Genomic DNA, 115,343 nt, shown 5'->3' on the forward strand with positions numbered 1-115,343 from the left:
AAACCGGCGCCGCCGCCGGCGCCCTTGCCTGTGACCCCCTTGGCTGCGCCCACCACGCCGCCGCGGGACTTCGCGAGGGCTCCACGACCGCCAGCGCCAGCACCGCCCCGGCCAGCCGCGCCAGCACCGCCACCACCCATGCCGCCCATGCCGGCTCGGCCTCCTGCGCCGCGGCCCGCTGCCGCGCCACCGCCAGCCAGACCACCACGACCGCCCATGGCTCCGATGCCGCCCCGTGCGGCGGCGCCTCGTCCAAGACCGGACACTCCGCCAGGAGCGATGGGACCTGGGCCCTGAGTGCCTCCGGTACCGAGGCCACCGCTACCGCCGCTGACACCGGCAGGGCCCGTGCTCGGGCCAGTCCCCGTCAGGCCTGGAGAGATGCCATCCACCTTCGTGCGGGCTGCCGGGAGCTGAGAGCCTCCCGTAATACCGGCATCTCGAGGCACAGCGGGAGCTGGCTTGATGCTGGCCGTGGAACCTGCGCTCCACGGCTTGTTACCCGAACGAGCTGCACCGGGCCCTCCCCCCGAAGCACTCGGCATTGTAATCGGAGGAGGCATTGTTACGTTATTACTCGGAGGAGTGACACCCTCCTTCTCGTTAAAAGTCCCGCCACTCTTCAGGTTCTGCCCATAGACCTTGTAGTTGGCCGCCAGCTCCTCCATCACCGCCATGGCCTGCAGGCGACGCTCCATCCCCAGCGACAGGTTCTTCTCGTTCGCCTCGGCAACGGTGCCAGCGCTGACGCCCGCAGCCAGGTCCTTGTGCGCCTGGGTGTCATCGCGATTGCTGTTGTCATTCATTTTGTCGCCCGCGCTCTCCAGCTTGGACGGTTCGTGAATGTCTGCCATCTTGCTCTTGGCGGCGTCGAGGTCCTTGCTGATCGCAAAGAGTTGCTCCGCCGTGAAATTGGCGTGTGCAGCCCCGTTCCGAATCTGGACGCCGATTTCGTTCGCCCGACGCTCAAATGCTTCGGCTGCTGAGCCTTCCCAGTGTGCACGGACGTCTTCGACAGCTTTCTTGAGCATCCCGGCGACGCTGTCGTTCGCGGAAACTTGGTCCACACCGCCGGTGGCGCCATCACCGTCGCCACCGGACAGGATGTTGTGGACCATTTTCCAGTGGGTTCCAACCTCCGAAATCTTTCCAGGTTGGGAATCCATGATCATCTTGCGCAAGCCGTTGACCGAGTACTCAACGAACGGCGTCTTCCCATTCTCGGTCGCGCGGTTGTAGGGCACGTTTTTGCGCGCGACCTGGTCGGACTCAACGAGTCGGTCATGCTCGTTCTTCTGTTCTTCGCTCCTCGCTTTGTTGTTGCTTTCCTCCATCTGCTTGCCTGACCTGTACTCTGTTCCCGCATCGGTCATGACCCCACTCCCCTCGTCAGTACTTTCCGGAACTCAACTAGTTCGTCTGTGCCAGCCGGCCCTTGGTAGAGCCGCCCGAGTCGCCCCCGACGCCCTTCTTGATCTCATGTTCCTCGTTGTTGTACCTGTCCCGGACCTTCGAGGTTTTCGTGCTGAAATCGTCGATCAACTCGTGGAGCTTCTTGATGATGCCCTCGATCTTGGTCTTCATTTCGGCCTGAGCCGCGTGGAGATTCTTGGCCTCCTGGAACACAACTTCACCAGAAGTCTGACCGAAGGCGTGTTCCGGAATTGTCGTGTCGTACTTCGACGTGGTGCCGGCTTTGTCCATGTCGTCCAGCAACCGCCAGAGCTTCCGGATGACCTCATCCAGCGCGCTCAGATCAACCCGCATCCCGTTACTCATACCCCGTTGTCCTCTCCCCTGTATCTCAAGTTGTCAGCACCCACTAGGTGCCCAAGTCATGCCCGACCCAGCTACTACCCAGCAGCGCGCCTCGCCCGCACAGCCCCTCCGGACTCCCGGTCCCGCCGACTACGCCAGTCCCGCACAGCCACCCCACTCCCCGCAACCACAAGCGCCAACGCAAGCCCGGTGCCCAGCACATAGATAGCTACCCGGCGCTCCCGCTCCGCCTCGCTCTCGCCCATGGTCACGGCCATCGGCACAACCCCACCGGACCCCGCCACAACCGGCGGATCCGGCTTCGGAGAAGTCCCCGGCTCGGAGTCGTCCGACAACGCGGCGACCGGGTCGACCACGCCCCACCCGATGTACCGGTTGGGCCCCCGCCCCGGCCGCTGGGCCGTTTCCTCGATGCGGGTGGCGATCTGGGACGCCTCCCAGTTCGGGTGCTTCTCCTTCAGCAGGGCCGCGACGCCCGCGACGTACGGCGCCGCGAAGCTCGTGCCGTCGGCGGTGCACTGGCCGCCCGTGGGGACGGTGGAGACCATGCCGACGCCGGGGGCCGCTACGTCCACGAAGTCGCCCGACTGGGAGAAGAAGGCGCGTTCGTCGTTGCGGTCGGAGGCGGCGACCGCCAGGACGCCGTCGTACGCGGCCGGGTACGTCCTCGCGGACTTGCCGTCCGCTCCGTCGTTGCCGGCGGCTGCCACGATCAGGGCGCCTTTCGCCACGGCTGCCGCCACGGCGCCCCGCAGCTCGTCGTTGTCTTCCTTGTTCGCGGTGTCGGAGGAGATGTTGATGATCCTCGCGCCCGCGGCGACCGCGGCGCTGATCGCCTGGGACATCGTGTGCGAGTTGCCCTGCTTCTGGTCCCCGCCCGTGTAGCGGTAGGAGAGGATCTTGGCTTTCGGTGCGATGCCCACGAAGCCCGTGCCGCTGAGCGGGCGGGCGGCGATGATGCCCGCGACCCGGGTGCCGTGACCTTCGATGTCCTTGGTCTCGGAGCCGTCGACGTAGCTCTTGCCGCCTGCTACAGCGCTGGTCAGCTGCTTGTTGGACTTGTCGACGCCGGTGTCGATCACCGCGACCGTGACGCCCTTGCCCGTCGCCTGGCCCCACAGCTGGTCCAGGAGGATCCGCTGGAGCGACCAGGGCGTGGACTTGATGACGTCACCGCCGAAGACGCACTCCGTGCTCGCCAACAGACCGAAGTCGGGGCGATCAGAACCAGAGCCCGAGCCGCCCGAGCCGGAGCCGCCCGAGCCAGGGGCGTCTGAGTCCGCGAGCCGGGTGGGCACCGCCGTGTCCGCCAGTGCCGGCGGCGCGGCGGACGTCGACGCAAGGCAGATCCCCGTCGCCGCAAGCACGCCGAAAACCCGCTGCAGTGCGCGGGTTCCACTGTTGCGGCCGGTGCGGCCGGTGCGGCTACGCGAGCGGGCTGTTCGGCCCTTCACGTCAGGCCCCTCCTGTTCAGGCCCCCCAGGGCTTCCTTGCTGCCTTGCTTCCTTCGAAGCTGAGTCATGTAGGTGTCGCGGGTGTGGCGATGAGTGTGAATGTTTTCGGGATTTGCTGTGTGCAACCCCGAATGTGATGTGTACGACCCTGAAGCAGAGGTCGGCCCAGCGGTCGCCGTGGCGTCCGCTGGGCCGATTCCCTTCATGCCATGTCCCTCGGAGCGCCGACGGGCTCAGCCCCAGGCGTTGGTGTTGCTCTTCTCAGTCGCCTGGTAGTTGTCGGCCGCCGCCTGAAGCGCGGTGGAGATCTTCAGCAGGGTCGCGTGCAGGTCCGCGGCGGTCTTGTCCCACTCGGCCTGCTTGCGCTGGTAGCCCTCCTGCGCCTCGCCTTCCCAGCTGTTGGCGACACGCTTGACGGCGGCCTCGAGGTCGTCCAGCTGCTGCTTGATGCGGCCGGCGGTCGACTTCACGTCCGTGGACGCGTTGGTGATGGTTGCGTAATTGACGAGGATCGACATCGTCATTCCCTTTCAGGAAGAAATCGAAGGAAGTCGGTGGTGAGGATCAGTAAGAGCTGTTGAGCTGAAGCGCTTCGGGGCGCCGGTCGTCGGCGCCGGACCGATGCACTTCAGACCCGAACCGGCTCGATCAGCCGAAGTCCGACATGATCTTGCTGATCTCGGAGTTCTGCTGCTCTTCCGACGCGGAGTAGTTGCTCCGCGTGGAGTCCACGGCTTCCTTGATGTCGTTGAGGATGTCGCTCATCCTCTTCGCATCCGAGTTCCAGCGGTCCTGCAGCTGGCGGTAGGACTGGGCCGCCTGGCCCTGCCATCCGCCGGCGATCTGGTCGATCACTCCGTTGAGGCGGCGGATCTCGCCCTGCAGCTGACCGTTCACGGTGTTGATGTCGCTGGAGAGCTTGGTGAGTTCGTCCTCTGTTACCCGGAACTGGCCGGCCATGATGAACCTTCCCCCATGTCGTCGTTGATCCGGGATACCACTGCCGGTGCCCGGAGGAGCTTCGCACGCTTGAGCGCTGCAAACACTCTATCGTCAGCCTGTCACTCAACCACAGGCAAGACCAATCAGTTACACGGCTCACACACTTGAGCGATCATCCTGTGACACGTACGCCGTCTTACCTTCAAGTGTGCTTGCCCGTACGCCCGTTGGCCGGTCACTGACTCTGCGGCTGCGCCGCGCTCGTCGTGTCCAGCATGGGGCCCTTCGGGATGAACGTCGCCCAAGTCTGCGGTACGAACGCGGGCTTGGAGACGTCCTCGTAGCCCAGCCGGGTGCGCGCCTTGTCCGTCTCGGTCGGTTCGCCGCCTCCCGACGAGCCCGAAGGAGACGACGAAGACGAAGAAGACGACGAACCGGCCGCGCCTCCCTCCGCCTCGCTGTCGTTGCTCGCCGGCAGCGAGTACCTCAGGCCCGTGTCCGTCAGCAGGTACACCGCGCCGCCGCCTCCGGTCGCGCCGGTGATCTCCTGGAAGAGGAGGCCCGAGCCGGAGGAGACGTAGGCACTCAGGGAGTCGGTGATGACCTTCTTGGGGTAGTTGGTGCCGGCCCAGGCGGCGAGCTGCGGCTTGTCGTTCTCGACGGCGCCCTTGTAGACGCTGCACGAGGTGGTGAGGGCCTGGCCGTTCGGCGAGGACGCCGGGTTGGCCTGCCTGGGAACCGTGAGGGGCCAGCCCTTGTCGTCGTAGAAGCGGTCCGCCGAGCCGCCGTTGGCCTCGATGATCTCCGGGGTGCTGGCCTTGACGGGGCTGGTTCCGTCGTGGGCGACCAGCAGGGCGGCGACGAAGGGCGAGATGACGGAGACCTTGTCCTTCAGGACGACGTAGAACTGCTCGTTCTGGGCGTCCCGTGCCCTGAGTACCTGTCCGACCGTGGTCACCCCGGGCAGTCCCTGGACGGAGGTCGCGGCACCGGCGCCCGGGACCGTCGGGAAGTCGATGTCCTGGCCGGGGTTCAGGGTGTTCAGCCACTCCTTGCTGACCGGCTGCGCCTGAGCCGTGGCGCTGCTGCCGATGACCGCGGTGCGCAGCTTCTCCATGGAGGTGTTGTCGAGGCCCGCCTCGCCGCCCAGCCGGAAGCGGGTGCCGTTGCCGTCGACCAGGTACTCGCGTCCGGTCTCGGTTTCCTTGACGTACAGGGCCTCGAGCGGGTTGACCTTCCCCGAGCTCTCGAGCGACTTGGCGTCGTCGGCGTCGAAGACGAAGACGGCGCGGTCGATGGCGCCCTCCTTGCCCGGGGCCGGGCGCTCGCAGACCGCCCAGGTCTTGGGCTTCTGCGCGTCGTCCTTGGAGGGCAGCCGGTCGGGGGCGTAGGGGATGCCGATGGTCGCGCCGTGCCGGATGCCGCTCTTGTCGATCTCCTTGCCGGGGACCTCCAGGACGGTGCCCTTGCCCTTGTCGAGCAGGAGCTTCGCGGAGGCGTAGTTGAGGACCGGGTGGAGGACCTTCTCCACCTTGCCGTCCTTCGGGTCCGGGTCGAGGACCACGTACCGCGTCGTGGAGTCGCTGTCGACGATGATGTACTCGCCCGGCGTGTCCCAGCCCTTGGGCGCCGAGGGCTTGATGACGCCCCAGGCGACGAAGCCGATCACCAGCACCACGCCCACCGCGAGCGAGGGCATCACCGTACGGACGGGACGCGGCGCGCCTTCCTCCGAGCCGCCCGGCGACGGTGCCAGGAACGCCGCGACGGTGCGCTTGCGAGCGAACGTGTAGGCGGCGAGCTCATCCCGACGCTTTGCCATGGTCCCCGTTTCTCCCGTTTGTGATGCTCTGTGATGCTCGATCGTGTTGCGGTACTCGGCGGTGTTCGCGGTGTTCGGCGGTACTCGATCGCGTTTGTGATGAACCCGATCGCGCTCTGAACGCCGCTTCGCCTCACGCAGGCACCTACTATGCCCTGCGCCACGCGACGGTGATTCATCAGGTGTGCGGCCGACCCCGCATCTTCACAGAGCTTCACGACAGCGCTCCACCATGCGGGGCCGGTCCGTGAAACTCTGGTCACCTGGGGTTTCGGTGTCCCCTGTGTCGCCTCGAGTTCCGCAGCGGGTACCGTGAGCCACTCGTATTGCCGATGTGGGCCCGGTCAACGGCCGCTGCATCGAACGGCCATTACTTCGAACGGCCACAACTTCGCGAAAGGGATGTCCCGGGGGATGACCAGCGCTACGAGCACTCGGCGCGGACGCCGCGCACCGCAGCAACAGGGGGGTCCGGGCGGCGGCAGACGTTCGTCGGCTGCCCAGGGCGCCCCGGTGGCCGCATCGCCGCGCACGTTGCCCCGCCCCGGCGGTCTGGGCCCGGTACGGCTGCAGCAACTCATCCTGGTGGAGCTCGCGGCGGCGGTCATGCTGGCCGCCTGGGCCGCCGACCAGTCCTGGCTGCTGGTCCCGGCCGGTGTCGTGGCGGCGCTGCTGCTGCTCCTGGCCGTCCTGCGCCGGGGCCGCCGTCCGCTGCCCGAGTGGTACGAGACGTCGCGCGCGCTGAGGCAGCGCCGGCGCGACGCCAAGGTGCCCGTGCCGCCCGGGACGGACGCGATGCTGGTTCCCGTCGTGGAGTGCGACCCCGCCCTGCGGACGTACAGCTTCGTGTCGCGTGACGACCGGTCGATCGGGATGATCGGCGACGGCACCTTCCTGACCGCCGTGCTCTTCGTGCAGCCGAGCGACGAGCCGCTGCGTCCGGCGGCCGCCGGGCGGCAGTTGCCGCTGCGGCTGATCCAGGACGCCCTGGAGGTGGACGGGATCCGCCTCGCCTCGGTGCAGGTCGTGCAGCACACGCAGCCCGCACCCGCGCCGCACCTGCCGCAGCAGTCGCTCGCCGCACGGTCGTACGGCCCCCTCCAGGCGCAGTCCGGAGCCCCCGCGCTGCGGCTCACGTGGGTCGCCCTCAAGCTCGACCCGGAGCTGTGCCCGGAGGCGGTGCAGGCCCGCGGGGACGGCGTTCCCGGCGCTCAGCGCGCCCTGCTGCGCGTGGCCGACCAGTTGGCGAGCCGCCTGGCCGGCGCCGGCTTCAAGGCGACGCTCCTGGACGAGACCGAGCTGGTGCACGCCCTCGCCACGTCCAGCTGCCTGAACCCGCGCGCCAACGCGCAGCACGGCCAGGACGGGCGGACCCAGCGCCGTACGGTCGAGGCGGTGCGGACCTGGCGGGTCGACGACCGGTGGCACACGACGTACTGGGTTTCCCGGTGGCCGCAGTTGGGCGGCGGCGGTGTGGCGCTGCCGGAGCTGGTGACCCGGTTCACCTCGCTGCCGGTGCTCGCCACGACGTTCAGCATGACCCTGAGCAAGGCCGGCAACCGGGGTGTCTCCCTCTCCGGGCACATCCGCGTCACCGCCCGCGGTGACAGTGAACTCGGCCAGGTGGGACGGGAGTTGGAGCGGGCCGCGAGTGCCGCGAAGGTCGGCCTCGTCCGTCTCGACCGGGAGCAGGTTCCCGGAGCCCTCGCCACTCTGCCGCTCGGAGGTACGTACTGATGTCCTACCCCGCTCCGACCATGCCCCAGGGACAGAACCAGGGACAGGGACAGAACCAGGGACAGCAGGGCCGTAACCCCGGACGTACGCCCGCGCACGTGGCCTCGCCCACCGACACCGGCATGATCCCGATCATCCGGCAGCCGGAGCCGCCGCAGCAGCAACGCCGCATCGTCAGCCCGGGATTCGGGCTGCGCGGGCCGCGCCGCAACCGCCATGTCGTCACCGCCGACGAACTCGCGGCGATCAGCATGCCGCTCGGCGACGACGGCGTGATCATCGGCACCGACCCGGAGTCGCAGCCGGCGGTGCTCGGGCTGTCCCGTCCGACTCCGTTCGACGTCGTCCTCGTGGGTGGTCTGTGGCTCGCCCAGGTGCTGGCGTTGCGCGCCGCCGCGACGGGTGCGCGCGTCGGTGTCGAGACCGGACGTCCGCAGGCCTGGCAGCAGTTGGCCCAGGCGGCCGGCGGCGGCCAGCAGTGTGTGACGGTCTATCCGGTGGGCCGGGTGCCCGCGCAGGGGCCGTCGGTGTCGAGTCCGGTCGTGCTGTTCCGGGACTGCGGTATCCGACCGCCCCGCGGGCGGGTGACGTCCGTGCCGTGGCAGGCCGTGGTGACGGTGCTGCCGTTCGTCAGCGAGCACGCGCCGCGTTGGCTGGCGCAGGCCCATCTCGTCGGGATCCAGCGCATCTCGCCGTACGAGACCGAAGTGGTGAAGGACACGCTGGGTGTTCCCGAGGAGCATCTCCAGCACCTTCCGACCCTTCACGACGGCGTCGCCCTGTGGTGCACTCGCAAGCATCACAAGTTCGTCATGACCGAACCCACGGATGCGGAGACGGGTCTGCTCGGCGTCGCCCGCCGTATGGACTGACGCGTCGCCGGCCTGACGCGGCGTCGTCTCCCGCGGTGGGGGCGGACAAGCGGACAAGTCGTGCCCATAGGGCGTTTCCGTCCGCGCCCATGGGGGCTTTTCCGTCCCGCCATGCGAGTGATTAGGCTTCTGGTGGTGCGGTGACGATCGCAGTCGCGTGGGACTCGCCACTCGGTCCGCCCGGCCGCGACGACGACCAGCTCAGCAGCAGTGGCTGACCAGGAGGCAAGCAGTGAACAGGGATCGGTCCGAGTACAACGGCGGGAGCCCGACCTCGGACGGGGACGATCACGAGGTCGATCTCACCGGCGAGTTCGAAATCGTCTACACGCCTCCCGCCTGGTACGCCCAAGGCACGCAGGGTGGCGCTGCGAGCGGCGGACAGGAGGACCCCGCGCGGACCTCGCCACCACCGCCGACCGGCCCACCCATCGGTTCGCCCACCGGGCCGCCGGGCGGCCCCGCGGCGCAGGGTCCGGCATCGCACGCGTCCGCACCGGCGCAGCCGCCCGCCCAGCCCGCACAACCGGCTCCGGGCGTGCCCGGCGCGAACCAGCAGGGCGCGGTTCCGGGTGGCTACGGCTTCCCGCAGCAGCAGTCCACGCCGGGGGGTGCCCCCGCTGCAGCGCCCGGTGGTTACGGCTATCCCCAGCAGCAGCCCGGGCAGGACACGTCCGGTGGCTACGGCTATCCCCAACAGCCGGGCCAGGACACCTCCGGTGGTTACGGCTACCCCCAGCAGCCCGGCCAGGACACCCCCGGTGGCTTCGGCGCGCCCCAGCCCGGCCAGGACACCTCCGGCGGTTTCGGGGCCCCTCAGCCGGGCGACACGTCCGGCGGTTTCGGCGCCCCCCAGCAGCACACCCCTGCCCAGCCGCCCGCCGCCCCCGCGCAGCAGCACACGCCTGCCCCGGCGCCCGCCGCGCCCGCACAGCCCGCCCCCGCCCAACCGCCCGCCGCCGCGCCCGGCTTCCCCGTGCTGCGCCCGGTCGACGAGGCCGCCCAGGCAGCGGCCGCCCCCGCCCCGACCGCCACCCCGGCGGCCGGTGTCCCGGCGGCGCCCGCACCCGAACAGCCCGCCCCCTCCCAGCCGTTGACTGTGCAGCCCGACGAGCTCAACCACGCCGCCGCCGATGCCGAGGCGGCCCGGCTGTTCGGCGGTGCCGACGACGATGAGCCGGAGGAGCAGCGGAGCGACGAGGCGGAGTCGGGTGACGCCGCCGCGTCCGTGACCGACGCGGAGAGCGACGAGACCACGCCGGCCCAGTCCGACGACTCCCCCGCGCAGCCCGATGCCGAGCCCGAGCCCGCGCCCGGGACTGCTGAAGCGGAGCAGCAGGCAGAGCCGGAGGCGCAGCCCGCCCCGGCCGCCGCGGCCCCGGCACAGCCGCCCACGGCTCAGCCGCAGCCGCCGGCTCAGGGACAGCCCACGGCTCCGCCCCAGCAGCCGCAGGCGCAGCCCGCCGGACAGGTCCCCGCGCCGCCCCAGGCCAACCAGGCGTTGCCTCCGCTGCCCCAGGGCTTCGTGCCCGCGGACCCCGCGCAGGGAGCACCGCAGCAGGCTGGCCACCCGGACCCGCAAGCCGCAGCAGCAGCCGCCGCACAGGCCGCAGCCGCCCAGGCCGGCGGATACGGCTACCCGCAGCAGGCACCCGCCCAGCCGCAGCCCGGCCATCCCGGCCACCCCACCCCGCAGCAGGGCGGGTTCGGCCCGGCCCAGCAGCAGCCCGGCCACCCGGCGCAGCAGCCGCACTACCCGGCGGCGCAGGCCGGACAGCCCGCCCCGGTAGACCCGCGTCAGGCGCCCCAGCCCGCGCAACCGCAACCGCAGCCGCCCGCCCAGCCGCAGGCCGCCGGTTACGGCTACCCGCAGCAGGCACCTCAGCCCGCGCAGCCGCAGGGCGTACAGCCGCCCGCCGGTTACGGCTATCCGCAGCAGGCGCCCGATCCCGCGCAGGCCGGTTACGGCTACCCGCCCCAACAGCAGCCGCAGCAGGCGGGCTACGGCTACCCGCAGCCCGCCCAGCAGCAGCCCGGCCACCCGGCCCAGCAGCCTCCGGTCCAGCCCGAGCAGCAGCAGGCGCCGCAGCAACACCCCCAGCCCAACCCGGCTGTGCCGCCCGCCGCCTACGGCAACCAGGCCCACCAGGGCAACCAGGGCTGGAGCGCCCCGCCCGGACCGCAGGCCGGTCCCGGTGCTCCCCAGCAGCAGCAAGCCGCGCCCGGCACGCCGCTCGGCTACAACGCCGCCGTGGAGCTGTCCTCCGACCGCCTGCTGCGCAACCAGCCGAAGGCCCGCAAGAACAACCAGGGCCCGTCGCGCTTCAAGCTCGGCGCCAAGAAGGAGCTGGCGGAGCGGGAGCGCAAGCTCCAGCTGATCCGTACGCCGGTGATGTCCTGCTACCGGATCGCGGTCATCAGCCTCAAGGGCGGCGTCGGCAAGACCACGACGACCATGTCGCTGGGCGCCACGCTCGCCACCGAGCGCCAGGACAAGATCCTCGCGATCGACGCCAACCCGGACGCCGGCACGCTCGGCCGACGGGTCCGGCGTGAGACGGGTGCGACGATCCGTGACCTGGTGCAGGCGATCCCGCAGCTGAACAGCTACATGGACATCCGCCGCTTCACCTCGCAGGCGCCCTCCGGTCTGGAGATCATCGCCAACGACGTGGACCCGGCGGTCTCCACCACGTTCAACGACCAGGACTACCGCAGCGCACTCGACGTGCTGGGCCGGCAGTACCCGATCATCCTCACCGACTCGGGTACGGGTCTGCTCTACAGCGCCATGCGCGGGGTGCTGGACCTCGCCGACCAGTTGATCATCATTTCCACGCCGTCGGTGGACGGTGCGAGCAGCGCCTCGACGACGCTCGACTGGCTGTCGGCGAACGGCTTCGCCGACCTGGTCCAGCGGTCGGTCACCGTGATCTCCGGTGTCCGCGAGACGGGCAAGATGATCAAGGTGGAGGACATCGTCGCGCACTTCGAGACCCGCTGCCGCGGTGTCGTGGTGATCCCGTTCGACGAGCACCTGGCCGCGGGCGCCGAGGTCGACCTCGAGATGATGCGTCCCAAGACGCGCGAGGCCTACTTCGACCTCGCCGCGCTCATCGCCGAGGACATCGCGCGGACGCAGCAGGGCTTCGGCAACCCGAACATGCAGTACCAGCAGCACCCTCAGCAGGGGTACGACCAGCACCCCCAGCAGGGCTACCCGCCTCAGCAGCAGCAGCCGCAGCACCAGCCCTACGCCCAGCCCGGTGGCGCCCCGCAGCCGGGACAGGGCTGGGGCCAGCCGCCGCAGCAGCCCGCACCGGGCCAGGGCTGGCAGCAGCAGCCGGCGCCGCCCCAGGACCCGCAGCAGCAGCAATCGCAGCAGCAGGGCGTCGTACCGCCCGGCTGGACGCAGCAGTAGCGGTGAACGGCGAAAGGGCGGCCGGTGCGCGACAGGCACCGGCCGCCCTTCGGCGTGGTAGGAACGGCTACTCGGCTGCCGCGATCAGCTCCCGGCAGCGCTTGACGTCCTCGGCCATCTGCTCCAGCAGGGCCTCGAGCGACGCGAACTTCGCCTGGCCGCGCACGAAGGCGAGGAAGTCGACGGCGACGTGCAGGCCGTACAGGTCCAGCCCCACCCGGTCGATCGCGTACGCCTCCACCGTGCGCTCGGTGCCGTCGAACTGCGGGTTGGTGCCGACGGAGATCGCGGCCGGCATCGCCTCGCCCTGGGCGTGCAGCCAGCCGGCGTAGACGCCGTCGGCGGGGATGGCGGTGTGGGGCAGCGTCTCGACGTTGGCGGTCGGGAAACCGAGCTCCCGCCCCCGCTGCGCCCCGCGTACGACGACACCCTCCACTCGGTGCGGACGGCCCAGGATCTCGGCCGCGCCCTGGACGTCGCCCTCGGCGACCAGGCGCCGGGTCAGGGTCGAGGAGAACGGCTCGCCGCCGCCCGCCTCGCCGGTCACGTACAGGTCGACGACCTCGACCTCGAAGTCGTAGATCTTGCCCTGTTCGGCGAGGAACTCGACGTTGCCCGCCGCTCGGTGGCCGAAGCGGAAGTTGGGGCCCTCGACGACCGCCTTGGCGTGCAGCTTGTCGACCAGGACCTTCACCACGAACTCGGCCGGCGACAGCTTCGAGAACTCGGTCGTGAAGGGCAGGATCAGCACCGCGTCCACGCCCAGTTCGCCCATCAGCTCGGCGCGGCGGTGGTGCGGGGCCAGCAGGGGCGGGTGGCTGCCGGGGCGGACGACCTCGCTGGGGTGCGGGTCGAAGGTGACGACGACGGCGGGGACGCCCAGCTCACGGGCGCGGTCCACGGCATGCCGGATGATCAGCTGGTGCCCGCGGTGCACTCCGTCGTAGGAGCCGATGGTGACGACGCTGCGCCCCCAGTCCTGGGGGATGTCCTCCAAGCCACGCCAGCGCTGCACTGTGCCTGCTCCTTGTCGCCAACTCGTCGAACCCGTGTCCGTCTGTGCCTCAGACGCTCTTACGCAGGTCTAAGGGTGCCATGCCGGACGCCTCGGGCCCGCATCGGCATGGTGGCTGTGACCGGGTGCACGTGACGAGGCGCCGGTCATGCGGGAACTCGGACGCCGGACAGGTTCTCGATCATCCGGCGGGTGCTCGGGCCGACGACCGGCGCCCACTCCTGCGGGGCGTCGGTCAGCCACCCGGCGACCCGCCCGGCGAAGCCGGGGACACGGCGGCCCAGGTCGACCAGGCCCCGGTCGAAGCGGGCCGCACCGTCCGGGGTGCGGACGAGGAGCAGGCCGGTGTGGTGGACGAGGCCGCGCAGGTCGTCGTCCGCCCGGTCGCCGCTCCGCTGGACGGTGGCGTGCAGAAAGGCGTCCAGGACGGCGGGGGCGCGTTCGCGGTCGAGGAGGACGTTGCGGAGTTCGCGGCGCAGGGGGCGGGAGGCGGCGGTGCCGGGCAGGGCGAGTACGGCGGCGAGGGCGGCCCGCACCTGCTCCGTGCCGCCGCCCAGCAGATCGGTGACGAGCGGGAGGAGTACGGCGCGTGCGGCGGGGCCCTGGTCGAGGCGCCGGTCGACGTACGCGGCCACGTCGGCGGCGGTCTCGGGGTGCCGCTGGACCGCCTCCCGTACGAGGGCGGCGACGCGCAGGGCGAGACCGGGTGTGGTGACGTCGGCGAGGGTGCGCAGGGCCTGCCCGGGGTCCGGCCGGTTCAGGCGGTCGCGGAAGGCGTCCAGGACCGGTTCGGGGTGGGTGGGCAGGGCGGCGAGCAGGGCACTGGGCGGGAAGTGCGGGTCGGCGTCCGCGAACATGGCCAGGGCCTGCGGGAGGTGGCGGGCACGGGTGTGTGCATCCCGCACGAGCAGGGCGACCGCGCCGCCGTGCAGGGTGCAGTCGGTGGGGCGGGCGAGCAGGGCGAGGGCGGCGTAGCGGAGGAGCTCGCGGTCGGCCTCGGTGTGGACGTGGGGCGCGGCGCGCAGTCCGTAGGCCACCGCGGCGACGCGCCGCCCGGGCCGCTCGTCGTGCGCCCAGCGGTCGACGGCCCGGCACACGGCGGACGGCTCCTCCTCGGCCAGCACGGCGAGGAGTTCGTCGGCCTTGCGGTGCGCGGTGTCGACGAGGGTCTCGGTGAGGTCGTCGAGGGCGCGGTGGCGGTGGGCGTAGAGCAGGGCCTGGGCCGCGCGGGCGACGGTTGCCTGCGGGGTGGCGGGCAGGGGGCGGTCGTCGTCGAACCAGCGGGTGAGGTGGGGCTGTACGGCGGTGGGGGTGGTCGCGAGGAGGTGGGCCGCGGCGTCGAGGTAGCGGGGGGTGCGGGAGGGGGATGCGGTGGATTCGGGCGCGGGTGGGCAGGCCGTGCACCACAGGTGCCCACGGGCCGGACAGCCCCGCCGCGGGCAGGGGGCGGACGGGAGGGTGTCGCTCGGGACGCCGTCTGTCTCGTGTGGTGGGCCGTCGGCGCGGACCAGCTCGCGCAGGAGGGCGAAGCGGTCGGTGTCCGGGAGGCGGAGGGCGGTCCAGAAGTCGGGGTGGAACTCCGGGGGTGCGGGGGTTTCCCGGTGCCGCCAGGCCACGATGCGGTCGGCGAGCAGGCGCAGTACGTCCAGGTACGGCGTCGCGTCGGGGACGCCCAGCAGGGTCTCGGCGAGGAGGCGGGCGGCCCACCAGGAGTGCCGGTCGGCGTCGAGGGCGTGCGTCAACTCCTCCAGGCGGCGGGCGAGTCGGGCGGTGCCGTGCTGGCGGGCCAGGAGGAGCAGGGCCTGGACGACGGGGCCGATGCGGTGGTGCGGCACGGGGACGGGGTGCATGGCGTCGGGTTCGGCGGGGCGGCGGTGGACCAGGGCGCGGAGGGCCTCGTCCAGGTCGAGGTGCATGCCCTGGATCCAGTCGGCGAGTTCCTCGTGGGCGAAGCGGTAGCCGTTGCCGGCGGGGACGAGGAGGCCCTCGGTGAGGACGGCGGAGGCCCAGCCGGTGCCGCCGCCGAGCCTCGCCGGGGCCGGGCCCCAGGGGAACACGTCCTCGAAGGACGGGCGGTCCAGCTCTCCCTGGCCGGGACCGAGGCTGCGGCGGGCGGCCTCGTGGACCTGGCCGGAGACCTTGGCGGCGAGGCGGCGTACGGCGGTGCCGCGGAGGCCGTTCTCGGCGGCGAGGCGGACGGCGATGCGCAGGCACATCAGGTCGAGGTGGGCGGAGAGGACGTCGTCGCGGTCGAGTGGGGGGTGGGGGGTGCCGGGGAGGGCGGCGCGGACCTCGGAGAGGAGGCGCAGGGTGAGGGGGTGGCGGGCGTCCGGGGCGGTCAGGGCCGTTTCCGGGATGCCGTAGCGGATGCGGGCGTGGCGGGCTTCCTCGGGGGTGAGGTCGCCGAGCGGCACGCACGGTGGGAGGCGCCGGGAGCCCGCGGCGGTGCCCTCGAACGCCGGACGGGCCGAGATGCACGGACCGGCGTCGCGCGGCGCAGCCTCCTCGCCCTCCGACTCGCCGGCCTCGTACAGCAATTCCTCCCCGAACTCCGCCCCCGCCCCCTCCCAGTACTCCGCCCTGCACGCCACCACCAACCGCGTCCCCGTCTCCCGCAGCCACCGTGCCGTGCCTGCCGTCCAGTCCGCGAGGCGGTGGGCCAGGAGTGGGGGCATTTCCTCGGGGCCGTCGAGGAGGAGCAGGAGGGGGCGGCCGGTGGTGTGGGAGAGGCGGGCCAGGCGTTCGGGGGTCGTGTCGCCCAGGGTGGTGGGATCGCAGGAGGCCGACGCCGCCACGATGCGGGCCGCCCGGGCCAGTGCCCGGCGCGCGGCGTCGGCCACCGAGGCGTCGTCGTCCTTCAGGTCGGCGCCGCGCAGCCACAGCGTGGGCGCCGGTTCCGGGCCGCGGTGGCGGCGGGCGGCCAGGGCCGCGAGTTCGGTCGTACGGCCGCTGCCGGGAGGCCCGACCAGGCCCAGAACCGCGGCCCCGCTCTCGGCGAAGGCGTCGAACTCCCTTGCCACCGAGGCCCGTTCGACGGGAACCACCGCCCCCGCTCCCCCGGCCTCCCCACGGCCGACGCAGCCGGCCGGCGCCCCGGGCGGACCGTCCTGCCCGACCGACGTGGCCGTCAGCTCCAGTACGCCCGCCAGGTTCAGGTCGGCCCCGTACGCCGGCACGGTCGCCGCGTTCTCCGCGAGCAGCTCGGCCAGCGGGCCGTCGGCCGGAGCGGAGGCCGGCAGCGGCACGGCGAACCCGGCGTCACGGTCACCGGACCGCAGGGCCGTGCCGAGGACGCCCACCACCGTCCCGGTCCCGGCGTCGAGCACGGGCCCCCCGGCCGCCCCTCCGCCCAGCCGCAGCGCATCCCGGCCTGCCGTGCCGATCGCCAACTCCAGGGCGCCGTCGAGCAGTTGGAAGCCGCCGGTCGCCGTGTAGGTCACGGACGCCGCACCCAGTACCCGTGCCACCCGCCACCCGCCGGCCGCGATCCGGACGTAGGCGCCGGTCTCGATCCGCTCCCGCACGGTCACCGGCAGCGGCTGCACGCCCAGGCCCTCGGTGCGTACGAGGGCCAGGTCCAGCTCGGGCAGCGGGGTCACCGCACTCCCGGGAACCACACAGCTCCGCCCGCTCTCGGCAGCGTGCAGGACCAGACGGGACAGCCCGTCGACCACCTCGTGGCTGGTGACGACGGTGCCGTGGTGGTCGGCCACGAAGCCGAGGCCGCGGGGCCGCCCGGCCAGGTCGTGGATGCGGACCAGAGCCTCGTCACGGACCCGGGCGCCCGGGCCGTCTCCGTCCGGGCATGCGTCGCCGTGGGCCTGGGAGCGGCGGGGCTGCCATGCGCAGCCGTCCTTCTCGGACCCGCCCGTCCCGGCATCCCGCGGGCCCCGTCCCGCCATCGTCGAACCTCCCCGCCACGCGCCCGTACGCCCAGACACTCACGCCCCGTTTTTTCGACGGTAGGCACGATGTGATCAGCGGGACAGATCGCTCGGCGAACGCGCCCCCTTCCGCTCCCTCGGTTCACTCCGAGCGCCTGCACGGACGGGTGAACAGACGGGGGTCGCTGGATACACCCTAGGGGTGGGGGAACCGAGGGGGGACCGTGGAGCGGCGGGCAGAGGAGGACCCCGTGGCCGCCGCTCCACGGGCAGGCGTCTCAGCCGAAGACGGCGAGGCTCTTCGCCTTGCCCTTGTGCTGCTCCACGAGCGCGAGGAAACGGCCCTCGGGGTCGAAGACGGCGACGGGTCCGCCGCCGGCGTACTCGTCGGGCATGTCGAGGCGGACGCCGTTCGTCAGCAGGCGGGCGCGCCGGGCGTCCACGTCCCAGCGCGGGAACGCTGCCGCGGCGGCCTCGGCGATCGGCATCACCGTCAGCTCCTGCTGAAGCTGGTCCAGCGTCTTCGCCGAGTCCAGCTTGTACGGGCCGACGCGGGTGCGGCGCAGCGCCGTGAGGTGGCCGCCGACGCCGAGGTCGGCACCGAGGTCGCGGGCCAGGGCGCGGATGTAGGTGCCGGAGGAGCAGACCACCGACACGACCAGGTCGAGAACGGCGGTGCCGTCGTCGGCGACGGCGTCCCGGACGTCGTACACCGAGAAGGACGAGACGGTGACCGGCCGGGCGGGGATGTCGAAGTCCTCGCCGTCCCGCGCCCGCTTGTAGGAGCGCACGCCGTCGATCTTGATGGCGCTGACCTTGGACGGCACCTGCATGATGTCGCCGGTGAGCTTGGCGATGCCGGCGTCGATGGCGTCGCGGGTGACCTTCGAGGCGTCGGCCGACCCCGTGATCTCGCCCTCGGCGTCATCGGTGACGGTGGTCTGGCCGAGGCGGACGGTGCCCAGGTACTCCTTCTCGGTCAGGGCCAGATGACCGAGGAGCTTGGTCGCCTTCTCGACGCCGAGGACGAGGACGCCCGTCGCCATGGGGTCGAGGGTGCCGGCGTGCCCGACGCGGCGGGTGCGCGCGATGCCGCGCATCTTGGCGACCACGTCGTGCGAAGTGAAGCCCGACGGCTTGTCGACGATGACAAGGCCGTCGGGCGTGGTGTGCTTCTGCGTCATTCCGCGGTGTCGCCGTCCGTCTCGTCCTCGGAGCCCGGCTTGCGGTACGGGTCCGCCTCACCGGCGTACTTCGCGCCCGCGGACACCTCGCGCACCTTCTCGTCGGACTGGCGCGCCTTGTCGAGGAGGTCCTCGATGGTGCGTGCGGTGTCCGGCAGGGCGTCGGCGACGAAGGTGAGGGTCGGCGTGAACTTCACGCCCGCGGCGGCCCCGACGGCCGAACGGAGCACGCCCTTGGCGCTCTCCAGTCCGGCGGCCGCTGCCTTGCGCTCCTCGTCGTCCCCGTACACCGTGTAGAAGACGGTCGCCTCCCGCAGGTCACCCGTGACCCGGGTGTCCGTGATGGTGACGTGCGAGCCGAGCCGCGGGTCCTTGATCCCGCGCTGCAGCTTCTGGGCCACCACCTCTCGGATGAGGTCCGCCAGCCTTTTCGCCCGCGCGTTGTCGGCCACTGGTCCGTCTCCCGTTCTTTCTTCTTCTCGTTCTGTGGTCAGTCGTCGTCGCCGTGGAAGCGGCGTCGCACGGACAGCAGCTCCACCTCGGGGCGGCCGGCGACCAGCCGTTCGCACCGGTCGAGTACGTCGCTGAGGTGCCCCGCGTCGCCGGAGACCATCGCGAGGCCGATGAGGGCCCTGCGATGGAGGTTCATGTGGTCGACCTCGGCCGCGCTCACCGCGTACTTCCGCTGGAGTTCGGCGACGATCGGGCGGACGACGGAGCGCTTCTCCTTCAGCGACCGTACGTCGCCGAGGAGGAGGTCGAAGGACAGAGTCCCCACGTACATGTGTGTAGCCGGTTCACCCGCCGGTACGGGATCGATGGCCCTGCGATCGGTAGGGGCAGGGACATCAAGAACGGTACCGCGAACCCCCGGGGAGGCTCGACGGAGTTTCCGCTCGGCAAACGGCGCACCGGCCGACGGGACCGAAGTCCCGTCGGCCGGCACGAACCGTCGGCTGCTTACGCCCGCGGCTTCTCGCGCATCTCGTACGTCGCGATGACGTCGTCGACCTTGATGTCGTTGAAGTTGCCGAGGTTGATACCGCCCTCGAACCCTTCGCGGATCTCGGTGACGTCGTCCTTGAAGCGACGCAGGCCCTCGATGGTGAGGTTCTCCGCGACGACCTTGCCGTCGCGCAGGAGGCGCGCCTTGGTGTTGCGCTTGACCTCGCCGGACCGGATGAGCACACCGGCGATGTTGCCCAGCTTGGACGACTTGAAGACCTCGCGGATCTCCGCCGTACCGAGCTCGACCTCTTCGTACTCCGGCTTGAGCATGCCCTTGAGGGCCGCCTCGATCTCCTCGATCGCCTGGTAGATGACCGAGTAGTACCGGACGTCCACGCCCTCGCGCTCCGCCATCTGCTGCGCACGGCCGGCCGCCCGGACGTTGAAGCCGATGACGATGGCGTCGGAGCCCATGGCCAGGTCGATGTCGGACTCCGTGACCGCACCGACGCCGCGGTGCAGGACGCGGATGTCGACCTCTTCGCCGACGTCCAGCTGGAGCAGGGAGGACTCGAGGGCCTCGACGGAACCAGAAGCGTCGCCCTTGATGATCAGGTTCAGCTGCTGGACCTCGCCGGCCTTCAGCACCTTGTCCAGGTCCTCCAGGGACACGCGGCGCGTGCGCTTCGCGAAGGCCGCGTTGCGCTCGCGAGCGGCACGCTTCTCCGCGATCTGGCGGGCCGTACGGTCCTCCTCGACCACAAGGAAGTTGTCGCCCGCACCCGGGACGTTGGTGAGGCCCAGGACCTGCACCGGCGTCGACGGGCCGGCCTCGGTGACGAGGTTGCCGTTGTCGTCGTGCATGGCGCGCACACGGCCGTAGGCGTCGCCCACGACCATCGTGTCGCCGACCCGCAGCGTGCCTCGCTGGACGAGGACCGTCGACACGGCACCGCGGCCGCGGTCGAGGCGGGACTCGATCGAGATGCCCTGCGCGTCCTGGTTCGGGTTGGCCCGCAGGTCGAGCGAGGCGTCGGCGGTGAGGATCACGGCCTCCAGCAGGGAGTCGATGTGCAGACCCTGCTTGGCGGAGATGTCGACGAACATCGTGTCGCCGCCGTACTCCTCGGCCACCAGCCCGTACTCGGTGAGCTGACCGCGCACCTTGGTCGGGTCGGCGCCCTCGACGTCGATCTTGTTGACCGCGACGACGATCGGGACCTCGGCCGCCTTGGCGTGGTTGAGCGCCTCGACCGTCTGCGGCATGACGCCGTCGTTGGCCGCGACGACCAGGATCGCGATGTCGGTCGACTTCGCACCACGGGCACGCATGGCGGTGAACGCCTCGTGACCCGGGGTGTCGATGAAGGTGATCTTGCGCTCTTCGTCGTTGACCTCGGTCGCGACCTGGTAGGCACCGATGTGCTGGGTGATGCCGCCGGCCTCGCCCGCGATGACGTTCGTCTTGCGGATGGCGTCGAGCAGTCGGGTCTTACCGTGGTCGACGTGACCCATGACGGTGACGACCGGCGGGCGGACCACCAGGTCCTCCTCGTCACCCTCGTCCTCGCCGAACTCGATGTCGAAGGACTCGAGCAGCTCGCGGTCCTCCTCCTCCGGGCTGACGATCTGAACCGTGTAGTTCATCTCGTCGGCGAGGAGCTGGAGCGTCTCGTCGGAGACGGACTGGGTCGCGGTGACCATCTCGCCGAGGTTCATCATGACCGCGACGAGCGACGCCGGGTTGGCGTTGATCTTCTCCGCGAAGTCGGTGAGCGAAGCACCGCGCGACAGGCGAATGGACTCGCCGTTGCCGCGAGGCAGCATCACGCCGCCGACCGACGGGGCCTGCATGGCCTCGTACTCCTGGCGCCTCTGCCGCTTCGACTTGCGGCCACGACGCGCGGGACCACCGGGACGGCCGAAGGCACCCTGCGTGCCACCACGGCCACCGGGGCCGCCGGGACGACCGCCGAAGCCGGGACGACCGCCGCCGCCACCGCCGGGACCACCGGGACGGCCGGCGAAACCGCCGCCACCGCCACCGGGACCGCCGGGACGACCGGCGAAGCCGCCACCGCCGCCGCCACCGGGACGACCGGCGAAGCCGCCGCCCGGACGACCGCCGCCGCCACCGGGACGACCGCCGCCACCGGGACCACGGCCACCGGGGCCACCGCCGCCGGGACGCGGGCCGGCAGCAGGACGCTGCGGCATCATGCCGGGGTTCGGACGCGGACCGGCGGGACCGCCGCCGGGACGCGGGCCGCCGCCCTGCGGACGGGGCATGCCGCCCGGCGTGGGACGCGGGCCGCCCGGAGCCTGCGGACGGGGACCGCCCGCCGCGCCCTGGGGACGGGGACCGCCCTGGCCCTGCGGACGCGGAGCGCCGCCGGGAGCGCCGGGGGCACCGGGGCCGCCGGGACGCGGGGCACCGCCCGGACGGGGCGCCTGCGGGCGCGCCATGCCGGTGGAGCCACCAGAGGTGAAGGGGTTGTTGCCCGGACGGGGACCGGCCGGACGGGCACCGGGACGCGGGGCGCCGCCACCCGGACGCGGAGCGCCGGGACGGTCGCCGCGGTCACCACGGCCCTGGCCGCCCTGACCGGGACCACCCGGACGCGGGGCGCCGGGACGCGGGGCCTGACCGGCCGGACGCGGGGCGCCCGGACGCGGGCCGGAGCCCTGGGACGCAGCCGGTGCGGCGGGAGCCGACGGGGGTGCCGTGAACTCGGGCGTGGTCGGAGCCGGGGACGCCGGGGCGGGCCGCGGCGCGGGCTTCGGGCCCGGAGTGGGACGGGGGCCGGGAGTGGCCGGCGCGGCGGGAGCCGCGGGCTTCTCGGCTGCGGCCGGCTTGGGGGCCGGCGGGCGCGGGGCGGCCGGACGGGCAGCCTGCGCCGGAGAGGGGGCTGCCGGCTTCGCCGGGGCAGCCTTGCGGGCGGGGGCGGGCTTGCCGCCTCCGCTGCCCTGCTGGAGGGCGTCCGTCAGCTTGCGGACAACGGGCGCTTCGATGGTCGAAGACGCCGAACGGACGAATTCACCGAGTTCTTGGAGCTTGGCCATGACGACCTTGCTCTCAACCCCGAACTCCTTGGCGAGTTCGTATACCCGGACCTTAGCCACTTCGCTCCTTTTAGGTCCGGGTTGCGGCCGGACCGTCGCTACTTCATGGGCGTACTCATCGCGTACTCATCGAGTGCTCATCGCAATCTCGACCTGCTTTCGACTCGCGAGGTACCAGGGCCGCACGGGGTTCCGTACGACGCTTCTTACGGTGTTGCCTGCTCAGCAACTGTTGTCTGCTCGACGTACCGGCGCAACGCCTTTGTGTCGAGCGCTCCCGGGGCGCGCAACGCCCGCGTGAACGCCCGGCGGCGTACCGCCTGGTCGAGACAGACCAGTGCGGGGTGTACGTACGCACCCCGGCCGGGCAGCGTACCGCGATGATCAGGGACGCACTCGTCCTCGATCGCCACGATGCGCAGCAGATCAGCCTTGGCCGCTCGCTCCCGGCACCCCACACAGGTGCGTTCAGGGCATGCGCGGACGCGTGTCCGGCCAGACACAGTTAAGTCTACCTCCCCGTACGCTCCTCACCCCTTTGGGGCAGGATTCGAACAGTTGCCGGGCGATAACCTGACGTGATCTAAGCGGCCTGCGGCCTGGATCTATTCCCCGGCCTGCTCGGTGTCCGGACGGATGTCGATCCGCCAGCCGGTGAGCCGGGCCGCGAGGCGGGCGTTCTGCCCTTCCTTGCCGATGGCCAGGGACAGCTGGTAGTCGGGCACGGTCACGCGCGCGGAGCGGGCCGCCATGTCCACGACCTCCACCTTGGAGACCCGGGCCGGCGAGAGCGCGTTCGCCACCATCTCGGCCGGGTCGTCCGACCAGTCGACGATGTCGATCTTCTCGCCGTTCAGCTCGCCCATGACGTTGCGCACCCGGCCGCCCATGGGGCCGATGCAGGCGCCCTTGGCGTTCAGGCCGCTGCGGGTGGACCGTACGGCGATCTTCGTGCGGTGACCGGCCTCACGGGCGATGGCGGCGATCTCGACGGACCCGTCGGCGATCTCCGGCACCTCCAGGGCGAAGAGCTTCTTCACCAGGTTCGGGTGCGTGCGCGACAGGGTGACGGACGGGCCGCGGACGCCCTTCGCCACCCGTACGACGTACGACCGAAGCCGCATGCCGTGCGGATACGTCTCGCCCGGCACCTGCTCCTGGACCGGCAGGATGGCCTCCAGCTTGCCGATGTCCACGAGCACGTTCTTCGGGTCGCGGCCCTGCTGGACCACGCCGGTGACGATGTCGCCCTCGCGGCCGGCGTACTCGCCGAGCGTCGCGTCGTCCTCGGCGTCGCGCAGCCGCTGCAGGATGACCTGCTTGGCGGTGGTGGCGGCGATACGGCCGAAGCCGGACGGGGTGTCGTCGAACTCGCGGGGCTCCTGCCCCTCGTCGAGGTCCTCGGGATCCTCCTTCGCCCACACGGTCACATGCCCGGTCTCCCGGTTGAGCTCCACGCGCGCGTGGCGGCGGCTTCCCTCGGTGCGGTGGTAGGCGATGAGGAGGGCCGACTCGATCGCTTCGACCAGCAGGTCGAAGGAGATCTCCTTCTCCCGTACCAAGCCCCGCAGGGCACTCATGTCGATGTCCACGGCTACGCCTCCTCTTCCTTCTCGTTCTTGCTGTCTTTCCGGCTGAACTCGACCTGCACGCGCGCCTTGGCGATGTCGGGGAAGCCGAGTCTGCGGCTCGTGGCCTTGCGGCCCTTCACTCCGGGCACTTCGAGGTCGAGACCGTCGTCGTCGACCTTCAGGATGCGGGCCACCAGCTCGCCGCCCTCGGCCAGTTGGAACTTCACCAGTCGGTCGACGGCACGCACGTAGTGCCGGTGCTCCGTGAGGAGGCGTTCCGCGCCCGGGGTGCCGACCTCGAGGGTGTACTCGCCCTCGCCCATCGCGTCCGTCTCGTCGAGCTTCGCCGAGAGCGCACGGCTCACATCGGCGATTTCGTCCAGGTCCGCCCCGGTGTCGGAGTCGACGACGACGCGCAGCACGCGCTTGCGTCCGACGGAGTCCACTTCGATCTCTTCGAGGTCCAGGCCCTGGGAGCTGACGAGGGGTTCCAGCAGTTCTCGCAGCCTCTCGCGCTGGGTGGTGCTCATCCGGGTGACTCCTCGGCCGCGTGTGCTGTTGTGGGATGGGTCGCGTGTCTGGTCAAAGGGTATCCGGTCGCAGGGAGTGTTGCCGTCCACCTGCATGTGAACGGTGCCGCTGAGTGATGCCGTCCGGTGGCGCGGGTACGGTGATCACGGGCCTGCGGCCCGCTGGTTCCGCAACTGCTTTCATCACTGCCTTCGTAACTGCTTTCGTACGAGTTCCCCGAGGACGTCTGCCGTGCCGTACCCCTCGCCGCCGCGCTCCCCCTCGGGGCCGCGCAGAAGAACCCTGCTCGCCTCGGCCGCCGGGGCGGCCCTGCTCGTGGGCTGCTCCTCCGGGCCGGAGAACTCCGAGGACTCCACGGGCACCGCGAGCGGCACCCCGTCGCTCACCGAGCGGACACGCGCGCGTGCGGCCCGGGACAGCGAGGGGCTGATCGAGCGGTACGACGCGGTGCTCGCCGCCCATCCCGGGCTGGCGGAGCTGGTGGGGCCGTTGCGGGCGGAGGCCGTACGGCATGCGGAGGCGTTCGGCGGCGGCCGGCGGGCCTCGGCCGGTGCGTCACCATCGGGGTCGCCGTCGGTTCCGGGTTCGCCGTCGCCTTCGGGATCGCCGTCGGCCGCAGTGCCCCCGAACGAGAAGGAAGCCCTCACCGAGCTCGCCGCCGCCGAACGGGCCCTCGCGGACCAGCGGGCGACGGCACTCCTCGATGTGCCGGGCGAGCTGGCGCGGCTGCTGGCCTCCGTGGCGGCGGCCGGGGCCGCGCACGCGTTTCTGCTGACGGAGGGGGCCAAGTGAGCGGGTCGAGCGAGAGCGGGAAGAAGCAGCGGCTGACGGCGCTCCAGGCGGCGCTCGCCGCCGAGCACGCGGTCGTGTACGGGTACGGCGTCGTCGGCGGCCGGATCCGCGAGGGGCGGCGCTCGGAAGCACGCGCGGCGTACGACGCGCACCGGGCGCGGCGGGACGCGCTGGCGCGCGAGGTGCGTGACCTGGGCGCCGAGCCGGTCGCCGCGAGCGCCGCGTACGCGCTGCCGTTCCCGGTGCCGGACTCGGGCGCGGCCGTGCGGCTCGCCGCCGAGCTGGAGGCCCGGGTGGCCGGGGTGTACTCCGACCTGGTACGGGCAGCCGAGGGTGAGCTGCGGGGTACGGCGGCCGAGGCGCTGCGGGAGGCGGCGGTGCGGGCGGTGCGCTGGCGGGGCGAGAGCGTAGCCTTCCCTGGGCTCGCCGAGCGGGCGGGCACCGCGTCGGCGTCGGCGGCGCCCACCGCGTGACGTGGGCCCACGGAGCACGTACGGCAGTACGGGAAGGGAACGACTCGCGCATGGCTTTCGAACCGCCGCAGCGTCTGGTCAGGGCGCTCGGTGAGACGGCACCCAACGGTGACGACTGGTTGGAGAGGCTGCCGGAGGCGGCCGGCCAGGCCGTCGCGCTACGCGAGTTGACCGTTGAGCGGGTGCAGGTGCCCGGCGGGCGCAGCAGCCTGGTCGTCCTGGTCCGGCGCCCGGACGGGACCCCCGCCGTGCTGAAGCTGGCCCCGCCCCGGGCCCGCCCCGAGAGCGAGCGGGCGGCACTCGCCCACTGGGGCGGACTGGGCGCGGTACAGCTTCTGGAACCTGTCGTGACCGAGGGCGTACTGCTGCTGGAGCGGCTGCATCCGGATCTGTCGGTGCGGTCGCTGCCGGAGGCGAAGGCGCTGTTGGAGGCGGCGGGGACGTTGCGGCGGCTGTGGGTGGAGCCCCCCGCCGGGCATGTCTTCGAGACGGTGGCCGAGCGGACGGGGCGGCAGGCTGAGGCGATGCGGGCGACCGCGTCGGCGCATCCCGAGGTGGCGCCGCTGGTCGACGCCGCGCTCGCCGCACGCGAGGAGCTGCTGGCCGCGCCGCCCGAACACCGGCTGCTGCACGGGACGTTCCGGCAGAGCAAGGTGCTGGCCGGGGAGCGGATGCCGTGGCTCGCGGTGGGGCCGGACCCGGTGGTCGGCGAGTGCGCGTTCGACCTCGCCCGGCTGGTGCGGGACCGGGTGGAGGACCTGATCGCCCAGCCGTCGGGAGCGGCGACGACCCGGCGGCGCGTGAAGCGGCTCGCGGAGTCGCTGGACGTCGACCAGGAGCGGCTGCGGGGCTGGACGCTGTTCCGGGCCGTGGAGTCCGGGGTCAGGGCTCGCAGGGTCGGACGGCCGCAGGACGCCGAGCTGTTGCTGGAGTTCGCGGGGTGGCTCTGAGCGTGCCGGTGCGGGTCCCGGAACCGGAACCCGCACCGTGGGCCTGTCCTATGCGGTGAGGCGCGCGATCGCCTCGTCGACCGTGAGCTCCTCGCGCTCGCCGGTCCTGCGGTCCTTCAGCTCCACCACGCCCTCGGCCGCGCGCCGCCCGGCCACCAGGATCTGCGGTACGCCGATCAGCTCGGAGTCGGTGAACTTCACGCCCGGCGAGACACCCGCCCGGTCGTCGCACAGGACGCGCAGGCCGGCCGCCGCCAGCTTCTCGGAGACGTCGAGGGCCAGTTCGGTCTGCAGGGCCTTGCCGGCGGCGACGACGTGGACGTCGGCCGGGGCGACCTCGGCGGGCCAGCACAGGCCCTTGTCGTCGGCGGTCTGCTCGGCGAGGGCCGCGACCGCGCGGGAGACGCCGATGCCGTAGGAGCCCATGGTGACGCGGACCGGCTTGCCGTTCTGGCCGAGGACGTCGAGCTTGAGGGCGTCGGCGTACTTGCGGCCCAGCTGGAAGATGTGGCCGATCTCGATGGCGCGGTCCAGCTTGAGGCCGGTGCCGCACTTGGGGCAGGGGTCGCCCTCCTGGACGACCACGACGTCGACGTACTCGTCGACCTCGAAGTCACGGCCCGCGACGACGTTCTTCGCGTGCGTGCCCTCCTTGTTGGCGCCGGTGATCCAGGCCGTGCCGGGGGCCACGCGCGGGTCGGCGAGGTACTTGACCTTCTCACCGAGGCCCTGCGGGCCGACGTAGCCGCGGACCAGGTCCCGGCGCTCGGCGAAGTCCGCCTCGGTGACCATCTCGACGACGGCCGGGGCGAAGTGGGCCTCGACCTTGTCCATGTCGACCTCGCGGTCGCCGGGGACACCGACGGCGACGATCTCGCCGTCGACCTTGACCAGCAGGTTCTTCAGGGTGGCGGAGGCCTCGACGCCGAGGTGGGCGGCGAGGGTCTCGATGGTGGGGGTGTCCGGGGTCGGGATCTCCTCGAGCGCGGCCACGCCCGTGGCGTCGACCGGCTTCAGCTCGTAGGTGATCGCCTCGGTGTTGGCCGCGAAGTCGCAGTTCGGGCAGTCGGCGAAGGTGTCCTCGCCGGCCTCGGCCGGGGCGAGGAACTCCTCCGACTTCGAGCCGCCCATCGCGCCCGCGGTGGCGGCGCAGATGCGGTAGTCGAGGCCGAGGCGCTCGAAGACGCGCTGGTAGGCCTGGCGGTGCAGGGCGTAGGACTGGGCGAGGCCCTCGTCGGCGGTGTCGAAGGAGTAGGAGTCCTTCATCAGGAACTCGCGGCCGCGCAGGATGCCGGCCCGCGGACGGGCCTCGTCGCGGTACTTGTGCTGGATCTGGTACAGGATGACCGGCAGGTCCTTGTAGGAGGACGCCTGGTCCTTCACCAGCAGGGTGAAGATCTCCTCGTGGGTCGGACCGAGCAGGTAGTCGCCGCCCTTGCGGTCCTTGAGGCGGAACAGCTCCTGGCCGTACTCGTCCCAGCGGCCGGTCGCGTCGTACGGCTCACGCGGCAGCAGCGCGGGGAGCAGGACCTCCTGGGCGCCGATGGCGTCCATCTCCTCGCGGACGATGCGTTCCACATTGGCGAGGACCCGCTTGCCGAGGGGCAGCCAGCTCCAGATACCGGCGGCGGTGCGGCGGACGTAGCCGGCGCGCACCAGCAGCTTGTGGCTGAGGACCTCGGCGTCCGCCGGGTCGTCGCGCAGCGTCTTCGCCATCAACTGGGACATGCGCTGGACCGGTGCGTTCGCCATCGTTCTCGTACTCCTGCCGGGTTTGGGTTATGGCAGGAGGTTAGCCGGGTGGGAGGGGGCGGTGGAAATCGGTTAGCGGCGGCGCAGCGGCAGGGGGGCGCCCATGACGGCGTACGGCTTCGGGGCGCTCGGGAACAGGACCTGGCGGGCGAGGTCCTGGTAGCCGAGGGAGCGGTAGAGGCCGCGGGCCGGGCTTTCGACGTCGATCGCGGAGAGGATCGAGCGGGGTTCGGTGGCGCCGTCGGTGATCAGGGTGATCAGGGAGCGGCCGATACCGCGGTTCTGGTAGCGCGGGTGAACGTGGAGTTCCGTGATGACGAAGGAGTCGTCCAGCCAGTCGTCGTGGCCCTGGGCCCGGAGGTAGGGCTCCACGACGGTGGACCACCAGTGGGTGCGGTCGTTGGGCATGCCGTAGACGAACCCCGCGAGGCTGCCTGAGGCGGTTGCGCCGAGGGCTCTTGCTCCCGGGTAGGTCATGTGGCGCAGGACGATTTGGCGGCGTACGGCGACTTCGTCGGGGCCCAGGCCGAACGCTACCGCTTGGACGGCCAGTGCCTCGTCCACGTTGGCCGACAGGTCCAGCGGGCCGATCACGATGTCGTCTGCTTGGCGGCGGTGGCCGTGACCGGGAAGGCGCATGTGGGGAGCCTACAGGGGGGTTCGCGTGGTGTTCCGGCTGCCGGCTGGTCCGTGGTTGCTCGCGCCCACGCGGCGGAGCCGCATATCGATAAAGCCCCGCGCCCTTGAGGGCGTTTCAGAACAGGACGCTCATGAATGCGCCCACCTCTTGGAAGCCCACCCTGGTGTACGTCCGCCTCGCCGCCGTGTTGAAGTCGTTGACGTACAGGCTGACCACCGGGGCCACGTCCGCCAGCGCGTAGCGCAGTACCGCCGCCATGCCGGGGGCCGCCAAGCCCTGTCCCCGGTATTCCGGGGCCACCCACACGCCCTGGATCTGGCAGGCGCGGTCCGTCGCGGCGCCGATCTCGGCCTTGAAGACGACCTTGCCGTTCTGGTCGAGGCGGGCGAAGGAGCGGCCGGAGCCGACGAGTTCGGCGACGCGGGCCTGGTAGAGGAGGCCGCCGTCGCCGGCCAGTGGCGATACGCCGACCTCCTCGGTGAACATCGCCACGCAGGCCGGCATGATCGTCTCCATCTCGTCCTTGCGGATGCGGCGGACGTACGGATCCGGGGCGATGTCGGCCGGCATGCGGTCGGTGACCATCAGGGGCTGGTGGGCGCGGACCTCGCGGGCCGGACCCCAGCCGGGTTCCAGCAGGCGCCACAGCTGGGCGGTGGATTCGGCGGGGCCGACGATGGAGGAGCAGCGGCGGCCCGCGCGGCGGGCTCGGTCGGCGAACGCCCGTACCGCTCGCGGCGTTGCGCAGATCGGGACGAGGTTGGCGCCCGCGTAGCACAGGGACGTCAGCATGCCGCCCTCGTACCAGCCCCACATCTCGCCGCCGAGGCGCCACGGGTCGAGGCCAGCGACCTGGACTCGGGACGTCACGAAGGCGTTCACGACCGGCTCGCGGTCGAGGACGGCGAGCGCGGCGTCCAGGTCGCTCGGTTCGAGCACCCGTGAGGTGGTCTGGGTCAACACGTTCGGGGGGCCTCCGGGGAGCTGCTGGTCTCCGCACTGTACCTGCGGAAGCTGAGCGGTGCCGCCCTGGCTGGGTGCCGCCTGCTTGGAGGTACCCGGCGTTGTCGTTGCCGTCGACTGGGGGCTGCCGCCCCCAGACCCCCGCTTCGGCCCCGAAAGGGCCTCGTCCTCAAACGCCGGACGGGCTGATCGATGCGGACCGGCGCCCAGAAGTGCCGTCAGCCGGCCACCGAAACCGACGGCTCGCCGCTCGTCACGCCGTCCGCCTCCATCTGCTCGGCCAGCTTCATGGCCTCCTCGATGAGGGTCTCGACGATCTTGGACTCGGGGACGGTCTTGATGACCTCGCCCTTGACGAAGATCTGGCCCTTGCCGTTGCCGGAGGCGACGCCGAGGTCGGCCTCGCGAGCCTCGCCGGGGCCGTTGACGACGCAGCCCATGACGGCGACGCGGAGGGGGACCTCCATGCCGGTCAGGCCTGCCGTGACCTCCTCGGCCAGCTTGTAGACGTCGACCTGGGCGCGGCCGCAGGACGGGCAGGAGACGATCTCCAGGCCGCGCTGCTTGAGGTTCAGGGACTCCAGGATCTGGTTGCCGACCTTGACCTCCTCGACCGGCGGGGCCGAGAGGGAGACGCGGATGGTGTCGCCGATGCCCTGCGAGAGCAGCGCGCCGAACGCCACCGCCGACTTGATCGTGCCCTGGAACGCCGGGCCCGCCTCCGTCACACCGAGGTGGAGGGGGTAGTCGCACTGGGCGGCCAGTTGGCGGTACGCCTCGATCATGACGACCGGGTCGTTGTGCTTGACCGAGATCTTGATGTCCCGGAAGTCGTGCTCCTCGAAGAGGGAGGCTTCCCAGAGGGCCGACTCGACGAGGGCCTCCGGGGTCGCCTTGCCGTACTTCTGCAGCAGACGCCTGTCCAGCGAGCCCGCGTTGACGCCGATGCGGATCGGGGTGCCGTGGTCCTTGGCGGCCCGCGCGATCTCCTTGACCTTGTCGTCGAACTGCTTGATGTTGCCGGGGTTGACGCGGACCGCGGCGCAGCCGGCCTCGATGGCCGCGAAGACGTACTTCGGCTGGAAGTGGATGTCCGCGATCACCGGGATCTGGGACTTGCGGGCGATGGTCGCGAGGGCGTCGGCGTCGTCCTGCGTCGGGCAGGCCACGCGCACGATCTGGCAGCCGGAGGCCGTGAGCTCGGCGATCTGCTGCAGGGTGGCGCCGATGTCCGACGTGCGCGTGGTCGTCATCGACTGGACCGAGACCGGCGCGTCCCCGCCGACCGCCACGGATCCGACCTGGATCTGCCGGCTCTTCCGGCGCTCGGCGATCTTGGTCGGTACGGACGGCATGCCGAGAGAAATCGCAGTCATCTGCTGTGCAACCCCAAGTCGTGGATCAAGGTCCGGTCCCGTCAGCAGCGGGCTCCAGGCTTCGAGATTACGGCACGGGGGCCGGCCCCTTCACATCACGGTCCGTAAACCCACTCAATGGAAGGCGGCCCGGGACAGAGGATCCCAGGCCGCCTCGAACGCCGTATGACTAGGAGATTCTGACCGGGTTAACGACGTCCGCGACCAGCACGAGCAGCGTGAAGCAGATGAAGATGCTGGCGACCACGTACGCCACCGGCATCAGCTTCGCCACGTCGAACGGGCCGGGGTCCGGGCGGCGCAGCACCTTCGCCGTGGTGCGGCGCAGCGACTCCCACAGGGCGCCCGCGATGTGGCCGCCGTCGAGCGGCAGCAGCGGGAGCATGTTGAAGAGGAAGAGGGACAGGTTGAAGCCCGCCAGCAGGAAGACGAACGTCGCCAGCTGCTGGGACGCCGGGATGTCCAACGTGGCGATCTCGCCGCTGACCCGCGCCGCGCCGACGATGCCCATCGGGGAGTCCGGTTCGCGCGGGCCGTCGCCGAAGGCCGCGTCCCACAGGGCGGGGATCTTGGAGGGCAGCGCCACCAGGGAGTCGACGGCGTCGCCGACCCGGTCGGTCATCCAGGACACCGAGTCGCCGAAGTCCTGTTTGACGACGCCGGTGGCCGAGCTGAAGCCGAGGAAGCCGGCCTTGACGTACTCGCCCTTGACATAGGCCCCGCCGGCGTCCTTCTTCACGACCCGGTTGGTGGCGATCTTCGCCTCCAGGGTCACCTGCTCGCCCTTGCGGTCGACGACGATCGGCACCTCCTTGCCGGCGCTGTCGCGGATCAGGTCGGAGAGGGTGTTCCAGTCGTCGGTCCTGACCCCGTCGAAGGCGACGATCTTGTCGCCGGCCTTCATGCCCGCGGCCGCGGCCGGGGACTTGGGGTCGGACGCCTTGCACTCGTCGCGGTTCTCGGTCTGGGCGATGACGCACGGGGAGACCGAGCTGACGGTGGTGGTCTGCTGCTGGATGCCGAAGCCCATCAGCACGGTGAGGAACAGGCCGAAGGCGAGGACCAGGTTCATGAACGGGCCCGCGAACATCACGATGACCCGCTTCCACGGCTTGCGCGTGTAGAAGAGGCGGGTGTCGTCGCCGGGCTTGAGTTCCTCGAAGGCGGCGGAGCGGGCATCCTCGATCATGCCGCGCCAGGGGGAGGTGGAGCGGGCCTCCAGGCGGCCGTCCGGTCCCGGCGGGAACATGCCGATCATGCGGATGTAGCCGCCGAACGGGATCGCCTTGACGCCGTACTCGGTCTCGCCCTTCTTCCGCGACCAGATGGTCGGGCCGAAGCCCACCATGTACTGCGGCACACGGATGCCGAACAGCTTGGCCGTGGACAGGTGGCCCAGCTCGTGCCATGCGATCGAGAAGAGCAGCCCGACCGCGAACAGCACTATGCCGAGGATGAACATCAGGGTCGTCATGCACGGGCCTCCGCCGTGTGTGCCGCCAGTTCCTGTGCCCGCCTGCGGGCCCAGGTCTCCGCTTCGAGGACGTCCGCGACGGTGAGGGAAGTTCCCGCCCGGGGGGTGCCGTGCTCCTCCACCACCCGCGTCACGGTCTCCATGATCCCGTTGAACGGCAGCGCGCCGGCCCGGAAGGCCTCCACGCACTCCTCGTTGGCCGCATTGAACACCGCGGGTGCCGTGCCCGCGAGCTCACCCACATGGCGCGCCAGGTCGACGGACGGGAACGCGTCGTTGTCGAGCGGGAAGAACTCCCAGGTCGACGCCTTGCTCCAGTCGAACGTGGGCGCGGCGTCGGGGACGCGCTCCGGCCAGCCGAGGCCGATGGCGATGGGCCCGCGCATGTCGGGGGGCGTCGCCTGGGCGATCGTGGATCCGTCCGTGAACTCAACCATCGAGTGAACATACGACTGGGGATGCACGACCACCTCAATGCGGTCGAAGGAAATGTCGTAGAGCAGGTGCGCCTCGATGACCTCCAGACCCTTGTTGACGAGGGTCGCGGAGTTGATCGTGATGACCGGGCCCATGGCCCAGGTGGGGTGGGCGAGGGCGTCCTCGACGGTGACGTTCGCCAGTTCCTGCTTCGTACGGCCGCGGAAGGGGCCGCCGGAGGCGGTGACGACGAGTTTGCGTACGTCGGCGCGGGTACCGGAGGCCAGGGCCTGGAACAGGGCGGCGTGCTCGGAGTCGACCGGAATGATCTGCCCGGGCTTGGCGAGCGCCTTGACCAGCGGGCCGCCGACGATGAGGGACTCCTTGTTGGCGAGCGCGAGGGTGCGGCCCGCCTCCAGGGCGGCGAGGGTGGGGGCGAGGCCGATGGAGCCGGTGATGCCGTTGAGGACGGTGTGGCAGTCGGATGCGGCGACCTGAGTGGCCGCGTCCGGGCCCGCCAGGATCTCGGGGAGCGGCTCCCCCGTGCCGTACTGGGCCAGCAGGGCCTCGCGCAGCGCCGGGACGACGTCCTCGCGGGCCACCGCGACGGTCCGCGCCTTGAGCCGGTACGCCTGCTCGGCGAGGAGGGCGACCCGGCCGCCGTTGGCGGAGAGTGCGGTGACCCGGAACCGGTCGGGGTTGCGCAGCACCAGGTCGATGGCCTGGGTGCCGATCGAGCCGGTGGAACCGAGGATCACCACGTCCTTGGGGCCGTCGCCCGCCACGGGGTCATAGACGAGATGCGGGTCGGCGAGAGGGGCTGGACTGTCGCTCATCCCCCCATTGTGGCCGGAACGGCTGGCGGGGAGGACAGGGCGTCCCCTTCTGCGGGTTACAGGATGGTGAGAGGTCACTGCGGGCAGTGACCTCTCAGTCATCGCTCAGCGGCTTCTCACCGCGTCGGTCACCGGATCGGGCGGTGCACGTTCTCCCGTGCGCTCGGGCCGGGGGCCGCGTCCGCGATCCATACGCCCCCGTCGTCCGACGGGTCGACGATGCCCTGCTCCAGCCACTCGTACGTGCCCGACATCACTCCCTTGACCACCTTGCGGTCGAGGTCGTCGGTGTTGGACCACAGGCGGCCGAAGAGCTCCTCGATCCGCAGGCGGGCCTGGCGGCAGAAGGCGTCGGCGAGCTGGTAGGCCTCGCGCCCGTGCTCACCCTGACCGCGCAGGTGCTCGGCGCGGACACAGGCCGCGCTCATGGCGAACAGTTCGGCGCCGATGTCGACGATGCGGCCCAGGAAGCCCTGCTTGCTCTCCATGCGGCCCTGCCAGCGGGACATGGCGTAGAAGGTGGAGCGGGCCAGCTTGCGGGAGGTGCGTTCGACGTAGCGGAGGTGCGGGGAGAGGTCGACCTGGTGTTTGAACTCGCCGTAGGTGTACGGCAGTTGCCCCTGGCCCGCGACCAGCTTCGGCAGCCACTTGGCGTAGAACATGCCCGCGTTGGCGCCCGCCTTCGCCTTGTCCTGGAGGGACTTCTCGGGGTCGATGAGGTCGCCGGCGACCGACAGGTGCGCGTCGACGGCCTCGCGGGCGATCAGGAGGTGCATGATCTCCGTCGAGCCCTCGAAGATGCGGTTGATGCGCAGGTCGCGCAGGACCTGCTCGGCGGGGACCCCGCGCTCGCCGCGTGCCCGCAGGGAGTCGGCGGTCTCGAAGCCCCGGCCGCCGCGGATCTGGACGAGTTCGTCGGCGATCAGCCAGGCCATCTCGGAGGCGTACAGCTTGGCGAGGGCGCCTTCGATGCGGATGTCGTTGCGGTCCTCGTCGGCCATCTGCGAGGCCAGGTCGGTGACGGCCTCCAGGGCGAAGGTGGTGGCCGCGATGAAGGAGATCTTCGATCCGACGGCCTCGTGGTGGGCGATCGGCTTGCCCCACTGCTCGCGCGCCGCGGACCACTCGCGGGCGATCTTCAAACACCACTTGCCGGCCGCGACGCAGGACGCGGGCAGGGAGAGCCGCCCGGTGTTCAGGGTCGTGAGGGCGATCTTCAGGCCCGCTCCCTCGGGGCCGATGCGGTTGGCGGCCGGGACGCGGACCTGGTGGAAGCGGGTGACGCCGTTCTCGATGCCACGCAGGCCCATGAAGGCGTTGCGGTTCTCGACCGTGATGCCGGGCGAGTTGGTCTCCACGACGAAGGCCGTGATGCCGCCCTTGTTGCCCTCGGACTTGGGCACCCGGGCCATGACGACGAGGAGGTCGGCGACCACGCCGTTGGTCGTCCACAGCTTGACGCCGTCGAGGATGTAGTCGTCCCCGTCGGGTACGGCGGTGGTGGCGAGGCGCGCCGGGTCGGAGCCGACGTCGGGCTCGGTCAGCAGGAAGGCGCTGATGTCGGTGCGGGCGCAGCGCGGCAGGAACCGCTCCTTCTGCTCCGGGGTGCCGAACAGCTTGAGCGGCTGCGGTACGCCGATCGACTGGTGCGCGGAGAGCAGCACACCGATCGCGGGCGAGGCCGAGCCCGCCAGGGTCAGCGCCTTGTTGTAGTACACCTGGGTGAGGCCGAGGCCGCCGTACTTGGTGTCGATCTTCATGCCGAGGGCGCCGAGTTCCTTGAGTCCGTTGATCACCTCGTCGGGGATCCGGGACTCGCGTTCGATCAGGGCGCCGTCGACCTTCGTCTCGATGAAGTCGCGCAGTTTGGCGAGGAATTCCTCACCCCGCTGGGCGGCCTCGTCGGTCGGCATCGGATGGGGGTGGATGAGGTCGAGGCGGAAGCGGCCGAGGAACAGTTCCTTGGCGAAGCTGGGCTTGCGCCACTCCTGTTGCCGGGCCGCCTCCGCCACCTGGCGGGCCTCACGTTCGGTGACAGTAGGGCGTCCGGAGGACGACGTGGGTGCTGCGGACATGAGGCTCACCTCGCCGCGAATCGGGATCTTGGGCCGTTTGGTTACCGACGGGTGCTACCCGATCGTATGTACCCGATTCCGGGCGAGCCCACCACCCCGCGCGCGCCCGTTCAGCCGATGTTGACGGAGTACGGGTTGGTGTCCAGGCCTACTTGGCGCTGCCGGGGAGCTTGCGCCGGACGAGTGACTGGGCGACGGTGACACCTGCGGTGCAGGTGGGCCCCACGGCGCCGGCACTCTCGTACCAGAAAAGGTGTCGAAGCGCTTCGACAGCCTATGGACACCCAAGCGCGCCAGAGCTAGTGTCGAACTACACTCACACCTGCCCCTGTACGCCCTGCGCATTGTCGAAGCGCTTCACACCGCATGGAGAGCCTGGATGGTCACCCTCGCCGAGGTCGCCCAGCACGCCGGAGTCTCGGCGAGCACGGTGAGCTATGTCCTCAGCGGCAAGCGGTCCATCTCCGCGACCACCCGGCACCGGGTCGAGCAGAGCATCCGCGAGCTCGGCTACCACCCGAACGCGGGTGCCCGTGCTCTGGCCAGCAGCAAGTCGAACATCATCGCGCTGATGATCCCGCTGCGCACCGACATGTATGTGCCGGTGATGATGGAGATCGCCATCGCGGTGGCCACCACCGCCCGCACACACGGCTACGACGTCCTGCTGCTGACCGGCGAGGAGGGCCCCGACGCCGTGCGCCGCGTCACCGGCAGCGGGCTCGCCGACGCGATGATCCTGATGGACGTCCAGCTGGACGACGAGCGGCTGCCGCTGCTGCGCGGCACCGACCAGCCGTCCGTGCTGATCGGACTGCCGGCCGACACCACCGGGCTGACCTGTGTCGACCTCGACTTCAAGGCGACCGGCGCGCTGTGCGTGGAGCATCTGGCGATGCTGGGGCACCGGGACATCGCTGTCATAGGAGAGGCCCCGGCCGTCTACGAACGGCACACCGGTTTCGCCGAGCGCACGCTGGACGGACTGCGGGCGCGCGCCCAGGAGTTGGGGATGCGGCTGCTGCACCGGCCGTGCGAGGGCGGGTACGACGCGATGGCCGTCACCCTCGCCCGGATCCTCGACGAGCGGCCGAGCACCACCGGGTTCGTCGTCCAGAACGAGTCGGCGGTCGAGCCGCTGCTCGCCCTGCTGCGCCAGCAGGGGCGTGCCGTGCCGGAGGACGTGTCGGTGGTCGGCATCTGCCCGGACCAGGTCGCCACCCAGGCGTCGGTGCGGCTGACGTCCGTCTCCATCCCCGCGCAGGAGATGGGCCGGCATGCCGTGGAGCAGCTGGTCGCCAAGCTCGACGGCCGGGCAAGCGACGAAGTCGTGCTGCTCGCCCCCGAGTTGACGGTCCGGGCGAGCTCGGGCCCGGCGCCCGGCCAGTCGTAGACCGTCTCTTCGCGCGTCTCCGGCGCGCCGCGCCGGTCCCCCCTCTGTCCAGGGCACCCCCATGTCTGAACTCCTCCAGGAGCACACCACGTGAATCAGCCCGCTGACAACCAGCCCCAGGTGAGCCTCGCACAGTCCTCTCCCACCGTCGGCACGTTCCGTGAGCGGGACGGTGCGCTGGAGTGGAGCGGCCGTCAGGAGACCGTGCGCATCGAGCCGTGGGGTCCGGACGCGGTCCGGGTGCGGGCCCGGCTCGGCGGACCGGTCCTCGACGGGCTGCCGGGTGCCCTGCTCGACGAGCCCCCGGCCACGGTGAGCGCGGTCAAGATCGGCGACGGGGAAGCGCAGTTGACCGTGGGCGCACTGACCGTCCACGTCGACGCCGAGGGCCTGATCCGCTTCCTGCGCACCGAGGACTCGGCCGAGCTCCTCGCGGAGGCCCGCGCCCACTTCTGGTGGCCGGGCTCGCGCCTCTACACCGCCGTCGGCAACGGCCACCACCGCCTGGAGCAACGCTTCGCCGCCTACGACGACGAGAAGCTGTACGGCCTCGGCCAGCACCAGCACGGCCGCCTCGACCAGAAGGGACTGGTCCTCGACCTCGTCCAGCGCAACGCCGAGGTCGGCATCCCGGTCCTGTCCTCCAGCCGCGGCTACACCCTGCTGTGGAACAGCCCGGCGATCGGCCGCGTGGAGCTCGCGCACAACGGCACCCGGTGGGTCGCCGACTCCGCCCGTCAGATCGACTACTGGATCACCGCGGGCACCCCGGCCGACGGCCAGCGCCGCTACAGCGCGGTGACGGGCCGTACGCCGATGCTGCCGGAGTGGGCGGCGGGCTTCTGGCAGTGCAAGCTGCGCTACCGCACCCAGGACGAACTCCTCGCGGTGGCACGGGAGTACAAGCGCCGTGGCCTGCCGATCTCCGCGATCGTCTGCGACTTCTTCCACTGGACGCACCTCGGAGAGTGGAAGTTCGACCCGAAGGAGTGGCCCGACCCGGCGGCGATGGTGCGCGAGCTGGACGAGCTCGGCATCAAGCTGGTGGTCAGCGTCTGGCCGTCGGTCTCCCCGCTCTCCGAGAACCACCCGGTCATGGAGCAGCGCGGCTACTTCATCGGCACCCAGTACGGCCCGATGGCGCACGCCGACTGGCCCGACAAGGAGGTGGCGTCGACCGTCCAGGTGGCGTTCTACGACGCGACCAACCCCGAGGCCCGTGAGTTCGTGTGGTCGAAGGTGAAGGAGAACTACCTCGACCCGTACGGCATCACGGCCTTCTGGCTGGACGCCTGCGAGCCGGAGCTGAAGCCGGGCTTCCAGGAGAACCTGCGCTACTGGGCGGGCCCGGGCCTGGAGGTCGGCAACATCTACCCCGCCGAGAACTCCCGCGCCTTCCACGAGGGCCTGCTCGCCGCCGGTGAGACCGAGGTCGTCACCCTCAACCGCTCGGCCTGGGCGGGCAGCCAGCGCTACGGCGCCGCCCTGTGGTCCGGCGACATCGGCACCGACTTCCCCACCCTGCGCCGCCAGATCGCGGCCGGACTCAACACCGCGCTGTCCGGCATCCCGTGGTGGAACACCGACATCGGCGGCTTCCACGGCGGCGACCCGGACGACCCGGCGTACCGCGAGGTGATGGTCCGCTGGTTCCAGTTCGGCGCCCTGTCCCCGCTGATGCGCCTGCACGGCTTCCGCGACCCCGGCATGCCGCTCGGCCCGGCCATGACCGGCGGTCCGAACGAGGTGTGGTCGTACGGCGAGGAGGCCGGCGCGATCCTGGAGAAGTACCTGCGGCTGCGCGAGCGCCTGAAGCCGTACGTCCTCGACGTCATGCGCGAGGCCCACGAGGAGGGCCTGCCGGTGATGCGGCCGCTGTTCCTGGAGTTCCCGGAGGACCGGGCGGCCTGGTCGGTCGACGACGCCTACCTCTTCGGCCGGGACCTGCTGGTCGCGCCGGTGCTGGAGGCGGGTGCCACGACGTGGTCGACGTACCTTCCGGCGGGCGCGCGCTGGACGGACGCCTGGACCGGCCGGACGTACGAGGGCGGTGCGACCGTGACGGTCGACGCCCCGCTGGACCGCATCCCGCTGTTCCTGCGGGACGGGGCACGGCTGACCGTAGGGGAGTAGCCGTGTCGCCGGGGGTGGCCGGGGGGTGGAGGTCTTCCGGTCACCCCCCGGCACATGTTCGGCCAACTTCCGTACAGCCTGGGCCCGTTCGACGAGATAGGTTCCCTGCGTGTCCTCGTCTCCGCTCGCTCTCACCCTCGCCAATGTGCTGCTGCGCCCCGGCTTCGGCTCCCGGCGCGATCCCGGCCGGGTCTTCGACAGGATCGCCGCGGAAGCCGGACAGGCGCCCGGTGACCGGCAGTTCGTCGACGACTTCCGGTCCCTGCTGGGCTGGTGGGCCGAGGCGGAGAACCTGACCCCGGTCGGCTGGCAGTCCGCGCAGGCCTTCGTCCGCAGGCACCTCGCCAACCGGGCCCGCGTGCGGCGGCTGATCGCCGAGCACCCGGAGATCGAGCGGGAGCCGATCGACAGGCCGGTGTTCGTGGTGGGGCTGCCGCGCACGGCGACCACCGTCACCCATGCCGTGCTGTCGCTGGCGGACGATCACCGCTGCCCGCTGCTGTGGGAACTGCTGACGCCCGACCTGGAGGTGCCGCCCCGGCAGCGGCGCAGGGCGATCAGGACCGGGCGCCGGATGGCCCGGGGCACGGACCTGTTCGCGCCGCGCTTCCGGGACATCCACGCGATGGTGGCCGAGGGCCCGGAGGAGTGCACGTTCGCGCTCCCGCACGCCCTGATGCCGTTCTCGCAGGCCCGCATACCCGAGTACCGGGACTGGCACCGCGAGCGGGACTTCGTCCCCGACTACCGGTATCTCAAGCAGGTCTACCAGGTCCTGCAGTACGGTCGGCCGCGCCGCCGCTGGGTGCTGAAGTCGCCCATGCACCTGGAGAACCTGGACGCCCTGCGCACCGTGTTTCCCGACGCCACGATCGTGTGGTGCCACCGCGACCCGGTCACCGTCATGGCGTCGTTCTGCAGTCTGATCGAGCACGGCATGGCCGTCAGCTCCCGTCCCGTCGACCTGGCCGGCATCGGCGCCACCTGGCTCGACCTGCTGAGCCGGGCCATGACGCGGGGCCTGGCGGCCCGAGCCGCCGTCCCCGCCGGGCAGTTGGTGGACGCCCCGTACTCCTGGCTCGGCTCCGATCCGGCCACCGGCGCCCCCAAGCTCTACGCGGCCGTCGGCGCCCGCTGGAGCGACTCCGAGGCGGCCCGGCTGCCCGGGGCCGTGGCCCGCCCGAAGGGCAGCCGCCCGCACCGGTACGACCTGGCCCGCTACGGCCTGACCCGGGCCGAGGTCGAATCGGCCTTCGCCGACTACAACGCGCTGCGGGCCGAGGTCGACCGCGCCTGAGCCGGACGCGGACCGACCCCGGCCCTGATGTCGGATCAGCTGCCGCTGACCGTCAGGTTGTTGGTGTTGAAGTTGAGTCCGCCGGACGACGAGGTGATCTCATAGCCGAACTGGACGTCGCCGATGGTCTCGTTGCTGGACATCCAGCCCTTGGTGTAGGCGAGCCACTGGAGGATCGGCTTGATGTCCACGGTGCCGGAGTTGGAGTCGGAGGTCCGCAGGAACGAGAAGACCTCGTTCGATCCGTTGGTGCCCTTGTAGACGTTCCAGTTGTGGCCGCCGACCGTGACGTTGCCCTGGTAGCTGCCGATCGGGCCGACGGCTCCGTTGTAGTTGACCCAGAGCATGATCTCGTACTGGTGGTCGGTGTCCCAGATGTCGTACGACGTGTTGTACGCGCCGGACGACGGGACGCTGACGTTGTAGTTGCTGGTGAGCGAGCCGAGGGAGGCGATCGTCTTGTTGATCGCCTTCGTGGAGTTGGGGTAGGACTTGATGCCGCCGGTGTTGGGGTGGTTGGCCCAGACACCCCAGTTGGTGCCGGAGTTGGCCCAGATGCACTGGCTGCCGGCGCCGGAGCCCCAGATGTTGTTGTAGAGCGTGTAGCCGTTCAGGTTCGTGCTGCCCCACTGGTCGCAGGTGTTCCAGACGGCGGCCGAGGCGGGGGCGGAGGCGAGTCCGACGGTGGCGCCGAGGGCCATCGCCGGGGCCAGTACTGCCATGGTTATCTTGCGCAACGCGGTCTTTGCCATGGTGTCCCTTTCCATGGGTGGGGGGAAATGCGGGGGGAGTTACCACGCCCCCAACGTGAGGACGTGGTCTTCTCCGGCGACGAGGTCGAGCGGCTGCTTGTCGCCGTCGTCGCCGGATGAAGTCCGGAGTTCGACGCGGACGGTGCGGGACGGCTTCACGACCGCCGTCGCCCCGTCGCGCGTCCAGGTCAGGTCGACCTCCGCGCCGAACCGCGTGCGGACGCCCCGGAGGCGGCCCTCCGGGAGGGTGGGGGCCAGTGCGGGCAGCAGGACCAGGCGGTCCGGGGTCGACTGCACGAGCATTTCGATCAGTACGGCGGGCAGGGTGTGCGCGGCGTCCGCGTTGTAGACGTCGCGGTTCGGGTAGTGGGCGCTCATCAGGGAGGCGTGGAAGAAGTCGCCGCCCACCACCTGGTCGAGGGCGTGGGCGACCCGGTCGCCGTCCCTGAGGCGGGCCGCGATCAGGGCGTGGTGGAGGTGGCCGTGCGCGGAGTCGTTCTCCGCGCCCCGCAGTTCGAGGGCGCGGTGGGCGGCCGCAGAGAGGTCGGGGGTGTCGTACGGGGTGATCTCGTCGAGCGGCCAGACGCCGTAGAGGTGGCTGAGGTGGCGGTGGTCGTAGGTGTCCGCGAGGCCTGGCCAGGCCCATTCGGCGAGGGCCCCGTCCTCGTTGATCCGGTGCGGGGGGAGGCGGTCGGCGAGGGCGCGCCAGCGGTCGGCGTCCGGGGTGTCGGGGTGGTAGCGGGCGGCCGTGCGCAGGGCGTGCCGGGCCGCGGAGAGGTCCATGGCGGCGTTGATCGTGCCCCAGCTCGCGTTGGCGGGTCGGTTCTCCGGTGAGTAGGAGGGGACGACGACCACGTGCCCGTTCTCGTCGGTGCGGGTGAGGAAGTCCTCGTAGAACCGGGCCACTTCGGCGAGGACGACGGCGGTGCGCGGGTCGCGGTCGCCGCGTGTCTCGTCGTGGTCGACGAGGGGCTTGAGGAGCCAGTCGGCGCCGGCGGTCCACAGGTGGAGGGGGTATTCGCGGTTGAAGTGGTAGATGTGCCCGGACTCGCCGTCGGTGTGGGCGGGGGCCACGACGCCACGGGTGCCGAAGATCGCGCGGGCGTTGTCGCGCCAGTGGGCCGTCTGGCCGTGGATCAGGGTGGCGTGGGCCTCCGTCACCTCCGGGAGCGCGGCCGCGGCGGCCGATGCGGTCTGCAGGTTGAGGTTGGCGTCGGTGGTGAACGCGCCCGACCACGCCGTGTTCCAGTCGCCGGTCCACAGGCCGGTCAGGCGGGGCGGGAGCATGCCGGAGGCGGAGAGGAGGTGGTAGCGGCCGGCCGCGAAGAGGCGTTCCAGGAGGGCCGGGCTCTTGGGGTGGTCCAGCAACTCGGAGCCGGGAAGGGCGCGTTCGGCGGGGTCGGCGGCCAGGTCGAGGGTCACGCGGTCGTAGGCGGCGCGGTGGAGCGGCGTGTGGCGGTCGAGGAGGTGGGCGTACGCGCCGGACTCCGCGACCAGGTCGCGCAGGGCGTCGACATGGGCCGCCGTGTCCAGTTCGCCGGTGTGCCGCACGACCCGGGTCAGGAGGAGGACGGATGCGGCTCCGGTGACGCGGGCGCCCGGCGGGACGAGCGCGGTACGGCCGCCTGCCGGCACGACCAGGGTCATCCCCGTGTAGGCACGGTCGCTGCCGGGGTAGCGGACGCGGAGGGTGAGGAGGGCCCCGTCACAGGCGCGGACGATGCTCTGGCCGACCACCAGTGCGGCGGGGGCGCTCGGGAGCCGGTGGTCGAGGGTGACGACGAGGTCGGCCGCCTCGACCTGCTGGACGATGACGTCGTCCGCGCGGGAGACGAAGACCCGGCTGCTCCAGTCCGCGCACTGTGCGTGGGTGACGCCGGTGGTGAAGTCGACGGACCGGCGGTATCCGGAGGTGTCGGCGGCCGGGCGGCGCAGTCGTATCTGGAAGGCGGGGTGGAAGGGCTGCACCCACTGCAGCTCCCGTCCGTCGGTGAAGCGCTCGGCGGCCGTGACCTCTCCGGCGAGCAACCGGTCCTGGAGGGAGGGGAGTTCGGCGGCGAGGGCGGGGGGACGGGCGTGTTCGCCGCCGTTGGGGCGGACCAGGGCGTGATGGTTCACGATCACCCGGTCGTCGTTCGGATCACCGAACACCATGACGCCGTGCCGGCCGTTCCCGCTCAAAAAGGCGTCCTCCCAGCGGGTGGCGGGGGCGGGTTCCCAGGTGCCGTGCACGGGAGCGGTCGGCTCGGACGCCGGCGGTGTGGGGCCGGCGCTGTGAGGGGTGCTCGTACGTCTCATGGCGCAGACTCCAGCACAGCCACCCCGTACCGGGCCAATTCCATGGCGCCGGTGACCTCCGCCCCGGTCAGCAGATCACGGTGGCGGCCGGGCACCGGCACCCTGACCCCGTCGCGCCCGTGGTTGAGCAGGAACAGCAGCCCGCCCCGCCGTACGGCCTCCACCCCGGCCGGGAGCCCCGCGAGGGTCGGCCGTACGCCCGCCCCGGCGGCGATGTCGGCGAGCAGTGTGCGCAGGGCGTGCGGCTCGGGGAGGGTCGAGACGTACCAGGCGCGGCCCTTGCGCAGGACGGCCGGGAGACCGTCCAGCTCGCCGCCCTTGTACGGGACGACGGCGTCCACGTCGTCCGCCGCCTCGATCTCCTCGGACCACAGGGTGCCGTGGAAGCCCTCGACGTCGGCCTTCTCGCCCGCGTCGAGCGGCCACCACTCGTGCAGTACGCGGATGCCGAAGAGGTCGCGCAGCCGCACGTCCGTCCCACCGGGACGCACACGGTCGTCCTCGTCGGCGACGCCGGTCTGGAAGCCGGCGACGACGGTGCCGCCCGCCTCGGCGTACGCCACGAGGTTGTCGATCGCGGCGTCCGTCATCAGGTACAGCTGCGGGACGACGACCAGCTTGTAGGCGGACAGGTCGTGCTCGGGGTGGGCGAAGTCGGCCGTCGTGTTCGCCTCCCACAGGGCGCGGTGCCAGGCGCTGACGACCTGCGGGTACTCCGCCTCGGAGGAGAGCCGCCCGTCCTGCTGGCTCGCCCACCAGGCGTTCCAGTCGAGGAGTACGGCGACCTCGGCGGCCTCGACCCGGGTGTCGGCCACCTTCCGGCCGATCAGGTCGAGTTCGGCGCCGATCCGCTTGACCTCCTGGAAGGTACGGCCGTGCTCCCCCGCGTGGCTGACCATCCCGGAGTGGAACTTCTCCGAGCCCTGCCGGGACTGGCGCCACTGGAAGTAGCAGACGGCGTCCGCGCCGCGGGCCACGGCCTGCAGGGACCACAGGCGGTTGAGGCCGGCCGGTTTGGGGTGGTTCACCCCGCGCCAGTTGACCGGTCCGGCGGCCTGCTCCATGACCATCCAGGGACCGCCGCGCGCCTGCGAGCGGGTCATGTCATGGACCAGCGCACCGGACTGCCCGCCGAACGGATCCCTCGGATCCGGATAGATGTCGATCGAGACGACGTCCTCCCGCTCGGCCCACTTCCAGGCGTCCAGGCCCTGCCACACGGCCATGAAGTTGGTGGTCACCGGGATGTGCGGGCTGTGCCGGGCGACGATGTCGCGTTCGGCCAGGTAGCACTCCAGCAGCGCGTCGGACGTGAACCGCTTGAAGTCCAGCACCTGGGTGGGGTTCTTCATGTAGTGCGCCCGGCGCGGCGGCAGGACCTCGTACCAGTCGCCGTAGCCCTGACTCCAGAATGCGGTCCCCCACGCCTCGTTGAGCGCGTCGAGCGTGCCGTACCTGTTCCGCAGCCAGCGGCGGAAGGCGGCCTCGGCCTCGTCGCCCCAGTCGTAGGTGCAGTACTCGTTGTTGATGTGCCACATGCGCAGGGCGGGGTGGCTTCCGTAGCGGGCGGCGAGGTCCTCGGTGATGGCGGCGGCGTAGCGCCGGTAGGTGGCGCTGGAGTGGGAGAAGTGCTGGCGGGAGCCCCACCACTCGGTGCGCCCGTCCTCGTCGCGCGGCAGCGTCTCGGGGTGCAGGCGCCCCATCCACGGGGGCGGTGAGGAGGTGGGGGTGGCCAGGACGACCCCGATGCCGCCTGCGTGCATCAGGTCCATCAGCCGGTCCAGCCAGCCGAAGTTCCGCTCCCCCGGCCGGGGTTCGAGCTTCGCCCAGGAGAAGACGCCGAGGGTGACCGAGTTGACACCGGCCTCCTTCATCAGGCGGACGTCCTCGTGCCAGGTCTCCTCGGGCCACTGCTCGGGGTTGTAGTCGCCGCCGAAGAGGAGGCGGCCACGGGTGGCGTCGGCGAGGGTCGGTCGTTGCGGTTCGGGCATCACACCGGGTCTCCGTACTGGACTCCGCGTCCGTTGGTGGCGAGGTAGACGCGGCCGTGGATGCGCGGGTCACCGATGACGGCCGTGCCGATCCAGCCCCACTGGTGCCGGTCGTCGTTGATCCGCACCCAGGTCCTGGCCCCGTCGTCGGAGCGGTGGACGCCGGTGACGGTCCCGATCGTGCCCACCTGGTAGATCGCGGGGTAGTCGGCGCCGTCCGCGGCCCTGCCGAATCCGAGACACTCCGAGGACCCGACGCCGGTGATCTTCGAGAAGCTCGCGCCGCCGTCGGTGGACCGGTGCAGGCCCTCCCATTTGGCGCTCAGCCACAGGTCGCCGGACCTGCCCGGGGCCGCGACCAGCTTGAACTGACTGTCCCCGGAGGGCAGTCCGGTCGCCCGGGCGGTGAAGGTACGGCCACTGTCAGTGCTGGCGTATAGCGTTCCTGTGTCGGTGTCGTACGCGTAGAAGAGCGTCGGGTCGGCCGGGTCGGCGACCGGCGTGGCGCCCTTCGGGAAGGAGGTGACCTCGGACCAGGTGGCGCCGTTGTCCGCGGAGCGGTGGGCGGGGTACTTCGTGCCGTCCGAGTGCACGAACACCCAGAGCAGCACGCTGCCGTCGGCGTTGGTGGCGATCGGCCCCGGTGCGTCCTTGGCGATGGAGGGCTGGGCCTCGAAGGGTGCCCAGGTCTGCCCGCCGTCGTTCGAGTAGGCGCCGTTGCCGTCGTTGCTGAAGCCGGTACGGACGACGTACGCCGGCTTGGCCGCGGCCTGGGCGAGCCCCATCGCCGACCCGAAGACCGGGTTCGACGCCATGCCGCGCGAGGGCGATGCCGTGAGCGACTCGTGGTACATCACGCCGATGTCCCCGAGACCGCTGATCAGATGCGCCTCCCCGGCCGGGGGCGAGATCAGCAGGCGCACGGCCGTCTCCTCCAGGCCACGGATCTGCGGTGCCCAGTTCTTCAGGTCCCGCGTGCCGTAGAGGGTGGCGCCGGTGCCGTAGACGATGTGCCGCGAGTCGTACGGGTCGAGGGCGAGGGCCTGGATCCACCAGCCGAACTTGGGCTTGTCCCCGCCCCACGTGAGGTAGGGGGTCTCGGAGACGTCGAGGACGGCCGTGTCCTTCAGGGACGTCCAGGTGCGGCCGCCGTCGGTCGACCGGTACAGGGTGTCGATCTCCGCCCACCGGTTGTTGGTCGAGACGACGACGGTGCCCGGCCGGCGGGCGTCGACGGCGACACCCCCGTACCCGAAGGTGTCGGCGGATCCGTCGGATGCGGTCCCGCCCGGCTTGACCGGCGTGACCTCGGTCCACTTGCCGGTGAGGGTGCACAGCTTGTGCACACTGCCGTCGGACTGGCCGTTGGGGCCCGGCGCGTTGGCGTACGTCACGTAGAGCTCGCGGGTGTACCGGTCGAACGCGGCACGGATCGGCACCTTGGCGGCCGTGCCGGTGGGCCGGCCGGGGACGGCTGCCCAGGTGCTGCCATCGGCGGTGCGGAAGAGGTTGGCGGTGCTGCCGTCGGAGTCGCCCCAGCCGGCGTAGAGGGTGCGCCCGGCGGCGACGAGGAAGGTGACGCCCTGCCCGGAGGCGCTCGGGGTGCCGGGGAAGCCGTCGGCAGTCGCCCACGTGGCTCCGCGGTCGGTCGACTTGAGCAGCCCGTCGTGCCGGGTGCCCAGCCACAGGGTGTCGCTGTCCCGCGGATCGACCAGCAGCCGCTCACCCGTACCCCGGCCGTCCTCGTTGGCGCCGAGCTGGACGCCGAGGTCGGTGCGGGTCCAGGTGGCACCGCGGTCGTCGGAGCGCAGGATCGCCCCGTTGCCGGCCCAGGACTGGGTGTAGGTGCCCAGGGCGAGGTAGACCCGGTTGGGGTGGGCGGGGTCGACGGCGATGGCCTCGACACCGGTGAGGTTCCAGTCGTCCGCACCGAGGTGATCGGTCAGCGTGGTCCAGCGGGCGGTGCGGTCGTCCCAGCGGTAGGCGCCGCCGATGTCGGTACGGGCGTAGGCGAGGCCGCGGACCGACGGGTGGAAGAGGACGCCGGTGATGAAACCGGTGCCGCCTATGACGGCATTGCGCCAGCGGTAGGCCGGCGTGGCGGTGGGGGTGACGGTGGCGGTCGGTGCCATGGCCGGAGCCCGCCCGGGGAGGAGCGGGACGGCGGTGAGCGCGGCGGTCGCCGCGGTACCGGCGAGAACGGCACGTCGGCTCGGAGGGGACGCGGGCATGACATACCTCGTTCGGTGCGGTGGGGAGAAAGTTCTGTGCGGTGGGGAGAAGAGGGAGGTTTGGGCCCGCCGCGGCCGACCGCTGATGGAGGCAGGTCGGCCGCGGCGGAGTCGAAAGGTGTGCGGGTCAGCCCTTGATGGCGCCGGTGAGCATGCCCTTCTTGAAGTGGCGCTGGACGAACGGGGAGGCGACCGCGACGGGGATCAGTGCGAGAACCATGACCGCCATCTGCAGCCCCAGCGCGGAGAGTTCACCGGTACGGACCGCCTGCTGCAGGCCCGTGGGCGCCTCGGTGTTCTTCTGGACCAGTTGGATGAGCACGTTCTGCAGCGGCATCATCTGCTGGTCGCTGAGGTAGATGGACGCGTTGAACCAGGCACTCCAGTACCCGACCGCGTAGAACAGCGAGATGACGGCCAGCACCGCCCGCGACAGCGGCATGATGATGGTCAACAGGATGCGCAGGTCACCGGCCCCGTCGATGCGGGCGGACTCGGTGAGTTCGGGAGAGATCCCCATGAAGAAGGCCCGCAGCACCAGGATGTTGAAGATGCTGACCGCGCTCGGCAGGATCAGCGACAGATAGGTGTCGGTCAGGCCCAGCGACTGCACCAGAAGGTACGTCGGGATGAGACCGGCCCCGAAGAACATGGTCGCCATCATGGTCATCAGGAAGAACCGGTGGCCCAGAGTGCCCCGCCGGGACAGGCCGTAGGCCGCCAGCACCGACACCGTCATCGAGAACAGCGTGCCGAAGAACGTCACCCCGACCGAGACCATGATCGCCCGGCTTACCTGCCCGCCGCTGAGCAGTTCGGTGTAGTTGACGAAGGTGATGCCCTCGGGGATCACGACCAGACCGCCGGCCCGGTCGATCACGGGTTTGGGTGAGAGGCTGGTGACGATCACGATCCACAGCGGCCCGAGCACCCCCAGACAGCAGAGCAGAAGGAATCCGCTCTTGGCGGTGAGTCCCGCCTTGCTCGGCGGCTCCTCCCACACGGGGCGGGCGGGAGCCTTCAGGCTGCGGATGAGCGTCGTGTTGAGGCTCACTTCTGATACACCCCCTGCTCGCCGAGCAGGTGCGCGACCTTGTTCGCGCCCAGGACGAGACACACTCCGATGACTCCCTTGGCCAGGCCGACCGCGGCCGCGTAGCTGAAGTCGCCGTTCTGGATGCCCATGTTCCACACATAGGTGTCCAGGACCTCGCTGGCCCCGGCACCGACCGCGTACCGCTGGAGCAGGAACTGCTCAAATCCCACGCTCAGCGCGTCGCCCACCCGCAGGACCAGCAGCAGCGCGATCACCGGGCGCAGCGCGGGCAGCGTGACGTGCCACATGCGCCGCCAGCGTCCCGCGCCGTCCATGGCGGCGGCCTCGTACAGATCGGTGCTGACGGCGGCCAGCGCGGCGAGGAAGACGATGATCCCCCAGCCGGCGTCCTTCCACACCGCCTGCGCGGTCACCAGATACTTGAAGAAGCTCGCGTTCGTCATCAGGTCGAAGCCGCTCCACCCGTGCTTCTCCAGGGTCTGCGCGATGATGCCCGCGCCGCCGAAGATCTGCTGGAAGACGGTGACCACGAGGACCCAGGAGAAGAAGTGCGGCAGATACATGATCGCCTGCGCCACAGCCCGCACCCGCGGCCGGATCACGCTGTTGATGACCAGCGCGAGAGCGATGGGGACCGGGAAGAACAGCACCAGCTGGAGCAAGAACAGCACGATGGTGTTCTTCGCCGCGCTCCAGAACAGCGGATCGTCGAACATCCGTGAGAACTGCTCCACGCCGACCCAGGGACTGTGGAAGATCGCCGTGATGCCGTTGTCGGCGGCGTACGGGTCGTAGTCCTGGAAGGCGACGACATTGCCGAGCAGCGGGACGTAATTGAAGATCAGGAGCAGGATGATGACGGGCAGCGTCATCAGGATGAGGGTGCGGTCGCGGCGCCACCGGACCCGGAAGGGGACCTTGCCCGCCTTGGCGCCCCCGCGCGGCACGCTCTCCTTCACCGTGGCCGCGGCGACCGCTGCCGTCGGCTCCTCGACGGCCGCGGGAGGACGAGTCCCGTCGGGCCTGCTCCCGGCCGTGAGCGACATCAGTTTCCACTGCCGTTCTTGTCGAGGAGCTCCTTGTACCAGTCGCGCAGCTTGTCGCCTCCGGAGGACTTCCAGGTGGAGATGGCCTGCTGGATGTCGGACAGCTTCTTGTTGCCGCGCACGAAGTCGATCTCCAGCTGCTCGAACTGGCTGGAGAGGGTGGCGTAACGGGACGGCTCGACGATGTTCATGCCGTAGGTGGACGTCTTCTTGACGAAGGCACCCTGCCGCTGCTGCCACTCGACCTGCTTGCGGGCGATCTCGGGGAAGTCGGGGTGGGCCAGGTAGGGAGCCGGGGCCGCCAGCAGCACCCAGGCGTTGTTCACCTCCTGGACACCCCGGTCGTTCTTGACCGGGACGCCGTTCTTGACCGTGTAGTGGGTGCCCTCGACGCCGTAGTCGACGAACATCCGCTCCTTGGTGCCATACGGCGCTGCCGCGAAGTTGGCGGCGGCCAGCGCGTTCTCGATCGTCTCCTTGGAAGCGCCCTTGCGGATCATCGACCAGATGCCGGCCGGCTGGCCGGCGTACAGCGTCGGCGTGCCGCCGTCGGCGCCGAAGTAGTCCATGCCGTCGACCTCGAAGTCGGGGTTGGACCGGGCCTGTTCGGTGGTCATGCCGTACCAGCCGGACATGTCGCTGTTGGCGACCAGAGTCTGCCCGGAGGTGAACCGCTGGGTGGGATCGCCCGTGTTTGCCTTGTCGTCGGGGTGTACCACACCGGCGGCGAACAGCTTGCGGACCCACTCCAGATGTTCGAGGTACTCAGGATGCTCAATGCGGTACGTCAGTTTGCCGTCGTCCGCGATGTTCCAGCCGAGCGACCCGGCAGGCTGGACACCGAAGAAGCCTGCCGCCGACCACCTCATGTCACCACAGGCCCACACCTTGGCCTTGGCGCTGGTGGCCTCCTTGGCCCAGCTGAGGAACTCGTCGGCCGACTTGGGGACGGTGTAGCCCTCCTTGTCGAAGATGTCCTTGCGGTAGAAGGGCACGATGTTGGGCACGGAGGCGGCGGGCATCGGGATGCCGCGCAGCGCGCCGCCGAAGATGCTCATGCGCCAGGAGTCGGACGGGATCGCGGCCAGGTTCGGGTACTTCTTGACCTTGTCGCCCGCCAGATAAGGGCCGAGGTCCATGAACTTCGCCGTGACCGCGCTCGAGATCTTGCCGACCAGCTCCCAGCTGGGCACGACCACCATGTCGGGTATGGAGCTGGAGGCGAGGACGGCGCCGAGCTTCTCGCCGTAGGTGTTGCCGTCCTGGTTCTGCCAGGTGATCTTGGTGCCGGCGACCTCGTCGAGTGTCTTGTAGTAGGGGTTTCCGGGCTTCGGCGGGGTGCCCCAGAGCGGGGCCATGATCTTGAGGGGAGCGCCGGTACCGAGCGTTTTCGGGACCGAGGTGGCGAGGGTCGCGAGGTCGATCTTGCTGGTGTAGCCGGCCGCGGAACCGTTCTTCGACGGAATGTCCGGCTGGGCGATCTTGCTGGCGACGTACGTGGGGATCAACTTGTCGGCTGCCTTGCCCGATGTGGCCCCTTCGCGCTTCCCGCCGTCCGAACCACCGCAGGCGGACAGCAGTGGCATCCCTCCCGCCACCGCTGCGGTGGCGACCGCTGTTGAGGCGAGGAAGCTTCTCCGGCTCGGTCCGGAAGAGGCGGCGTTCGGCGTCATTGCGTCAACCCTTCGTGGCGCACCTGGACACCCGGCGGTGGGCCGTCGGCTGCGGTGTCTTAAGTGGAACTGGCTGAGCTGAAGCGGTTCTTCGACGGACCGACTTCCATAGTCGAAGCGCTTCGATGTTGCTGCGAGGTTAAGTGAAGCCCAGTGGGCGCACAAGGGTCGTTCACAAGATTCCTGTGAGACCCAGGAAGGGACCTTTTCTTATGCACTGCTTGAAGTCGTGGTGCCGATCCCTTGACACTCGGCCGTAGGTCGAATGAGCATCGAAGCGCTTCGAAAGCATTGAACCGATCCATCGCAAAGGGATCCCCACGTGACCGCACACACGCCGCCCACGCCGCCTTTCCGCGATCAGCACCTGCCGTTCGCGAAGCGCATCGACGACCTTCTGTCGCGGCTCACGCTCGACGAGAAGGTCGGGTTCCTGCACCAGTTCACACCGGCGGTCGAACGCCTCGGCATCGCGGCCTTCCGCACCGGCCAGGAGGCGCTCCACGGCGTGGCCTGGATGGGCCCGGCCACCGTCTTCCCCCAGGCGGTCGGCCTCGGCGCGACCTGGAACACCGATCTCGTACGGCGGGTCGGCGAGGCCGTCTCCAAGGAGACCCGCGCGATGCGGGCCCGCGACGACCGCGTGGGCCTGAACGTCTGGTCCCCCACCGTCAATCTCCTCCGCCACCCCCTGTGGGGCCGCAACGAGGAGGGCTACTCCGAGGACCCGAAGCTCACCTCGGCCATCGCCACCGCGTACACCCGCGGCCTGCGCGGCGACCACCCGACGTACTGGCGCACCGCGCCCGTCCTCAAGCACTGGCTCGCGCACAACAACGAGACGAACCGGGACACCACGTCCAGCTCGGTGCGCCCGCGCGTCCTCAACGAGTACGACCTGCGCGCCTTCCGCGAGACGGTCGAGGCGGGCGCGACGGCCGGGGTGATGCCGGCGTACAACCTGGTCAACGGCCGCCCCAACCACGTCTCCCCGTATCTGCGCGAGCACCTGCGCACCTGGACCGACGAGGACCTCCTCGTCTGCTCCGACGCGGGCGCGCCCTCCAACCTGGTCGATTCCGAGCACTACTTCGACACGCACGAGGAGGCGACGGCCGCCGCACTGCTGGCCGGCGTCGACAGCTTCACCGACCACAACACCGACAGCTCGAAGATCACCGCACGGGTGCGTGGGGCGCTGGAGCAGGGCCTGCTGACCGAGTCGGACATCGACACGGCGGTCCGCCGCCAGCTCTCGGTGCGCTTCCGGCTCGGCGAGTTCGACCCGGAGTACGACCCGCACGCGCTCACCAGCGACTTCGATACCCCGGCCCACCGGGCCCTCGCCCAGGAGGCCGCCGAGCAGGCGGTTGTCCTGCTCAAGAACACCGGCGGCCTGCTGCCGCTCGCCCCGGACACCCGGATCGCCGTGGTCGGCCTGCTCGCCGACGAGTGCAAGCTCGACTGGTACAGCGGCACGCTCATCCACCGCTCCACCCCGCTGGAGGGCCTGTACGAGCGGTTCGGCGCGGAGCGGGTGAAATTCGCGGAGGGCGTGGACCGGGTTCTTCTGAAGACCGCTGCCGGTACGTTTCTCCACGTGCCGCCCGCCCCGGAGGCCGCCGACAAGGTGCGTGGCGCCGAGGGCGCCCTCGATCCGGCGCTGCTGACCGGCCGTACGGATCTCCCCCCGCTGACCACCGACTCCACCGGCACCGAACTCGCCCTCGTGGACTGGGGCGACGGTGTGCTGACCCTGCGCGCCCCCGACGGCCGCTATCTCTCCGTCGCCGAGGACGGCCGCCTCCGCGCCTCCGCCGACCAGCCCGGAGGCTGGATCGTCCAGGAGACCTTCCGCCTGGAACCGCACGGAAACGGACACCTCCTGAAGCACCTCGGCACGGGCCACCACGTATCGGTCGCCGCCGACGGCGTGCGGGTTGCCGAGGCAGACCCGGAAATCTTCGAGCTGATCGTCGTCGAACGCGGCGAGGACGCGGTGGCCAGGGCCGCCGCACAGGCGGACGTCGTCCTGGTGGTCGCCGGCAACGACCCGCACATCCACGGCCGCGAGACCGAGGACCGCACGACGCTGGCCCTCCCCGCCCACCAGGAGGGCCTGCTGCGCGCCGCCCGCGCGGCCAACCCGGACACGGTGCTGGCGCTGGTGTCGGCGTACCCGTACGCGCTCGATCACACGGATGTTCCGGCGCTGCTGTGGACGGCGCACGGCGGCCAGGCGGCCGGCACCGCCCTGGCCCGGATCCTGGCCGGCGACGCCTCCCCCGCCGGCCGGCTCCCGCAGACCTGGTACGCCGACGACGCCGATCTGCCCGACCTCCTCGACTACGACGTGATCGGCAGCCGTCAGACGTACCTGTACTTCGAGGGAACCCCGCTGTTCCCGTTCGGCCACGGCCTGTCGTACGCGGCCTTCTCCTACGCCGATCTGACGACCCGGACGACGGACGACACCCTGCACGTCTCCTTCACGGTCACCAACACCGGCGACGTGACCGCCGACGAGGTCGCGCAGCTCTACACCCGCGCCGTGGACCCGGCGGTGCCGCGCCCGCGCCGTGAGCTGGTGGCGCACAGCCGGGTGTGTCTGCAACCCGGCGAGCGACGGGAGCTGAGCTTCGAAGTCCCCCTGTCCTCCTTCGACTTCTGGGACGTGGCCCGCGGCGGATGGCGCCGGGAGCCGGGGCCGTACGAGCTGCTCGCGGGTGCCTCCAGCGAGGACGTCCGCCTGCGCACGACCGTGATCCTGGACGGCGAGGCGGCGACACCGCGCCCTGTCGTGCAACGGGGCCTGGACGCGGCCGACTTCGACGAGGAGAGGGGCGCGGCGATCGTCGACCGTACGAAGACGTCGGGCGACGCGGTGACGGCGGCGCAGGGCCGGTCCTGCGAACTGGTCTACCGGCACTGCGACTTCGGGAACGGCGTGACGGAGGTGACGGCGACGGTGTCCGGTGAGGGGGCGGTCGACATCTCGCTGGACGGCGGCCCGGTGCTCGCCGTACTGACCTCGCAGGCGCCAGACGCGGGCCCGTACGACTACACGACCGTGCGGGCCGGGATCATCGCCGAGGGCGTCCGCGACGTCCACCTCAGGCTGCGCGGCCCGCTGCGGCTCGCGCACGTCGGCTTCTCCGGTTGAGGGTCCGGACGAGGCCGCACATGAAGGGGCCCGGCACCGGAAGGCATCGGTGCCGGGCCTCTTCGGAGAGCTTAGCTGAAAATGGTTCCCATTTACTAGAGGGCGAGACCGGTGAGGACCATCACCCGCTCGTAGGTATAGTCGTCCATCGCGAACCTCACGCCCTCACGCCCCACGCCGGACTGCTTGGCGCCGCCGTACGGCATCTGGTCGGCGCGGTAGGAGGGCACGTCGCCGATGACGACCCCGCCGACCTCGAGCGCACGGTGGGCGCGGAAGGCGGTCTGCAGGTCGTGTGTGAACACACCTGCCTGGAGGCCGTACTTGGAGTCGTTGACGGCGGCGAAGGCGGCGGCTTCCCCGTCGGCCTTCTGCACGGTGAGGACGGGCCCGAAGACCTCCTCGCACGCGATCGTGGTGCCGGCCGGTACGTCGGTGAGGACGGTCGGCGCGTAGGAGGCCCCGTCGCGCTTGCCGCCCGTGAGGAGCCGGGCGCCGGCGGCGACGGCCTCGTCCACCCACGTCTCGACGCGCTTGGCGGCGTCCTCGCTGACCAGCGGCCCGACGTCGGTCGCGTCGTCGCCCGGGTCGCCGGTGACCTGGGACTCGACGGCGGCGACGATACGGGGCAGGAGGCGGTCGTACACGGACGCGTCCGCGATCACCCGCTGCACCGAGATGCAGGACTGGCCGCCCTGGTAGTTGGAGAACGTGGCGATACGGGTCGCGGCCCAGTCGAGGTCCTCGTCGGAGGCGTAGTCGCCGAGCACGACCGCGGCTCCGTTGCCGCCCAGCTCCAGGGTGCAGTGCTTGCGCGGCACGGAGTCCATGATCGCGTAGCCGACCGTCTCGGAGCCGGTGAAGGAGATCACGGGCAGCCGCGGGTCCTGGACGAGCGCGGGCATACGGTCGTTGGGGACCGGGAGGATGCTCCAGGCGCCGGCCGGCAGGTCGGTCTCGGCGAGCAGGTCACCGATGATCAGCCCGGACAGCGGGGTGGCCGGGGCGGGCTTCAGGATGATCGGCGCGCCGGCGGCGATGGCCGGGGCGATCTTGTGGGCGCACAGGTTCAGGGGGAAGTTGAACGGCGCGATGCCGAGGACGACGCCCTTGGGGAAGCGACGGGTGAGGGCGAGGCGGCCCTGACCGCCGAGGTCGGTGTCGAGGCGCTGGGCCTCTCCCCCGTTGAACCGCCGGGCCTCCTCGGCCGCGAACCGGAACACGGACACGGCGCGCCCGACTTCCCCTCGCGCCCACTTGATCGGCTTGCCGTTCTCGGCGGAGATCAGCCGGGCGATCTCCTCGGTGCGCTCGGCCAGCCGCCTGCTGACGTGGTCGAGGGCGGCGGCGCGCACGTGGGCCGGGGTGGCGGCGAACTCGTCCCGTACGGCGTACGCGGCGGCCACGGCCTCCTCGATGTGCGCGTCCGTCGGCACGCTCACCTTGCCGACGACCCGCCCGTCCCACGGGGAGGTGACATCGAAGCTGTCCTCGCCGGTGACCTGGCGGCCGGCGAGCCAGAAGGCGTGGGTGGCAGCCACATTTTCCTTTGGCATGTCGATTTCCCGGCCCTTCCGCGTTGGGGGTGTTCTTGGCTCGGGGTCCACGGTAGGGGGGTGGAGGCGGAGGGGTGTTTGTCCGAGGTGGAGTGGTGGGAGTGGATGGTGCGCCGGTTCGGCGGGGTGGCGACGCCGTCCATGTTTCTCGCCCCCGCCGCCCCTACCCGTCCCGTCCCTGGGGGCTGCGCCCCCAGACCCCCGCTTCGGCCCTGAAGGGGCCTCGTCCTCAAACGCCGGACGGGCTGGTATGTCAGCCCCTCCGGCGTTTGAGGAGCGGGGGTCCAGGGGGCGGAGCCCCCTGGCGGGGTCGAAGGGGCGGAGCCCCTGGAGGATGGGAACGGGTAGGGGCGGCGGGGGCGAGAAAACCCGGGCCCGCACCGGCCCGGCCCTCCTACTCCGCCGACGTCGCCTTCAACGCCAGCCAGAGTTCCATCCGGACATCCGCGTCATCCAGCGACCGCCCCAGGATCTCCTCCACCCGCCGCATCCGATACCGCAACGTATGCCGGTGCACCCCCAGATCCGCGGCCGCCGCATCCCACTGCCCGTGCCGCGACAACCACGCCCGCAACGAGGCCACCAGATCCCCCCGCCCCGTCGCGTCATGCTCGTACAGCGCCCGCAGCAACCCGTCCGCGAACGCCTTCACCGCATCGTCCGCGAGCAGCGGCAGCACGGATCCCGCAGCCAGCTGCTCGTGCTCCACGCACACCCGCCCCCGCCGCCGGGCCACCGACAGCGCCTGCTCGGCCTGCTTGTACGCGGCCGCGGCGGCGATGGGCCCGGCCGGCGCCGACAGCCCCACCACCAGCTCGTCCTCGTCGGCGGCCCCGGGCTGCTCCGGCACGGCCCCCGCCCGCGCCGCCTCCAGCGCCGCCGCGTACTCCGCGCACGCCGCCACCGCCGCACCCCCGTCCGCCGCGAGCACCACGACCCGCGCCGCGTTCCCTTCCCCCTCGGGCACCACGAGCACCGCCTCCCCGGCCCGGGCCGCCGCGGACTCCACGACCTCGGTGAGGGCGCCCAGCGGATCCCCCTTCGCGTCGGACGCCGCGACCAGCACCGCGGCGGACGCCTTGCCGAGCGGCACCCGCGCGCCCGAGTCCACGACCCGGGCCGCCGACACCGACGCCGCCTCGGCGACGATCACCCGGAAGGGCGCGTCCAACAGGTCGCCGTACAGGTCGCCCGCCACGGCCCGCGCATGATCGGGCTCCCCGGCGAGCAGCATCCGCAGCACCGCCGCCCCCACCCGCTGCTCGGCGGCGTGCAGCGACCGCGACCGCTCGGTGGTCAGCGTCAGCAGGGCGATCGCCGAGTGGACGGCGTACCGCTCCGCCGTGCCCAGCGCGGCCGCCGTCCCCACCGCCAGCGCGGCCCGCGGCCGGCGCCCGGTGCCCAGCGTGTGCAGCTCGACCCGGTCCTCGTGTTCCGGCCCGCCCACCACGGACGACGCCGGCGCGGGCCGCTCGCGCAGCCGCTCCACGTCCGCCGTGAGCCGTGCCGCCCGCCGCGTCGCCCACTCGGGCGCCGTGGCGACCACGGCACCGGAGGCGTCGTACAGCGCGGCCCAGCCGTCCACCTGCGAGGCCAGTGCGGCCAGCAGCCCTTCCGGCCCGTCGGTCAGCGCCTGCTTCGTCAGCTCCCGCTGCGCCGCGAACCCCGCCGTCACCGCCCGGTACTGGTCCGCGGCGATCGCCGCGGACACCGCCTTGCTGATGGCGAGGAAGGGCGTGCGACGGGGCACCTCCAGCAGCGGCAGCCCCTCCTCCTCCGCCGCGTCGACCAGGGCCTTGGGGATGTCCTCGTAGTTGACCCCGACGGCGAAGCCGAGCCCGACGACGCCTGCCCCGACCAGCCGCTTCACGTACCGCCGCATGGTGTGCGGATCCTCCGCGTCCAGCTTCAGCGCGGTGATCAGCAGCAGCTCCCCGCCCTCCATGTAGGGCACCGGATCGGCGAGCTCGCTCACGTGCGCCCAGCGGACGGGGACGTCCAGACGGTCCTCGCCCGCGCGCACGGTCAGCTTGAGCGCGGAGTGATGGACGAGCGAGGCGAGGGTGGGTGGCATGAGGCCTTCAGTGGGATGCGATCGTCGTGATCATTTGGCCGCCGTGTATGAACGACCTGTGACGATTCTGCCTCACCGTACGGTCGGGCCGTCACCTCATCCGCGCAGATCCACCAGCAGGGGCGGCGCATGCTCGCCCTGAACGCTGGTGAGCGACAGCACCGCATGGCCCGGCGGCACCCCGTGCGCCAGCTCGGACGCCGACCACCGCTCCCGCTCGACCTGCCGCACGGTGACCGCCCGCGCGGTCGGCGCCTTGCCGGTGATCACCCGCCGCAGCGCGTGCACGGCCTTCCCGGCCGGCGTCTCGGCGATGATCTGCCGGTCGGTGACGTCCCGTGCCTCCGTCCACTCCTTGCCCCAGACCTCGGCGAAGTCCTGCCCGTCCCACGGCGTGACCCCGGACAGCGCCACCCGGCACCCGGTGGCCCCGAGCAGCGGCCCGCGCAACGGCCTCGGTACGTCGTCCAGGGTGCGCAGCGTGAGCACGGCGCCCGCGTTGCCCGACCGCAGCCGCTGGATGCCCCGTACGGCCTCGGGCGTCACGACCCCCGTCGCGTCGTCCAGCACCAGACAGGCGAACAGGGACCGGTCCTCCCGTACCGCGACACTCGCCGTGAACTGGGCCAGTACCAGCCGCGCCAGCATCCGCGAGGCCTCGGCGTGGCCGCGCGCGGGGAGATCGACACGCACCCGGACGGGGTGGTCGAGGGCCTTCAGCGAGAACGGCTGCGACTGGCCCGAGGTGTCGAAGAATCCCGCGAACGCCGGCCGGTCCAGCAGCGCCACCCGGTCCGCGAGCACGGCCGAGACATCACCGGGATGGCCCGACTGCCGCTCCCGTGCGTCCAGTTCGCGCAGGAGCGACTCCTGCCCGGAGCCCTGCAGCGCCGTACGCAGCGCACCGAGCGCCCCGGGCGCGCCGTCCAGCAGCTGCCGTAGCTCCGGCACGGACGGGAAGCGGTCGTGCACCGCACGGAACGGCCCGAGGAGCTGGGCCAGCACGGTGGTGGAGCGCCGGCTGTCGCTGCCCGGGTGCGGGTCGGCGAGATCCCCGACGAGCGCCTCGGCGAGCACGGCCGCGGCCTCGTCGGGGTCGCTGGTCCCGCCGTACAGGTCCAGGTCGTAGACGGACTCCGGGTTCCCGATCCGTACGACGACGTCGTAGGCGTCCGCCGGTCCGAGCCCCGCGCCCGCCGCGCCGACCACGACCACGGCGGCCCGCCCCGCCAGCGCGTGCAGGCACAGCGACTCGGCGAGCGGCCGCACGACGGTCCCCGTCTTGCCGGACCCGGCGGGGCCGACCGCGACCAGGGAGGTGCCGAGCAGATCGGGCCCGAGGCCGAGTCCGGTGCCGCGGTAGGCATACGGATTGCGCGGGTCGTCGGCGGTCGTGCCGAGCCGCACCTGACCGCTGACGAGGTCGTGCCGGGCGGCCCGCACGGGCAGGTCACGCTCGCCCGAGGGATGCAGACAGGCGGCGGCGCCGTCCCTGAGCACGGCGCCGCTGAAGGCGGCGAGGTCGTGCCGCCCGCTGCGCACGCCCTGCCAGGCGCGGGCGATGCGGGCGTAGTCGACGTCACGCATCAGCCCCGACCGGGCATCGGCGGCCAGCCGCTCGGCGGCGTCGGCGACCCCGGCGGCGCGGAGGTGGTTCCACTGGGCGGGGTCGTCCTGAAGGGTCGGGGCTGCCTGCTCGGGCTCGCGACGCCGGAAGCGAGGGGCACCGAAACGGCGCCACACCTCGCCCCAGCGGCCGAGTCGGCCCACACCGACCATGATTGCCACTATGACCAGCAGGGTGTAGCCGTCGTAAACGAAGGCCCTGACGACATTGCTGTCACTGTGCAGCCAGGCATCGGGCGCAAGGAGCTGCAACGGCAGGATCCACCAGCCGCCGAGATAACCGTTCTCCAGCAGCGACCAGATCAGCCATCCCACAAGGAAAGCGATCAGCGCTCCGCTGAGCAGCTGCCTCGTGGGAATCTCCTCCGGCGCTTCCACCGGCCGTGGACGGTGTCCGAACCGCCACACGCCCGGCAGAGCCTCCGGTCGCGGTGCCCGCAGCCAGGCAAGAAACGCCGACCCGTCCGTGCTGGGCGGCACTGAGGGCCTCGGTGGGACAGCGGAGCGTGTTCGTGGCACAGGCGTCGCGTGCGTGCCCCGCGCGTCCTGCGTCCCGTCGCCGTCCATCGCCCTTGCCCCCTGACCAGCCGTTCCGTCCACCATCAGCGAGCCAATCTAACGCCCTTGCATGGGGAGTTCACCGCTTACGCGGCCGGGCGTCCTCGCGAACGCTATGTCCACCACGGACAACCCGCCCTCCTGACAACGCCCACATGGAGCATGCCCACCCCCCACTGCCCGCCCTAGCCTGCGAGAAAAGAGAAGACAAGCGTCCGCAAACCGCCCCACCAGCAGAACCCCAGGAGCCCCTCATGAGCGCACTTCCGCAGGAGCGCCGCGTCGTCACCGCCATCCCCGGCCCGAAGTCGCAGGAGCTGCAGGCCCGCCGTACCGCCGCGGTCGCGCAGGGCGTGGGCTCCGTGCTGCCCGTGTTCACCGCGCGTGCGGGCGGCGGCATCATCGAGGACGTCGACGGGAACCGGCTCATCGACTTCGGCTCCGGTATCGCCGTGACGTCCGTCGGCGCGTCCGCCGAGGCTGTCGTACGCCGGGCCTCCGCCCAGCTCGCCGACTTCACCCACACCTGTTTCATGGTCACCCCGTACGAGGGCTATGTGGAGGTCGCCGAGGCCCTCGCCGAGCTCACCCCGGGTGACCACGCCAAGAAGTCGGCGCTGTTCAACTCCGGCGCCGAGGCCGTCGAGAACGCCGTCAAGATCGCGCGGGCGTACACCAAGCGTCAGGCCGTCGTCGTCTTCGACCACGGCTACCACGGCCGCACCAACCTCACGATGGCGCTGACCGCGAAGAACATGCCGTACAAGCACGGCTTCGGCCCGTTCGCGCCCGAGGTCTACCGGGTGCCGGTGGCGTACGGCTACCGCTGGCCGACCGGCCCGGAGAACGCCGGCCCGGAGGCCGCCGCGCAGGCCATCGACCAGATCACCAAGCAGGTCGGGCCGGACAACGTGGCCGCGATCATCATCGAGCCGGTACTGGGTGAGGGCGGCTTCATCGAGCCGGCCAAGGGCTTCCTCCCGGCGATCCGTCAGTTCGCCTCGGACAACGGCATCGTGTTCGTCGCGGACGAGATCCAGTCCGGGTTCTGCCGTACGGGTCAGTGGTTCGCCTGCGAGGACGAGGGCATCGTGCCCGACCTGATCACGACCGCGAAGGGCATCGCCGGCGGTCTGCCGCTTGCCGCGGTGACCGGCCGCGCCGAGATCATGGACGCCGCGCACGCGGGCGGCCTGGGCGGCACCTACGGCGGCAACCCGGTCGCGTGCGCCGGCGCGCTCGGCTCCATCGAGACGATGAAGGAGCTGGACCTCAACGCCAAGGCGAAGGCGATCGAGTCGACGATGAAGGCCCGCCTCGGTGCCATGGCCGAGAAGTTCGACATCATCGGCGACGTCCGCGGCCGGGGCGCGATGATCGCGATCGAGCTGGTCAAGGACCGCGCCACCAAGGAGCCGAACCCGGAGGCGACCGCCGCGCTCGCCAAGGCCTGCCACGCCGAGGGCCTGCTGGTCCTGACCTGTGGCACCTACGGCAACGTGCTGCGCTTCCTGCCCCCGCTGGTCATCGGCGAGGACCTGCTGAACGAGGGTCTCGACATCATCGAGCAGGCCTTCGCCCGCATCTGAGGTCACAGCGAAACCACTGGTGAGGGACGGGCACCCGTCCCGCGAGCCTCGTCCGCCCCGGTCCCGACGCCCTCCGTGATTCCGGGGCTGGGGCGGCCGTCGGCAGAGCGTGTGAAGAAGGTGTGCGAGGTGGATGTCAGGACGCGATTCCGTCTGTCTTACGCCGTCGCCCTGTCGTAGGTTCTAAGCAGATGAGAGATACACCCCGCCCAGAGGGGACTCTGGGTGACATCAGGCCGAGGCCTCCCCAGCTTCGACCTGGTCGTGCCCTCGCGCACACAACCGGGGCCTCCGGCTCCGGATCTCCTCACCGATCGGACAGTCGCCCGCCCCAAACCCCCCGGGGCGCGCGACCATCCGATCCGGACGGCCGCCCCGGAACTACCCCCCCTGTTCCGGGGCGGCCGACCTCCCTCTTTCTCCTTCTCGGACTTCTCGGGCTTCCCGCCCTTCTCTTCGCACTGATCACCTGGCAGGTCGTGGCCGACGGCCCGCTGCTGGACGCCGACGCCGCGGCCAGCCGGGCCCTGGTCCACCCGGACCGCCTCTCCGAATTCCTCGCGGATCTGGGCAATGCGCAGGTCGCGGTCCCGGTCCTGGCCGTGACCCTGTTCTACGCCGCCCTGCGCACCCGCCGCCTTGCAGGTACAGACCACTGGTGGCTGCCGGCCGCCGCGGCCGCCGTCCTCATGGCGCTGGTCCCGGCCCTGATCGCCCCCCTCAAGGAACTGATCGACCGCCCCGGCACCCCGGTCGTGCCGCCCGCCACCGGCTACTACCCGTCCGGCCACACGGCCACGGCCGCCGTCGCCTACGGGGCCGCGGCCCTGCTGCTCCTGCCCTGGCTGAGGTCCGCATCCGCCCGCCGGGCGCTGCTCGTCGCCTGCGCCGCCCTCAATCTCGGCGTGGGCTTCGGCCTGGTCCGGCGCGGCTACCACTGGCCTCTGGACGTCGTGGCCAGTTGGTGCCTCTGCACGGTGCTCCTCACCCTGCTGTGGCTGTTCCTCGCCCGACGGGGCCGTCGCCGGCCTCAGCCGTAGTAGCCGTCGAACGTCCGCTGGAACTCCCAGCCGCCGTACCGGTCCCAGTTGACCGACCACGTCATCAGCCCGCGCAGCGCCGGCCAGGTGCCGTGGGTGGTGTACGCGCCGCAGTTCGTCTTCTTCGTCAGACAGTCGAGGGTCTTGGTCACCTCGGACGGCGGGACGTGGCCGTTGCCCGCGTTGGTCGAGGCGGGCATGCCGATCGCCACCTGGTCGGGGCGCAGGGGCGGGAAGACGTTGTTCGGGTCGCCCGCGACCGGGAAACCGGTGAGCAGCATGTCGGTCATGGCGATGTGGAAGTCGGCGCCGCCCATGGAGTGGTACTGGTTGTCCAGACCCATGATCGGGCCCGAGTTGTAGTCCTGGACGTGCAGCAGCGTCAGGTCGTCGCGCATCGCATGGATGACCGGGAGATACGCCCCTGCCCTCGGGTCCTGGCCGCCCCACTTGCCGGTGCCGTAGTACTGATGGCCGAGCTGGACGAAGAAGGTCTCCGGCGCCATGGTCAGGACGAAGTCGTCGCCGTACGTGGCCTTCAGTGTCTTCAGGGCCGAGACGAGGTTGACGATCACCGGGGTCTTCGGGTTCTTGAAGTCGGTGTCGTCGGCGTTCAGGGAGAGGGAGTGGCCCTCGAAGTCGATGTCGAGACCGTCCAGGCCGTACTCGTCGATGATCTTCGAGACCGATGCCACGAAGGTGTCCCGCGCCGCCGCCGTCGTCAGCTGGACCTGGCCGTTCTGTCCGCCGATGGAGATCAGCACCTTCTTGCCGGCCGCCTGCTTCGCCTTGATCGCAGCCTTGAAGTCGGCGTCGCTCTCGACGTTCGGGCACTCGGTGGCGGGGCAGCGGTGGAAGCGGATGTCGCCCGAGGTGACCGATGTGGGTTCGCCGAAGGCCAGGTCGATGACGTCCCAGCTGTCGGGGACGTCGGCCAGCCGCGTGTAGCCGGAGCCGTTGGCGAAGCTCGCGTGGAGGTAGCCGACCAGGGCGTGGGCCGGGAGGTCCGTGCCCCCGCCGCCGGTCCCGGCGGTGGTCGTGGCCGTCACCGTGGCCGACCTCGCGGACTCGCCCGCCTCGTTCACCGCCGTGACCTGGAAGCTGTACGCGGTGGACGGCGACAGACCGCCGATCGTCGCCGAAGTGCCGGTCACCGTCTGCACTTTGACGCCGTCACGGTGGACGGCGTAGCCCGTCGCGCCCGGAACCGGCGACCAGGACAGGGCGACGCTGGTGGAGGTGACCGTGCCGGTCTTCAGACCGGTCGGTGCTGCGGGCGGCTGACCGGCGTCGACGCCCGGTCCGACCAGGGAGATGTCGTCGGCGTTGTAGGCGCCGGTGCCGTACCAGCCGTGGGTGTAGAGGGTGACGCGGGTGGTGGAAGGGCCGGTGCGGAAGGTGGTCGTGAGCTGCTGCCAGGTCGTCGCCGACTGGGTCCAGGCGGAGACGTCGGTGGTGCCGGTGCCGCTCGCGCCGAGGTAGACGTACGCGCCGCGGACGTACCCGGACAGCGTGTACTGGGAGTCCGGTTTCACGGTCACCGTCTGTGCGCACCGGGCGTTGTCGGAGCCGGCCGGGGTCGCCTGGAGTGCGGAACTGCCGCTTCGGACGGGCGAGTCGACGGTCGTACCGGCCGTGCAGCTCCAACCGTCGAGGCCGGCCTCGAAGCCGCCGTTGCGGGCGAGGTCGGCGTCGGCCGCACGGGCGGCCGACGAGAGCGCGGTGATGCCGGGCAGGGCCAGCACCGCGGCGGCGAGGAGGGCGAGAGGTCTGGAGCGATCCACAAGTGCCTCCGGGCATGGGGGAATTGGAGGGCGGAACCGCTCACAACTTGGTCCAGACCAATCGTCCTGTCAAGGGTCCCCGCGACCCCAGGAGTTTCCCCGGTTCACCCATCCCCCTCCATGGCCAGCCCCGCCGCCGCCTCGTGCATCGCCAGTTCGAGGAGTGCCGGGTCGTGGAGGGTGCCCGTGCCGTCCGGGGGGACCAGCCAGCGGATGCCGCCGGTGGAGCGGCCCGGATACGGGACGACGATCCAGGTGCCGGCTCCCGCCGTACGGATGCCGGTGCCGAGCCAGCGGGCGGCCGTGCCGGGCGGCACGAAGAAGCCCATGCGCGCGTCGCCGAAGTCGACCAGGACCGGGCCGAGTTGGTCGATGATGCGGGTGAGGACGTCGAGGGTCGGGTAGCCGAGCTCGCCCGGCAGGATGAGTACGTCCCAGGCCTTGCCGGCGGGCAGCAGCGCGACCCCGAGGGGGTTGCGCTCCCACTCCCAGCGGCAGGCTTCGGGATTCGGAGCAACGGATGCCAGCCACTCGACCGCCGTCTTCGCCCCTGTCATGACGGTGACCTCCCTTTCCTTCGCGGACGCTGGTCGCGTCACGAGGGAGAGGGAGGTCCCTGTCAGGCATTACGCGGGTTGGCGTCTTCCATTGCAGGTGACCTGCGTCACATCCGGCTGTCGGCCGTCAGCTGTCGAAGCCGAGGCCCAGTCGGTCCATCGCCTTCAGCCACAGGTTGCGGCGGCCGCCGTGGGCGTCGGCGCGGGCCAGCGACCACTTGGTGAGCGCGATGCCGGTCCAGGCGAAGGGCTCCGGCGGGAACGGCAACGGCTTCTTGCGGACCATTGCGAGCTGCGTGCGTTCCGTGCGCTCCCCCGCCAGCAGGTCCAGCATCACGTCCGCGCCGAACCGGGTCGCGCCCACGCCGAGGCCGGTGAAGCCGGCCGCGTACGCCACCTTGCCCTGATGGGCCGTGCCGAAGAACGCCGAGAAGCGCGAGCAGGTGTCGATCGCGCCGCCCCAGGCGTGGGTGAAGCGGATGCCCTCCAGCTGCGGGAAGCAGGTGAAGAAGTGCCCGGCGAGCTTGGCGTACGTCTCCGGGCGGTCGTCGTACTCGGCGCGGACCCGGCCGCCGTACGGGTAGATGGCGTCGTAGCCACCCCAGAGGATGCGGTTGTCGGCGGAGAGGCGGAAGTAGTGGAACTGGTTGGCGCTGTCCCCGAGGCCCTGCCGGTTCTTCCAGCCGATGGACGCCAGTTGGTCGGCGCTGAGCGGCTCGGTCATCAGGGCGTAGTCGTAGACCGGGACCGTGTAGGCGCGGACCCGCTTGACCAGGCTCGGGAAGATGTTCGTGCCGAGGGCGACCTTGCGGGCGCGGACCTGGCCGTAGGGGGTGCGTACGGCCATGCCGGCGCCGTACGGCTTCAGGGTGAGGGCGGGGGTGTGCTCGTGAACCCGGACGCCGAGGTCGAGGCAGGCCCGCTTCAGGCCCCAGGCCAGCTTGGCGGGGTTGACCATGGCCACGCCCCGGCGGTCGTACAGGCCCGCCTGGAATGTCGGTGAGTCGACTTGTTCCCGTACCGCGTCGGCGTCCAGGAACTCGACGCCCGCGGCCAGGCCCTGGCGTTCGATCTCCTCGTACCAGTCCCTCAGTTCCCAGGCCTGGTACGTCTCGGTGGCGACGTCGATCTCGCCGGTGCGCTCGAAGTCGCAGTCGAGGGAGTAGCGGGCGACCGCCTTCTCGATCTCGTCGAGGTTGCGGGCGCCCAGCTCCTGCAGCTGGTGGATCTCGTCCGGCCAGCGGGTGAGCCCGTTGGGCAGACCGTGGGTGAGGGAGGCGGCGCAGAAGCCGCCGTTCCGGCCGGAGGCGGCCCAGCCCACCTCGCGGCCTTCGAGCAGGACCACGTCCCGCTGCGGGTCGCGCTCCTTGGCGAGGAGCGCGGTCCACAGTCCGCTGTAGCCGCCGCCGACGACCAGCAGGTCGCAGGTCTCGGCGGTGGTGAGGGCGGGCTCGGGGTGGGGCTTGCCGGGGTCGTCCAGCCAGTACGGGACCGGCTGGGCTTCGGAAAGGGATTTCGTCCAGTTGTTGCCACGACTCATGGCGCTTGGGGCCATGATTTCAACTCCCTACAGGGGTTTATGCCTTCTGCTTGTTTCTGCGGTTTCCGATGACCATGGAGGTCAGGACGAACAGTACGGCGACGACGAACATGGCCGTACCGATGACATTGATCTGAACGGGCGTTCCGCGCTGGGCCGAGCCCCAGACGAACATCGGGAAGGTGACGGTGGAGCCCGCGTTGAAATTGGTGATGATGAAATCGTCGAAGGAAAGGGCGAAAGCGAGCAGGGCTCCCGCCGCGATACCCGGAGCGGCGATCGGCAGAGTGACCCGGATGAACGTCTGGAACGGGCCGGCGTACAGATCCTGGGCCGCCTGCTCCAGCCTCGGGTCCATCGACATGACACGGGCCTTCACGGCCGTCACGACGAAGCTGAGGCAGAACATGATGTGGGCGATGAGGATCGTCCAGAAGCCGAGCCGGGCGCCCATGTTGAGGAACAGGGTGAGCAGCGAGGCCGCCATGACGACCTCGGGCATCGCCATCGGCAGGAAGATCAGCGAGTTCACGGCGCCCCGCGCGCGGAAGCGGTAGCGGACCAGCGCGAAGGCGATCATCGTGCCCAGCAGCGTGGCGCCGAGCGTCGCCCAGAAGGCGATCTGGAGGCTGACCGACAGGGAGCCGCACAGGTCGGAGACGCCGCACGGGTCCTTCCAGGCGGCCGTGGAGAACTCCTGCCATTCGTAGTTGAAGCGCCCCTTCGGTTTGTTGAAGGAGAACACCGTCACGACGATGTTCGGCAGCAGCAGGTAAGCGAGCGTCAGGAGCCCCGCGATGACGACGAGATGGCGCTTGAGCCAGTTGACGAAGGTCATTTAAACCAGATCCTCCGTTCCCGACCTGCGGATGTAGAACGTCACCATGACGAGGATGGCGGCCATCAGGATGAAGGAAAGGGCCGCGGCCGTCGGATAGTCCAGGATCCGCAGGAACTGCGTCTGGATGACATTGCCGACCATGCGGGTGTCGGTGGAGCCGAGCAGGTCGGCGTTGACGTAGTCACCGGCGGCCGGGATGAAGGTCAGCAGGGTGCCGGAGACGACGCCCGGCATCGACAGCGGGAAGGTGACCTTCCGGAAGGTGGTGGCGGGCTTGGCGTACAGGTCGTGCGCCGCCTCGTGCAGCCGTGGGTCGATGCGCTCCAGCGAGGTGTAGAGCGGCAGGATCATGAACGGCAGGAAGTTGTACGTCAGACCGCACACCACCGCGAGCGGCGTGGCCAGCACGCGGTCGCCCTCGGTCATGCCGAGCCAGCTGGTGACGTCCAGGACGTGCAGGGTGTTGAGGGCGCCGACGACCGGGCCGCCGTCGGCGAGGATCGTCTTCCACGCGAGGGTGCGGATCAGGAAGCTGGTGAAGAACGGCGCGATCACCAGGATCATGATCAGGTTCCGCCAGCGGCCGGCGCGGAAGGCGATGAGGTACGCGAGCGGGTAGCCGAGGACCAGGCACAGGATCGTCGCCGAGCCGGCGTAGAGCACCGAGCGCAAGAACTGCGGGTAGTACTCGGACAGGGCGTCCCAGTAGGTGGCGAAGTGCCAGGTGACCTTGTAGCCCTCCTCCAGGGAGCCCGTCTGCACGGACGTGGAGGCCTGGTAGATCATCGGCAGCGCGAAGAAGACCAGCAGCCAGAGGATGCCGGGGAGCAGGAGCCAGTACGGCACGAGACGGCCGCGCTTGCGGGGCGGCTTCTTCGCGGGAGCCGTCGGGGTCAGAGGCGGTGGCGCCTCGGTGAGGGTCGCCATCAGACCGCCGCCTCTTCCTCGGTGCCCGCGTCGATGTCCTGGGCGGCGTCCAGGCCGAAGGTGTGCGCCGGGTTCCAGTGCAGGACGACCTCGGCGCCGGGCACGAGCCGGGGGTCGCGGTCGATGTTCTGGGCGTAGACCTCGAACTCGGGGCAGACGGCACTGTCGACGACGTACTGCGTGGAGACGCCGATGAACGAGGAGTCCGCGATCTTCCCGGTGATCCGGTTGCGTCCCTCGGGGATCTCGCCCGCCTCGTCGGCATGCGTGAGGGAGATCTTCTCGGGGCGGACGCCGGCCAGCACCTTGCCGCCGGTCGACGTGGGTGCGGAGCATCGCGCCTCGGGCAGCAGGAGCTTGCCCCCGCCCGCCTTCAGCACGATGTCGTCGCCGCTCTTGGAGTCGACCTCGGCCTCGATGAAGTTGGAGGTGCCGAGGAAGTTGGCGACGAACGTCGTCCGCGGGTTCTCGTACAGGTCGGTCGGCGAGCCGAGCTGCTCGACCCGGCCCGCGTTCATCACGGCGACCGTGTCGGCCATCGTCATGGCCTCCTCCTGGTCGTGCGTGACATGGATGAAGGTGATACCTACCTCGGTCTGGATGCGCTTGAGCTCCAGCTGCATCTGGCGGCGCAGCTTCAGGTCGAGGGCGCCGAGGGGCTCGTCGAGGAGGAGCACCTTGGGGTGGTTGATCAGCGCGCGGGCCACGGCGACGCGCTGCTGCTGGCCACCGGAGAGCTGGTGCGGCTTCTTGCGGGCCTGCTCGCCGAGCTGCACGAGATCGAGCATCTCCTCGACCTGCTTCATCACCGACTTGATGCCGCGGCGGCGCAGGCCGAAGGCGACGTTCTCGAATATGTCGAGGTGCGGGAAGAGGGCGTACGACTGGAAGACCGTGTTCACCGGCCGCTTGTACGGCGGAAGGGCCGTCACGTCCTGCTCGCCGAGGTGGACGGTGCCGCCGGTGGGCTCCTCCAGGCCGGCGATCATGCGCAGGGTGGTGGTCTTGCCGCAGCCGGAGGCGCCGAGCAGGGCGAAGAAGGAGCCCTGCGGGACGGTCAGGTCGAGCGGGTGTACGGCGGTGAAGGAGCCGTAGGTCTTGGTGATGCCGGAGAGGCGGACGTCGCCGCTGGTGTCGTTCGTCATTGGTGTCACGCCCCTGTGAGCTTCGCGAACTTCTCTTCGTAGGCCGTCTCGTCCTTCGAGCTCAGTGAGCGGAAGGCATGGGACTTGGCCTGCATGGCCTTGTCGGGGAGGATCAGCGGGTTGTTCGCCGCGTCCTCGTCGATCTTCGCGAGCTCTTCCTTCACGCCGTCCACGGGACAGACGTAGTTGATGTAGGCGGCGAGCTCGGCGGCGGCCTTCGGCTCGAAGTAGTAGTCGATGAGCCGCTCGGCGTTCGTCTTGTGACGGGCCTTGTTGGGGATCAGCAGGTTGTCGCTGGACGTCATGTAGCCGCTGTCCGGGATGAGGAAGTCGATGTCCGGGCTGTCGGCCTTGAGCTGGACGACGTCACCGGCCCAGGCGAGGCAGGCCGCGAAGTCTCCGCTGGTGAGGTCGGAGGTGTAGTCGTTGCCCGTGAAGCGGCGGATCTGCTTCTTGTCGACGGCCTTCTGGAGGCGGGCGACGGCCGCGTCGTAGTCGTCGTCGGTGAACTTGGCGGGGTCCTTGCCCATGTCGAGCAGGGTCATCCCGATGGTGTCGCGCATCTCGGTGAGGAAGCCGACGCGGCCCTTGAGCCTGGGGTTGTCGAGCAGGTCGGAGACCGTCTTCACCTCGACGCCGTCGAGCGCCTTCTTGTTGTAGGCGATGACCGTCGAGATGCCCTGCCAGGGGTACGAGTACGCCCGTCCCGGGTCCCAGTCCGGGCTGCGGAACTGCTGGGAGAGGTTGGCGAAGGCGTGCGGCAGGTTGCTCGGGTCCAGTTTCTGCACCCATCCCAGGCGGATCAGACGGGCCGCCAGCCAGTCGGTGAGGACGACGATGTCGCGCCCGGTGTCCTGGCCTGCGGCGAGCTGCGGCTTGATCTTGCCGAAGAACTCGTTGTTGTCGTTGATGTCCTCGGTGTACTTGACCTTGATGCCGGTGCGCTCGGTGAACGCCTCCAGGGTCGGGTGGTGCTTCCCGGAGTCGTCGACGTCCATGTACTCGGTCCAGTTGGAGAAGCTGACGGTCTTCTCCCGGTCCGAGTGGTCCTCGGCGGACGTGCCGCCCTCGGTCTTGCCGGCCGCGGGGATCCCGCAGGCGCTGAGCGTGCCCAGGCCGCCCAGCGCGAGCGCGCCGCCCGTGGAGGCGCGCAGCAGCGAACGGCGGGTCATCGCGGCCCTGCCGTTGCGCAGACTGCGCCGCATGGCGGCCACTTGGGCCGGGGACAGGCGGTCGGGCTCGTACTGCTCCATGCGCGTGGTGCCCTTTCGGGAGGGAGGGGAGGCCCGCCGCAGGTCGGACGGCGGAGCGCTCCTGATGACTATCGGTCCCCGAAGACGGTGCGGTGCCAGTCCTTCCTGGCGACCGCCGTGTTGTCGAACATGACGTGCTTGATCTGCGTGTACTCCTCGAAGGAGTAGGCTGACATGTCCTTGCCGAAGCCGGACGCCTTGTAGCCGCCGTGCGGCATCTCGCTGATGATCGGGATGTGGTCGTTGACCCACACACAGCCCGCCTTGATCTCGCGGGTGGCACGGTTCGCCCGGTAGACGTCGCGGCTCCAGGCGGAGGCGGCGAGCCCGTACGGCGTGTCGTTGGCGAGCCGGATCCCCTCGTCGTCGCTGTCGAACGGCAGGACGACCAGCACCGGCCCGAAGATCTCGGACTGGACGATCTCACTGTCCTGGGGCGCGTCGGCGACGAGGGTGGGACGGTAGTACGCGCCGTCCTTGAGGTCGCCCTGCGGCGCCTCGCCACCGGTCACCACGCGCGCGTAGGCACGCGCACGGTCGACGAACCCGGCGACACGGTCGCGCTGCGCATGCGAGATGAGCGGCCCGAGGTCGGTGCCCGGCGCGAACGGATCACCGAGACGGACGGTGTCCATGAGGGCCGCCGTCCGCTCCACGAAGGCCTCGTACAGCGGCCGTTGCACGTACGCGCGCGTGGCGGCCGTGCAGTCCTGACCGGTGTTGATGAGCGCGCCCGCGACGGCGCCGTGGACGGCGGCCTCGAGGTCGGCGTCGTCGAACACGACGAAGGGCGCCTTGCCGCCCAGCTCCAGATGGATCCGCTTGACCGTGCCGGTGGCGATCTCGGCGACGCGCCTGCCGACGGCGGTGGAGCCGGTGAAGGAGGTCATGGCGACGTCGGGATGGCCGACGAGGTGCTCACCGGCCTCCTTTCCCGTCCCGGTGACGATGTTGACGACCCCGTCCGGAATTCCGGCGTCGGTGGCGGCCTGCGCGAAGAGCAGCGAGGTCAGGGGCGTGAGCTCGGCGGGCTTGAGCACGATGGTGTTGCCCGCGGCGATCGCCGGGAGGATCTTCCAGGCGGCCATCTGGAGGGGGTAGTTCCAGGGGGCGATGGAGCCTACGACGCCGATGGGTTCACGGCGGACGTAGGAGGTGTGGTCGCCGGAGTACTCCCCGGCGGACTGTCCCTGCAGATGCCGGGCGGCACCCGCGAAGAACGCGGTGTTGTCGATGGTGCCCGGCACGTCGAACTCACGGGTCAGCTTCAGCGGCTTGCCGCACTGCAGGGACTCGGCGCGGGCGAAGTCCTCGGCGCGCTCGGCGAGGACGGCGGCGAAGCGGTGCAGCGCGTCGGAGCGCTCGCCCGGGGTGGCGGCGGCCCAGCCGGGGAAGGCCTCGCGGGCGGCGGCGACCGCGGCGTCGACGTCGTCGGTGCCGGCCAGGTCGTACGCGAACACCTCCTGGCCGGTGGCGGGGTCGACGACGGCGTGCGTGCGTCCCGAGGTCCCCTTCGCCGGCCGGCCCGCGATGTGCTGTGCGCCGTCCGCGAAGCGGTCCTGGGCCGCGAATCGTTCCGGGGTGGCGGTGCCCGGGTTGTGCATGTCGCTCCCTCCGCGCCCCCTGAGGGGCCGGCGTGGCTCAGGCTCGATTTGAGTGCCGATCCTGACAGAGGCGGAGGGCTCCAACAAGTGATTCCGTTGTTGCCTTTTGGTTACGCGACGGAATCTGTCGACCAGGTGTCGAGTGGGACTTCAAAACCGGGGACGGATTGTCGGTGGTGCGTGCCAGACTCGGACGCATGGCGAAGATCGATTCTTGGGACACCCTGATCAGGGAGGTCCGCGCGGGGGCGAGGGTCAGGTATCTGCACTTCTGGGGGCACCGGCCGCTGGCCGACGGACGGGTGGGCGCGAGCTGTCTCAGCCAGTGGTGGGCGTCGCCGTTCACGGTGGACGGGGTGGAGTACGCGACGGCCGAGCACTGGATGATGGCCGAGAAGGCACGGCTGTTCGGTGACACGGAGGCCGAGCGGCGAGTGCTGGACGCCGGGCATCCGTCGGAGGCGAAGAAGGCCGGGCGGCTGGTGCGGGGGTTCGACGACGCGATATGGGAGCGGGAGCGGTTCCGGATCGTGGTCGAGGGGTCGGTGCACAAGTTTTCCGCGCATGCGGATCTGCGGGGGTTTCTGCTGGGCACGGGGGATCGTGTGCTGGTGGAGGCGAGTCCGGTGGACCGGGTGTGGGGGATCGGGCTGGCGGCGCGGGACGAGGGGGCGGGGGATCCGGAGCGGTGGCGGGGGCCGAATCTGCTGGGGTTTGCGTTGATGGAGGCGCGGGAGCGGTTGCGGGGGTAGGCGGTTTTCGCCCCCGCCGCCCCTACCCGTCCCATCCCCAGGGGCGCTGCCCCTTCGACCCCGGTCCTGGGGGCTGCCGCCCCCAGACCCCCGCTTTCGGCCCTGAAGGGGCCTCGTCCTCAAACGCCGGACGGGCTAAAACCAGCCCCTCCGGCGTTTGAGGAGCGGGGGTCCAGGGGGCGAAGCCCCCTGGCGGGGTGGAAGGGGCAGCGCCCCTGGAGGATGGGACGGGTAGGGGCGGCGGGGGCGAGATCCGTCCCCTCCCGCCCGGACGGGCAGCCGGCATTCAGCGTGGCGTCGCGACGGACACCGACACCGTCGGCAGGGCTCCGTAAGAGTCGTCGTCGTAACGGCCCGAGTTGATGGCGGCGGTGAGGCCGATGGCGATCAGGACGATCACGATGACGCCGAGGACGATGCCGATGATGCCCGTGATCAGACCGGCCTGCGCCTGGCCGTGGTTGGTGGCCTGGCCGCGCTCGGCCTTCTTGCGTCCCTTGATGCCGAAGATCACGGCGAGGATGCCGAGGACGAGGGAGACCACGCCGTACAGGCAGAAGAGGCAGCAGGACAGGATGCCGAGGACCAGCGCCGCGACACCCATGCCGTTCTCCGGCTGCATCGGCATGCCGGGCCAGCCGTAGCCCGGCGGGTAGCCGTAGCCGTAGCCGCCCGGGGCCCCGGGGCCGGTGGGCGCGATGGGCGGGGGCGGAACCGCGGCACCGGGCGGTGCGTAGCCGGGCGGGGCGTACCCCGGGGCGGGGGCTGCCGGACCGGAGCCTGCCGGGGCCGCGTCGCCGGGTGCGGCGAAACCGTCGGACGGCATCGACGTGACCGTGGCCTGGTCGTGGACGGACGGCGGCTGCGACGCCTCACCGGGCGCCGGCTTCTTCTCCAGCGACGGTCTGTTCTCGGGCGGCGCCCACGGGTCGTGGCCTCCCCCGGCCTCCCCGCTGGGCTGCGTTGCCTCCGCCATGTCACGTCCCCCTAGGTCGTTCGTGCCGCCATGCTACGGCCTCGCCACCAGCGCTCCCCCGCCGGTACCGGGCCCTCACAGCCGGCCTCCCGACCGCCCCCACTCGCTCCGTCCCCGCTTCGCTCCCTCCCGTCCGCGTCGCCACTCCCGCTGCCTACGATGGCACTGCATTCCGATCAGCCGATCACCCGCGTCCCGCCGAGCCGGCCCACCGGCCGCGGACGCCGTTCCCGGGGAGGAACCTTGACCGACCGTCTCGTCGACGCCCGTGTCCCGCGCGACCTGCACGCCTTCATCGCCGGACTGCCGAAGGCCGAACTGCACGTCCACCACGTCGGCTCCGCCTCCCCCCGCATCGTCGCGGAACTGGCCGCCCGCCACCCCGACTCCAAGGTGCCCACCGACCCCGAGGCCCTGGTCGACTACTTCACGTTCACGGACTTCGCCCACTTCATCGACGTGTACCTGTCCGTCGTCGACCTGATCCGCACCCCGGAGGACGTACGGCTGCTGACGTACGAGGTGGCCCGCGACCTGGCCCGGCAGCAGGTGCGCTACGCCGAGCTGACCATCACCCCGTTCTCCTCCACCCGCCGCGGCATCGACGAACGGGCCTTCATGGACGCGATCGAGGACGCCCGCAAGGCGGCCGAGGCCGAGTTCGGGACCGTGCTGCGCTGGTGCTTCGACATCCCCGGCGAGGCCGGCCTGGAGTCCGCCGAGGAGACCGCACGGCTCGCCACCGACGACCGGCTGCGCCCGGAGGGCCTGGTGTCGTTCGGGCTCGGCGGGCCCGAGATCGGCGTACCGAGGCCGCAGTTCAAGCCGTACTTCGACCGGGCGATCGCCGCCGGACTGCACTCCGTGCCGCACGCCGGTGAGACCACCGGTCCGGAGACGGTCTGGGACGCCCTGACCCACCTGCGCGCCGAGCGGATCGGGCACGGCACCAGCTCCGCGCGGGACCCGAAGCTGCTCGCGCACCTCGCCGAGCACCGGATCCCGCTGGAGGTGTGCCCGACCTCCAACATCGCCACGCGCGCGGTCCGCACGATCGACGAGCACCCGATCAAGGAGTTCGTGAAGGCCGGGATCGTCGTCACCGTCAACTCCGACGACCCGCCCATGTTCGGCACCGACCTGAACAACGAGTACGCGGTCGCCGCACGTCTCCTCGACCTCGACGAGCGCGGCCTGGCCGACCTCGCCAAGAACGCCGTGGACGCGTCCTTCCTCGACGAGACGGGCAAGGCACGGATCGCCGCCGAGATCGACACATACACCACCGGCTGGCTCGCCCCCTGAGCCCGCTCCCCCGCCACGCCTGCACGCCGGCTCCCGCCCCCACCACAATGGCCCCATGGAGAACGTGACCGCCGTCGCCCACCGCGGCGACCCCTACCGCGTCCGCGAGAACACGCTCGACTCCCTGCGCTCCGCGCTCGAACTGGGCGCGGACGCGGTGGAGGTCGACGTACGGCTCACCAAGGACGGCGTGCCGGTGCTGCTGCACGACGACACCCTGAAGCGGCTGTGGGAGCAGGACCGGCCGCTGCTCGGGCTGTCGGCGGCCGAGGTACGGGGGCTCACGGCGGGCGGGGTGCCGACGCTTCAGGAGGCGCTCGCGGCGTGCGACGGCAGCCGGATGATGCTCGACCTGCCGGGTACGCCCGATGTGCGGGCGGCACGCCGGGTCGTGGACGTCGTGCGTGACTGCGGGGCCCAGGACCGCGTGTACTACTGCGCGGGCCCCGCTGCCATGCTCGCCGTGCGCGCCGCCGACCCGGCTGCCGAGATCGCCCTGACCTGGACGACGCTGGCGCCGCCGCGCCCGGCCCTGCTGGACGCGGTCCGCCCGCGCTGGCTCAACTACCGCTTCGGCCTCGTCGGCCGCGCCCTCACCGAACGCGTCCACCGCGACGGCTACCTGCTCTCCGTCTGGACCCCGGACACCCGCCGCTCCATGCGCCGCCTGCTCGACCTGGGCGTCGACTCGATCACGACGAACCGTGTCCACGTCCTGCTGGGACTGCGGGACGTCGCCTCCGGCTACACCCGGGACTCCTGAGGCACGGTCGCCGCATCCGCCGGGGTCGCCCGGGTGAGGTACTGCGGCACGGGAGTGTCGTCCTTGCCGGTGTCGCGGACGAGGCCGTAGCGGATCACGCCGTCGGGCGGTCCCTGGTTGATGTCCTTGTTCGCGGCGTCCCAGCTGGAGGGGAAGACGCTGAGGTTGTAGTCGGCGCCGCTCTCGTTGACGGTGAGGGTGACGCTGCCGTCGAGGTAGAAGTACTCGTTCTGCCACATCTGCTGGGCGCCGGGCGGCAGGACGGTGTACCCGGTGGCCGTGCTGCCCATGCCGGTGACGGAGCTGTCGGTGCTGCTGACGCGGTCGTCCATGCGGCGGCCGCCGCCCGAGGCCACGTGGAAGAGCTTGCCCTTCAGGCCGGTCCAGGCCGGCATGACGAGGCCGCCCGCCCGGTACTGCGGCGCGATCTGCCAGCGGACGAGGACATAGCCCCGACCGGTGAGGGTGACGCTGTCGCCGCGGTGGTTCATCACGGCGAGCGCACCGCCCGTGCTGGTGATGCCGGACTCGGGGCGGTGCGGCAGGGCGGCCGGCTCGGCGGTCGGGTCGGGGGCACGGTCGACGGCGTCGACGACCGTGCCGTACAGCTCGGCCTTCCGCGTCGGGGACGGCGACGGCGACGGTGCGGGCGTCGCCGACGGTGACACGGACGGCGTGGGCGACCGCGGGCGGGCCGTGCTCGCCGCGGTGGGGGCGGCCGCGCGGGGTGGCGGGGCGTCCGGTGGCTGGGTGACGACGTAGGCGCCGCCCGCGACGAGCGTCGCGCCAGCCGTCACCGCGACGGCGGGCTGGGTGAGCGCGGCCATGACCTTGGCGGACCAGCCGACGGAGGTGGCCGTCGCCGCGGCCGCCGTCTTGCCGCCGAGAGCGAGCGAGAGTGTGAAACCGACGGGGATCGGGGTGAGCGCGATGCCGACGAGGAGCCGTTCCGCCGGTACGACGGCCTCGCGGGTGTCGCCGCAGTAGCCGCAGCCCCTGATGTGCCGGGCCAGCCGCTTGCGCCAGACCGAGTCGGGGCGGCCGTTCCAGCGGGCGGTCAGCTCGCGCAGCTCGGGGCAGGCGCCGTCCAGCGCCCGGACGATGCCCCGCGCGGTCTCCAGCCGTTCCTTCACCCGCTGGACGCGCACCGCGGCGTGCTGCCTGCTGATCCCGGCGGCCGCGGCCAGCTCGCGCCGGGTCAGCTCGCCCGCGACCTCCAGCCACCACAGCGACAGCAGGTGCCGGTCCTCGTCGTCCAGCCAGCGCACGGCCTCCGCGACCTCGCGCCGCTGTCCTTCCAACTGGAGCCGCAGCACGGTCAGTTCGGCGAAGTCGGTGGCTTCGCGCGCGGCCGACTCGTCCAGCCGCTCGGTCTGCCTGCGGCGCCCCCGGTCCCGGATCTGGCGCATGGCGATGGCGACGATCCAGGAGCGGAAGCTGTCCGGGTCCCGCAGTGAGCCCAGATGGTCGACGGCGCGCAGCATCGTCTCCTGCACGACGTCGTCGACGTCGGCATGGCCGTTCAGGGCACGCCCGACCACGTTGTAGACCAGCGGCAGCCAGCCCTGGACCAGCTCGTCCAGCGCATGCCGGTCACCGGCCTGCGCCGCCGCGATGGTGGCGCGCCACTGCCGGCCGGCTGCCTCGTCCACGTACGTCCTCTCCCGGGTCACTTGCTGCCCGTATGCACCCTTGCACCCTGACCTGCACTGTTGGCTATGTCGGAGATCACATTCCGCTTCCGGTGCGGGCGGGGCATGGGGCGGCTCCCGGGTGTGGGGGGATGCAGGGACGCCAGGGGAGACGCCGTGAAGGGGGCGGCGATAACACTTTTTCGGCGGCCGGGGCCCGTAAGGGCGATCCCTGACAACACCCCTGTTCCGTACGGCACTTGCTCCGGGCTCTCCCAGGGGCCGAGCCCCTCCTCACCGACGATCCGGCCGGGGCCGCACCACCCCGACGATGATCACGTACCTTCCGTCGACCTCAGGAGCAGCACATGCCCGTACGTCCGTTTCCCGCCCTCGTCACCTCCGCGCTCGCCCTGACCCTGACCGCGCTGCCGCTGGCCGGGACGGCGTCCGCGCGGCCCGCGGCGTCATCGTCGTGCGGCGCCCGGGCGATCGAGGCCGCCCCGGCGGACGGCCCCGACGTCAAGGCCCTGTGTGCCGCGCTCGCCGGACTGCCCGACCAGGACGCGACGGCCGCGCTGATCCGCGTGGGCGGCAAGGGCAGCTGGCACGGGGCGGCCGGCGTGCGGGACATCGGAACCGGTGCGCCGGTGCTGGAGAACGCCCGCTTCCGGGCCGGTTCGACGACGAAGATCGTGACCGCGGCGATCGTGCTGCAGCTCGCCGCCGAGAAGCGGATCTCCCTCGACGGCACGGTGCAGGAGTATCTGCCGGGCCTGCTCACCGACACGTTCCGGCAGCCCATCACCGTGCGGCAGTTGCTGAACTTCACGAGCGGCCTCCAGCCGGGCGCGTCCCTGGGCGAGGACGTCGACGACGGCTACGAGCACCGCTTCGAGACGCTGACCCCCGAGGAGGTCGTGGCCGCGTCGGTGGCCAAGGGTCCCGACCCCGACCACGCCCCCGGCCGGCACCAGCGGTACGGCAACATCCACTACACCGTGCTGGGCCTGCTGATCGAGAAGGTCACCGGCGACTCGTACGCCCACCAGGCGGCCGTACGGATCTTCCGCCCGCTCGGCATGCGGCACACCTCCTTCCCCGACGGGCCCGACCCCCGCGTCCACGGGCCGCACAACCGCGGATACGACTGGATCGACGGCAAGCTGGTCGACGTGACCGAGTGGAACATGTCCGACCGGTTCGCGGCCGGTGACATGATCTCGACGACGGCGGACCTGGAGCGGCTGCTGTTCGCCCTCTTCCGCGGCCGGGTCGTGCCCGAGCCGCAGCTGAAGGAGATGTTCACGGTGCCGGACATCGAGGGCGCCACGATGGGTGCGGCGCTGGAGCGGTACGAGCTGGGCGGCAAGGAGATCTGGGGCAAGACGGGCGCCCGCCCGGGCTACCACACCGTGGTCGCCGCCACGCGCGACCTGTCCCGGACGGTCGTCTACTCCGTCAACTCCACCGACGCGAAGGGCGACGGCCTGGCCATCGTGCGGCGTTTCGCCTTCCCGGCGTTCAACCGCTGACGGCGACGGCGGCCTGAGGCGCGGACGGTGCCGTCAGCGCCTCCAGCTGCTTGATCTTCTTCCGTACGACATACAGCGGGATCACCCCGAAGACACCGAACGACATGTCGATCAGCGACCACCAGAAGGGGATGCCCCGGATCGGCCCGCAGATCAGGGCGAGCGGGACGATGCCCGCGCAGGCGATCATGCCGAACTCGACGACCCAGATGTTGCGGACCGGGTCACGGTAGGGGCCGTGAAAGGCGACCGCGATGACGAGGTGGGCGAAGGCCAGCCAGTCCGTGCCGTAGAGCAGGAACGGATGGTCCGCGTCGGCGGTGTCGAGCCCGCGCCGGACGCGCTCGATCCAGTCCATGAGGCCGGGGAGGTGCTCCGGCACGGACAGGGCGCGCAACAGGTCCTCGGTCCAGCGCAGTTCGTGGACGAGGGGGAAGGCCGTGGCGCCGCTGAGCACCAGGCAGACGACGAAGAGGGCCAGCCGGACGCGAATGCCCTTGAGCAGGGCGGCTCTGTCGTTCATGGGGGCAGCGTACGCCTTTCTTGAACATGTTCAAAAGCGGGATGGCGTGCACTTCCCCGCCCTGACCCCCACCGTCCCGTCCGCGCCCGGGCTCCCCGTCACCTACCCGCCCTACGATGTCCGCGGCGAACGGAGGAGTCATGGCCTTGGACTTGAGCGCGCGGGCCTACCGGGCCCAGCGGTGGGCGGCGCGGACGGCGTTGGCCGCGGCGGGGCTCGCGGTGCTCGTGCCGCTCGCCTACGGCGGGGTCGGCGGCGTCCTGCTGCTGGTGGCCGGGGTCGCGGGGCTGGGGCTCAGCGCGGTGGCGGTGTGGTGGACGCTGACCCTGCGCGGCCCGCTGCGCTGGGCGGCGGCCACGGTGGCCGTGGCGGTGCCGGCGGCGCTCGTCGCCCTGTTCGCGGCCACCCTCTTCTGGGCGCTGCTGGCGTCCGTGGCGCTGTGGACGGTGGCCGTCTGGAGCGGCCGGTACGCGCTGCGGGGCACGGGGAGCGCGCGGGTGCGGGTGATGCGGGAGCGCAAGGCGGCGCCGCCGCGGCGGGCGGTGCTGATCATGAACCCGCGCTCCGGCGACGGGAAGGTGGAACGCTTCGCGCTCAAGGAGAAGGCCGAACGGCTCGGCGCCCAGGTCGTCCTCCTCGACCCCGACGAGCACCAGGACGTCACCGCCCTGGCCCGCAAGGCCGTGGCGGACGGCGCGGACCTGCTGGGCGTCGCGGGCGGGGACGGCACCCAGGCGCTGGTCGCGGCCGTCGCCGCCGCGTACGACATCCCGTTCCTGGTGATCAGCGCGGGCACCCGCAACCACTTCGCCATGGACCTCGGCCTCGACCGCGACGACCCCGCCGCGTGCCTCGACGCGCTCACCGACGGCGTGGAGCTGCGCGTCGACCTCGGCTTCGCGAACGGCCGGCCCTTCGTCAACAACGCCTCCTTCGGGGCGTACGCGGCCATCGTGCAGAGCCCCGGCTACCGCACCGACAAGATCGGCACCAGCCTGGAGCTGCTGCCCGACCTGCTCACCCGGCAGCAGGGTCCGCGGCTGACCGCCCGGGCGGCGGGCACGACGCTCGACGCCCCGCACGCCGTGCTGGTCAGCAACAACCCCTACCGCACCGACGACCCGTTCGGGCTGGGCCGCCGCGACCGCCTCGACGCCGCCGTCCTCGGCGTCCTCGGCATCAGGGTGGACAGCGCGGCCGAGGCCGCGGCGCTGCTCCTCGACCCGGCGCCGGACGGCCTCACCATCCTCACCGCGACCGAGGTGATCATCGAGGCCGACCGCGCCGAGATCGAGGCGGGCATGGACGGCGAGGCCCTCGTGCTCCCCACGCCGGTCCACTGCCGCATCACCCCGGGCGCCCTGCGCGTCCGCGTCCCGCGCAAGCGCCCCGGCGTCCCGCAGCGCGCGCCACGCCTTGACTGGCGCCGGTTGCGCAAGCTGGCGGCGACGGTGGGGCGCACGGCGGCGGTGCACCGGAGGGGTCCCTTCAGCTGAGGCCACCAGCTTGTCGATACGTCCTGACAAACCTATTGACATCACTCGGGGGGCGTTCAATAGTACGGGCAACTAGAGCGCGCTAGTAACGCGCTCTAGTCACCTCCGGGCAGCACCGCCGCGTGAGTGCCTTCGTCCGGGCCGCACGGCCCATTCCCCCCTGATCAGCACAGTGAGGTGCAAGGGACATGCACAGACACCACCGAGCCGCCGCTCTGACCGCCACGGTGCTGGCCGGCGCCCTGTTCGCCACCGGCTGCTCCAGCAGCTCCGGCGGCAAGAAGTCCGAGGACGACACCACCGGCGCCGCCGCCGGAAAGGCCACCACACCTCGCATGACCGTGGCCATGATCACCCACGCCGCCCCCGGCGACACCTTCTGGGACCTCATCCGCAAGGGCGCCGAAGCCGCCGCCGCCAAGGACAACATCAAACTCGTCTACTCCGCCGACCCGAGCGCCGGCAACCAGGCCAACCTCGTCCAGAACGCCATCGACCAGAAGGTCGACGGCATCGCCCTGACCGCCGCCAAACCCTCCGCCATGAAGGCCGTCATCGCCAAGGCCAGGACCGCCGGCATCCCCGTCGTCGGCTTCAACGCCGGCCTCGACGACTGGAAGGACCTCGGCATGCTCGAATACTTCGGCCAGGACGAGAACCTCGCCGGCCAGGCCTTCGGCGAAAAGCTCAACGCCACCGGCGCCAAGCACGCCCTGTGCGTCATCCAGGAACAGGGCCACGTCGCCCTCGAAGCCCGCTGCGCCGGCGTGAAGAAGGGCTTCAAGGGCACCACCGACAACCTCTACGTCAACGGCACCGACATGCCCTCGGTGAAGTCCACCATCACCGCCAAGCTCCAGCAGGACCCCAGCATCGACCAGGTCGTCACCCTCGGCGCCCCCTTCGCCCTGACCGCCGTCCAGTCCGCCGCCGACGCCGCCGGCAAGGCCGAGGTCGCCACCTTCGACCTCAACAAGGAACTCGTCACCGCCGTCCAGGACGGCAAGGTCGAGTTCGCCGTCGACCAGCAGCCCTACCTCCAGGGCTACCTCGCCGTGGACTCCCTGTGGCTGTACAGGACCAACGGCAACTTCAGCGGCGGCGGCACCGCCCCCGTCCTCACCGGCCCCGCCTTCATCACCAAGGACAACGTCGACGCCGTCGCCGAATTCGCCGCGAAGGGAACCCGGTGAGCACGACTACAACCCCGCGATCGCATTCCACCGCTTCGCGAACTCCACCCGCTCCCCGGCCGTGATGTCCCGTGCGATCGCCAACCGCCTCCGCATCGCCGCGTCCGGGAAGATCAGCGGGTCCTCGGCCAGGGCGGCCGTCTCCTCGTCGTCGGAGGAGGCGAGCACGTCCTGGGCGGCCGGGACCGGGCAGACGTAGTTGACCCAGGCGGCCAGTTCGGCGGCGACCTCGGGCTCGTAGTAGTAGTCGATCAGCCGCTCGGCGTTGGTCTTGTGGCGGGCCAGGTCGGGGACCATCAGGGACTCCGACCAGAGCTCGGCGCCCTCCTCGGGGACGACGAAGCGGATGTCGGGGTCGTCGGCCTGGAGCTGGATGACGTCGCCCGAGTACGCCTGGCAGGCCAGTACGTCGCCGCTCGACAGGTCCTTGATGTAGTCGTTGCCGGTGAAGCGGCGGATCTGGCCCTTGCGGACCTGCCGTTCGACCTGGTCGCAGACGGTGTGGAAGTCGTCCGCGGTCCACCGGGTGATGTCGACGCCGTTGCCCTGCATGAGCAGGGCGAAGGCCTCGTCCAGCCCGGAGAGCAGCGTCACCCGGCCCTTCAGGTCGCCGGCCCACAGCTCGGACACGCGGCGTATCTCACGGCCGAGCCTGCGGCGGTTGTACGCGATGCCGGTGATGCCGGACTGCCACGGCACGGTGAACTTCCGCCCCGGGTCGAACGCCGGTGAACGCAGCAGGGGATCCAGGTACTCGGCCACGTTCGGCTGCCGCGCCCGGTCCATCTCCTGCACCCAGCCCAGCCGTACGAACCGGGCGCACATCCAGTCGCTGATGACGATGAGGTCGCGACCGGTGCGCTGATGGTTCATCAGGGCGGGGCTGATCTTGCCGAAGAACTCGTCGTTGTCGTTGATCTCCTCGACGTACTCGACGGAGATGCCGGTGCGCTCCTCGAAGGCCTCCAGCGTCGGCCGCCGGGTCTCGTCGGAGTCGTCGGTGTCGATATACAGCGGCCAGTTGGCCCAGGTGAGCCGCTTTTCGGCGGCGGACAGATCGGCGGCGGCCCGCTCGCCGGGCGGCACGTAGGCGGCGGGCACACCGCAGCCGGCGAGCCCGCCCAGCAGGGCGCCCGTGCCGAGGGTGCGTAACAACGTCCGGCGGGACGGCGCACCCCGAGGGGCGCGGGGGACTGCGCGAACAACCCCCACGCGCCCGCGGCCGACATGCGACCTAGGCATCCAGCGATGTCATCACGTGCTTGATCCGCGTGTAGTCATCGAACCCGTACGCCGAAAGGTCCTTGCCGTACCCGGACTTCTTGAACCCGCCGTGCGGCATCTCCGCGACCAGCGGAATGTGCGTGTTGATCCACACGCACCCGAAGTCCAGCGCCTTGGACATCCGCATCGCCCGCGAGTGGTCCTTCGTCCACACCGACGAGGCGAGCGCGTACTCCACCCCGTTCGCCCACTCGACGGCCTGCGCCTCGTCGGAGAAGGACTGCACGGTGATGACCGGTCCGAAGACCTCCTTCTGGATGATCTCGTCGTCCTGCTTGACGCCGGAGACGACGGTCGGCGCGAAGAAGTAGCCCTTGTCGCCGACCCGCTTGCCACCGGCCTCCACGCGCGCGTGCGCCGGCAGCCGCTCGATGAAGCCCTCGACCTGCTTGAGCTGGTTGGGGTTGTTGAGCGGGCCGAAGAGGACGTCCTCGTCGTCCGGCTGCCCCGTCTTCGTGTCGGCGGCGGCCTTGGCGAGCGCGGCGACGAACTCGTCGTGGATGGCCTCGTGGACGAGGACGCGGCAGGCGGCCGTACAGTCCTGCCCGGCGTTGAAGAAGCCCGCGACCGAGATGTCCTCGACGGCCTTGGCGATGTCGGTGTCCTCGAAGACGACGACCGGCGCCTTGCCGCCCAGCTCCAGGTGGACCCGCTTGAGGTCCTTGGACGCGGACTCGGCGACCGACATGCCCGCGCGCACCGAACCGGTGATGGAGGCCATCGCCGGGATCGGGTGCTCGACCATCAGGCGGCCGGTCTCCCGGTCACCGGTGATGACGTTGAAGACGCCCTTGGGCAGGATCGAGCCGATGATGTCGGCCATCAGGACCGTCGACGCGGGCGTCGTGTCCGACGGCTTCAGTACGACCGTGTTGCCCGCCGCGATCGCCGGGGCGAACTTCCACACGGCCATCATCATCGGGTAGTTCCAGGGCGCGACCTGCGCGCAGACGCCGACCGGCTCACGGCGGATGATCGAGGTCATCCCCTCCATGTACTCACCGGCCGAGCGGCCCTCCAGCATCCGCGCCGCGCCCGCGAAGAAGCGGATCTGGTCCACCATCGGCGGGATCTCCTCCGACCGGGTGAGCCCGACCGGCTTGCCGGTGTTCTCCACCTCGGCGGCGATGAGTTCCTCGGCCCGCTCCTCGAACGCGTCCGCGATCTTCAGCAGCGCCTTCTGGCGCTCAGCGGGGGTCGTGTCACGCCAGCCGGGGAAGGCCCGCGCGGCGGCCTCCATCGCGGCGTCGACGTCCGCCTGCCCCGACAGCGGCGCGGTCGCGTACGCCTCGCCCGTCGCGGGGTTGACCACCTCGGTGGTCCGTCCGTCGGCGGCGTCCCGGAACTCACCGTCGATGTAGTTGCGCAGACGACGCAGCTCGGTGCTCACTGCCGGCCTCCTGTCAGGTCGAGCTGTCCATTCTCTGAGACACCCACCCTAATCGGCCTGCCCACGTTTTCAACACCCCTACTCCCGCCACTTCTGCGAAATCCGCAAGTCTCAGCCTCATAAACAACGGATTTCATCGATACGGCCTTGCGGAACTATCAGGACGTCGTGCACAGTGACGTCGTGGCCAGTCGAAGCGCAGAGCACAGGGACTCCCGCGAGTCCAGGAACGGCGGTCCCCAGCTGGACGCCGTCTCCCTCGCCATCATCGAACAACTTCAGGAGGACGGCCGTCGGCCGTACGCCGCGATCGGCAAGGCCGTGGGCCTGTCCGAGGCGGCCGTGCGCCAGCGCGTCCAGAAGCTGCTCGACCAGGGCGTGATGCAGATCGTCGCCGTCACGGACCCGCTCACCGTGGGTTTCCGGCGCCAGGCGATGGTCGGGGTCAACGTCGAGGGCGACGTGGAGTCCGTGGCCGACGCGCTGACCGCCATGTCCGAGTGCGAGTACGTGGTGATGACCGCGGGGTCCTTCGACCTGATGGTGGAGATCGTCTGCGAGGACGACGACCACCTCCTGGAGGTCATCAACAAACGCATCCGGGCCGTGCCCGGAGTGCGCTCCACCGAGAGCTTCGTCTACCTCAAGCTCAAGAAGCAGACCTACATGTGGGGAACCCGATAACCGTGAGGACCCGATAACCGTGAGCACCGACACCCCTCAGGACCTCAGCAGGACCGCGTACGACCACCTGTGGATGCACTTCACGCGCATGTCCTCGTACGAGAAGGCACCCGTGCCCACCATCGTCCGGGGCGAGGGCACCTACATCTACGACGACAAGGGCAAGCGCTACCTCGACGGCCTCGCCGGTCTGTTCGTGGTCCAGGCCGGTCACGGCCGCGTGGAGCTGGCCGAGACCGCCTTCAAGCAGGCGCAGGAGCTGGCGTTCTTCCCGGTCTGGTCCTACGCCCACCCGAAGGCGATCGAGCTCGCCGACCGGCTCGCGGACTACGCGCCGGGCGACCTCAACAAGGTCTTCTTCACCACGGGCGGCGGTGAGGCGGTGGAGACCGCCTGGAAGCTCGCCAAGCAGTACTTCAAGCTGGTCGGCAAGCCCACCAAGCACAAGGTCATCTCGCGTGCCGTCGCCTACCACGGCACCCCGCAGGGCGCCCTGTCCATCACCGGCCTGCCGGGCCTGAAGGCCCCCTTCGAGCCGCTGGTCCCCGGCGCGCACAAGGTCCCGAACACCAACATCTACCGTGCCCCGATCTTCGGCGACGACCCGGAGGCCTTCGGCCGCTGGGCCGCCGACCAGATCGAGCAGCAGATCCTCTTCGAGGGCCCGGACACGGTCGCCGCGGTCTTCCTGGAGCCCGTGCAGAACGCGGGCGGCTGCTTCCCGCCCCCGCCCGGCTACTTCCAGCGCGTGCGCGAGATCTGCGACCAGTACGACGTACTCCTGGTCTCCGACGAGGTCATCTGCGCCTTCGGCCGCCTGGGCACGATGTTCGCCTGTGACAAGTTCGGCTACGTCCCGGACATGATCACCTGCGCCAAGGGCATGACCTCGGGCTACTCCCCGATCGGCGCCTGCATCATCTCCGACCGCCTCGCCGAGCCGTTCTACAAGGGCGACAACACCTTCCTGCACGGCTACACCTTCGGCGGCCACCCGGTCTCCGCGGCCGTGGGCTGCGCCAACCTCGACCTGTTCGAGCGCGAGGGCCTCAACCAGCACGTCCTCGACAACGAGGGCGCCTTCCGCGCCACCCTGGAGAAGCTGTACGACCTTCCGATCGTCGGCGACGTCCGCGGCAACGGCTTCTTCTACGGCATCGAGCTCGTGAAGGACAAGGCGACGAAGGAGTCCTTCAACGCCGAGGAGACCGAGCGCGTCCTGTACGGCTTCCTCTCCAAGAAGCTGTACGAGAACGGCCTGTACTGCCGCGCCGACGACCGCGGCGACCCGGTCGTCCAGCTCGCGCCGCCGCTGATCTCCAACCAGGAGACGTTCGACGAGATCGAGCAGATCCTGCGCGCGACGCTGTCGGAGGCGTGGACCAAGCTGTGACCCCCGGATTAACCGGATTGCCCAGCGGAAGTTGATCTTCCGTCTGGATGATCAACACCGGCCCCGGTGCCGCCCGTTCGAGTGAGAAACGGCGGCCCGGGGCCGTGTGCTGTCCGGGGTCCGGGTGACGGCTGCCTAGCGTGCCTGTGACCGATCGGCCGAGCCTTCGTTCCCCCGCACGGGGGATCAGGTACGGGAAACGGATCAGAAGCGAGGTGTACGTCATGGTGGCCCCGCCGGACAACGACGTGCTCTGGGCGCGCGCCCTGCACTTCACGCACAACGACGGCTCACCCGCGCTCAGCGGCGTCTCGCTCGGTGTCCAGGAGGGCGAGGTCATCGCCGTCATCGGCCCGCGCGGCAGCGGCAAGACGACTCTGCTGCAGTGTCTGTCCGGCCTGCTTCCGGTGCGGCGCGGCGAGGTCTGGTTCAACAGCGTTCCCGTGCACAAGATGCTCCCGATGGCCCGCGAGCGGCTCCGTCGCGACCGCTTCAGCTGGATCGACCCGGTCCCGACCCTCGTCCCCGAACTGAACGTCTGGGAGAACGCCGCCCTGCCCCTGATGCTGCGCGGCACCAGCCGCCGGCGGGCCAAGACGGCCGCGCTGGAGTGGCTGGAGCGCCTGGACGTCGGCGAGGTGGCCCGCAAGCGCCCGCACCAGCTGGTCCAGGCCGAACGCCAGCGCGTCTGCATCGCCCGGGCCCTGGCCCCCTCGCCCACGATCCTGTTCGCCGACGAGCCGACGGCGCCCCTGCACCGCACCGACCGCACACAGGTGCTGCGCACCCTGACGACGGCGGCCCGCTCGCACGGCATCACGGTCGTCCTGGCCACCTACGACGCGGACGCGGCGCCCCTCGCCGACCGCAGGGTCACGCTCCTGGACGGGCGGCGCGTGAACACGGTGCATCTGCCCCCGGTCGGTGAGACGGAAGGCCGGGCCGCGTGCTCGCTCTCCGTCTGACGCGCGGCGCCCGAGCGGCCGTACAGCTGCGCCGCCTCCTGGTGGCGACGGCGTCCGCGGGCACGGGCTTTCTGCTCCTGTGCGCGCTGGGCTACGCCCTGGCCCACCCGGACTCCCCCGGCGCGTCCCTCCTGCGCCTGGCCTGGTGCGCGCCCCCGCTGGCCGCCACGGTCCACTTCGCGGTGGCCGTCGCCCGCACGGACCCCGGCACCAGACCCCGCCCCGGCCTCTCGGCGATCGGCCTGGGCCCGCTCCACCTGATGGCCGTCTCCGCGACGACCACGGCCCTGTCCTGCACCCTCGGCTCGACGGCGGCCCTGCTGTTCTTCCTCCACCTCCGCGGCGACCTGACCGGCATGCCCTTCGACGGCGCAGCCGCGGAGTTCCTCGCCGCGGACACCTCCCTGCCCCTCCCGGCCACGCTGACCCTGCTGAGCGTGGTACCGGTGATCGCGTCGGTGACGGTGGCCTGGGCCCTGCGCCCGAAGGAGCAGCACGCCGAGACAAGGGCCGTGAGACGGACGTACGGCCGCTTCGGCGGGCACGGCAGATCACTGGCACGGGAGACGTTCGGGACGTACGGCAGGTTCGGGGCGCACTTGCGGCGGGGCGGGCGAGGCGGCTCTGCGGCGGGCGGCGACGGCACTCCCGCCGCGCCGTCTGCGGGCAGTCGTGCCGCCGGGGCGGCTCCCGGCCCGCAGAGAGACGTCACCCCGCAGGCGCGGGTAGGCGACCCAACCCCGACGCCGGCTCCAGCCCCGGGCGACGCGACGACGGACGGGACCGAAGCAGCGGCCGACCCCGCCACCGACCCGTACGTCGTTCTCCCCGCGGCCCCGCGCAAACCCCCCACCGGCCTCCCCTGGGGCATCACAGTGATCGCCGCAGGCCTGACCGTGGAGGCCTACGCCGTCCGCGCAGCGAACGGCACCGCCCTCGCCATGCCCGCCGCCCTCCCCACCGGCCCGGCGGGCGTCCTGACCGGCTGGCTGCTCACCGCCCTCGGTCTCACCCTGTCCGCCCCCGGACTCACCCACTTCTGCGGCCGCCTCCTGCAGTCCGCCCGCCCCGGAGCGCTCCGCCTCCTGGCAGGCCGCGTACTCATGGCGGAAGCCGTCCGCATCGGCCGCCCCCTCGGCATCATGTGCGCCGCGATCTCCGGCGCGTACGCCATGGCGACCCTCTCCGCCCTCGCCGCCACCTCCGCCTTCGGCCCCCTCACCACGGTCGGCGTCACCTTGGTCACCGGCTGCACGACGGCCACCCTCCTCACGGCCGCCGTGGAGTCCAAGCAGGCCCGCTCCGAGACCACGGGCGCACTGCTCCGCCTCGGCGCACCCACCTCGATCCTGCGCAGCGCGGCGGCGCTGCGCGCCGGCGTCCTGGTGGCCTTCTTCGGTCCGCTCACCCTCATCGTGGCCGAGCTGGCGGCACTGCCCCTGGCCCGTTGAGGCCCTCTAGCAGCCCCCGCCGAAAACCCCGGAGAAAAAAATCTCCACGCGGCGATGAGTTCCGCGCGGCACCCCGGTCTACCCCACCGAACAGCAGCGAACCCGATGGGAGAGACCCCGATGACCGCGCCCACGTACCAGCAGATGATCTTCGTGAACCTGCCCGTGAACGACCTCGACGCCTCGAAGAAGTTCTTCACGGAGCTCGGTTACTCGATCAACCCGCAGTTCAGCAACGAGAACGCGGCCTCCGTCGTGATCAGCGACACCATCGTCGCGATGCTGCTCACCAAGCCGTTCTACGCGACCTTCACCGACAAGGAGATCGCGGACGCCGCGAAGACCAGCGAGGTGCTGGTCTGTCTGAGCGCCGAGAGCCGCGAGAAGGTCGACGAACTGGTCGAGAAGGCCGTCGCCGCCGGCGGTACCGCCTCGCCCAGGGTCCAGGACATGGGCTTCATGTACGGCCGCGGCTTCGACGACCTCGACGGCCACACCTGGGAGGTCGTGTGGATGGACCCGTCGGCCATCGAGGGCTGAGGGTTCCGCCACCGCGTGCACGGTGCCCGAGGGGCCTGGCGAAGTCGACTGCGGTTCGGCAGCGTCCCCACGGGGCGCGGGGCTGTGTCGATATGCGGCTCCGCCGCGTGGGCGCGACCAGCCACGACGGAGCCGCAGACGAAAGACGGCACAGCGCGGCACCACCAACGGAGTGCCTAGCATGGGCGGGTGCAGACGATGCCCGCCCATGCGGCCCACCACAACGACCGTGAGATAGAGACGCTGGAGGAGTTCGACGCGACCGTCTCGGCACGCGGCACCCTGGCCGGATTCCGGGTCCAGGCCGTCGACCTGACGGACCGTACGCGCGAACTGCTCACCACGGACACGGCGGGCGCCGTCTTCCTCGGCTGCCCGATGCGCGAGGAAGCGGCCGCGAAGATCCGTACCGACGGCGCCCTGGTCTTCCCACCGGTCCCGGGCCTGCCCTTCGACCCGTACCGCGGCCTGGTCTACTCCCCCGACGAGCTCTTCGCGTCACTGGTGGACGGCTACGAGGCCACACCCGACGCGCGCGCGTACGCGTGGTTCCAGCAGACCAAGGCGGACGGCGACATCTACGCCTCCATGCTCCGCGCGGTCCACGACGACTCCGTCTCCGACGCCCTCGACGAACTCCTCGCCGGCGCCCGGGTGGTGGGCGTCATGGGCGGCCACGCGATGCGCCGCGGCACTCAGGCGTACGAGGGTGCAGCGCGGCTCGGCCGGGAGCTGGCCCGCGCGGGCTTCACGGTCGCCACCGGCGGCGGACCGGGTGCGATGGAGGCGGCGAACCTCGGGGCGTACGCCGCCCCGTACGACGACGAGATGCTCGCCGACGCGTTGCAACTCCTGGCGAAGGCACCCGGGTTCACCCCCTCGATCACCGAGTGGGCGACGGCCGCCTTCGAGGTGCGCGGCCGCTGGCCGAAGGGCGGCCGCTCCGTCGGCATCCCGACCTGGTTCTACGGCCACGAGCCGCCGAACCCCTTCGCCTCCCACATCGCCAAGTACTTCGCCAACGCCACCCGCGAGGACGGACTTCTGGCCCGCTCGAACGCGGGTGTCGTCTTCCTGCCGGGCGCCGCCGGCACCGTACAGGAGATCTTCGACAACGCGACGCCGAACTACTACGAGTCGCGCGGTGAGCCCACCCCGATGGTCCTGGTCGACCGCACGCACTGGACGCAGAAGTTGCCGACCTGGCCTCTGCTCCAGTCGCTCGCGCGGGACCGCTCGATGGAGTCCCGTATCGCCCTCGTTGACCGGATCGAGGAGGCTCCGGAGGCGTTGAAACGTCTCGGCGGTTAATAAGAGGGCAAAGCCAACGGCTGTAGGGTGCCTACACGTTGACACTGCTTATGTCACGCTTATAAACCTGTGAGACTCGTGGGGACGGTGATGTCGCATCACCGACTCCGTTCAACCCCCCTCAGTGGTGCAACTCGTAAGGACAAACGTGTCCATAAACCGCCGTACTGTCGCGCGTTCCGTGCGCGCTCTGGGTGTTGCCTCCGCCTCGGCCGCGCTCGCTCTCGGTCTCGCGGGCAACGCGCTCGCCTGCAACATCAGTGAATTCTCCGCCGAAGCCAAGTGCGACGGCGACAAGGGCGTCATCACCGTCACCGACGTGGACCCCAGCGGTGTCCCGGCGACCGTCACCGTCTTCCTGCAGAACAACGGCGCCGACCTGAAGAAGGTCGGCGAGCAGGTGGTCAAGGGTTCACGCGAGGGTGTCACCATCACCTTCGACGAGAACTGGAAGCCGGACGCGGAGTACCGCGTCCACATCAAGGCCGCCGGCTATGTCGACGAGGACATCAAGCCGAACCTGACGACGCCGTCCACGGCCTGCAAGAAGGAAGAGGAGGAGCCGCCGGCTCCGGTCCCGACCCCGTCGGACTCCGCCTCGACCCCGGCCGAGGAGACCGGCACGCCGACCCCGACGCCGTCGGAGAGCGAGAGCACCCCTCCTGCGGACACCGAGAGCAACGCTCCGTCCCCGGCCGCCGGTGACTCCAACCTCGCCGAGACCGGTGCCAGCTCCAACACCGGCCTGATCGCCGGCATCGCGGTCGCCCTGGTCGCGATCGGCGGCGGCGCGGTCTTCTTCGGCCTGCGCCGACGCGGGGCGAGCAGCGACAGCTGACACACCCGCACAGCAACACCGCCGCGGCCCGTCCCCGTTCTCCGGGGGGCGGGCCGTGGCATGTCCGGCCGACGCAACCCCGCTCACCCCACGACCGGCCGATCAACCGAGCACGACAACCTCAGCAGCGTCGAACTCCACCCCGACCACGTCCCCGACCCCAGGCGCATCCCGCAGCGCGCACGCCGCCTCCAAACGGGGCGCGTCCTCCGGCTGGAGGTGCACGGCGACGTGGGTGCCCTTGAACGTCCGCGCCGCGACCGTGCACCGCAGTCCCGCGTCGGCGGCCACGAGCCGCACCCCGGCCGGCCGTACGAGCAGCGTCCGCGTGCCCTGCGCCGCAGCCTCGCCGACCGGCAGCTTGCCCCAGGGCGTGTCCGCGGCCTCCCCCACGACCGTGCCCTCGACCACGTTGTCGAACCCGAGGAAGCGCGCCACGAACGCGTCCGCCGGCCGCTGCCACACCTGCAGCGGCGTCCCCGTCTGCGCGATCCGCCCGTCCCGCATCACCACGACCCGGTCGGCCAGCGCGAAGGCCTCCCCCTGGTCGTGCGTCACGGCCAGCACGGTCGTACCCAACTGCCCGAACAGCTCCCGGAGTTCGACCACGAGCCGCTCCCGCAGCGAGCGGTCGAGTTGCCCCAGCGGCTCGTCCAGCATCAGCAGCCGCGGCCGGGGCGCGAGCGCACGGGCCAGCGCCACCCGCTGCTGCTCCCCGCCGGACAGGGAGGCGACGGCACGACGTGCGGCCCCCGGCAGCCCGACCAGGTCGAGCAACTCCCGTACGCGCTCGTGCTGTTCATCCTTCGAGGCACCGTGCATCCGCGTCCCGAAGGCCACATTGCCGCCGACGTCCCGCTGCGGGAACAGCTGGTGGTCCTGGAACATCAGCCCGACCCCACGCTTGTGTGCGGGTACGGCCGTCTGGTCCCGTCCGTCGAGCACCACCCGCCCGCCGTCGAGGGGTTGCAGCCCGGCCACCGCCCGCAGCAACGTCGACTTGCCGCTGCCGCTCGGTCCGAGCACGCACACGATCTCGTGCTCGGCGACATCGAGATCGACGCCGTCCAGCACGGCCCGCCCGCCGAACCGTACGGTCGCGCGCTCAAGACTCAGCAAACTCTGGACACTCGACATACTCGGCATACTCGGCACCATCTAGAACTCCCCCGTCCGATCCGTACGAAGCCGCTCCAGCACCAGCAGCGCCACCGCGCACACCACCATCAGTACCGTCGAAAGGGCCATCGCCTGGCCGTAGTTGAGCTCGCCTGCCCGCCCCAGCAGCCGGGCCACGGCGACCGGCAGCGTCGGATTGTCCGGCCGCGCGATGAACACGGTCGCCCCGAACTCCCCCAGCGACACCGCGAACGCGAACCCGGCAGCGATCAGCAGCGCCCGCCGCACCATCGGCAGATCCACCTCCCGCCAGACCCGCCACGGCGACGCCCCCAGCACCGCCGCCGCCTCCCGCAGCCGCTGGTCCACGGCCCGCAGCACCGGCAGCATGGTCCGTACGACGAAGGGCACCCCGACCAGCGCCTGGGCCAGCGGCACGAGGATCCACGTGCTGCGGAGGTCGAGGGGCGGCTCGTCCAGCGCGATCAGGAACCCGAAACCGACCGTCACCGCCGACACCCCGAGCGGCAGCATCAGCAGCGCGTCGAAGCCCCGTACGAACCGGCCCGCGTCCCGCCGGGTCAGCGCGGCCGCCGCGAGACCGCCGATCAGCACGGCGATGAGGGTGGCGACGACGGCGTACTGGAGCGAATTGCCGATCGCCTCGATCGGCGGCACGAGGAAGACCCCGCCGTCGGCGCTCGTCAGCGCCCGGTAGTAGCCGAGGTCCGGCGCGTCCAGCGACCGCTGCACCAGCACGGCCAGCGGCAGCAGCAGGAGTACGACGATGACGGCCAGGACACCGGCCAGCAACGCCCACTGCCCCGCCCCGCGCGGCCGACGCGCGGTCACGGACGCGTCCACCAGGCGCAGGGCGCTCTCCCGCCGCCGTACCGTCCAGGCGTGCACGGCGAGGATCGCGCCGACGGCCACGAACTGGATGATCGTCAGGACGGCGGCCGTGGACAGGTCGAAGATCTCGGAGGTCTGGCGGTAGATCTCCACTTCGAGAGTCGAGAAGGTCGGCCCGCCGAGGATCTGGACGACGCCGAAGGAGGTGAAGGTGAACAGGAAGACCATGAGCGCGGCGGCGGCCACGGCGGGCCCGAGGGCCGGAAGGGTGACCTGGCGCCAGGCCTTCAGCGGCGACGCCCCGAGCATCCGCGCGGCTTCCTCCTGCCGCGGGTCGAGCTGGGACCAGAGCCCGCCGACCGTGCGCACGACGACGGCGTAGTTGAAGAAGACGTGCGCGAGGAGGATCGCCCACACGGTGGTGTCGAGCCGTACGCCCCACAGCTCGTCGAGGAGCCCGCCGCGGCCCACGAGCGCGAGGAACGCCGTCCCGACGACGACCGTCGGCAGCACGAAGGGGACGGTCACCACGGCCCGCAGGACCTGTTTGCCGGGGAAGTCGAAGCGGGCGAAGACATAGGCGCCCGGCAGCGCGATCAGCAGGGTCAGCGCGGTCGAGGCGAGCGCCTGCCAGGTGGTGAACCACAGGACGTGCCGGATGTCGGACTGTCCGAGCACCTCGGTGAGGCGCCCGAACTGCCAGGCGCCGTCGACCTTCAGACCGCGCGCGACGATCGCGGAGACGGGGTAGGCGAAGAAGACCGCGAAGAACGCGACGGGCACGGCGATGAGGCCGAGCCGCACCGCCGTGCCGGCCTTGAAGGCCCTCGTACGGGCCTTGCGCGGCTCTACTTCAGTACGAGCGACGTCCACGACTTGACCCAGTCGTCACGGTTGTCGGCGATCTTCGCCGGGTCCATGGTCTCGGGGTCCTCGGCCTGCGGGCCGTACTCGGTGAACTCCTCGGGCACCTGGGCGCCCTCGACCACGGGGTAGACGAACATGTTGAGCGGCATGTCCTCCTGGAAGGTCTTCGTCAGCAGGAAGTCGATGAGCGCCTTGCCGCCCTCGGCGTTCCTGGCGTTGCTCAGCAGACCCGCGTACTCGACCTGGCGGAAGCAGGTGCCGGTCGCGACGCCGGTGGGCGCGGTGGCCGGCTTCGGGTCGCCGTAGATCACCTCGGCGGGCGGTGAGGAGGCGTACGACACGACGAGCGGCCGGTCGGCCTTGGCCTTCTTGCCGCCGGCGGAACCGGAGAACTCGTCGTTGTAGGCCTGCTCCCAGCCGTCGACGACCTTGACGCCGTTGGCCTTCAGCTTCTTCCAGTAGCCCTGCCAGCCCCCATCGCCGTACTTCGCGGCGGTGCCGAGCAGGAAGCCGAGGCCGGGAGAGGAGGTGGAGGCGTTCTCGGTGACCAGGAGGTTCTTGTACTCGGGCTTGATCAGGTCGTCGAAGGAGGCGGGCGGGGTCAGCTTGTGCTCGCTGAAGTACGCCTTGTCGTAGTTGACGCAGATGTCGCCGGTGTCGATGGGCGTGACCCGGTGCTCGTCCTTGTCGGCGAGGTACTCGGGCTTGATGCTGTCGGCGCCCTTCGCCTCGTACGACTGGAACAGGTCGTTGTCGAGGGCCCGCGAGAGCAGGGTGTTGTCGACGCCGAAGAAGACGTCGCCCTGCGGGTTGTCCTTGGTCAGGATCGCCTTGTTGACGGCCTGCCCGGCGTCGCCGTTCGGCAGGACCTTGACCTGGTAGCCGGACTGCTTCTCGAAGGCGGCGAGGACGCCCTTGGAGACGGCCCATGAGTCATGGCTGACGAGCGTGATGTTCTTGCTCTTGGACTCGCCGGTGTCGCTGCCCGAGTCGGACGAACCGCACGCGGACAGCGTGACGAGGCCCAGCCCGACGGCCACGGCCGCGAACTTCTTGGTGGTGCTCACGAAATTCCTCCTGGGGTGGACCAGGAAGAGACGCGGCCCTGCCCACGAGTCCTTTCGGCTCCTGGGCAGGGCGCAACAGCTTGAGTGATGACCGAACTTCCTACCCAGAATGACCTGGGCGAGGTTCAGAGGGTCTGCGGCCGGTGCCGCACTCTCAGCGCTGTGGCGCTCCCCTGTCGGAATATGCAGATGTTCGTACGGATGTACGTGGTGGTACGCGCTCAGATTACCGCTCGGTGGCGGCGAGCTGACCGCAGGCCCCGTCGATCTCCTGGCCACGGGTGTCCCGGATCGTCACCGGTACACCATGCGCGGCGATGGCCTCGACGAACGCCTTCTCGTCCTCGGGCCGGGAGGCGGTCCACTTCGAGCCGGGCGTCGGGTTCAGCGGAATCAGGTTCACGTGCACGGGCTTGCCCTTGAGCAGCCGCCCGAGCCGGTCACCGCGCCAGGCCTGGTCGTTGATGTCCCGGATGAGGGCGTACTCGATGGACAGCCGACGGCCGCTCTTCTCGACGTACTCGAACCCGGCGTCGAGCACCTCGCGCACCTTCCACCGCGTGTTCACGGGGACGAGGGTGTCGCGCAGCTCGTCGTCGGGCGCGTGCAGCGAGATCGCGAGCCGGCACTTGAAGCCCTCGTCGGCGAACCGGTGGATGGCCGGGACGAGACCGACGGTCGAGACGGTGATCCCGCGCTGCGACAGCCCCAGCCCGTCGGGCTCGGGATCGGTGAGGCGCCGGATGGCCCCCACGACCCGGTTGTAGTTGGCGAGCGGCTCGCCCATGCCCATGAAGACGATGTTGGAGAGCCGCGCCGCCCCGCCCGGGACCTCGCCGTCGCGCAGCGCCCGCATCCCGTCCACGATCTGATGGACGATCTCGGCGGTCGACAGATTCCGGTCCAGCCCCGCCTGCCCCGTGGCGCAGAACGGGCAGTTCATCCCGCACCCCGCCTGCGAGCTGATGCACATGGTCACCCGGTCCGGGTACCGCATCAGCACCGACTCGACGAGCGTCCCGTCGAACAGCCGCCACAGCGTCTTGCGCGTGTCGCCCTGGTCGGTCGACAGATGCCGTACGACGGTCATGAGCTCCGGGAAGAGCTCCTCCCGCAGCTTGGCGCGCGAACCAGCGGGGATGTCGGTCCACTGCTCCGGGTCGTGCGCGTACCGCGCGAAGTAGTGCTGCGAGAGCTGCTTGGCACGAAACGGCTTCTCGCCGATCGCGGCGACAGCGTCCTTGCGCTCGGCGGGCGTGAGGTCGGCAAGGTGCCGCGGCGGCTTCTTGGCTCCGCGCGGGGCGACGAAAGTGAGTTCTCCGGGCTTAGGCATGGCCCGTCCAGTGTCGCAGATCCAATCGGGTGACCTGGGGGACCGTGCCGTGCGCGGTGGTCGTTGCCGGTCGCCTCCCCCGTCGTGGGCCCCTCGGCCGGCCTGGGGACGGCCCACGGACGGATCGCCCCTCGGCCGGCACGAGGCATCTGCGCAGGTCATCGCCCCTCCCAGTCAACGCTGGAATGCCCACACCGCGAGGGCCACCACTGACGACCCTGCTGCGGCGGCTGCTCCGCGTACCGCCGCAAACAGCGCGGCTTTGTACAGGCGCTCAATGGTGGGGCGGCTGGTGCGCCTCATGATTCCTCCCGGGTGGCGTTGTACGTCTCCCTCCAGACGGTGCGCGGTCGAGGACCGAATCCCGGGAAAGTGCGGGCGGGCCGGGCGGCCGCGCTCTTACCCTGCAGTTCACGGGCTGCCCGGCGGTGCCCGCAGCGGGCAGTGAAGGGTCGTCTGGAGGGGACGGGAGGACGTGGACTATCCGGACCACGCACTCCATGCGTACCTGCGCGGCCTGGAACGCAGGGCCAAGGCGAATCGGAGGGGGCTGGGGATTGCGTACTCCCGTCGCGAGACCGCGAAAATCCTCAGCAGGGAATTCCAGGTCGATCTGGACGCACGCCGTCTGAGTAACTGGCTGACCGACGAGCCGCGGAGCCGCCAGGCACCGACGGTGGCCAACGAGCCGAAACTCTGGGCCCTGGTACGGCTCTGGTCACGTTGGGCCGGGGAGCAGCCCAGCCGTCGACACCTCAACGAACTCCTCGAATCGGCCCAACCCGTCCGGCATGCTGTCAGGGCTCCGTCGCCGCCGGTTCCGTCTCCCCTGCTCCCCCTGCTCGTGGAACAGATGGAGCGGGGAGAGGCATGGCCCTACGTCGTTCACAGCGGCACCGGCGCGCGAAGACCGCTGTCGGCCGTACACGTCCAGCAGCAGCTGGAGGCATCCCACCCGGCCGGTGAACCGGTGGCAGAAGCCAAGCGAGGACACATCGAGGACATCCTCGAAGATCCCGCCGGCTGCCATCTCCTCCTGGAGTCGGGTCCGGGCAGCGGGAAGTCGACCTTGCTGGCCAGACTCGCCGGGAACCTGTCCGCCGGACTCCTCAACGCGACACTGAAGCGGAACGCCAGCGTCCCGGTCTGGGCGACGGCCGAACAGCTGACCTCTGGCCCGGGCGGCGTGGACCGGGCATTGTCCCGGCTCGTCTTCGCGGGGACCGAGCACCACGAACGGCGGTTCGTCGACGCCACGAAACGACTGCTCCCCGACGGCTACTCCTGGCTGCTCCTGGTGGACGGGTTCGACGAGATTCCCATGGAGGCACGTAACCGCCTGGCCCACCACCTCACCACCATCGCCGGGAGCGAGGCCGGCCGCGCCGGCCACATCAAGATCATCGCATCGTGCCGTCCGCTGCACCCGGTGGAACGGAACCGCTTCGTCGAAAGCGGCTTCCTCGTCTTCACCATGGCCCCCTTCGACCGCTCACAGCTGGAGACGTTCGCCGAGCGCTGGTTCGGGACCCATGATCGTGGACGCCGTCAGGCCCATGAGTTCCTGCAGCAGGTCGACGCAGCGGAACTGCGCGATCTGGTGGCGGTCCCGCTGCTGGCGGCCGTGGCCGCCGCCGTGTTCGAAGCTTGGCCCGAACAGAGGCTGCCGAACAATCAGTACGCTCTCTTCGACCAGTACCGGACCTATCTCACGAGCGCGAAAGCCACACAGCGCGACCATCTGTTCCGCCAGATGCGTGCGCACGCGGGCATGGCCCCATGGGCCCTGGAGGCCGTCCGGTTTCTCGAGGAGAACCTCGACGGTGTCTTGCGGCATATCGCCACTCAGGCGGTTCGGCACCTTTCCGTACCCGCAGGCCACTCCGACGAATCCGATCAGCGGGCCCCCTTCGACCTCCTGACGGTCGCGCTGGAGTGGCTGCGTCCGAAGGTCGGCCCCCGCGCGCAGACCGGCATTCCTGGGTGGGGTGAGTCCGTGGCAGCCCTGTTGACATCGAGTGGGCTCCTCGCGGCGGCCGAGGGATCGATCCGGTTCCTGCATGCGAGTTTCGCCGAATTCCTTGCGGCTGAGGCTCGTGCCATGGATCTTCCCGATCGTTTCGACGGAAGCTCCGAGCAATGGCAGACGTTCGCATTCGAGGCCGCGCGCTTCACAGGGCGCAAGGGGCGCGACCACCGCACCGCACTCGTTCACTACGCCCATCGGCGCCCTTTGGCGGCGGATGCGTTGCTGACCTGGCTGCTGGAGGGCAGCGCAGGGCATCAGCATGCCGCGGGGGTCCTGATGGCTGAGGGCTGCCCGTACGCGCCGGCCCAGCTGAGGACGTTCTTGTCGCTCCTGCCCAGCCTGCCCGCGGCGAGCCGGCGCGTCGCCGGTCGGATGTCGGACCCCCTGGCCCGCGCATATCTCGCCGAGCAAGTCCCGGTGGCGCAGGTCCTCACCCATACCGAGGAGGTCGCCCCCTGCCCGGTCGCAGACGAGCCACTGGACATCCGCGAACAGTCGGTCGTCAGGGATCTGCTCAGTACGCTCGGCTGTACTCAGCAACCCAAGCCAGGTGACGACACCGATCTCTTCTGCTCGCTGGTGTGCAACCTGGAACTCGAGTCCGTCGTGGACCGCATGACGCTCATCGACACCCTTCACGCCATGGCTCCTGAGTGGGCCGATCATGCGACCCAGCACATGTTCGAGATCATGAACTCGCCCGCTGCCGGCCCTGCGAAGCGAATTCACGCAGCGGAGTCACTACTGGACTTCGACGGCGAGTATCTGTCTCAGGTGGCCGAGGTGTTGCTGGAACTGTCGGCCGACACAACAAACACCTTCGACGATCGTTACGCCGCAGTGGCAGCCCTGAGCGAGCTCGGCGCGCCGTACCGCGATCAGGCGCGTGAACGCATGCATGCCATGGCCGGCGAACCTACTGCGCGTGCGTACCAACGCCATGAACTATTGGCGCACGTACAGCTGCTGACCGGTGGAGACAGCGCTCCGGTCCTTCGTCGTCACGGCAGCTAGGACCTGTGGTCGCCGAAGCCCTCCTGTGCGACGATGCCCGCCGGGAGGTGGGATGCGGTACGTGGTGCTGGGGGCGCTCATCGCATTGAGCTCGGCTGTTGCGGTGAGCGGGGTAGCCGAGCTGCTCACCGGCTGGATCCATCCCTGGGAGCGAGCCGGCGTCCTGCGGCCCGTGCCCCATGGGCTCGGTCTGGTACTCACGGGAAGTGGTCTTGGCTGCTTCGCGGGTATTTTCGTCTTCACTCCGACAGGACACGTGTTGCTCACGCTCCTCGCGGCCGGCGCCGGTGTGTTCCTCACCGGCACAGCCCTGCTCGGAGTGTCTCGATTCCCGGACCGCTAGCTGACCACCACCGGCTGCCGGCAAGGGCCGCAGGCGCCCGCTCTCCGCATCCGCATCCGCATCCGCATCCGCATCCGCATCCGCAGTCACATGATCGGCCGGGCACGTCCTAGTCGGCCGTACCCTCCAGCCTCTCCTTGAGGAGTTGCTCGTCGCGCGGCAGTTCCTTGCGGACCTGGGGGCGGACGACAAGGGGCACCAGGACCTTGCCGAGGCCGTGCCCGTCGAAGTCGAGCTCGATCGTCACGCGGGAGCGCCGCCCGTCGTCGAGCGGCTCGATCTCGCCGTGGGCCCGTGGCCTGACGGGGCCCTCGATTCCGTGCAGATCCCAGCTGTGCGGTGGGTCGAGCTGGGTGAACTCCACGGTCATCGGAATCTCTCGGCTGCCGACGCGCCGGGTGACCTTGACCCGGGAGCCGGTGTGGGTGGGCCCCTCGTCGAGCAGATCCGCGGAGACGGCACTCAGCTGCCATTCCGGCAGATGGGAGGGGTCGGTGACATACGCGTAGACCTCGTCCGGCGTCCGGTCGATGTCGATGACTTCTCGGATGGCGGTCATGGTGACCCCCTTTGAGGTGTCCTGAGGGCGTACACGGGAATCGTCCCACCAGATTCCCCGCGGCACCATCGCGCGGCGAGCAGCAAGCAAGGAGCCCCCACTCGGCAACGAGCGGAGGCTCCTGACGCCCATGCTTACGGGCCCTCAGCCCGACCCCACGAACAGCACCAGCAGCAGCCACACCACCGGCGCCGTGGGCAGCAACGAATCCAGCCGGTCCATGATCCCGCCATGGCCCGGCAGCAGCGTGCCCATGTCCTTGATGCCCAGGTCACGCTTGATCATCGACTCGCCGAGGTCGCCCAGCGTGGCGCTGGCGGCGACCGCGAGGCCGAGCAGCAGGCCCTGCCACCAGGCGCCGTCGTCGATCAGGAACTCCATGCACAGCGCGCCCGCCACCATCGCGAAGCTGACCGCGCCGAGCAGCCCCTCGCGGGTCTTGCCGGGGCTGATGCGCGGGGCGAGCTTGTGCTTGCCGAAGCGCCAGCCGACGGCGTAGGCGCCGGTGTCGCTGACGACCGTCAGGAGCAGGAAGGTGAGGACCCGCCAGGCCCCGTCGTCGGCCGTCAGCATCATCGCGACGAACGTCGCCAGGAAGGGCACGTAGAACGCCGCGAAGACGCCCGCGGTGACGTCCTTGAGGTAGTTCTCCGGTGGCTCGGTCATGCGCCAGACCAGTACGGCCAGCGCGGTCAGCGCCATCGCCACCCAGGCGCCCTCGGCGCCCCGGACGTACCCGGCGACGACCATGGCCGCGCCGCCGAGCGCGAGCGGGACGAGCGGAGCCTTGATGGCCTTGCGTTCCTCGAGCCGCTTGGTCAGCTCCCACAGACCCACGACCACCGCGACCGCGATCACACCGACGAACACGGCCTTGACGACGAACAGCGACGCGACGATCACCACGCCCAGCCCGACGCCGACCCCTATGGCAGCGCTCAGGTCGCGCCCCGCGCTCTTCTTCTGCGGCTGGGGCGCCGGCTGCGGGGCGTCGGGCATGGGCTCCGGATTCTGCTGCGCCGCCTCGTAGGGCCGCGCATGCGGCGTGTCGTAGGGCCGCGCATGCGGCGGCCGTTCGCGGAACAAGGGGCCGCTCAGCCGAGCGGCCCCCCGGTCGTCGTCATCCTGGTCTCCGCCATACGCGGGTCCGTCCGGCACCATGGGCATGGGGCGAGTCTGCTGCGCCTCAGGCGCATCGTACGCGGGACCCGCCGGGGCAGCCCCCTGGACCGGTCCACGCTCGGTGGCCCCCCAGTACCCGGCTTGCCCGGTCCCCGGCGGCGCCCCCCAGGAAGAGTCGTTCATCAGACCTCGAGCAGCTCCGCTTCCTTGTGCTTCAGGAGCTCGTCCACCTGGGCGACGTACTTGTGCGTGGTGTCGTCGAGCTCCTTCTCCGCACGGCGGCCCTCGTCCTCACCGATCTCGCCGTCCTTGATCAGCTTGTCGATGGCGTCCTTGGCCTTGCGGCGGACGGAGCGGATGGACACGCGTGCGTCCTCGGCCTTGCCCTTGGCGACCTTGATGTAGTCGCGGCGGCGCTCCTCGGTGAGCTCGGGGAACACCACTCGGATGATGTTGCCGTCGTTGCTCGGGTTGACGCCCAGGTCGGAGTCCCGGATCGCCTGCTCGATGTTGCGCAGCGCGGTCTTGTCGAACGGGGTCACGACCGCCATGCGCGGCTCCGGCACGGAGAACGAAGCCAGCTGGTTGATCGGCGTCGGCGCGCCGTAGTAGTCGGCCACGATCTTGTTGAACATCGCCGGGTGCGCACGGCCGGTGCGGATCGCGGCGAAGTCCTCCTTGGCGACCACGACGGCCTTCTCCATCTTCTCCTCGGCCTCGAGGAGGGTCTCTTCGATCACCACTTGCTCCTGCGTCTTGAGTAAAGGCCCGGCTGCGGTTCCTGGGTGGGGCGGCGGCCGGCTGCGTCGCGTCTTCTTCCTGCACGGTTCCCGACCAGCAGGACATTGTCCATCCCCCGGTCAGGGTCCGTCCCGTCCGTCCCCCGGACGGGGTCGTTCTGGGGCGTCAGCCCTGGCTGCCCTGCTCACCCACAAGCGTGCCGATCTTCTCACCATTGACGGCGCGGGCGATATTGCCCTCCGCCAGCAGCTCGAAGACGAGGATCGGGAGCTTGTTGTCGCGGCACAGGGTGATCGCCGTGGCGTCGGCGACCTTGAGGTCGCGGGTGATGACCTCGCCGTAGCCGAGGGAGTCGAACTTGACCGCGTCGGGGTTGGTCTTCGGGTCGGAGTCGTAGACCCCGTCCACGCCGTTCTTGCCCATGAGCAGCGCCTCGGCGTCGATCTCCAGGGCGCGCTGCGCGGCGGTGGTGTCGGTGGAGAAGTACGGCATGCCCATACCGGCGCCGAAGATGACCACGCGGCCCTTCTCCAGGTGCCGTACGGCGCGCAGCGGGATGTACGGCTCGGCGACCTGGCCCATGGTGATGGCGGTCTGGACCCGGCTGTCGATGCCCTCCTTCTCCAGGAAGTCCTGGAGGGCGAGGCAGTTCATCACGGTGCCGAGCATGCCCATGTAGTCGGAGCGGGCCCGGTCCATGCCGCGCTGCTGGAGTTCGGCGCCGCGGAAGAAGTTGCCGCCGCCGATGACGACCGCGATCTGCGCCCCGTCGCGTACGACGGAGGCGATCTCGCGGGCGATCTTGTGCACCACGTCCGGGTCGACGCCGAGGCCCCCGCCACCGGAGAAGGCCTCTCCGGACAGCTTCAGCAGAAACCGGCCGCGTACTTTGCCGTCGTCGCTCTTCTGGGCCTTGGTGGTCATCGAGATCCCGCCTTTGTTACGTGATGCACATACGAAGAAGGCCACTGCCGGTTGGGGCGTGTTTCGCATCCCATGCGCGGCAATGGCCTCCTCGTCAGATCTGCTGTCGTCCGTCACGCGCGCGTGCGTGGTGACGGCGTCCGCGGACGACTGCCCTCGACCCTATCGGGGTCGGGCGCCGATCGCGGTACGGACTCAGATGCCGACCTTGATACGCGTGAAGCGCTTCAGGGTGACACCGGCCTCGTCCAGAACCTTCTGGACGGACTTCTTGTTGTCGAGCGCGTACGGCTGACCGAGCAGCGTGGCGTCCTTGAAGAAGCCGTTGAGGCGACCCTCGACGATCTTGGCGATCGCGGCCTCGGGCTTGCCCTCGGCGCGGGTGGTCTCCTCGGCGATACGGCGCTCGGACTCGACGACCTCGGCCGGCACGTCCTCCTTGGAGAGGTACTTCGGCGCGAAGGCGGCGATGTGCTGGGCGATGCCCTTGGCGACCTCGGCGTTCGGCTTGTCGAGCTCGACGAGGACACCGATCTGCGGGGGCAGGTCGGGCATCGTGCGGTGCATGTAGGCGAGCACGAAGCCGTCGGCGAACTGGGCGAAGCGGTCCAGGACGATCTTCTCGCCCAGGTTCGCGTTGGCCTCGTCCACGAACGCCTGGACCGTCTTGCCGGCCTCGATCTCGGAGGCGAGCAGGGCCTCGAGGTCGGCCGGGGAGGTCTTGGCGACGTGTTCGGCGATCGCGGTGGCGACGGCCTGGAACTTGTCACCCTTGGCGACGAAGTCCGTCTCGCACTTCAGCTCGACGAGGACACCGGAGGAGTTGTCGTCGGCGATGATCGAGACCACGGCGCCGTTCTCGGCGGAGCGGCCCTCGCGCTTGGCGACGCCCTTCTGGCCCTTGATGCGGAGCGCCTCGACGGCCTTCTCGACGCTGCCGTCGGCCTCGTCCAGCGCCTTCTTGCAGTCCATCATGCCGGCGCCCGTGAGCTCACGGAGCTTCTTGACGTCGGCGGCGGTGTAGTTCGCCATGAGTCTGTGAATCTTTCTCGAAGTCTGGAAGATCGGAGATCTACGGGGTCTACCGCCCCCATGAAGGCGGGGGCCGAAGTCACTCCGCTGACCTACGGGTGAACGGCGGGGGCGGACTTCATGTCACCGCCCCCGCCGTCAACGCTGACGGGACGGTCAGGCCTGCTCGCCCTCGGCGGCCGGAGCCTCGGCAGCGGGGGCCTCAGCGGCCGGAGCCTCGGCAGCGGCCTCGGCCGGCTTCTCGGCCTCGTCGGTCTTCTTCTCGCCCTCGAGCAGGTCGCGCTCCCACTCGGCGAGCGGCTCGCCCGCGGCCTTCTCGCCCTTGCCCTCGGTGGCGACACCGCTGCGGGCGATGAGGCCCTCGGCGACGGCGTCGGCGATGACGCGGGTGAGCAGGGTGACGGAGCGGATCGCGTCGTCGTTGCCCGGGATCTTGTAGTCGACCTCGTCGGGGTCGCAGTTGGTGTCGAGGATGGCGACGACCGGGATGTTCAGCTTCCGGGCCTCACCAACGGCGATGTGCTCCTTCTTGGTGTCCACGATCCAGACGGCGCTGGGCACCTTCTGCATCTCGCGGATACCGCCGAGGGTCTTCTCCAGCTTGGCCTTCTCGCGCGAGAGCACGAGAAGCTCCTTCTTGGTCAGACCGGACGCGGCGACGTCCTCGAAGTCGATCTGCTCGAGCTCCTTGAGGCGCTGCAGACGCTTGTAGACGGTCGAGAAGTTGGTGAGCATGCCGCCCAGCCAGCGCTGGTTGACGTAGGGCATGCCGACGCGGGTGGCCTGCTCGGCGATGGCCTCCTGCGCCTGCTTCTTGGTGCCGACGAACATGACCGTGCCGCCGTGGGCGACGGTCTCCTTGACGAACTCGTAGGCGCGGTCGATGTACGACAGCGACTGGAGCAGGTCGATGATGTAGATGCCGTTGCGCTCGGTGAAGATGAAGCGCTTCATCTTCGGGTTCCAACGACGGGTCTGGTGACCGAAGTGGACGCCGCTCTCCAGCAGCTCCCGCATCGTGACGACGGCCATGGCCGTATCTCCTTGAATGTTCTCGGTTGTGCCGCGGATGCCGGACGGCTCCCGCGCCTGACGCCCACATGCGCCGTGCCACGAAGGACCGAGGGGCGCTGATACGGACCGTTTCCGGTGGCCGTATCGGGGCGTGCGAAGTCGACCCGGTGACCCGGATCGCCAGAAGAAGTGTACGGGACCGGCGAGGTGCCGGGTGACGCCGCTGTCCACAACCCGGGAGTTGTCCACAGATCCCGGCCATGATCGGCGGAGTTGCGGGACGGTTCTGCCATGCGAGCGAACCGATACGTGAGGACAACCGGCCGGCTGCTGTTCTTGCTGCTCCTGACAGCGGCCGTGCTGCTGGCACCGGCACCGCGACTGACCTTGACGACCGCGGCCACCCCCGCCCCGACGGCCATGGACGACGGCGCGCCGTCCGGCCCGGACGTCGACGTGCCCGCGGTCGGCCGGGCCTGGCCCGTGGGGCTACGGCCCCGGGTCCTACGAGGCTGGGAGCCCCCGGCGACGCCCTACGGTCCCGGCCACCGCGGCATCGACCTGGCGGCCCAGCCCGGCACACCGGTACGAGCGGTGGCGGCGGGCCGGGTCTCGTTCGCGGGCCGGGTAGCGGGGAGAGGCGTCGTGTCGGTGGAGCTGGCAGGGACGGGTGCCCCACCCCTGCGGACGACGTACGAGCCGGTGCGGGCGTCGGTGCGGAAGGGGGACGAGGTGGCGGCGGGAAAGGTGGTGGGCGCGCTGGAGGCGACGGGCTCGCACTGCGACGTCACCTGCCTGCACTGGGGCCTGCGGAGCGGCGACGCCTACTTGGACCCGCTGTCCCTGCTGCCCCCGTGGCTGCTGCACCGGGGCCCGTCGAGGCTGCTACCGGTACTCCGGGTGCCGCTGCCCGCATAGCCGTACAGCCCGCCCTGCCTGCACCCGGTCCCAGTCGGCGTCAGCCCCGAACCCCCCGCAGCGCCATGGCAACCGCCGCGTCCGTGATGACGGCCGGATCCTCGGCCGCCCCCAGCTCGATCCGCCGGACGGCCGCGTCCACAACCCCCTGCACCAGCATCGCCGCCAAGCGGGGCTGCGCGTGCCCCATCTCTTCCAACGCCTCGACGATCATCGCCACCAGCCCCCCGTGCGCCGCCCGGATCTTCTCCCGCGCCCCGGCATCCAGCTCACTCGCGGAGATCGCCACGACGGCCCGGTGCCGCCGGTCCCCGACCAGTGCCAGCTGCTTGCGCACATACGCCTCGACCTTGGCCTCGGCCCTGTCCGCCGCGGCCATCGCCGCCTCGACCTCGCCGGCCCACACCGGGAAGTCGACCTCACACAGCTCCTCGACCACGGCGGCCCGCGACCGGAAGTACTCGTACACGGACGACCGCGCAAGACCCGTCCGCTCGGCGAGAGCCGGGAAGGTCAGCGCCTCCGTCCCGCCCTCGGACAACAGGGAACGAGCCGCGTCCAGCAGGGCGGCTCGCTGCATCGACCGGTGCTCGGCCACGGAGGCCGCTCGAATCCTTGGCACGCCAACCACTGTACGGACGCACCACCGTGGACGGGAGTCTCGGCACGGATCCCCTCACACGTCCGGCCAGGTCAACGCCCGACGGCGCCGGGTCAGCGCCCGAAGCCGGCCAGCTTCGCCCGCAGCTGCAGCACCGACTTGGTGTGGATCTGACTCACCCGGCTCTCGGTCACACCGAGCACGTTGCCGATCTCGGCCAGGGTGAGCCCTTCGTAGTAGTACAGCGTCACCACGGTCTTCTCCCGCTCGGGCAGCGTGTTGATCGCCCGCGCCAGAAACCGCCGCAGTTCCCGGTCCTCGGCCACCTCTACCGGATTGTCCGCGGCGGTGTCCTCCAGCGTGTCCATGACGCTCAGCCCGTCGCCGCCCTCACCGCCGACGTGCAGCAATTCCTCCAGCGCCACCACGTTGGCCAGTGACAACTGGCTGAAGACCGCGTGGAGTTCGTCCACGGCGATCCCCATCTCGGCGGCCACCTCCCCCTCCGTCGGCGTCCGCCGCAGCCGCGCCTCCAGCGTCGCGTACGCCCGCTCCACATTCCGCGCCTTCTGCCGCACGGACCTCGGGATCCAGTCCAACGCTCTCAGCTCGTCGATCATCGCGCCCCGGATCCGCGTGATCGCATACGTCTCGAACTTGATCTCCCGGTCGATGTCGAACTTCTCGATCGCGTCGATCAGCCCGAACACCCCGGACGACACGAAGTCCGCCTGCTCCACGTTGGGCGGCAGACCGACGCTCACCCGGCCCGCCACGTACTTGACGAGCGGCGAGTAGTGAAGAATCAGCTGCTCGCGCAGACGCTCGTCTCCCGTCGCCTTGTACGACCGCCACAGCTCGTCGAGTGTCGAGGGAGCGGGCGGCCGCACGCTGCCACCGTCACGGGCGGTTGGGGGGATCGCCGCCCGGTCGGGCCCGGAGGTGTGCTGGGGCATTCGTTGCCTTGTGCCGTTCTGCCGTGAAGTGGGGCCGCCTGGGGGAGCTGCCCGGTCTGACGTGGTTCTGGTGCCGTTCGGGGGTCGAGGTGCCGTTCTGCGCCGGAATTCACGTGAGCGTAGCGTGACTGCGGTGTCGCGGTGCGCGAAGGATGGAGCACAAGCCGTGCGCAGATACGTTCCGCTGGACGCCCCACCGGGGCACGGCGATCGCTCTACGTGATCACCCGAACACCCCAACTGGGGGAATTCCCAAGGGCATCCGTGTTCCCCCGTACGGCCGAACACGCTCGGTCAGCATGGACTCCGACCGGCCCGAACGGAGATCATCGCCTGGCGTGTCAACTTCCAGCCGTCGCCGTGTCGTTCGACGTAACCAAGTGCGCGAAGTTCGTACAGTCGCGCGATCGCGTCGTCCTCCGTGGTCTGCGCGCCGCGCGCGACCTCGTCCGCCCGCGCCGCACGGCGGCCCGGCAGCGCGGCCAGGACCCGGCGCACCGCCGGCTCCAGCAGGTCGCGCGGCAGGACGGGTCCGCGCCGCTCGGGTGCCAGCTCACCCATGTCGCCCACGAGTTCGACGACCTCCGCGGCGTCGGTGACGAGGACGGCGTCCGACCGCAGCAGTTCGTGCACGCCCGCGGAGAGGCCGCTGGTGGCCGGGCCCGGCACCCCCATCGTGTGCCGCCCCAGCCGCTGGGCCGCCCGAGCGGTGACGAGTGAGCCGCTGCGATGGGCGGCCTCGACGACGACCGTGCCCCGGGTCAGCGCCGCGATCACCCGGTTGCGGACGATGAATCTGCTGGGCGTCGGATGGTCGCCCGGCGGCAGTTCCCCGATCACGAGCCCCTGTTCGGCGATTCTGTTGATCAACTGGGTGTGCCCGCGTGGATAGGGCCGGTCGACCCCGCAGGCGAGGACGGCGACAGTGGCCCCACCGGCGCCCAGGGCGCCCCGGTGGGCGGCGCCGTCGACCCCGTAGGCGCCGCCGGACACCACCACCCAGCCCCGCTCCGCAAGCCCGCCGGCGAGCGTGGCCGCCATGTGTGCGCCGTACTCGGTGCAGGCCCGCGCCCCGACGACGGCCACGGACCGCAGCGCCCACATCCGCAGACTGGGCCGCCCCCGCACCCACAACCCGACGGGCCGGGCATCCCCCAGATCATCGAGCTGTCCCGGCCACTCGACATCGCCCGGACACACGAACCGGACCCCGGCATCCCGGGCGACGGCGAGATCCCGACCGGGCTCGGCCCGCAGTGCCCGGGCCAGCAACCCGTCCCACCGCTTGTAACTCACCCCCGGCAGGGCCTCCACCCCCTCCCGCAACCGCCGCACCACTTCCCCCACCCCGTACTCCCGCACCCACCGCCCGGCGACCTCGTCCCCCGGCTCGACGACCCGGCTGAGGAGGACCCGGCCGAGCCGCTCGCCCTCCTGATCCTCACAGCCGCTCATGTCAGCGCCCCGATGGCCATGGGCACGCCCCGCGGCACACCGGTGCGCAGTTGCAGGGCCAGGGCGACGTCCGTCGCGTCGGGCCGGTCGTGACCGACGAGGTCGGCGACGGTCCAGGCGACGCGCAGGACGCGGTCGAGACCCCGGGCCGTCAGTACGCCGCGCTCAAGGTTGCGTTCCGCCTCGTCCATGGCGCCGATCGCGGCGTACCAGCGGCTTCGCAGCTCGCGTCCGGGGATCTCGCTGTTGGACCGCCACGGAGTACCGGCGAGCCTGGTGGATGCCCGCTCGCGGGCCGCGCGCACCCGGTCGGCGACCACCGCGGTGGACTCACCCCGGGCCCCGCGCTCGGTCAGCTGGGCGCGGGTGACACGGTCCACCTCGACCCGGAGGTCGACTCGGTCGAGCAGCGGCCCGGACAGCCGTGCCTGATAGCGGCGGATGGCGGAGGGCGGGCACTCGCACAGAGTGTCCGTCTGCGAGAAACGGCCGCAGGGACAGGGGTTGGCCGCGAGCACCATCAGGAACTTCGCCGGAAAGCGCACGACGCCCGCGCTGCGTGCGATGACGACGTGCCCGGCTTCCAGTGGTTGGCGCAGGGCGTCGAGGGACTGGCTGTTGAACTCCGGTGTCTCGTCCAAGAAGAGCACACCTCGGTGTGAGAGTGACACCGCGCCGGGCCGCGCGATGCCGGCGCCTCCGCCGACGAGTGCCTGCATCGTGGCCGAGTGGTGCGGGGCGCAGTAGGGGGCCACGTCGATCAAGGGCTTGCCCGCAGGCAGCAGGCCTGCCACCGAGTGCACCGCCGTGACCTCCAGCGACTCCTCCCTGCTGAGCCGGGGCAGGATGGCCGGCAACCGCTCGGCGAGCATCGTCTTGCCGGCGCCGGGCGGCCCTTCCAGGAACAGGTGATGCCCGCCCGCCGCGGCGACCTCCACGGCCGTCCGTGCCGAGATCTGGCCCACCACGTCGGCGAGGTCGTGCCCGTGGTCGGGCTGGGCGGCGCCCATGCTGTGCATGCCCGTGGCCGCGCCTGTTCCCGGCACGCGCAGACCCGCGAGGAGCGGATCCGGGCGGCCCTGCGCCTCGGGTTCCTCGTCGGGCACGGGTTCGTCCGCGAGGACGGCGATCAGCTGGCGCAGGCTGCGCACGCCCAGGACGGACACGCCCGGTACCAGCGAAGCCTCGGCGGCGGCGCACTCCGGGACGACCACTTGCTCGTAGCCGGCGTCCGCGGCGGCCAGCACCGCGGGCAGGATGCCGCGCACAGGACGCACCCGCCCGTCCAGGCCGAGCTCTCCGATCATCACGATGTCGGCGAGAACGCGCGGATCGATCCGCTCGGCGGCACCGAGCACGGCGCAGGCGACGGCCAGGTCGAAGCCGCTGCCCGCCTTGGGCACCGAGGCCGGGCTGAGCCCGACCGTGAGCTTCTTCTGCGGCCACTCACCGCCCGAGTTCACCACCGCCGCCCGCACCCGGTCGCGGCTCTCCGACAGACTCTTGTCCGGCAGCCCCACCAACGTGAACGCCGCCACCCCCGGCTCCAGGTCCGCCTGGACCTCGACCACAACCCCCTCGACGCCCACCAGGGCCACCGAGCACGTACGCGCGAAGGCCATGTCAGGCCACCCCCCGGGCGTGCTCGACCACCGGCGCGCCGCGGTCGGGCAGGACGACGCCCACCAGGTCGATGCGGACGCCTCCGGGTGGAGCCCCTCCGTGCGCGTGGATCCATCGTTCCGCGAGGCCCCGCAGTCGCTGGGCCTTCTCGGGCGTGACCGCGGCCATCGGATGCTCGTAGCCGCCGGTCCTGCGGGTCTTCACCTCACAGACGACCAGCACGTCGCCGTCCCTGGCGACGATGTCGATCTCTCCGGTCCTGCCACAGCGCCAGTTGCGCCCCAGAACCGCCATCCCGGCCTCGACCAGGCACCGTGCGGCGAGATTTTCACCGTACTTGCCGAGTGCACTGCGTGCGTTCATGTCGGCACCACCTCCGGCGCCAACATTGAGGCCAGCTCAGCGAGCTATTGGATCTTGGTGGACAAGTCCGCGATTGTGGACAACCTACTCACCCCTGCGAGTGAACCCGAGCGAACATCACCCGCCCGGGAGCTCCAGATCGCTCTTGTTCAACTCCTCGATGTTCACGTCCTTGAACGTGAGCACACGGACCTGCTTCACGAAACGCGCCGGCCGGTACATGTCCCACACCCAGGCGTCCGCCATGGACACCTCGAAGAACACTTCGCCCTGGACCGAGTGCACCTGCATCTCGTAGTCGTTGGTGAGGTAGAAGCGCCGCTCGGTCTCGATCACGTACTTGAACAGACCGACGACATCGCGGTACTCCCGATAGAGCTTGAGCTCCATCTCGGTCTCGTACTTTTCGAGGTCTTCGGCGCTCATGGCGTGTTCCCCTTCAGCCGTGCGATCCCACCATTGTGCGCCAGTCCCGTCAGCACCTAGACAATTTCGGGGTCAAGGGTCACGGGCCCGGCGGGGGGACCTTCGTCGAGCAGCGTGCGCAGCAGCTCGGCGAGTCTGGTCGGATACACCGTCTCATGTGCCCGGGCAAGTTCCTGACACGTCCACCAGCGCGCTCCGGCGACGCTGCGCCGCTCCAGCTCGGTGAGGCCCACGGCCCTGGTCGCCGTCTGCGTCGTGCGGGCCAGGTAGTACCACTCGTCCTGGTCCCAGCGCCGCCCCGCGAACGGGAAGGAGCACATCCGCCGCCACAGCACGGGGCCGAGTTCGACCTCCGTGATGCCCGTCTCCTCGGCGAGTTCCCGCAGCGCGGCCTCCTCGCGCGTCTCCGCGCCCTCGACGCCCCCGCCGGGCGTGAACCACCAGTCGTCGGCCGGATCCTCCGGCTCGTGGCCGTGCAGCAGCAGAATGCGGTCCCCCGGGTCGAGCAGCACCACGCGTGCGACCTTGCGCAGCCCGCCGTCGTACGAGTCGCCGTACGGGCTCTCCCCGCACCCCACGCCGGTCGCCTCAGCGGGCACCCGCGGGCTCCGTCCGGGGCGTGGAGCGCTTGCCCAGCCTGTTCGCCACGGGCCCGTACGCCCCGCCGGCCAGCACGAGCACACCGCCCACCACGACCAGCGCGAGGATCGTCCGCAGCGGCCCCGGCGACGACAGCGCGCCCAGAGGTTCGAAGCCTGTGGGGCGCTGCAGCATGCCGTCCATGGGCCAGACGACGGCCTCCACACGGGCCGACACGGCGCTGCGCGCCACGGTGCCGCTGGCCGCGTCCGTGAGATGGGCCGTGGAGTCCAGGGAGCCGCTGCGCTCGTCGCCCAGCAGGAAGAGCCGGCCCTCCGGCACTGTCACGGTCGGGAAGTTCTGGAGCTCGGCCAGGCCGTCCTTGGCCAGGTACGGCTCGTCGATCTTCTTGCCGTTGACGGTCAGGCGGCCGCTCGTACAACAGGCGACCGTATCGCCGCCGACGGCGACCACGCGCTTGACGACGGGCGCGTTGCTCACCCAGTTCTTGTCGGTGAAGACGACGACGTCGCCGCGGCGTACCTCACCGCCGTCGACGCGCTGGGCCAGCACCCGGTCGCCCGCGCCGATCGTCGGCGCCATCGAGCTGGTGGGCACGGTGTACGGCCGGTAGACCACCGCTCCCCAGGCGAAACCGCCCAGGAACAGCACCAGGCCCAGCGCCACGGCCAGCCCGGACAACCGCTGTCCGGTCCGGCTGCCCGCCGGGCCCCTGCTTGCGCCACCGTCACGCGGCGCCGTACGTGTCGTGCTCTCGCCACCCATGGGTCCGCACCCTACCCGGCGGTACCGACACGAGGCAGCCCCTCCCGAACGCCAGACCGCTCACGCTCGGCAAAGCTTGCCCAAGATCGCGGCTCCAGGAGGGGCTCAACGGGATGGGCAGGAGCAGGGAGGACGGGAACAGGAAGGGCGTCGAGCCGTCAGCGGGTCTCGGCCGCCTTGATCCGCTGCCGGCGCCACAGCACGAGCGGCACCGCACCGGCCAGCGCGATCCCCTGCGGTGCGACCGTCAGCGCGGCGGACCGGGCGCTCAGGTCCTGCTCGAAGGTGTCCGGGACCGGGAGGTTGTCCCAGCGGTTGACCGGCCAGGCGATCACGATGGCACGGCCGACGACCTTGTCGACGGGGACCATGCCGTGGTTCTTGTCGGACTGGTTGTAGCGCGAGTCGCGGGAGTTCTGCCGGTGGTCGCCCATGACCCAGATGTAGCCCTCGGGGACCTTCACCTTGAACTGGCCGCCCTGGTCGTCCTG

General features: G+C 70.7%; 92 protein-coding genes and 1 riboswitch (2 of these 93 cut by a window edge). Of the genes, 28 read left to right on the top strand and 64 right to left on the bottom strand.

What is annotated here, in order from left to right:
- The 6 genes from ACIBU0_RS26715 to eccB all read right to left on the bottom strand — a co-directional run.
- Nucleotides 1-1,373, bottom strand: partial view of a hypothetical protein gene (locus ACIBU0_RS26715; RefSeq protein ID WP_398822955.1) — the 5' portion only. It extends 190 nt beyond the left edge of the window; only the first 1,373 of its 1,563 coding nucleotides appear in the window; its start codon is at nt 1,371-1,373; the stop codon falls past the left edge of the window.
- A gap of 37 nt (nt 1,374-1,410) precedes the next feature.
- Nucleotides 1,411-1,779: a hypothetical protein gene (locus tag ACIBU0_RS26720; protein WP_398822958.1), complete on the bottom strand. Its 369-nt coding sequence runs from the start codon at nt 1,777-1,779 to the stop codon at nt 1,411-1,413.
- A 74-nt stretch (nt 1,780-1,853) separates the two neighbouring features.
- Complete coding sequence (gene mycP, locus ACIBU0_RS26725) at nt 1,854-3,233, bottom strand: type VII secretion-associated serine protease mycosin (protein WP_398822961.1); 1,380 nt, start codon at nt 3,231-3,233, stop codon at nt 1,854-1,856.
- A gap of 233 nt (nt 3,234-3,466) precedes the next feature.
- Nucleotides 3,467-3,757 carry a WXG100 family type VII secretion target gene (locus ACIBU0_RS26730; protein ID WP_398822964.1) on the bottom strand — a complete coding sequence of 97 codons (291 nt, stop codon included), beginning with the start codon at nt 3,755-3,757 and terminating at the stop codon, nt 3,467-3,469.
- A gap of 124 nt (nt 3,758-3,881) precedes the next feature.
- The gene (locus tag ACIBU0_RS26735) at nt 3,882-4,193 is read right to left on the bottom strand and encodes a WXG100 family type VII secretion target (RefSeq protein WP_398822967.1); all 312 of its coding nucleotides are present in this window, start codon (nt 4,191-4,193) and stop codon (nt 3,882-3,884) included.
- 217 nt (nt 4,194-4,410) lie between these two features.
- Nucleotides 4,411-5,997: a type VII secretion protein EccB gene (eccB, locus tag ACIBU0_RS26740; protein ID WP_398822970.1), complete on the bottom strand. Its 1,587-nt coding sequence runs from the start codon at nt 5,995-5,997 to the stop codon at nt 4,411-4,413.
- 414 nt (nt 5,998-6,411) lie between these two features.
- On the opposite strand from eccB, the gene eccE reads away from it, so the two are divergent.
- The 3 genes from eccE to ACIBU0_RS26755 all read left to right on the top strand — a co-directional run bounded on the left by eccE (nt 6,412) and on the right by ACIBU0_RS26755 (nt 12,027).
- Nucleotides 6,412-7,734: a type VII secretion protein EccE gene (eccE, locus tag ACIBU0_RS26745; RefSeq protein ID WP_398822973.1), complete on the top strand. Its 1,323-nt coding sequence runs from the start codon at nt 6,412-6,414 to the stop codon at nt 7,732-7,734.
- Complete coding sequence (locus ACIBU0_RS26750; RefSeq protein ID WP_398822976.1) at nt 7,734-8,606, top strand: hypothetical protein; 873 nt, start codon at nt 7,734-7,736, stop codon at nt 8,604-8,606. The genes eccE and ACIBU0_RS26750 overlap by 1 nt, the downstream gene beginning before the upstream one ends.
- Before the next feature lie 232 nt (nt 8,607-8,838).
- On the top strand, nt 8,839-12,027 hold the full coding sequence (locus ACIBU0_RS26755) for an SCO5717 family growth-regulating ATPase (protein ID WP_398822979.1): 3,189 nt from the start codon (nt 8,839-8,841) through the stop codon (nt 12,025-12,027).
- A 67-nt stretch (nt 12,028-12,094) separates the two neighbouring features.
- Here the strand turns inward: ACIBU0_RS26755 and ACIBU0_RS26760 are convergent, their stop codons facing one another.
- The 9 genes from ACIBU0_RS26760 to rimP all read right to left on the bottom strand — a co-directional run bounded on the left by ACIBU0_RS26760 (nt 12,095) and on the right by rimP (nt 24,222).
- Complete coding sequence (locus ACIBU0_RS26760) at nt 12,095-13,042, bottom strand: bifunctional riboflavin kinase/FAD synthetase (RefSeq protein ID WP_398822982.1); 948 nt, start codon at nt 13,040-13,042, stop codon at nt 12,095-12,097.
- A 146-nt stretch (nt 13,043-13,188) separates the two neighbouring features.
- The gene (locus ACIBU0_RS26765) at nt 13,189-16,944 is read right to left on the bottom strand and encodes a trypsin-like peptidase domain-containing protein (RefSeq protein WP_398822985.1); all 3,756 of its coding nucleotides are present in this window, start codon (nt 16,942-16,944) and stop codon (nt 13,189-13,191) included.
- A gap of 260 nt (nt 16,945-17,204) precedes the next feature.
- Entirely contained in the window at nt 17,205-18,110 is a 906-nt protein-coding gene (gene truB / locus ACIBU0_RS26770) for a tRNA pseudouridine(55) synthase TruB (protein ID WP_398822988.1), read from the bottom strand.
- Nucleotides 18,107-18,562, bottom strand: a complete 456-nt coding sequence (rbfA, locus tag ACIBU0_RS26775; RefSeq protein ID WP_398822990.1) for a 30S ribosome-binding factor RbfA — start codon at nt 18,560-18,562, stop codon at nt 18,107-18,109. The genes truB and rbfA overlap by 4 nt, the downstream gene beginning before the upstream one ends.
- A gap of 38 nt (nt 18,563-18,600) precedes the next feature.
- A complete protein-coding gene (locus ACIBU0_RS26780; protein ID WP_398822993.1) occupies nt 18,601-18,894 on the bottom strand; it encodes a DUF503 domain-containing protein in 294 nt (97 codons plus the stop codon).
- Nucleotides 18,895-19,070: 176 nt separating this feature from the next.
- A complete protein-coding gene (gene infB / locus ACIBU0_RS26785; protein WP_398822996.1) occupies nt 19,071-22,181 on the bottom strand; it encodes a translation initiation factor IF-2 in 3,111 nt (1,036 codons plus the stop codon).
- Nucleotides 22,182-22,327: 146 nt separating this feature from the next.
- A complete protein-coding gene (locus ACIBU0_RS26790) occupies nt 22,328-22,624 on the bottom strand; it encodes a YlxR family protein (RefSeq protein WP_398822999.1) in 297 nt (98 codons plus the stop codon).
- Between the two features lie 102 nt (nt 22,625-22,726).
- Entirely contained in the window at nt 22,727-23,713 is a 987-nt protein-coding gene (gene nusA / locus ACIBU0_RS26795; RefSeq protein WP_398823002.1) for a transcription termination factor NusA, read from the bottom strand.
- Between the two features lie 2 nt (nt 23,714-23,715).
- Complete coding sequence (rimP, locus tag ACIBU0_RS26800) at nt 23,716-24,222, bottom strand: ribosome maturation factor RimP (RefSeq protein WP_398823005.1); 507 nt, start codon at nt 24,220-24,222, stop codon at nt 23,716-23,718.
- A 232-nt stretch (nt 24,223-24,454) separates the two neighbouring features.
- On the opposite strand from rimP, the gene ACIBU0_RS26805 reads away from it, so the two are divergent.
- The 3 genes from ACIBU0_RS26805 to ACIBU0_RS26815 are packed head-to-tail and all read left to right on the top strand — an operon-like array spanning nt 24,455 to nt 26,438.
- Nucleotides 24,455-25,015: a hypothetical protein gene (locus ACIBU0_RS26805; RefSeq protein WP_398823008.1), complete on the top strand. Its 561-nt coding sequence runs from the start codon at nt 24,455-24,457 to the stop codon at nt 25,013-25,015.
- Nucleotides 25,012-25,488: a ferritin-like domain-containing protein gene (locus ACIBU0_RS26810; protein WP_398823011.1), complete on the top strand. Its 477-nt coding sequence runs from the start codon at nt 25,012-25,014 to the stop codon at nt 25,486-25,488. Before ACIBU0_RS26805 ends, ACIBU0_RS26810 begins: the two co-directional genes overlap by 4 nt.
- Nucleotides 25,489-25,538: 50 nt before the next feature.
- Nucleotides 25,539-26,438, top strand: a complete 900-nt coding sequence (locus ACIBU0_RS26815) for an aminoglycoside phosphotransferase family protein (protein WP_398823014.1) — start codon at nt 25,539-25,541, stop codon at nt 26,436-26,438.
- A 48-nt stretch (nt 26,439-26,486) separates the two neighbouring features.
- Here the strand turns inward: ACIBU0_RS26815 and ACIBU0_RS26820 are convergent, their stop codons facing one another.
- The 7 genes from ACIBU0_RS26820 to ACIBU0_RS26850 all read right to left on the bottom strand — a co-directional run bounded on the left by ACIBU0_RS26820 (nt 26,487) and on the right by ACIBU0_RS26850 (nt 35,971).
- The gene (locus tag ACIBU0_RS26820; RefSeq protein ID WP_398823017.1) at nt 26,487-28,190 is read right to left on the bottom strand and encodes a proline--tRNA ligase; all 1,704 of its coding nucleotides are present in this window, start codon (nt 28,188-28,190) and stop codon (nt 26,487-26,489) included.
- 72 nt (nt 28,191-28,262) lie between these two features.
- Nucleotides 28,263-28,829 (bottom strand): GNAT family N-acetyltransferase, encoded by a 567-nt coding sequence (locus ACIBU0_RS26825; protein WP_398823020.1) that lies wholly within the window; start codon nt 28,827-28,829, stop codon nt 28,263-28,265.
- Between the two features lie 115 nt (nt 28,830-28,944).
- Nucleotides 28,945-29,793, bottom strand: coding sequence for a GNAT family N-acetyltransferase (locus ACIBU0_RS26830; protein ID WP_398823023.1), 849 nt, complete (start codon nt 29,791-29,793; stop codon nt 28,945-28,947).
- Nucleotides 29,794-30,011: 218 nt separating this feature from the next.
- Nucleotides 30,012-31,169 (bottom strand): flavodoxin-dependent (E)-4-hydroxy-3-methylbut-2-enyl-diphosphate synthase, encoded by a 1,158-nt coding sequence (gene ispG, locus ACIBU0_RS26835; protein ID WP_398823026.1) that lies wholly within the window; start codon nt 31,167-31,169, stop codon nt 30,012-30,014.
- 169 nt (nt 31,170-31,338) lie between these two features.
- On the bottom strand, nt 31,339-32,631 hold the full coding sequence (locus ACIBU0_RS26840; RefSeq protein ID WP_398823820.1) for a M50 family metallopeptidase: 1,293 nt from the start codon (nt 32,629-32,631) through the stop codon (nt 31,339-31,341).
- Between the two features lie 8 nt (nt 32,632-32,639).
- The gene (gene dxr / locus ACIBU0_RS26845; protein WP_398823029.1) at nt 32,640-33,896 is read right to left on the bottom strand and encodes a 1-deoxy-D-xylulose-5-phosphate reductoisomerase; all 1,257 of its coding nucleotides are present in this window, start codon (nt 33,894-33,896) and stop codon (nt 32,640-32,642) included.
- Nucleotides 33,897-34,024: 128 nt separating this feature from the next.
- Nucleotides 34,025-35,971 (bottom strand): acyl-CoA dehydrogenase family protein, encoded by a 1,947-nt coding sequence (locus ACIBU0_RS26850; protein ID WP_398823032.1) that lies wholly within the window; start codon nt 35,969-35,971, stop codon nt 34,025-34,027.
- Between the two features lie 379 nt (nt 35,972-36,350).
- On the opposite strand from ACIBU0_RS26850, the gene ACIBU0_RS26855 reads away from it, so the two are divergent.
- From ACIBU0_RS26855 to ACIBU0_RS26865, 3 genes are all read left to right on the top strand, one after another.
- Entirely contained in the window at nt 36,351-37,364 is a 1,014-nt protein-coding gene (locus tag ACIBU0_RS26855; protein WP_398823035.1) for a LacI family DNA-binding transcriptional regulator, read from the top strand.
- Between the two features lie 90 nt (nt 37,365-37,454).
- Complete coding sequence (locus ACIBU0_RS26860) at nt 37,455-39,497, top strand: TIM-barrel domain-containing protein (RefSeq protein ID WP_398823038.1); 2,043 nt, start codon at nt 37,455-37,457, stop codon at nt 39,495-39,497.
- Between the two features lie 109 nt (nt 39,498-39,606).
- On the top strand, nt 39,607-40,794 hold the full coding sequence (locus ACIBU0_RS26865) for a sulfotransferase family protein (protein WP_398823041.1): 1,188 nt from the start codon (nt 39,607-39,609) through the stop codon (nt 40,792-40,794).
- A 35-nt stretch (nt 40,795-40,829) separates the two neighbouring features.
- Here ACIBU0_RS26865 and ACIBU0_RS26870 read toward each other — a convergent pair whose 3' ends face one another.
- The 7 genes from ACIBU0_RS26870 to ACIBU0_RS26900 form a co-directional block, all read right to left on the bottom strand.
- Complete coding sequence (locus tag ACIBU0_RS26870; RefSeq protein ID WP_398823044.1) at nt 40,830-41,546, bottom strand: hypothetical protein; 717 nt, start codon at nt 41,544-41,546, stop codon at nt 40,830-40,832.
- 39 nt (nt 41,547-41,585) lie between these two features.
- On the bottom strand, nt 41,586-43,844 hold the full coding sequence (locus tag ACIBU0_RS26875) for a glycosyl hydrolase family 95 catalytic domain-containing protein (RefSeq protein ID WP_398823047.1): 2,259 nt from the start codon (nt 43,842-43,844) through the stop codon (nt 41,586-41,588).
- Nucleotides 43,841-45,835 carry a beta-galactosidase gene (locus ACIBU0_RS26880; protein ID WP_398823051.1) on the bottom strand — a complete coding sequence of 665 codons (1,995 nt, stop codon included), beginning with the start codon at nt 45,833-45,835 and terminating at the stop codon, nt 43,841-43,843. The genes ACIBU0_RS26875 and ACIBU0_RS26880 overlap by 4 nt, the downstream gene beginning before the upstream one ends.
- Nucleotides 45,835-48,066: a 1,4-beta-glucanase gene (locus tag ACIBU0_RS26885; protein WP_398823054.1), complete on the bottom strand. Its 2,232-nt coding sequence runs from the start codon at nt 48,064-48,066 to the stop codon at nt 45,835-45,837. The genes ACIBU0_RS26880 and ACIBU0_RS26885 overlap by 1 nt, the downstream gene beginning before the upstream one ends.
- A 127-nt stretch (nt 48,067-48,193) precedes the next feature.
- Nucleotides 48,194-49,120, bottom strand: a complete 927-nt coding sequence (locus tag ACIBU0_RS26890) for a carbohydrate ABC transporter permease (protein ID WP_398823057.1) — start codon at nt 49,118-49,120, stop codon at nt 48,194-48,196.
- Complete coding sequence (locus tag ACIBU0_RS26895; RefSeq protein WP_398823060.1) at nt 49,117-50,169, bottom strand: ABC transporter permease; 1,053 nt, start codon at nt 50,167-50,169, stop codon at nt 49,117-49,119. The genes ACIBU0_RS26890 and ACIBU0_RS26895 overlap by 4 nt, the downstream gene beginning before the upstream one ends.
- The gene (locus tag ACIBU0_RS26900; RefSeq protein ID WP_398823063.1) at nt 50,169-51,842 is read right to left on the bottom strand and encodes an extracellular solute-binding protein; all 1,674 of its coding nucleotides are present in this window, start codon (nt 51,840-51,842) and stop codon (nt 50,169-50,171) included. Before ACIBU0_RS26900 ends, ACIBU0_RS26895 begins: the two co-directional genes overlap by 1 nt.
- A 322-nt stretch (nt 51,843-52,164) precedes the next feature.
- Here ACIBU0_RS26900 and ACIBU0_RS26905 point away from each other — a divergent pair, with 322 nt between their 5' ends.
- The gene (locus ACIBU0_RS26905; protein WP_398823066.1) at nt 52,165-55,005 is read left to right on the top strand and encodes a glycoside hydrolase family 3 C-terminal domain-containing protein; all 2,841 of its coding nucleotides are present in this window, start codon (nt 52,165-52,167) and stop codon (nt 55,003-55,005) included.
- Nucleotides 55,006-55,100: 95 nt separating this feature from the next.
- Here ACIBU0_RS26905 and ACIBU0_RS26910 read toward each other — a convergent pair whose 3' ends face one another.
- The 3 genes from ACIBU0_RS26910 to ACIBU0_RS26920 form a co-directional block, all read right to left on the bottom strand.
- Nucleotides 55,101-56,546, bottom strand: coding sequence for an aldehyde dehydrogenase family protein (locus tag ACIBU0_RS26910; protein ID WP_398823069.1), 1,446 nt, complete (start codon nt 56,544-56,546; stop codon nt 55,101-55,103).
- 409 nt (nt 56,547-56,955) lie between these two features.
- Nucleotides 56,956-58,635 (bottom strand): PucR family transcriptional regulator, encoded by a 1,680-nt coding sequence (locus tag ACIBU0_RS26915; protein ID WP_398823072.1) that lies wholly within the window; start codon nt 58,633-58,635, stop codon nt 56,956-56,958.
- 96 nt (nt 58,636-58,731) lie between these two features.
- Nucleotides 58,732-60,828 (bottom strand): ATP-binding protein, encoded by a 2,097-nt coding sequence (locus ACIBU0_RS26920; RefSeq protein ID WP_398823075.1) that lies wholly within the window; start codon nt 60,826-60,828, stop codon nt 58,732-58,734.
- Between the two features lie 245 nt (nt 60,829-61,073).
- On the opposite strand from ACIBU0_RS26920, the gene gabT reads away from it, so the two are divergent.
- Together gabT and ACIBU0_RS26930 are read left to right on the top strand one after the other, a co-directional pair.
- Entirely contained in the window at nt 61,074-62,408 is a 1,335-nt protein-coding gene (gene gabT, locus ACIBU0_RS26925) for a 4-aminobutyrate--2-oxoglutarate transaminase (protein ID WP_398823078.1), read from the top strand.
- Between the two features lie 221 nt (nt 62,409-62,629).
- A complete protein-coding gene (locus ACIBU0_RS26930; protein ID WP_398823823.1) occupies nt 62,630-63,448 on the top strand; it encodes a phosphatase PAP2 family protein in 819 nt (272 codons plus the stop codon).
- On the opposite strand, the gene ACIBU0_RS26935 is transcribed toward ACIBU0_RS26930, so the two are convergent.
- From ACIBU0_RS26935 to ACIBU0_RS26970, 8 genes are all read right to left on the bottom strand, one after another.
- The gene (locus ACIBU0_RS26935; RefSeq protein ID WP_398823081.1) at nt 63,439-65,232 is read right to left on the bottom strand and encodes a chitinase; all 1,794 of its coding nucleotides are present in this window, start codon (nt 65,230-65,232) and stop codon (nt 63,439-63,441) included. The two genes, ACIBU0_RS26930 and ACIBU0_RS26935, sit on opposite strands and share 10 nt — an antisense overlap.
- Before the next feature lie 104 nt (nt 65,233-65,336).
- A complete protein-coding gene (locus ACIBU0_RS26940) occupies nt 65,337-65,789 on the bottom strand; it encodes a hypothetical protein (RefSeq protein ID WP_398823084.1) in 453 nt (150 codons plus the stop codon).
- Nucleotides 65,790-65,916: 127 nt separating this feature from the next.
- Nucleotides 65,917-67,344, bottom strand: a complete 1,428-nt coding sequence (locus ACIBU0_RS26945) for an NAD(P)/FAD-dependent oxidoreductase (RefSeq protein ID WP_398823087.1) — start codon at nt 67,342-67,344, stop codon at nt 65,917-65,919.
- A gap of 22 nt (nt 67,345-67,366) precedes the next feature.
- Nucleotides 67,367-68,167 (bottom strand): ABC transporter permease, encoded by an 801-nt coding sequence (locus ACIBU0_RS26950; RefSeq protein WP_398823090.1) that lies wholly within the window; start codon nt 68,165-68,167, stop codon nt 67,367-67,369.
- Entirely contained in the window at nt 68,168-69,097 is a 930-nt protein-coding gene (locus tag ACIBU0_RS26955) for an ABC transporter permease (RefSeq protein ID WP_398823093.1), read from the bottom strand.
- Nucleotides 69,097-70,242, bottom strand: coding sequence for an ABC transporter ATP-binding protein (locus tag ACIBU0_RS26960; RefSeq protein ID WP_398823096.1), 1,146 nt, complete (start codon nt 70,240-70,242; stop codon nt 69,097-69,099). The genes ACIBU0_RS26955 and ACIBU0_RS26960 overlap by 1 nt, the downstream gene beginning before the upstream one ends.
- A gap of 5 nt (nt 70,243-70,247) precedes the next feature.
- On the bottom strand, nt 70,248-71,495 hold the full coding sequence (locus tag ACIBU0_RS26965) for a spermidine/putrescine ABC transporter substrate-binding protein (protein WP_398823099.1): 1,248 nt from the start codon (nt 71,493-71,495) through the stop codon (nt 70,248-70,250).
- A gap of 68 nt (nt 71,496-71,563) precedes the next feature.
- Nucleotides 71,564-73,099 (bottom strand): gamma-aminobutyraldehyde dehydrogenase, encoded by a 1,536-nt coding sequence (locus tag ACIBU0_RS26970; RefSeq protein ID WP_398823102.1) that lies wholly within the window; start codon nt 73,097-73,099, stop codon nt 71,564-71,566.
- Nucleotides 73,100-73,266: 167 nt separating this feature from the next.
- Between ACIBU0_RS26970 and ACIBU0_RS26975 the strand changes: the two genes are divergently transcribed.
- A complete protein-coding gene (locus ACIBU0_RS26975; protein ID WP_398823105.1) occupies nt 73,267-73,851 on the top strand; it encodes an NADAR family protein in 585 nt (194 codons plus the stop codon).
- 286 nt (nt 73,852-74,137) lie between these two features.
- Here the strand turns inward: ACIBU0_RS26975 and ACIBU0_RS26980 are convergent, their stop codons facing one another.
- Nucleotides 74,138-74,827, bottom strand: coding sequence for a DUF4190 domain-containing protein (locus ACIBU0_RS26980; RefSeq protein ID WP_398823108.1), 690 nt, complete (start codon nt 74,825-74,827; stop codon nt 74,138-74,140).
- A 159-nt stretch (nt 74,828-74,986) separates the two neighbouring features.
- Here ACIBU0_RS26980 and ACIBU0_RS26985 point away from each other — a divergent pair, with 159 nt between their 5' ends.
- Together ACIBU0_RS26985 and ACIBU0_RS26990 are read left to right on the top strand one after the other, a co-directional pair.
- A complete protein-coding gene (locus tag ACIBU0_RS26985) occupies nt 74,987-76,132 on the top strand; it encodes an adenosine deaminase (protein ID WP_398823111.1) in 1,146 nt (381 codons plus the stop codon).
- Nucleotides 76,133-76,187: 55 nt separating this feature from the next.
- Nucleotides 76,188-76,895 carry a glycerophosphodiester phosphodiesterase gene (locus ACIBU0_RS26990; protein ID WP_398823114.1) on the top strand — a complete coding sequence of 236 codons (708 nt, stop codon included), beginning with the start codon at nt 76,188-76,190 and terminating at the stop codon, nt 76,893-76,895.
- On the opposite strand, the gene ACIBU0_RS26995 is transcribed toward ACIBU0_RS26990, so the two are convergent.
- Nucleotides 76,877-78,547: a sigma-70 family RNA polymerase sigma factor gene (locus tag ACIBU0_RS26995; RefSeq protein ID WP_398823117.1), complete on the bottom strand. Its 1,671-nt coding sequence runs from the start codon at nt 78,545-78,547 to the stop codon at nt 76,877-76,879. The two genes, ACIBU0_RS26990 and ACIBU0_RS26995, sit on opposite strands and share 19 nt — an antisense overlap.
- Before the next feature lie 347 nt (nt 78,548-78,894).
- Between ACIBU0_RS26995 and ACIBU0_RS27000 the strand changes: the two genes are divergently transcribed.
- The gene (locus tag ACIBU0_RS27000) at nt 78,895-80,061 is read left to right on the top strand and encodes a serine hydrolase domain-containing protein (protein WP_398823120.1); all 1,167 of its coding nucleotides are present in this window, start codon (nt 78,895-78,897) and stop codon (nt 80,059-80,061) included.
- Here the strand turns inward: ACIBU0_RS27000 and ACIBU0_RS27005 are convergent.
- Complete coding sequence (locus ACIBU0_RS27005) at nt 80,051-80,584, bottom strand: hypothetical protein (protein ID WP_398823122.1); 534 nt, start codon at nt 80,582-80,584, stop codon at nt 80,051-80,053. The genes ACIBU0_RS27000 and ACIBU0_RS27005 overlap by 11 nt on opposite strands.
- 140 nt (nt 80,585-80,724) lie before the next feature.
- Between ACIBU0_RS27005 and ACIBU0_RS27010 the strand changes: the two genes are divergently transcribed.
- Nucleotides 80,725-82,080, top strand: coding sequence for a diacylglycerol/lipid kinase family protein (locus tag ACIBU0_RS27010; RefSeq protein WP_398823125.1), 1,356 nt, complete (start codon nt 80,725-80,727; stop codon nt 82,078-82,080).
- 188 nt (nt 82,081-82,268) lie between these two features.
- Nucleotides 82,269-83,273 (top strand): substrate-binding domain-containing protein, encoded by a 1,005-nt coding sequence (locus ACIBU0_RS27015; RefSeq protein WP_398823129.1) that lies wholly within the window; start codon nt 82,269-82,271, stop codon nt 83,271-83,273.
- A gap of 6 nt (nt 83,274-83,279) precedes the next feature.
- Here ACIBU0_RS27015 and ACIBU0_RS27020 read toward each other — a convergent pair whose 3' ends face one another.
- On the bottom strand, nt 83,280-84,428 hold the full coding sequence (locus tag ACIBU0_RS27020) for a spermidine/putrescine ABC transporter substrate-binding protein (protein WP_398823132.1): 1,149 nt from the start codon (nt 84,426-84,428) through the stop codon (nt 83,280-83,282).
- Nucleotides 84,429-84,507: 79 nt separating this feature from the next.
- Complete coding sequence (locus tag ACIBU0_RS27025) at nt 84,508-85,947, bottom strand: gamma-aminobutyraldehyde dehydrogenase (RefSeq protein WP_398823135.1); 1,440 nt, start codon at nt 85,945-85,947, stop codon at nt 84,508-84,510.
- A 168-nt stretch (nt 85,948-86,115) separates the two neighbouring features.
- Between ACIBU0_RS27025 and ACIBU0_RS27030 the strand changes: the two genes are divergently transcribed.
- The 7 genes from ACIBU0_RS27030 to ACIBU0_RS27060 all read left to right on the top strand — a co-directional run bounded on the left by ACIBU0_RS27030 (nt 86,116) and on the right by ACIBU0_RS27060 (nt 93,129).
- Nucleotides 86,116-86,631, top strand: a complete 516-nt coding sequence (locus ACIBU0_RS27030) for an Lrp/AsnC family transcriptional regulator (protein ID WP_398823138.1) — start codon at nt 86,116-86,118, stop codon at nt 86,629-86,631.
- Between the two features lie 19 nt (nt 86,632-86,650).
- Nucleotides 86,651-88,024, top strand: coding sequence for an aspartate aminotransferase family protein (locus ACIBU0_RS27035; protein ID WP_398823141.1), 1,374 nt, complete (start codon nt 86,651-86,653; stop codon nt 88,022-88,024).
- A gap of 224 nt (nt 88,025-88,248) precedes the next feature.
- The gene (locus tag ACIBU0_RS27040) at nt 88,249-88,989 is read left to right on the top strand and encodes an ABC transporter ATP-binding protein (RefSeq protein WP_398823144.1); all 741 of its coding nucleotides are present in this window, start codon (nt 88,249-88,251) and stop codon (nt 88,987-88,989) included.
- On the top strand, nt 88,971-90,440 hold the full coding sequence (locus ACIBU0_RS27045) for a hypothetical protein (protein WP_398823146.1): 1,470 nt from the start codon (nt 88,971-88,973) through the stop codon (nt 90,438-90,440). Before ACIBU0_RS27040 ends, ACIBU0_RS27045 begins: the two co-directional genes overlap by 19 nt.
- 120 nt (nt 90,441-90,560) lie before the next feature.
- Nucleotides 90,561-90,980: a VOC family protein gene (locus ACIBU0_RS27050; RefSeq protein WP_398823149.1), complete on the top strand. Its 420-nt coding sequence runs from the start codon at nt 90,561-90,563 to the stop codon at nt 90,978-90,980.
- A gap of 189 nt (nt 90,981-91,169) precedes the next feature.
- Nucleotides 91,170-92,291, top strand: a complete 1,122-nt coding sequence (locus ACIBU0_RS27055) for an LOG family protein (RefSeq protein ID WP_398823152.1) — start codon at nt 91,170-91,172, stop codon at nt 92,289-92,291.
- 181 nt (nt 92,292-92,472) lie between these two features.
- The gene (locus ACIBU0_RS27060) at nt 92,473-93,129 is read left to right on the top strand and encodes an LAETG motif-containing sortase-dependent surface protein (protein WP_398823155.1); all 657 of its coding nucleotides are present in this window, start codon (nt 92,473-92,475) and stop codon (nt 93,127-93,129) included.
- Between the two features lie 102 nt (nt 93,130-93,231).
- On the opposite strand, the gene ACIBU0_RS27065 is transcribed toward ACIBU0_RS27060, so the two are convergent.
- The 4 genes from ACIBU0_RS27065 to rlmN form a co-directional block, all read right to left on the bottom strand.
- Nucleotides 93,232-94,266: an ABC transporter ATP-binding protein gene (locus ACIBU0_RS27065; protein WP_398823158.1), complete on the bottom strand. Its 1,035-nt coding sequence runs from the start codon at nt 94,264-94,266 to the stop codon at nt 93,232-93,234.
- A gap of 21 nt (nt 94,267-94,287) precedes the next feature.
- The gene (locus ACIBU0_RS27070; RefSeq protein WP_398823161.1) at nt 94,288-95,973 is read right to left on the bottom strand and encodes an ABC transporter permease; all 1,686 of its coding nucleotides are present in this window, start codon (nt 95,971-95,973) and stop codon (nt 94,288-94,290) included.
- Nucleotides 95,949-97,034 carry a thiamine ABC transporter substrate binding subunit gene (locus tag ACIBU0_RS27075; RefSeq protein ID WP_398823164.1) on the bottom strand — a complete coding sequence of 362 codons (1,086 nt, stop codon included), beginning with the start codon at nt 97,032-97,034 and terminating at the stop codon, nt 95,949-95,951. The genes ACIBU0_RS27070 and ACIBU0_RS27075 overlap by 25 nt, the downstream gene beginning before the upstream one ends.
- A 79-nt stretch (nt 97,035-97,113) precedes the next feature.
- Nucleotides 97,114-97,219, bottom strand: a riboswitch (TPP riboswitch).
- Nucleotides 97,220-97,260: 41 nt separating this feature from the next.
- A complete protein-coding gene (rlmN, locus tag ACIBU0_RS27080; RefSeq protein WP_398823168.1) occupies nt 97,261-98,367 on the bottom strand; it encodes a 23S rRNA (adenine(2503)-C(2))-methyltransferase RlmN in 1,107 nt (368 codons plus the stop codon).
- Nucleotides 98,368-98,842: 475 nt separating this feature from the next.
- Between rlmN and ACIBU0_RS27085 the strand changes: the two genes are divergently transcribed.
- Nucleotides 98,843-101,410, top strand: coding sequence for an NACHT domain-containing protein (locus ACIBU0_RS27085; RefSeq protein ID WP_398823171.1), 2,568 nt, complete (start codon nt 98,843-98,845; stop codon nt 101,408-101,410).
- Between the two features lie 52 nt (nt 101,411-101,462).
- Nucleotides 101,463-101,753 carry a hypothetical protein gene (locus tag ACIBU0_RS27090; RefSeq protein ID WP_398823174.1) on the top strand — a complete coding sequence of 97 codons (291 nt, stop codon included), beginning with the start codon at nt 101,463-101,465 and terminating at the stop codon, nt 101,751-101,753.
- Between the two features lie 109 nt (nt 101,754-101,862).
- Here the strand turns inward: ACIBU0_RS27090 and ACIBU0_RS27095 are convergent, their stop codons facing one another.
- The 6 genes from ACIBU0_RS27095 to rpsB form a co-directional block, all read right to left on the bottom strand.
- Nucleotides 101,863-102,312, bottom strand: coding sequence for an SRPBCC family protein (locus ACIBU0_RS27095; protein WP_398823177.1), 450 nt, complete (start codon nt 102,310-102,312; stop codon nt 101,863-101,865).
- 144 nt (nt 102,313-102,456) lie between these two features.
- Nucleotides 102,457-103,617, bottom strand: a complete 1,161-nt coding sequence (locus tag ACIBU0_RS27100; protein WP_398823180.1) for a phosphatidate cytidylyltransferase — start codon at nt 103,615-103,617, stop codon at nt 102,457-102,459.
- On the bottom strand, nt 103,617-104,174 hold the full coding sequence (frr, locus tag ACIBU0_RS27105) for a ribosome recycling factor (protein WP_062709224.1): 558 nt from the start codon (nt 104,172-104,174) through the stop codon (nt 103,617-103,619). The genes ACIBU0_RS27100 and frr overlap by 1 nt, the downstream gene beginning before the upstream one ends.
- Nucleotides 104,175-104,340: 166 nt before the next feature.
- The gene (gene pyrH / locus ACIBU0_RS27110; RefSeq protein ID WP_398823184.1) at nt 104,341-105,099 is read right to left on the bottom strand and encodes a UMP kinase; all 759 of its coding nucleotides are present in this window, start codon (nt 105,097-105,099) and stop codon (nt 104,341-104,343) included.
- Nucleotides 105,100-105,294: 195 nt separating this feature from the next.
- Nucleotides 105,295-106,131 (bottom strand): translation elongation factor Ts, encoded by an 837-nt coding sequence (gene tsf, locus ACIBU0_RS27115; RefSeq protein ID WP_398823188.1) that lies wholly within the window; start codon nt 106,129-106,131, stop codon nt 105,295-105,297.
- Nucleotides 106,132-106,287: 156 nt separating this feature from the next.
- The gene (gene rpsB / locus ACIBU0_RS27120) at nt 106,288-107,163 is read right to left on the bottom strand and encodes a 30S ribosomal protein S2 (RefSeq protein ID WP_398823191.1); all 876 of its coding nucleotides are present in this window, start codon (nt 107,161-107,163) and stop codon (nt 106,288-106,290) included.
- A gap of 273 nt (nt 107,164-107,436) precedes the next feature.
- Between rpsB and ACIBU0_RS27125 the strand changes: the two genes are divergently transcribed.
- Nucleotides 107,437-108,063, top strand: coding sequence for a murein hydrolase activator EnvC family protein (locus tag ACIBU0_RS27125; RefSeq protein WP_398823194.1), 627 nt, complete (start codon nt 107,437-107,439; stop codon nt 108,061-108,063).
- Between the two features lie 40 nt (nt 108,064-108,103).
- Here the strand turns inward: ACIBU0_RS27125 and ACIBU0_RS27130 are convergent, their stop codons facing one another.
- From ACIBU0_RS27130 to lepB (ACIBU0_RS27170), 9 genes are all read right to left on the bottom strand, one after another.
- Entirely contained in the window at nt 108,104-108,661 is a 558-nt protein-coding gene (locus tag ACIBU0_RS27130; protein ID WP_398823826.1) for a TetR/AcrR family transcriptional regulator, read from the bottom strand.
- A 116-nt stretch (nt 108,662-108,777) separates the two neighbouring features.
- Entirely contained in the window at nt 108,778-109,620 is an 843-nt protein-coding gene (gene whiG, locus ACIBU0_RS27135; protein ID WP_398823197.1) for an RNA polymerase sigma factor WhiG, read from the bottom strand.
- 294 nt (nt 109,621-109,914) lie between these two features.
- Nucleotides 109,915-111,075 (bottom strand): DNA-processing protein DprA, encoded by a 1,161-nt coding sequence (dprA, locus tag ACIBU0_RS27140; RefSeq protein WP_398823200.1) that lies wholly within the window; start codon nt 111,073-111,075, stop codon nt 109,915-109,917.
- Entirely contained in the window at nt 111,072-112,697 is a 1,626-nt protein-coding gene (locus tag ACIBU0_RS27145) for a YifB family Mg chelatase-like AAA ATPase (protein WP_398823203.1), read from the bottom strand. The genes dprA and ACIBU0_RS27145 overlap by 4 nt, the downstream gene beginning before the upstream one ends.
- Before the next feature lies 1 nt (nt 112,698).
- The gene (locus ACIBU0_RS27150; protein ID WP_398823206.1) at nt 112,699-113,061 is read right to left on the bottom strand and encodes a YraN family protein; all 363 of its coding nucleotides are present in this window, start codon (nt 113,059-113,061) and stop codon (nt 112,699-112,701) included.
- A gap of 117 nt (nt 113,062-113,178) precedes the next feature.
- The gene (locus tag ACIBU0_RS27155) at nt 113,179-113,487 is read right to left on the bottom strand and encodes a DUF2469 domain-containing protein (protein WP_003965949.1); all 309 of its coding nucleotides are present in this window, start codon (nt 113,485-113,487) and stop codon (nt 113,179-113,181) included.
- A gap of 56 nt (nt 113,488-113,543) precedes the next feature.
- On the bottom strand, nt 113,544-114,086 hold the full coding sequence (locus ACIBU0_RS27160; protein ID WP_398823209.1) for an NUDIX hydrolase: 543 nt from the start codon (nt 114,084-114,086) through the stop codon (nt 113,544-113,546).
- Complete coding sequence (gene lepB, locus ACIBU0_RS27165; protein WP_398823212.1) at nt 114,076-114,852, bottom strand: signal peptidase I; 777 nt, start codon at nt 114,850-114,852, stop codon at nt 114,076-114,078. Before lepB (ACIBU0_RS27165) ends, ACIBU0_RS27160 begins: the two co-directional genes overlap by 11 nt.
- Nucleotides 114,853-115,010: 158 nt before the next feature.
- A protein-coding gene (lepB, locus tag ACIBU0_RS27170; protein ID WP_398823215.1) for a signal peptidase I crosses the window boundary here: on the bottom strand, nt 115,011-115,343 show its 3' end. 639 nt of this gene lie beyond the right edge of the window; 333 of the gene's 972 nt are visible here — the last part of the coding sequence; the start codon falls outside the window, past its right edge — the gene reads right to left on this strand; the stop codon is at nt 115,011-115,013.

The sequence above is a fragment of the Streptomyces sp. NPDC049627 genome, assembly GCF_044465645.1.
In the GTDB taxonomy this organism is placed as follows: Bacteria; Actinomycetota; Actinomycetes; order Streptomycetales; family Streptomycetaceae; genus Streptomyces.

Coding starts and splice junctions, on each gene's coding strand:
- ACIBU0_RS26720 (WP_398822958.1), bottom strand. CDS start 1,779: ATGAGTAACGGGATGCGGGTTGATCTGAGCGCGCTGGATGAGGTCATC.
- ACIBU0_RS26875 (WP_398823047.1), bottom strand. CDS start 43,844: ATGAGACGTACGAGCACCCCTCACAGCGCCGGCCCCACACCGCCGGCG.
- ACIBU0_RS26815 (WP_398823014.1), top strand. CDS start 25,539: ATGGCTTTCGAACCGCCGCAGCGTCTGGTCAGGGCGCTCGGTGAGACG.
- ACIBU0_RS26945 (WP_398823087.1), bottom strand. CDS start 67,344: ATGGCCCCAAGCGCCATGAGTCGTGGCAACAACTGGACGAAATCCCTT.
- ACIBU0_RS26730 (WP_398822964.1), bottom strand. CDS start 3,757: ATGACGATGTCGATCCTCGTCAATTACGCAACCATCACCAACGCGTCC.
- ACIBU0_RS26870 (WP_398823044.1), bottom strand. CDS start 41,546: ATGGCAAAGACCGCGTTGCGCAAGATAACCATGGCAGTACTGGCCCCG.
- ACIBU0_RS27065 (WP_398823158.1), bottom strand. CDS start 94,266: ATGTCGAGTGTCCAGAGTTTGCTGAGTCTTGAGCGCGCGACCGTACGG.
- ACIBU0_RS26960 (WP_398823096.1), bottom strand. CDS start 70,242: ATGACGAACGACACCAGCGGCGACGTCCGCCTCTCCGGCATCACCAAG.
- whiG (WP_398823197.1), bottom strand. CDS start 109,620: ATGCCCCAGCACACCTCCGGGCCCGACCGGGCGGCGATCCCCCCAACC.
- ACIBU0_RS26970 (WP_398823102.1), bottom strand. CDS start 73,099: ATGCACAACCCGGGCACCGCCACCCCGGAACGATTCGCGGCCCAGGAC.
- ACIBU0_RS27125 (WP_398823194.1), top strand. CDS start 107,437: ATGCGAGCGAACCGATACGTGAGGACAACCGGCCGGCTGCTGTTCTTG.
- ACIBU0_RS26955 (WP_398823093.1), bottom strand. CDS start 69,097: ATGGCGACCCTCACCGAGGCGCCACCGCCTCTGACCCCGACGGCTCCC.
- ACIBU0_RS26990 (WP_398823114.1), top strand. CDS start 76,188: ATGGAGAACGTGACCGCCGTCGCCCACCGCGGCGACCCCTACCGCGTC.
- dxr (WP_398823029.1), bottom strand. CDS start 33,896: ATGAGCGACAGTCCAGCCCCTCTCGCCGACCCGCATCTCGTCTATGAC.
- rimP (WP_398823005.1), bottom strand. CDS start 24,222: ATGAGCACCACCCAGCGCGAGAGGCTGCGAGAACTGCTGGAACCCCTC.
- ispG (WP_398823026.1), bottom strand. CDS start 31,169: ATGACTGCGATTTCTCTCGGCATGCCGTCCGTACCGACCAAGATCGCC.
- ACIBU0_RS26820 (WP_398823017.1), bottom strand. CDS start 28,190: ATGGCGAACGCACCGGTCCAGCGCATGTCCCAGTTGATGGCGAAGACG.
- tsf (WP_398823188.1), bottom strand. CDS start 106,131: ATGGCGAACTACACCGCCGCCGACGTCAAGAAGCTCCGTGAGCTCACG.
- gabT (WP_398823078.1), top strand. CDS start 61,074: ATGAGCGCACTTCCGCAGGAGCGCCGCGTCGTCACCGCCATCCCCGGC.
- dprA (WP_398823200.1), bottom strand. CDS start 111,075: ATGAGCGGCTGTGAGGATCAGGAGGGCGAGCGGCTCGGCCGGGTCCTC.
- ACIBU0_RS26750 (WP_398822976.1), top strand. CDS start 7,734: ATGTCCTACCCCGCTCCGACCATGCCCCAGGGACAGAACCAGGGACAG.
- ACIBU0_RS27015 (WP_398823129.1), top strand. CDS start 82,269: ATGCACAGACACCACCGAGCCGCCGCTCTGACCGCCACGGTGCTGGCC.
- ACIBU0_RS27095 (WP_398823177.1), bottom strand. CDS start 102,312: ATGACCGCCATCCGAGAAGTCATCGACATCGACCGGACGCCGGACGAG.
- ACIBU0_RS27000 (WP_398823120.1), top strand. CDS start 78,895: ATGCCCGTACGTCCGTTTCCCGCCCTCGTCACCTCCGCGCTCGCCCTG.
- ACIBU0_RS26985 (WP_398823111.1), top strand. CDS start 74,987: ATGGCACTGCATTCCGATCAGCCGATCACCCGCGTCCCGCCGAGCCGG.
- ACIBU0_RS26840 (WP_398823820.1), bottom strand. CDS start 32,631: ATGTTCATCCTCGGCATAGTGCTGTTCGCGGTCGGGCTGCTCTTCTCG.
- ACIBU0_RS26920 (WP_398823075.1), bottom strand. CDS start 60,828: ATGGACGGCGACGGGACGCAGGACGCGCGGGGCACGCACGCGACGCCT.
- ACIBU0_RS26735 (WP_398822967.1), bottom strand. CDS start 4,193: ATGGCCGGCCAGTTCCGGGTAACAGAGGACGAACTCACCAAGCTCTCC.
- ACIBU0_RS27090 (WP_398823174.1), top strand. CDS start 101,463: ATGCGGTACGTGGTGCTGGGGGCGCTCATCGCATTGAGCTCGGCTGTT.
- ACIBU0_RS27155 (WP_003965949.1), bottom strand. CDS start 113,487: ATGAGCGCCGAAGACCTCGAAAAGTACGAGACCGAGATGGAGCTCAAG.
- ACIBU0_RS26855 (WP_398823035.1), top strand. CDS start 36,351: ATGGTCACCCTCGCCGAGGTCGCCCAGCACGCCGGAGTCTCGGCGAGC.
- eccE (WP_398822973.1), top strand. CDS start 6,412: ATGACCAGCGCTACGAGCACTCGGCGCGGACGCCGCGCACCGCAGCAA.
- eccB (WP_398822970.1), bottom strand. CDS start 5,997: ATGGCAAAGCGTCGGGATGAGCTCGCCGCCTACACGTTCGCTCGCAAG.
- ACIBU0_RS26765 (WP_398822985.1), bottom strand. CDS start 16,944: ATGGCGGGACGGGGCCCGCGGGATGCCGGGACGGGCGGGTCCGAGAAG.
- ACIBU0_RS26940 (WP_398823084.1), bottom strand. CDS start 65,789: ATGACAGGGGCGAAGACGGCGGTCGAGTGGCTGGCATCCGTTGCTCCG.
- ACIBU0_RS26900 (WP_398823063.1), bottom strand. CDS start 51,842: ATGACGCCGAACGCCGCCTCTTCCGGACCGAGCCGGAGAAGCTTCCTC.
- ACIBU0_RS26850 (WP_398823032.1), bottom strand. CDS start 35,971: ATGTCCGCAGCACCCACGTCGTCCTCCGGACGCCCTACTGTCACCGAA.
- rpsB (WP_398823191.1), bottom strand. CDS start 107,163: ATGGCCGTCGTCACGATGCGGGAGCTGCTGGAGAGCGGCGTCCACTTC.
- ACIBU0_RS26965 (WP_398823099.1), bottom strand. CDS start 71,495: ATGGAGCAGTACGAGCCCGACCGCCTGTCCCCGGCCCAAGTGGCCGCC.
- rlmN (WP_398823168.1), bottom strand. CDS start 98,367: ATGCCTAAGCCCGGAGAACTCACTTTCGTCGCCCCGCGCGGAGCCAAG.
- ACIBU0_RS27145 (WP_398823203.1), bottom strand. CDS start 112,697: ATGGCCTTCGCGCGTACGTGCTCGGTGGCCCTGGTGGGCGTCGAGGGG.
- ACIBU0_RS26915 (WP_398823072.1), bottom strand. CDS start 58,635: ATGCCACCCACCCTCGCCTCGCTCGTCCATCACTCCGCGCTCAAGCTG.
- ACIBU0_RS26880 (WP_398823051.1), bottom strand. CDS start 45,835: ATGCCCGAACCGCAACGACCGACCCTCGCCGACGCCACCCGTGGCCGC.
- ACIBU0_RS27010 (WP_398823125.1), top strand. CDS start 80,725: ATGGCCTTGGACTTGAGCGCGCGGGCCTACCGGGCCCAGCGGTGGGCG.
- ACIBU0_RS26825 (WP_398823020.1), bottom strand. CDS start 28,829: ATGCGCCTTCCCGGTCACGGCCACCGCCGCCAAGCAGACGACATCGTG.
- lepB (WP_398823212.1), bottom strand. CDS start 114,852: ATGGGTGGCGAGAGCACGACACGTACGGCGCCGCGTGACGGTGGCGCA.
- pyrH (WP_398823184.1), bottom strand. CDS start 105,099: ATGACCACCAAGGCCCAGAAGAGCGACGACGGCAAAGTACGCGGCCGG.
- ACIBU0_RS26895 (WP_398823060.1), bottom strand. CDS start 50,169: ATGTCGCTCACGGCCGGGAGCAGGCCCGACGGGACTCGTCCTCCCGCG.
- ACIBU0_RS26980 (WP_398823108.1), bottom strand. CDS start 74,827: ATGGCGGAGGCAACGCAGCCCAGCGGGGAGGCCGGGGGAGGCCACGAC.
- truB (WP_398822988.1), bottom strand. CDS start 18,110: ATGACGCAGAAGCACACCACGCCCGACGGCCTTGTCATCGTCGACAAG.
- ACIBU0_RS26780 (WP_398822993.1), bottom strand. CDS start 18,894: ATGTACGTGGGGACTCTGTCCTTCGACCTCCTCCTCGGCGACGTACGG.
- ACIBU0_RS27100 (WP_398823180.1), bottom strand. CDS start 103,617: ATGAACGACTCTTCCTGGGGGGCGCCGCCGGGGACCGGGCAAGCCGGG.
- ACIBU0_RS26885 (WP_398823054.1), bottom strand. CDS start 48,066: ATGCCCGCGTCCCCTCCGAGCCGACGTGCCGTTCTCGCCGGTACCGCG.
- ACIBU0_RS27050 (WP_398823149.1), top strand. CDS start 90,561: ATGACCGCGCCCACGTACCAGCAGATGATCTTCGTGAACCTGCCCGTG.
- ACIBU0_RS27150 (WP_398823206.1), bottom strand. CDS start 113,061: ATGAACGCACGCAGTGCACTCGGCAAGTACGGTGAAAATCTCGCCGCA.
- ACIBU0_RS26950 (WP_398823090.1), bottom strand. CDS start 68,167: ATGACCTTCGTCAACTGGCTCAAGCGCCATCTCGTCGTCATCGCGGGG.
- ACIBU0_RS27040 (WP_398823144.1), top strand. CDS start 88,249: ATGGTGGCCCCGCCGGACAACGACGTGCTCTGGGCGCGCGCCCTGCAC.
- ACIBU0_RS27005 (WP_398823122.1), bottom strand. CDS start 80,584: ATGAACGACAGAGCCGCCCTGCTCAAGGGCATTCGCGTCCGGCTGGCC.